A 115,343-nucleotide genomic window follows, 5' to 3' on the forward strand; every position below is an offset into this window, starting at 1 on the left:
GGAGACCGTGCCCTTGCCGGTCGCGATCGACGCGGTCAACGCTCGACCCGACGCCTCGTGACACATGTTGGAGCAGTCCGGGAGATTGTTGGTCCCGAACTCGCGCACCCACAGTTGGTACAGGAACGTCGCTTCGTTGCTGAGGCGACCGGAGGTGTAGAAGGCGGCCTCGTCGGGGCTGCCGAGGGCGCGGAGCTCGTCGCCGACGAGGGCGAACGCGTCGTCCCAGCTGATCGGCACGTACCGATCGCTCGACGCGTCGTACACGAGCGGCTCGGTGAGTCGGCCCGCGTCCTCCAGGTCGAAGTCCGTCCATCGGGACAGCTCGCTCACGGTGTGTCGCGCGAAGAAGTCGGCGTCGGCTCGTTTGTGCGTCATCTCCCAGGTGACGTGCTTGATCCCGTTCTCGCAGATGTCGAGCTTCACGCCGTGGTTGGAGTCGGGCCACGCGCATCCGGGACAGTCGAATCCGCGGACCGGGTGGTTCATCTCCAGCATGGCCTTGGTGCCGGCGAACAGCTCCCGTTCGGAGATGAGCACCTTGGACACCGATCGCGCCGCGCCCCACGCCGCGGCCGGGTGGTGATACGGCGAGCTCGACCAGGGTTCCGACGTCGCGGGCCCGAACCCGCCCTGACGCGGTTCGGCCGGGAGCAGGCCGGGCACGTGGAGGTCGCGGTGGATCGAATCTGTCATGACGCTGCTCCTGGGGTGACGGCGACGGGGTTCGCGACGCGATGCGGGTGGGTGTACACGTTCATGGTGGTGCCGCGGAGGAATCCGACGAGGCTCAGACCCGAGTCTTTCGCGAGTTCCACCGCGAGGGACGACGGCGCCGACACCGCGGCGAGGATCGGGATCCCGGCCATGACCGCCTTCTGGACGAGTTCGAAGCTGGCCCGGCCGGACACCGCGAGCACGGTCCGTCGCAGCGGGAGGCGGTCGTCGCGGAACGCCCACCCGATCACCTTGTCGACGGCGTTGTGTCGGCCGACGTCCTCTCGGAGGACGAGCAGGTCGCCGCTGTCGGCGTCGAACAGGGCCGCGGCGTGCAGGCCGCCGGTCTTGGCGAACACGGTCTGCCCGGCACGGAGTGCGTCGGGCAGAGCGGCCAACGTCTCGGCCGTCACCGTGACGGAATCGGCGACCGGGCCGAACGGCGCGACGGTGGACACGGCGTCGATGCTCGCTTTGCCGCACACCCCGCACGCACTCGTCATGGTGAACGCGCGGGCCCGGTCGCGAGCGGGCAGGACGGCGTCGGGTGCGAGGACCACGTCGAGCACGTTGTAGGTGTTCTCGGAGCCTCCGGTCCCGGGTCCTCCGCAGGCGATCGCGGACACCACTTGCTCGCGGCGGGACACGATGCCCTCCGAGACGAAGAACCCCGCGGCCAGATCGACGTCGTTCCCCGGAGTCCGCATGGTCACGACCAGCGGGGAACCGCCGACCCTGATCTCGAGCGGTTCCTCGACCGCGAGCACGTCGACTCTGTCAGTGCTGCCCTGCGCCACCGCCATCTTGGTGATCGGCCACCGAGCGGTAATCCGTCCCACGACTCCACTGTAGAGACGAAGGCGCTCGTCCGTGGGCCGGAACGACACGCACGGTACGGCCGTCGTGCTGGTCGTCCCTCCGGTGTTCTCCGCGCCGCGTGCGCACAAACGATGCCGTCCCGCCGTGGACCGCGTTTACTTATGTCCCATGACTTCCCGATTGCGGGCGTTGGCTCCGCTCCTCGTGGTGCTCCTCACGGCGCTGGGACTGCTGACGGCGTGTTCGTCGTCGCCCGACTCGGGTCCGGCGGACTCCGGCGTGATCCGATTCGGCACCGAGGGCACGTATCCGCCGTTCAGCTTCCACGATCCGGCGACGAACCGACTCACCGGCTACGACGTCGAGGTCGCCGAGGCGGTCGCCGCGAAGCTCGGCAAGCGCGCCGAGTTCGTCGAGGCTCCGTGGGACTCCCTGTTCGCCGCGCTCGGAGCGGACCGCTTCGACGTCGTGGCCAACCAGGTGACGATCACCCCCGAACGCCAGGGCAAGTACGCGATGTCGATCCCGTATGCGATCGGCGAGGGAGTGATCGTCACCCGAGCTGACGACACGTCGATCACCTCACTCGCCGATCTCGCGGGTCGTACCGCGGCGCAGACGGCGACCGCCAACTGGACCGACATCGCCCGGAAGGCCGGGGCGAAGGTCGAGACGGTCGAGGGATCGACGCAGGCGCTCACCCTGCTCAAGCAGGGCCGCGTCGACGCGACCGTCAACGACAGCCTGACCGTGAACGCGTACTTCGCCACCACCGGCGACACGTCGCTGAAGATCGCGGCGACCCTCGACGAGCGCAGCGAATCGGGGTTCGCCGCCCGCCGCGGCAGTCCGCTCATCAACGACATCAACCGCGCCATCGAGGCTCTGCGCGCCGACGGGACGCTGACCGAGATCTCCACGCGCTATCTCAATGCGGACGCCAGCGGGTCGACGCCGCGGTCGGCCGAACCGACGTCCACCTGGGAACTCGTCCGGGCCAACCTGTGGCCGATGGCGAAGGCGACGATCACCACGACGATTCCGCTTGCGGCCATCAGTTTCGTGATCGGCCTGGTCATCGCACTGGCCGTGGCGTTGGCTCGGATGGCGGACAATCGGTTCGCGGCGTGGCTGGCGCGCGCCTACATCTCGATCATCCGTGGCACCCCGCTGCTCCTGCAGTTGTTCATCATCTTCTACGCGCTGCCCGAAATGGGGATCAAGGTCGACCCGTTCCCCGCGGCCGTCGTCGCGTTCTCACTCAACGTTGGCGGGTACGCGGCCGAGATCATCCGCAGCGCGATCATGTCGGTCCCGAAGGGGCAGACCGAGGCCGCCGCCACCATCGGCATGAACTACGCGACGACCATGCGGCGGATCATCTTGCCGCAGGCCGCCCGAATAGCCGTGCCCGGGCTGTCGAACACGCTGATTTCGCTCGTCAAAGACACGTCGCTGGCATCGGCGATCCTCGTCACCGAACTGCTGCGTGTCGCCCAGATCGCGGCGGCCCCGACGTTCGAGTTCTTCGCCCTGTACGCCACCGCCGCCGTCTACTACTGGGTGGTGTGCCTGGTCCTGTCCGTGCTGCAGGGACGTCTGGAACTCCGCTTGGGAAGGTTCATCGCATCATGACCGAATTGATCTCCGTCACCGGCCTGCGCAAATCGTTCGGCGACCTCGCCGTTCTCCGCGGCATCGACTTCACCGTCGACGAGGGCACCGTCACCGCGGTCATCGGACCGTCCGGGTCGGGCAAGACGACGCTGCTGCGGTCGTTGAACGCCCTCGACGTGCCCGATGCGGGCGTGATCCGCGTAGCGGACGTCACCGTCGACTTCTCCGGCCCGGTGAGCGGGGCCGACACCGCCGCGTACCGCAGCCAGTCGGGTTTCGTGTTCCAGAACCACAATCTCTTCCCGCACAAGACGGTGCTGCAGAACGTCATCGAGGGCCCCGTCGTCGTTCAGCGACGGCCCGCCGCCGAGGCGACCGCCGACGCCCGCGACCTGCTCGCCAGCGTCGGACTCGCCGACAGACTCGACGCCTACCCGAGCCAGCTGTCGGGCGGTCAACAGCAGCGAGTCGGCATCGTGCGTGCGCTGGCCCTGCGCCCCAAGGTCCTGTTGCTGGACGAACCGACGTCCGCGCTCGACCCGGAGCTGGTCGGCGGAGTCCTCGCCGTCATCAAGGACCTCGCGGCGCAGGGCTGGACGATGGTCGTCGTCACGCACGAGATCATGTTCGCCCGCAAGGTCGCCGACCAGATCCTCTTCGTCGACGACGGTCTGATCGCCGAACGGGGCACGCCCGCGGAGGTGATCGACGCCCCGTCGAACGACCGCACCGCCCAGTTCCTGCGCCGCCTGTCCGACGTCTGAGACGTCGCCTAGCGCGAACCTGCGCGCAGATCGGCGGCTCCGATCGCCGCGGCGAGCAGTGCCACCACTCCGGCGAACACCAGACCGGCCTCACGGAGCCCGAGCGGAATCGCGAGGAGACCGACGCCGACAGCCGGGAATGCGAGCATCACGTAGATGACGGCGAAGAACGCCGACGACACTCCGCCGCGCAGCGATGACGGGACGCGTTCGACGGTCGTCGCGAGGCCGACGTTCATGCAGACACCGCACCCGAGACCGACCGCGACGGCGGACGCGATGAGCGGCAGCAGAAGTTCCTCGGACAGCGCCAGCGCGAGGAGGCCCGCCGATACGACGAGGACACCGCACGCCCCCGGCATCGCCCACCGCGCGGGCAACAGTCGGGTGATCAACTGACCCGCGGCCACGCAGGTGAACACGACGAAGACGATCGCCCCGGTCACCGTGTGGCTGGTGATGTCGAGGTTGCGGACGAGGAACAAACCGGTGATGGACGTCAGGACACCGCTGGACGCGAAGCCGGTGCCCGCCGCGAGCGTTCCACGGACGAACGCCCCACGGATCTCCCCCGGCACCCTGAGTCGCTCGACTCGGACGGCCAGTCGCCCGCGACGACGGTCGTCGACGCCGAACAGGTGCAGGCCGACGATCGCCAGCACCGCGACCACCAGGTGTATCGCGAACGGCACGACCAGCGGATGAGAGCTCAGGTCGGCGACCACTCCGCCGAACAGGTTTCCGATGCCGAGTCCGCCCGAGTTGACGGCGATGGCGAGCACACCGGCGGCGGCCCGCTTCGCGACCGGGAACAGGTCGATGATCGCGGCGGTCCCCGCACCGGTCATCAGACCGGCGCTGACGCCCGACAGGAGTCGCCCGGCGATCAGTGTCGCGAGGTTCGGCGGTATCAGGAAGACCACCGCGCTGATCACCGCGAAGAGAAGAGCGGCGACAAGGACCGGGCGGCGGCCGATCTGGTCGGACACCCGTCCGAACAGCAGGAGCGCGACGAACACACCGACCGCGTACACGGCGAACAGGACGGTGACCGTCAACGACGAGAACCCGAGGCGATCCGAGTAGATCGGGTACAGCGCCGTCGGGATGGTCGTGCCGATCATCGCGACGGCGAACCCGAACGCCGTCACAGCCACCGCGCGACTGTCGATCATCGGTTGGTCACCAGCGGGACGAGCTGTTCGTCGGACGTCCAGGCGCCGTGATGCCCGGCCATCGTCGACTCGAGCGGTTCGGTCTCCGGCCGGACGAGGACCGCGTCGCCCTGCGCCACCGCGATCAGGTCCCCGATCCGGTCCACGATCTCGGGCGCCGGGACAACCGGCCCGAACCAGCGTTCGTCGAGCGCCTGCTCGCGGGTGACGACGAGCGCATGTCTGCCTAGGACGTCCGCCCACGCGGCGGCCACGTCGCCGCGGGCCGCGGGTGTGCGGGCGTGCACATGACGGACCCTGGCCTCACCTGCGATGAGTCGCACCCCGTCGCGCAGTGCCGGTTCCGCGTCGATGTCGATGCTCACGCCCGCGCGGATCATCCCGTGATCACCGGTGACGACGAGTGTGCAGGTGTCGGGGAGATCGGTGAACAGGTCGGCGACCGCCCGGTCGACCGCAGCGAGTTCGGCGACCCATTCCGGTGACTCCGGCCCGTGCAGGTGGCCGATCATGTCCAGGTTCGGGTAGTACGCGTAGGCGAACCGACTGCGCGCGCCGCCGTCCGCGGCGACCGCAAGGATCCCCTCGCGCACGTCGGCGAGGGTCGTCGCCGGGTGCACCGTGCCGGTCGCCCGGAACGCCGCCCGCGTGAGGCCGGACGTCGCCTGGTAGCCCGGCACCACGTAGTGGACGTCGATTCCGTGCGCGGCGAGATCCTGCAGTCGGCTGTCTGCCGGCTGCGTCGACTCCGGACGGACGGCGTCGCGGGCGTCGGGGCCGTGCGCGGAATCCAGCGTCCACCGCAACGCGTTCAAGACGCGTGAACCGTCGCCGGTCTGGACGGCGAAGCTGTACCCGATCAACCCGTGCACCGCGCACGGCGCACCGACCGCGAGACTCGTGAGGCTCGTCGCGGTCGTCGCCGGGAATCCCGCCCGCAGGACGTGCCTCACATGCCCGGTCAACGTCGGCGCGATGTCGGCGTGCCGAGCGATCAACTCGGACCCGAGCCCGTCGATCAGCAAGACCACGACGTCACGATTCGGCTCCACCCCGAGCGGATTCGGACCCGCGATCCCGAACGACGACACGACAGACGGCATCACATCGGCGAGCGAATTCCCCATGACTCCTACAGTCGCACAAGCGAAACCCGCGCGCGACGATCATCCGCACGTGGGTTCCCGCAGTGACCACTCACCGACAACGGGTTCCCACTCCACCCACTCTATGGTTCATCCGTTTGGACTACATGTCGAACATACGTTTTTGTCAGAGGTGATCCATATCATGAACGTAGTTCCTCGGTAGCGCGAGGAGCTGCACGTTCTTTGACAACTTGATAGCGCCCAGTCCGGGCGAACCGAACCATCGGTCCCCACAGGGGAACCGAGCAGGCGGTGGACTGCGGCGCAACCGACATTCGGTGACGGATGCTGATGGCCTCTGCTCACACCGTTGTATCCGCAGCTCATGGAGGGGGAAACCATGTTTGCAACCACTATCCGCGACTTCACCGACCACCTGGTCGACGAACTCGCACCAGCCACCACCGCCGAGGCCGAGTCCGACGACTCACCTCGCCTGGCGTGCCTTCTCGATCGGGCCTCGCGCGTCGGATTCGACGACGCCGACATCCTGTCGGCGATAGTCGAGGTCGCCCGAGCCCAGAACATCCTGGCCGGCGCTCAAGCGTTGTTGGTCAGGGCCGCCGACCGGGTCGGGATCCCGGTCCGCAAACGATTGTCGATGCCGTCGTTGTTGATGGAGATCGGCGTCGCACCAGCCGTCGCACACCGTACTGTTCGCAACGGCCGCCACGCCGAGAGGCTCGACTCGGTGGCCCGAGGGATGAGGGGCGGCTACCTGTCGCCGGAGATGGCCGACGAGGTCGGACGAGGTGTCGCAGCTGTCGACAAACGGGTCCCACTCGACAACCCGGAGAGGCAGGTCCTTGCCCGCAAACTCCTGCTCAACTCCACACCGGGTGAGGTGAAGGCGGCCGCGAAGGCCGAGGGGATTCGTCTGGCGGCCGAGTCCGACGATCCGGAAGCGATCCCGGCGTCAGAGAACTCGGAGTTGAACGAGATGACATTGACCTCCGACGACGAGGGCCGCACAGTCTCCTCAATCTCGCTGGACGCACTGACCGGGGAAGAACTGTCCGCGGCGCTCGACCCGCTGATGCGGCCGGTACCGCAAACCGACGGGTCACGGGACCCGCGGTCCACCGCCCAGCGGCGAGCGGATGCGCTCGGACAGATCATCCGGACGTACCTCGCGGGGGCCGAACGTCCGACGAGTGGCGGTGTGTTGCCGCATGTGTCGCTGGTCGTCCCGACCGTCGGCACCGGTGGTGACGGGGTCGCTCGGCTCGGGTTCACCGGGCCCGTCGGGTCGGCGACGGTCGGGCTCGCGTTGTGCTCGTCGGCGGTGACCGCGGTGGTCGTCGACGGGGAGGGTGTCCCGCTGGATGTGGGCCGGGAGCACAGGTTGATGACTCCGGGGATTCGGAAGGCTCTCGCAGTGCGGGACTGCGGGTGTGCGTTCCCGGGGTGCGGGCGGCCGGTCTCGTAGACCGACGCACACCACATCATCCCCTGGTCGGAGGGCGGCGACACCTCGGTCAGGAACGGGGTGCTGTTGTGCCGAATGCACCACACGCTGATCCACAACGGCGGATGGCAAGTGGTCCTCGGCGACGACGGGCACCCGTGGTTCATCGAACCGGGCAGCACCGGGCCGATCCGGTCACACGCCCGGAGGACGCTGACCGGTCACGCCGACGCAGCGGCATGACCGGTCAGCCATCACCGGCTCCACAATGCCGCGACGGGTCCGATCCAGGAGCCGACATGAGACGGCGTGACCAGTTCGTCGTGAGCGGCGCTCACCCCGACCACCTCGACCGATCCGTCCAGATGCCCGGACCACGTCGACTCGACCGGCACGGCGGCGTCGGCTTCGATCGTCGAGTAGACGAGCACCGTCGGCACGCGCACGGCGCCCGTCGTCGCCTGCGCGAGCATCCGCTCGCAGCGGGCATGCGATTCGAACGACGCGGCGAGCTCGTCATCGGTCACACCGTCGAGGGGCGACCCGGCCAATGCCGACCGGACCACCTCGACCGCCGATACGTCGGCCGACGCGCCGACGATCGCCCGCACCCGGCGCCGCGACTCGGCGGCGTCGATCGTCTCCGCCTCGGCGACGTCGACCGCGTACGAGTCGACGACCGCGAGCGACGCGACGGCCTGTCCCCTGCCCGTCAGCTCGCGGGCGACCGCGAACGCGAGATGGCCGCCGTACGACCAGCCGAGCAGGTCGTACGGTCCGAACGGCTGAATCTCCTGCACCACATCGGCGTACATCGAGACCAGCGCGTCGAACGTCGGCGGCTCGATCGCACCGGGCACCGCGCACACGTCTGCTACGCCGACGAGCCCCACACCCGCGGGGACATAGTCGGCGAGCGACGCGTACGCCGCCACGAACCCGAATGCCTCGTGGAAACAGAACACCCGTCGTCCGGTCGTCGACGCGACGAACTCCGTCACCGCCGGATGTGTGGGCGCATCGCCGCCACGACCAGACGCCGACGCCGCCAACTCCCTCGGCGTCCGCGCCGTGAACACGTCACGGACCCGGATGCCGAAGCCGTCGACTCCGCGTATCGGATCACCCTCGTTCAGTCGTGCCGCGATCTTCATGGCGATCAGCGAGTTGGCGCCCGAGTCGAAGACGTCGGCGGTCACCGACACCTCCGGGACCCCGATCAGGTCGGCGACGACACCGCAGACGAACTCCTCGACCGGACCGACCGGCGCGACGATGTCGTCGGCCGCGAGCGGCACGTCCGGCAGCGCACCGACGTCGAGCTTGCCGTTCACCGTCAACGGCAGGTCGTCGACGAGGCCGATCACCGCCGGGATCATGTACTCCGGCAGCGTCCCGCGGAGCAGTTCGCGCACGCCACCCGGATCGACGCCCTCCCGGTCGGGCACCGCGTACCCGACCAGCGCGGGCACACCCGACGCGGACGTGACCACTCGTACCGCGGCCCGCGCCACACCGTCGACCGCGGCGATCGCGTCGGCGACCTCGGCGGGCTCGATCCGGAAACCGCGGATCTTGACCTGCGCATCCGATCGGCCCAGGTAGTCGAGCGATCCGTCGTCGCGCCACCGCGCGACGTCGCCGGTGCGATACATCCGTCCGCCGTCGCCCCACGGGCAGGCGACGAACCGCTCGGCCGACATGCCCGGCTGTCCGAGGTAGCCACGCGCCGTCCCGGCGCCCGCCAGGTACAACTCGCCCGGTGTGTTCGGCGGCACCGGAGACAGCCCGGCGTCCAGAACGTACGCCCGCGTGTTGAGGATCGGCTCGCCGACCGACGACGTCGCGCTGTCGGCGAGGTCGGCCCCGAGCGCGTTGATCGTGTACTCGGTCGGCCCGTACAGGTTGTATCCGGACACCCCAGGGGCGTCTCGGAGTGCCGACCACACGGCGTCGGGGACAGCCTCGCCGCCGAGCGACACGAACGACACCCCGGTGTCGAGGAGGCCCGCGTCGAGCAGCACCTGACCGTACGACGGCGTGACGTCGAAGCCGTCGACGCCCGCCTTCTCGTAGTAGGCCAGGAGTGCGGGCGGATCCTTGCGCAAGTCCTCGTCGATCACGTCGACACTGTGTCCGTCGAGCAGCCAGAACAGCTGCTCCCACGACGCGTCGAACGAGAACGACGTGGTGTGTGCGATCCGCATCCGCCGACCGCCCTGCGCCGCGACCACCCTGTCGAAGATCTTCGCCCGGTGATTGACGAGCATGTTGGTGAGCCCTCGATAGCCGACCGCGACGCCCTTCGGCCTGCCCGTCGATCCGGACGTGTAGATGACGTAGGCGAGGTTGTCGCCGTGTGGTGTCGACGACTCGCCGTCGGTGAGGTCATCCGCCGAGCGCGCGGCGATCTCGGCGCGGATCGCCGGGTCGTCGAGGTCGACGACCCGCGCCGACCCGCCGTGCACGACTCCCGACAGCAGCGACGTCGTTCCGACGATCACCTGCGGATCGGCGGTGTCGATCATGTACCCGATCCGATCCGCCGGATAGTCGGCGTCGACCGGAACGTACGCGGCGCCTGCCGCGAAGCACGCGAACATCGCCAACACCATCCGCTCGTCACGCGGCAACAACAGCACCACCCGCTGCTCGGGACCGGCCCCGCGCGCGATCAGCAGTCGAGCGAGCCTGTTGACCTCCGCCGACATCTGCGCGAACGTCAGCTCCGTCTCCCCCGCTACGAGTGCCAGAGCCTCCGGGGTACGCCGGGCCTGAGCGGTGAACAGATCGGCGATCGTGACGTCTGGGACGTCGCCGTCGGTGCGGTTCCACGTTCGCAGCACGGCCTCGCGCTCGTCGTCGGTGGTCACACAGATGCGCGGCACCGGGGAACCCAGGTCGGCCGCCATCGCCGTCAGCACGCCGACGTACCGGTCCGTGAGGGTCGTCGCCTCATCGGCGTCGAGGACGTCCGACCGGTAGGCGCACCGGAGCACGATGCGCTCGGCGGGGTCGGCCGCGAACGACACCGGATAGTGCGTGGCGTCGTTGACGGCCCGCGAGGTCACCTCGAGCCCGCCGAAGGTGCGGCCCTCCACACTCGCCGGGATGTTCTGAATGATGAACAGCGTGTCGAAGAGGCCGGGGATCCCGATGTCGTCACAGATGTCGGTGAGACCGACGTGACCCGCGTCGAGCACGTCGACCCATGCGTCTTGCTGCGCGACCACCTGCTGGGTGACGGTCCTCGGGCGCGACAAGTCGACCCGCACCGGCACCGTGTTGAACAGCAGTCCGACGATCCGGTCGGCGCCGTCGACGTCGGCGGGGCGACCGGCGACGGTCGTGCCGAAGACGACGTCGGTGCGCCCGGTGAGTCGGCCGAGCGTGATCCCCCACGCCGCCTGCAGGAACGTTCCGACCGTCACTCCCGCCGACGCGGCGGCCGCGCGGATCCGGTCGGAGGACTTCCTGTCGAGGGTCCGGTGATGGTCCGACGCGAGGCGCGCATCCGGTCGAGTCGCCGTCGCCGACGGGTACAGGACCGTCGGCTCGTCGACGCCGGACAGGTAGCGACGCCAGGCGGCGATCGCCGCGTCGGCGTCGCGCGCCCCGACCCACTCGAGGTAGCCGCGCATCGACGCGGGCTCCGGAACCGCGTCGCCCGCGTAGAGGGCGAACAGGTCGTCGAGCAGTCTGCCGATCGACCAACCGTCCATCAGCACGTGCTCGAAGGAGAACACGACGAGCCACTCGTCGTCGCCCGTCGGGACTGTCGCGAACCTGATCAGCGGCGGCCGCTCGGCGCGGAACGGCGCGAACCTCTCCGCGTCGAGGATCGCCTGGACCCCGTCCCGGTCGACGTCGTCGCGCGAATACACGCGGATCGGCACGTCGACGGCGTCGACGATCGCCGCCACCGACCGACCGCCTGCCGTGGCGAAGGCCGCCCGCAGGGCCGGATGCCGGTGCATGACCTCGCCGATCGCCGACCGCATGCGCGGAATGTCGAGCGCGCCGCGGAGCGTCGCGACCGACTGCGACGCGTACAGGTCCACGTCGCCCGCGTCGGCCGCCATCCGCAGGTGGAACAGGAGTCCCTCCTGCAGCGCGGTGACCGGCCACACGTCCGTCAGCGATCCGTGCTCACCGGCCAGCCGAGCGTGGTCGGTCGGCGTCAACCGCACCAGGTCGGCGGACCTCGATTCGATCAGCTCCCGCGCGCCCGCCGTGAGGTCGGCGACGGGTTCGTCGTCGCCCGCGGGACCATCGACCAGCGCCGATGCGATCACCGACGCGTCGACGGTCGCATCGAAGTCGTGGACGACGTCGACGCGGACCGCGTCGCGCGAGTCGATCGTGACGGTCACGACGGCGCGGTAGTCGCCGAGCGCGGCGTCCGGGCGCACGGAGACGATCGCGTCCGTGCGATACACGCGCACGAGCACCGCCGGATCGGGCAGGTCGGCGAACACTCCCTGCGCATGCACCGAGTGGTAGCGCAGCAGCGTGAAGTCGCCCGCCTCGTCGACCGGCGGCGCCTCGACGACGTCCCCGTCGACGATCACCGGATACCGCCAGCTCAGGACGCCGGGTGTGAACGCGTCGCCGTCGGTGCGACGAGCGGTCTCCTCGACGTCGACGACGGCGGTCTCACCGAGGTCGACACCCGACCCGCGCAATCCGGCGACGACGGCCGCGACGGCCGCGGCGACCGCTCGGCCGCGCGGCGCACCCGAGCGTTCCGACTGCCCGACGCTGACGTCGGAGCGCGGTGAATCCGGCGCGTCGTCGACGTCGAGCGCCGCTTCGGCGACCTCGATCCAGTACCCGTCGAGCAGGTCGTCGGACGCCGCGCGCGTCAACTGCCGATCCCACCAGTCGGCGCTCGACGGCAGGCGCACGGTCGCGCCTGGCTCCCCCAGCAGCGCTTCGACCAGCGCGGACGTGGCGTCGAGACGGACCGGATCGGTCCCGTCGTCGATCAGCTCGGCCCGCTCGACGAGGCCTTCCCTCGCGAGCACGCGCGCCCGCTCACCGTGTCGCCTGTCGGCGTCGAACGACTCCGGGTCGTCGTGCACGACGATGCTCGCCAGCCGCGCCTGCGCGGACACGACACGCGACTCGTCCGACCCGCGCGCCTGCAGCCGCAGCGCCTCTGCGGTCGCGGCGATCACCGCGGCCACCGGGTGCCCGGTCGCGGCGTCGACCGAGCGGACCGCGGTCCACATGGCGGTCGGGTCGATCCGACGCTCGACGTCGGCGTCGGCCTGCGGATCGACGACGTCGACGGCCGCCGATTCGACGGCGGCGCGGGCGATCGCCTGCAGATCGTCGAGTCCCGTGGACGGGTCCGCGCCGATCACCGTGATCATCGATGCGGCCAGACCCACGAGCAGATCGACGGTGTCCGCGTCGAACAGCCCGTCGGGGACGTCGACGCCGATGTCCCATCCACCGTCCGGTTGCTCGGCCAGTGAGGCGACGATGTCGGTGACGGCCGCGCGGGCGACGCCGCCGCCGAACGGCGTGAGCACCGTGCCGCCGAGGGCGACGGCGAGGTCCTCGGTATCGTCGAGGTGCGCGATCATCACCTGGAACAGCGGCGACACGCCGTCGGGACGCGCGGGCGACAGTCGGTCGACGACGTCGCCGAACGGCACGTGTCTGCGTTCGAACGCGCCGAGGGTCTCCGAGCGCAGCGACTGCGCCGCGTCGACGAACGACGGCCTGCCGGTCAGGTCGCTCCGTAGGACGACGGTGTTCACGAAGTATCCGACGGTGTCGGCGAACGCCACGTCGTCGCGCAGGGTCACCGGCGTCCCGACTGCGATCCGCTCACCCGCCCCGAGCACGTCGAGGGCGGCGCCGATCGCGTACTGCAGGACCATCAGCGGCGTGGTGCGCACGGTCGCGGCGACCGCCCGCACCGCGTCGACGGCGTCCTTGTGCACACGGACGCTCCGGTAGACGACGTCGCCGTCGCGTCTGCTCGACGCGTACGGAAGATCGGCGACCGACGGGAAGCCGGTCAGCGCGTCGACGGCGTCGTCCAGGAGCGACGCGTCGACCGACGACCGCTGCCAGAGGCTGTACTCGGCGTACTGGGCGGGTCGGTCCCATGCGGGGGCCGCGCCAGCCTCCCGCGCCGCGTACGCGGCGCCGAGGTCCCGGTAGATCAACGGCGTCGACGTCTCGTCGGTGACGACGTGATGCAGCGACACCGCGAGCACGTCCACGGTCGGGGTGCGCAGCAGGCGCACCCGGATCGGCGCATCGGACGCCAGATCGGTCCGCTCGGACCGCAGCCGGGCGATGCTCGACGCGAGTTCGGCGTCGGAGCACTCGACGACGACCGCCTCGGGTGCACGATCGAGCGGGATCAGCGTCTGCCACAGGGTCTCGCCGTCCCACTCGAACACGGTCCGCAGGACGTCGTGCCGCGCGACGAGGTCGTCGACGGCTCCGCGGAGCGCGGCGTCGTCGAGTCGCCCGTCCACCTGCCAGACGCCGTGGTTCTCGTATGCGGCGCCCGCGTCCATCTGCGTCATCAGCCAGAGGGCGCGTTGTCCCGCGGTGGCGGGTGCGCGGTCGATGCGGGCCCCGGTCGCGATGGGCTCCGCATGCTCGGCCGGGTCGACGTCCGCCAGCGCCGCGGCCAGTCCTGCGACCGTCGGATTGTCGAAGACGTCGCGCACGGTCAGTCGGCGTCCGGTGGCGGCCGCCAGCGTCGACACGAGACGAGTCGCGACCAGCGAATGCCCGCCGAGCGTGAAGAAGTCGTCGTCTCGCGAGGTGACCGCGACACCGACGACGGCGGCCATCGCGTCGGCGACGGCCGCCTCGGCGTCGCCGATCGGCGCGGGACCGTCATGCAGGGTTTCGACGGCGGTCTGCAGCGGCGGCAGCGCCTTCCTGTCGATCTTGCCGCCCGCCGTGTACGGGAACTCACCGATCACCTGGACCGCGGCCGGGATCAGATGCGCCGGAGCGGTCGTCGAGCGGAGTGCGGTGAGCACGGTCTGCGCGTCGACTCCGTCGGTCGTCGCGTACGCGACGAGCCGCGTCGACGGCCCGGAGCCGACGACGGTCGCGACGGCGGCGCGGACGCCGTCCACGCCGACGAGGAGGGCCTCGACTTCGCCGGGCTCCACGCGCATGCCGCGGAGTTTCAGCTGGAAGTCGGAGCGGCCGACGAACTCGAGCAGCCCGTCCCGGTTCCATCGGACCAGGTCGCCGGTGCGGTACACGCGGTCACCGGAGCCGTACGGGTCGGCGACGAACCGTCCCGCGGTCACCGCGGCGGCGCCGAGGTAGCCGCGGGCGAGCGGTCGCCCGCCGATGTACAGTTCGCCGATCACGCCGGGCGCGACCGCGCGCAGGGAGTCGTCGAGCACGTACATGCGCGTCTGGTCGATGGGCGCACCGATCGGGATCGGCCCGGCGACGTGGCCGCGCAGGTCGAGCGCCGCCGTCTCCACCGTCGTCTCGGCCGGACCGTAGGTGTTCCACAGATCCACTTCCCAGTCGCTGCGGACGCGCGCGTAGACGTCCGGCCGGAGCGCTTCGCCGCCCGCACAGACCGTCACGTCGTGCAGGACGACCCCGGCGTCGAGCATCGCGGCGATCATCGACGGCACGAGTTCGACGAACGAGATCCGCTCGTCGCCGATCACCCGGCCGAGCTCGACCGGGTCTCGTTCCGATCCGGATGGGGCGAGGACCACGGTCGCGCCCACGCTCAGCGGCCACAGGATCTCGGTGATGAACGGGTCGAACGCGGGCGAGGTCTTCTGGATCACGCGGTCGCCCGGGGCGACGGGGAACGTCCGGCCGCGCCACGAGACGTTGTTCGCGATCGCGCGGTGCGACACGGCGACGCCCTTCGGGGTCCCCGTGGAGCCGGACGTGAACGTCACGTAGCAGGTGTGGTCTCCGTGGACCCGGCCACGCCGTTCGGTGTCGGCGACGGGCGCACCCGACAATCCGTCGAGCGACAGGTCGCCGAGGCCGTCGAGGACGGCGACCGGTCGGGCGACGTCGATGATCGCGGCTCTCCGGTCGGGCCCCTGCCCGGGGTCGACGGGGACGAATCCCGCGCCCGCGGCGAGCACGCCCATGATCCGGGCGACGGTGTCGACGGTGCGGTCGGCGATCACGACGACAAGATCGTCGGGTCCGACACCGTCGGCGATCAGGCGCCGCGCCACCGCGTTCGCGCGCGACGCGAGTTCGGCGAAACTCACCCGTCGCCCCGACTCGACGTCGACGACGGCGGTCGCGTCGGGATCCGCGGCCGCCGACCGGTCGAGGGCTCCGACGAGACCGTCCGGGCCCGCCTGCGCCCCGCCGTGCGCCCAGGTCCTGGTCACGAGCGTCCGGTCGGCTCCGGTCACGACGTCCACGTCGCGGACCGGGAGCGTCGGGTCGGTGGCGAGCGCCCGCGCGGTGACCCGCCACGCGGCGGCGATCCGTTCGACGGTGTCGACGTCGAAGAGGTCGACCGCGTAGTCGATCCGCACGTCGAGTCGCGCACCGTCGTCGAGGACCGTCGTCGAGAGGTCGAACTGCACGAGGTCGGCCGGATGGGCGACGGCAGTGGTCGGGTGACCGGCGAAACGTGGGGTGTCGCCGGGGGCCCGATAGGCGACCATGCTCTGGAACAGCGGATGCCGGGCGAGGGAACGGGTGGGCGCGAGCTCGTCGACGAGCCGCTCGAACGGCGTCTCCTGGTCGGCGAGGGCGTCGAGGTCGATGTCGCGGACGGTCGCCACCAGGTCGCCGAGCGTCGACGACGGCGCGACCGGGGTCCGCAGGACGAGCGTGTTGACGAACAGGCCGACGAGATCGGCGACGGACTGGTCGGTACGTCCCGCGACCGGGGTGCCGAGAACGATGTCCTGACCCGCGCCGAGCCGCGCGAGCGCCACGGCCGTCGCCACGTGACTGATCACGAACATCGACGCCCCCGTGCGTCGGGCGAGTCCCCGCAGCCCCGCGGTCTGGGCGGCGTCGACGGTGAACGAGACGGTCGCGCCGCGCTGCGACGGCGTCCGGGGCCGCGGGCGGTCCTTCGGCGTCGGGATCTCGTCGGGAAGTCCGGCGAGACGGTCGACCCAGCGGTCGAGCGCGTCGTCCGACGGCGGGACCGCCGCATAGTCGACGTACTGAACGGGCAGCACGCGCTGCCGCGGCGCACGACCCGCCAGTCGCGCCTCGTACGCGCTCGACAGGTCGCCGAAGAGGATCGGCGCGGACCATTCGTCCGCGGCGATGTGGTGGACGGCCGCGACGATCACGCTGTGTCCGTCCCCACCGCGGACGAGGGTGAGGCGGATGGGCCGTTCGGCCGCGATGTCGAAGGCGTACGCGCCCGCCTCCGCGACGGCCGCGCCCGCCGGGTCGTCCGCGGATGCGAGGTCGGCGACATCCGGGTCGGCGACGTCGACGTCGACGACGTCGATCCGAGGGTCCACGCGGTCGGTGCTCAGGACGTCCTGCCACGGGCCGGCATCGCCCGCGGCGTAGACGGTGCGCAGCACCTCGTGGCGCTCGAGGACGTCCGTGAACGCCGTGGTCAGCGTCGTGGGGTCGATCCGCGTCGGCACCGTCACCGCGAACCTGATGGTGTACACGGGATTCGGGCCGTCGAGTTCGTGGAGGAACCACATCCGCTCCTGCGCCGCGGACAGCACCGGTCTGGCGGGACGCTCCGCGAGCGCGGTGATCGACGAACCTCGTGCGCCGTCGGCGCGCAGAGCATCGATCCGGTCGGCGAGATCGCCGAGGACCGGGTGGTCGAACACGTCGCGAATGGTGACGGGCACGTCGAGTTCGCCGGTCAAGCGGGCGCTCAGGCGTGCCGCCGTCAGCGAGTGACCGCCGAGGGACAGCAGGTCCTCACCCATGTGCGGCGGCTCGACGTCGAGGATGTCGGCGACGGCCGCGGCCACGGCGAGCTCGACGTCGGTCGATGCGGGACGACCCGCCTCGACGACGGGAACCGCGGATGCGGCGAGCGCCCGGCGGTCGACCTTGCCGTTCGGCGACAGCGGGATCTCGTCGACGACGGCGAGCACCGTCGGCACGAGATGAGCGGGCAGCAGGGCGCCGATGCGGCGTCGCACGTCCGGCACGTCGACGTCGCCGACGACGAATCCGGCGAGCGCGCCGTGGACGAGGGTCACCGCGGCGGCCCCGACGCCCGGAGTCGACAGCAGTGCGGCCTCCACCTCGCCCGGTTCCACCCGGTATCCGCGGACGGACAGCTGGTCGTCGGCGCGGCCGTCGAAGACGAGGTCGCCGGACGCGTCCCGATGAACGAGGTCGCCGGTGCGGTAGAGCCGGGAACCGCCGCCCGCGGGGTCGGCGACGAAGCGGGTCGCGGTCGCTCCTGCGGCGCCGGGGTATCCGCGGGCGAGCTGGGGTCCGGCGACGTACAGTTCGCCGGTCACCCCGTCGACGACGGGCCGCAGCCATCGGTCGAGGATCGCCGCCTCGGTCCCGTCCACGGGGCGTCCGATGGGCACGCCGGCCCCGGAGCCGAGGGTGTCCACGTCCACCGTGCACACGGTCACATCGCCGACGACCTCGGACGAACCGTACGAGTTGACGATGCGGGCGGCCGGATCGACGGCCAGGAGTCGTGCGGCGACGTCGGTGCGCAGGGCTTCGCCGCTGGCGACCCACAGGGCCGGTCGTGCGGTGTCGGGGAGGTCGTCGACGAGCACGTCCAGGAGCGCGGGCACCGCGCCGAACCGGTCGACCGGATGCGTCGACAGCAGGTCGGCGAGCGCGGCCGGATCGCGTCGGGCGGAGTCGTCGACGACGACGAGCGGCGTCGACGTCGCGACGGCCAGGAGGATCTCGGTGAGGCCGTCGACGAAGCTCGGTGAGCTCTTCGCCAGGCGCACGCGCTCGGCCGACCCGACCTGGAGATCCCAGGCCAGGCGGGCGGCGAGCCCGCGCTGGGTGGCGAGGACGGGTTTCGGCCGTCCGGTGGAGCCGGACGTGAACAGCAGGTAGGCGCCGTGGTCCGGACGGGGTCGCGGAAGGTCGACGGCGACGCTCGACGCGGGTTCGTCGACGTCAACAACCGGCGTGTCCCGGATCAGGCCGACGGTGGACGCGCACGCGACGGCGACCGCCGGACGGCCGTCGGCGAGCATCATCGCGATGCGGTCGGACGGGTAGTCGGGGTCGACGGGCATCGGGACGGCTCCGGCGCGGAGCACGGCCACGAGCGCGGTGACGAGTGCGGTGCGCCGGTCGAGGACCACCGCGACCGGGACGTCGGGTCCGGCGCCCGCGGCGACGAGCCGCGCGGCGAGGGCGTCGACCGATTTCCAGAACTGGACGCGGCCGACGACGCCGTCGGGCCCGCTGACGGCGACTGCGTCCGGTGCGGCGAGGGCCGCGGACCTGGCCCGCTCGAACACGTCGTCCACCACCTCGGGCGCGGGCGCGTCGGGCGCCGTTCCGTCGAGACGATCGGCTGGCACAGCGATCGACCCGAGGGTCCGGTCGTGGCCGGAGACGAAAGCGTCGAGCACCGCAGACAGGACTGCGGGCGCGTGCGCGACGACGGGTCCAGCCGTGCGGTCGAGTTCGACGGCGACGTCGAGTTCGCCCGTCGGTTCGGGGGTGACGGTGAGCACCGCCGGATAGTCGGTCTCGTTGCGGCCGGGGGTGATCGACAACCGAAGTCCGGACGCCGCACCGAGCGCGGTGAGCGCCGACTCGTCGAGCGGGTAGTTCTCGAAGACGACCAGACTGTCGAACAGGGTCCCGACGCCGGCCCTGGCCTGCACGTCGTGCAGTGCGATGTGGTGGGACTCCAGGAGGGCCGCCTGCTCGGTCGACACGGCCCGCAGGAGTCCGGCGACCGTGTCGGCCGGATCGAGGCGGACGCGGACGGGGATCGTGTTGATGAACATGCCGACCGTCGACTCGACGTCGTGCAAATCGGCGGGTCGGCCGGAGACGACCGACCCGAACACCACGTCGTCCGCCCCGGTCAGCGCGGCGACGACAAGCGCCCACGCCGACTGGACCACGGTGTTGACGGTGACGCCCGACTCGCGTGCGAGGGCGGCGAGCCGACCGTGCGCGGTCACGTCCAGCGTGGTCCGCACGGTGACCGGTTCGCGCACGACCCCGCCGGCCGCGGCGATCCGGGTCGGCGAGGCCAGACCGTCCAGATACTCGGCCCACCGATCGGCGGCGGAGTCGTCGGCCGATGCGAGCCACCCGAGGTAGGCGCGGAAGCTCGGCGCCTGCGGGAGGTCCTCGCCCGCGTAGAGGCGGAACAGGTCGCCGACGACGATCGGCGTCGACCATCCGTCCCAGACGAGGTGATGGTTGGTCAGGAGCAGCCGGTGGCGGTCCCCGCCGAGGCGTGCCACGGTGAAACGGACGAGCGGCGGGCGTCCGACGGTGAATCCGCGCCGATGGTCGGCGTCGACGATCGCCGTCCACGACGCCTCCGGGTCGTCGGCGCCCGCCAGGTCGACGACGTCGACGTCGGGTGCGACGTGATCGACGATCATCACGACCGGCTCCCCCGACGCTCGCCTGCGGAACGCCCCGCGCAGCGCGGCGTGTCGGTCGACGAGGGCCACGGTCGCCGCCCGGAAGCGGTCGACGTCGAACGGCCCCTCGATGTCGACGGTCAGCTGGACGACGTAGGGGTCGATCGCACCGTCGGCGGCCGAGGCCGCATGGAACAGGCCCTGCTGCAGCGGGGACATCGGCCACAGGTCGACGATCTTTGTCACAGGTCCTCCAGATCGAAGTCGGCGAGGTCGTCGAGTTCGGCTTGTGAGATGGATATGAGGGTGTCCGACGGGGTGAGGCCACCGGAGTCGTCGGACGACAGGTGCGCGACGAGGTCGTCGACGGCGTCGGTCCACGCCGCGATCAGGCCGTCCGCGTCGGCGATGACCGGACTCACCCGCCAGGTCGCGATCAGGATGCGGCCCGCGTCCGAGTCGACGAGTTCCACGTCGAGATGGACGCCGTGGCTCAGGGCCAGCTCACCCGCCATCGCCTCCGCCGACTCGACGGTCCGCCTCGACTGGTCCGCGACCCGCCAGGCGTCAGAATCGGCCGCCTGCGGCGCATCGGCCCCGAGGTAGTTCACCAGCATCGACGCGGGGGGCGTCGCGGGGAGTCCCGCCCCGTTGTGCGGTACCGCGAGCCTGGTCTCCTTGACGGCGGACAGGAGCGCCGCGGGAGTCGTCGCATCGTGTCCGACGTCGATCGGCACGACCGTCGTGAACCATCCGACCGCCCGCGTGAGGTCCCAGTCTCCGTGTGCGCGTCCATGGTCTTCGACGTCGACGGTCGGGGCGAGGCCGCGCGTGCGCAGGGCGGTGATCGCGGTCGCGACGAGCGCGTCCTGCGTGGTCGCGCGGTACGTCTGCACCGGGCGGTCGAGCAGGACCGCGGTGGCGGAGGCGTCGACGGTCACGATGCGGGTGTGCGCGGCGCCGACGGCGCCGAATGCGGGCGCGACCACGTCACTCGAGTCTGGTCCCGAGGCCAGCGACGGCCGATGGACCGTCATCCACTCGCGGTACGACGTGATGGCGGCCTCGGGCGTGCCGCCGGCCCACAGGGTCTGCAGATCGTCGATCAGGACTCGCCACGAGTAGCCGTCGATCACCAGGTGATGCGCGACGAGCAGCAGGTGTCCGCCCGCGTCGGACGGCCACCAGTGCGCGGCGACCATGACGCCAGCCGCCGGATCGAGGGTCTCGAAGACGGCGGTCAGGGCGGCGTCGATCTGGGCGCCGGTCGGTGCGGCCGTCGCGTCGTGGATCTCGATCGGCACCGGGCCGGGCCGCTCCGGGATCTCGAGCCCGCCGTCGGCGACGAGTCGCGCTCCGAGGACTCGGTGCACCGCGAGCAGACCGGCGATCGCGTCGCGGACCCGACCCTCGGTGCACCCACGTGGCGCCCGCAGCATCCGCAGCTGCACAAAACGTCGCATGCCGGGGCGGGCAGAGGCCGCCTCGGCGATGGGCGAGGCGGGCACCGGGCCGTGCTGGTCGATGGTCGCGGCCGCGGTCGCGGCACCGCCGACCCGCACCCGGCCCGCCAGATCGGCGACGGTCCTGGCCTCGAAGACGTCGCGCGGATCGAACTCGAGACCGGCCCGGCGGGCCCTCGCCACGAGTTGGATGGACACGATGCTGTCGCCGCCGAGCGCGAAGAAGTCGTCGTCGACCGACACCGGCCCCTCGATCCGGAGGACGTCGGCCATCACTTCGACGAGGAGCTGCTCCACCGGAGTGCGCGCGCCGCGCCCGTCCGCGGTCGCGGTGATCGTCGGGTCGGGCAGCGCACGCCGGTCGATCTTGCCGTTCGCGGTCACCGGCAGCGCGTCGAGCATCAGGATGTGCGCCGGTACCAGGTGCGCGGGCATGCGGCCGACGGCCTGTTCGCGGACCCGGTCGACGGTCGTCGTCCCGGTCACGTAGCCGATCAGCTGCAGTCCGTGGCCGAGGTCGCGGGCGACGACGACGCACGCGCTGACGCCGTCGAGCGCGGACAGCGCGGTCTCGACCTCGCCGGGTTCGATCCGCTGGCCGCGGATCTTGACCTGGAAGTCGCTGCGTCCGACGTACAGCAGCTGTCCGTCGGCGTCGCGGTGGACGAGGTCGCCGGTGCGATAGAGCCGCCCGCCGCCCGGGTCGGTCGGGTCGGCGACGAATCGGCTCGCCGTGAGTCCGGAGCGGCCGACGTATCCGCGGGCCACCTGGACTCCGCCGAGGTACAGCTCGCCGACGACTCCGCGCGGCACCGGCCGCAGCCACTGATCGAGGACGTGCAGGGCAGTTCCCGCGACGGGATCGCCGATCGGGACGGCCCCCTCGCCTGCGGACACCGGACACGCGGTCACGTCGACCGCGGCCTCGGTGGGACCGTACAGATTGTGGACCCGCGCGCCGAGTGCGAGCGCACCGTCTGCGGTCGGCCGACCGAGCGCCTCGCCGGAACAGAGGATGCGCATCCCGTCGAGCACGTCCGCGGCCGGGTCGAGCAGGAAGGCGGCCAACATCGTCGGGACGAAGTGGGCGGTGGTCACCCGGTGCCTGGCGAACGCCGACGCGAGATAGCCGGTGTCCTTGTGCCGGTCCGGGCCGATGACGAGGGTCGCGGCTCCAACCGACGCGGGCCAGAAGAGTTCCCAGACCGAGACGTCGAACGTCGACGGCGTCTTCTGGACCACCACGTCGTCGGTCGTGAGGCCGTAGGCGTCCTGCGCCCACTGCAGCCGGTTCGCGGCCGCCGCGTGCGAGATCACGACGCCCTTGGGCCTGCCTGTCGAACCCGAGGTGAACAAGACGTACATCGGATGCTGGGGCCGGAGCGGCGAAGTCCGGTCGGCGTCGCTGAGCGGCCCGTCGGGTCGGGACAGGATCGACCCGGCGGTGCCCGGGTCGTCCACGACCAGGATCGGGCACGCCCGTCCGGCGACCGAGTCCGCGGCGTCTACCGATGTGACGATCAGTGCGGCATCGGCATCGTCGAGCATCGCGTCGATCCGTTCCCGCGGGAAGTCGGGGTCGATCGGCAGGTACGCACCGCCCGCGACGACGACGGCCCACACCGACACGAGCAGGTCCGCGCCTCGCGGCATGACCACCGCGACGACCGATTCGGGGCCGACGCCCGCATCGACGAGCTCGCGGGCGAGTCTGCGGATCGCGGACGCGTGCTCGGCGAACGTCGTGGTCGCGCCGCCGTCGACGATCAGCGCGGGTTCGTTCCGGTGACGGTCGGCGGACGCGTCGAACAGGTCGACGATCGAGCCCGCGGCGATCGGCTCCCCGACCCGCGGGGCGTCGCCGACGGCGACCGGTACGGCCGCGACCGGGGCGTCGGGCGCGTCGGCGATCTTCAGGACCGCGGACACCAGTCCGTCCAGAAGCTCGCGGGCGGTGGACGACGGCACGCTGTCGTGATGCTTGAGCACGATTCTGACCGTCGGACCGGGGATCACGATCACGGTCACCGGATAGCCGGTGGAGTCCCGGACACCGGTGACGCCGACGCCGCCCGGCAGTTCGTCGTCCTGGTAGTTCTCGAACACGAGCAGTGTGTCGAACAGGTCGTCCCCGCCGGTGGCGCGAGCGATGGCGGGCAGCGGCACGTGATGGACGTCGGCGAGGCCCGCCTGCTCGCGCTGCACTCGCGCGCAGGCCTGCCCGACCGTCTCCCGCGGATCGAGGGTGATCCGGACGGGCACGGTGTTGATCAACAGTCCGATGATCGACTCGATCCCCGGAACGTCCACGTCGCGTCCGGACACGGATGTGCCGAAGACGATGTCGCCGTGTCCGACGCGGCCGGCGAGCACCGCGGCCCACGCGGTCTGGAAGAGCGTGTTGACCGTCAGTCCCGCGGTCCGCGCTGCGCGGGCGATCCGCGTCGACGCGTCGGCCGCGATCGACGTCTCCACGTCGCGGCATCCCGCGCCCGGCCCGGTCGCGATCAATGTCGGGGCGTCGATCCCCGCGAGGGCCGCGGACCATCTCCGGACGGCGGCGTCGTCGGCCGCCCGGTCCCTCATGTGCCGCAGGTAGGCGACCATGTCGCTGCCCGTCTGCACCGACGATCCGAGGTAGTCGTCGAGGAGTTCGCGCAGCAGCAGCGGCGACGACCACCCGTCGAGGATCACATGATGATGGGTGAGGACGATCCGGGATCCCGCGCCGAGCCCGTCGACGACGGTCAGCCGGAGGAGGGGGTCGGTCGCGTCGTCGCCGAGGACGTCCCACTCCCGCGCGGCGTCCTCGGCGAGGAACGCCTCCCATTCGTCGTCGCCCGAGACGGTGATCCGACCCACCGGAACGTCGACTGCGGCCGGGACCACGGCGACGGGCACGCCCGCGCGTGTGGTCCGCATGACGGCTCCGAGGTGTCGGTGCCGGGCGACGAGTCGCTGCGCGGCGCGTGCCAGCCGTTCCGGGTCGATCGGCTGCGGCGACTCGAGAAGCATCTGCACCACGTACCGGTCGGCGTCGGCGGACGAGAACGTCGCCTCGAAGAGCAGCCCCTGCTGCAGCGGCGTCACCGGGAGGATGTCGGCGACGTCGATCCGCCGCTCGACGTCGGCGATGTCGTCGAGGGTGACGTCGGCGATCGTGTCGGACGGAGTGAGTCCGCCGATCCGGCCCGCCCGATGCTCGGCCGCGATGGCGTCGAGTGCGTTGCGCCACGCCTCGACCAACCGGCGGACGGCCGTCTCGTCGACGGCGTCCGGCGCGTACCGCCACTGGGCGTGGAGGGCTCCGTCGGGGGTGGACGCGACGTTGATCTGCACGTGATGGGTCAGCGGGGTGTCCGGGTCGGAGCTGACACCGAGCGTCCCCACCCCGTCACGGCCGGGTGCGGGCAGCGCCGCCCACGGGCCGGTCGCCGCCGCGTCGCCGAAGCGTCCGAGGTAGTTGAGGAGGAACTGTCGCGCGGGCGCGTCGGGTGCGACGACGTCCGGCCGGTGCTGAAGGAGCGCGCCGAATCCGACACCGCGGTAGGGCACGGCGCGGATCTGCTCCTTGACGCCCCGAAGCACCCGGTCGAGGGTGTGGCTGTTGTCAACGCTGCTCTTCTCAACACAGAGGCGGACGGGCGCGATCGAGGTGAACCAGCCGACCGTGCGCGACAGGTCGAGCCCGGCATCGATCGGATCGGGTTCGCGTCCATGACCCTCGAGGTCGAGGACGAGATCGGTGCCGTCGATCGCGGTCAGCAATGCGGCGGCGAGGACGTCGGCGACCGTCCCGGACACGGCGGTCGCCGCGCCGGCGAGGTCGGCGGCGACCTCTGCGGGGACGCCGACAGAGAGGTCGGTCGCGGCGCCGATCGTGTCACGGAGCGGATCGAGCGGTGTGGCGGGCAGCACGGCGTCCCAGGGCCGCAGTGTGTCACGCCAGAAGGGCTCCTGGTCGACGAGCGCCCCGGTCGCGGCGGTGCGCAGGGCCGCGCCCCACGCCCGCAGCGGCGTCGGCTCCGGGTCGATGACCGAGCCCTCGCACGCGGTCCGCAGGTCGTCGAGGATCACCGACCACGACACGGCGTCGACGGCGAGGTGATGCACGGCGATCACCGCACGCGGACCGTCGGGTCCGTCGACGTGAACGAATCGCGCGAGGACGCCCGCGGCCGGGTCGAGCGCGAGGTAGGCCCGCTCCCCGATCGCCTCGGCCGTTCCCGCGTCCGTTCCGCGCCATCGGTGCAGCGCGGCGCCGTCGACCTTGTCGATCCGCAGACCGTCGGCGACTCGCATGCGCAGAGCGCCGTGGGCCCGGACGACGGCGTCCGCCGCCGCCGCGAACATCGGGGCGTCGACGTGCGGTGGGAGCGTGATCATCATCGACTGGCCGTATCCCCTGGTCCACGGGCCGTCGTGGTCGAGGACCTCCGACATGACGGGAGTCGGGACCACGTCGCCGACCGCGTCGAGGACCGGTCCGGCCGGTGCGTCGTCGGCGGGCCTGGCACGGTCGGCGATCCTGCGGACGGTGCCGGCCGCGAAGACGTCGCCGGTGGTGACGACGAGTCCGTCGCGTCGGCAGCGGGACACCAGTCGGAGCGCGGAGATGCTGTCGCCGCCGAGCCCGAAGAAGTCGTCGGAGAGGTCGGTGACGGGCGTGCCGAGCAATTCGGCGATCCGGCCCGCGACGATCCGCTCGACCGGCGTCCAGCCGGAGTCGTCGACGACCGCGGTCGCGGTCGGTTCGACGGCCGCCAGCGCGCGCCGGTCGAGTTTTCCGCTCGTCGTGCGGGGCAGCGCGTCGAGGACGTCGACGGTGGCAGGCACCAGGTGGGACGGCAGCAGGTCGGCGACGGCCGCGCGGACCGCGGCCGGGTCGAGCCGGACACCGCGTCGGGGTGCGACGTAGGCGGCGAGCACGGTGTCGTCGCCGCGGCGACGAGCGATCACGGCCGCCGCGGCGACGCCGTCGAGCCCCGCGATGACGGTCTCGACCTCGCCCGGCTCGACGCGGTGACCGCGGATCTTGACCTGGGCGTCGTTGCGCGAGACGAAGGTCAGGCCGTCGTCTGGTCCGCGGCGGACCAGGTCGCCGGTCCGGTAGAGCCGCTCGCCCGCGGGGTGAGCGATGAATCGGGTCGCCGTCACGTCCGGGCGGCCGGTGTAGCCGCGCGCCACCTGCACGCCGCCGATGTACAGCTCGCCGACATCGCCGCGCGCGACCGGGCGGAGCCACGCGTCGAGGACGTGGGCGGTGGTGCCGCCGATCGGATGGCCGATCGGCACGGCGGCGCCGACGAGGTCGTCGTCCACGCGCTGCGCGGTCACCTCGACGGCGGCCTCGGCGGGTCCGTAGGTGTTGACGACGTCGCAACCCCACGTGGCGCGGAGTCGCTGCGCGAGGGCGGTGTCGAGCGCTTCGCCGCCCGCGGAGACCGTGCGGATCACACCTGAGTCGGGGCCGCGTCCGGTCTCCAGAAGGGCGGCGATCACCGACGGGACGAGTTCCACGAATTCGACGGGTGTCGTGGCGAGGACGTCGGCGAACGCGTCGAGGTCTCGGTCCGCGCCGGGCGGGGCCATCACGACGGTGCCGCCCACCACGAGGGGCCAGAGGATCTCGGGAACGAACGGGTCGAATCCGGGGGACGTCTTCTGCAGCAGGCGTTCGCCTCGGGCGAGCCCGAACTCGGACTGCCGCCACCAGATGAGGTTGGCGATCGCACGGTGCGAGACGACGACGCCCTTCGGCCTGCCGGTCGACCCCGAGGTGAACACCAGGTAGGCGGCGTTGTCGGGGCGGACGGTCGGCTGCCGTCGGCGCGGAGCCCGCGTCGACAGGTCGGCGAGGTCGACGGCGAGCGGTCCCGCGGCTTCTCGGACGGCGTCGGGTGTCGTGTGGTCGACGAGGACCGCGACCGGCGCCGCGTCGTCGACGATCATCGCGATCCGGTCGGCTGGATAGTCGGGGTCGATCGGGGCCACGACACCGCCCGCGAGGAGCACACCGACGATCGCGTCGACCAGCGCTCGGCCGCGCGGTATCGCGACGCCGACGACCGTCTCCGGACCGACACCGCGCTCGGCCAGTGCGGCGGCCACTGCATCGGCCGACGCCGCGACCTGCGCGAACGTCGACGACCGACCGTCGGCCACGACGGCGACGGCGTCGGGTGCGCGGCGCACGGCGTCGACGATCTGCGTGCCGATGTCCGCGCAGGGGGCCATCGGCAGATCGGCCGGCGCGGGCAGTGGCGAGTGCTCGACTCCGCGGTGCCGCGCGGCGGCGGTGTCGGGCGCGTCGACGAAGTCCGCGATCGCGTGGACGAGGTGGTCGGCGATCGCGTCGAGCCGATCCGCGTCGTAGCGGTCGGCATCGGCGTCGAGCAGGAGCACCAGTCGATCCCCGGATCGTTCGACGGTCACCGACAGGTCGTCGACCGGGCCGCGCGCGAACGACACGACATGGCCGTCGACACCGCCGAGGCGGTAGTCGTTCGGCGAGGGTTTGACGTTGACCCACAGACCCGACGGCATCGACTCGCCCCTGGCCCGCAGGTGCGGGCGGACCAGCGCGATCGTGTCGGCGACCGCACGGGTCGCCTCGATCGGCGTCGTCCACGGACCGAGGCGAAGGGGCAACGGGACCACGTTGACCGTTGTCGTCGGCACCGTCAGCGACACGCTGCCGACGCGTCCGGCGACGGGCAGCCCGATCGTCACATCGGTGCGCGCCATCACCGCGCCCGCATGGGTGGCGACCGCGGCGATCGCGGCTTCCACCCACGTCGCTCCGGCCCGCGCGCCGAGGTCGGCGATCCGCCCCGCGGTGACCGTGCGACGCGCGGACCGGACGGTCGACGCCGCGGACGAGGCTCGCAGGCGACCGCTGATCGTGGCGGCGGCCTCGGCGTCGACGCCGGTGAGGAGGTCGCGCCAGAAGTCGGCGTCGGCGGTCGCGGCGGATGAGGCCAGGTAGGCGCGCTCCTCGTCGACGACCGCGCCGATCGAGCCGTACCGGCCGCGGGGGGTGTCCGGCCCGTGTGCGATGAGTTGGGCGGCGCGGCGTCCGATGAGGCCGAAGGCGTGCGCGTCGACGACGATGTGGTGGGCCCGGGCGGCGACCATCACGCCGTCGTCGCCGAGGTCGAGGATCATCGCCTCGAAGCACGGGTCGACGGACGGATCGATCGGGCGGGGCCACCACCGGTCGACGACGGCGGTCGCGTCCGCGGCCGCGCAGGGCCGCACGGCGATCGCGGACACGTCGTGGGCGCCCAAGTGCACCACGACGTCGTCACCGACCACCGCGAATCGCGCCGACAGTATCTCGGCCTCGGCGACCGCCCGGGAGAAGGCCTCGGCGATCGCGTCGACCCCGCAGTCGGGCACGGCGGGCAGCACCCAGGCGTCGGCGACCACGTGACTCGTCGACGCCCGATCGACGAGTGTCGAGCTGAACCAGATTCCGCGCTGTGCGCCCGTGGACGCCAGAGTCTCGGTCATGCGAGCGTGTACACGGTCTCGCCGCAGTAGATGTGCTGGGCCGAGGCGACGCGCAGTCCCGCGGCGGTGAAGAGCGCGCGGTGCTCGGCGTCGGTGCGGAAGCCGGAGCCGTAGACGGCGAGGTTCGTCAGATCAGCCATCGTGTCGTGGTCGCTGATCGTGCTCTCCTGCAGCGGCTCCTCGACGACGATGAGCTTGGCGCCGGTCGCCGCGAGCCTGCGGAGCAGGTGGACGGCGTCGGCGTCCGGGTTCTTGTCGAGCATCGACACGAGCAGCACGCCGTCCGCCGCGGGCAGCTCCTCGAACACCGACTGCGCGCGCAGATCGATCCGCGCGAACAGCGGGTCGGTGTCGAGGGTGTCGCCGAGGTCGGCGCGGATGTGGTCGATCTGGGCAGGCATCCCGACGATGGTGACCCGCATGTCCGGGTTGGCCTCCACGAGTTTGGTCGCGTAGGTGGCGCCGCCGTCGGCGTGGACGACGACGTGGTCGAGACCGTCGAAGACGTCGGTGGTGACGAGGGTCGGCGCGATGTAGTTCGCGAAGTCGTCCGCGTCGCCGAAGTATCGACCGCCGGACGGGTGCGTGCCCATCAGGTCCCGGTAGCCGACACCGAACCTGTCGGCGTACACCGAGCGGCCGGTGCGGACGGCGTCGGCGAGCCCGAACAGGGCCCGCTCGGCGAGCGCCTCGGGGCTCTCCAGATGGAGGTCCTTGGCGTAGTAGTCGTCGGTGAGCTGCTCGCCGAGGTTCGTCAAACGGTATCGGTCGCCGTCCTGTTCGACGAGATCGGCGGTGATCAGGTACCGCAGGAACTTGGCGAGGGCCGCGCGATCGCAGCCGGTGGCGGCCGCGAGGTCGTCGAGTCGGCCGACCCCGCGCGAGAGCTGCTCGGGGACGTCGAGGGTCACCGCCACACGCAGCGCGATGGGCGGCAGCAGTTCGCACATCTCGTGGAACTTGTCCTCGGCCCAGTCCTCCGACGCGTCGGGGAGAGCCGGGTCGTCGGCGAGGGTCGCGACCGTCTCGCGTCGCCAGTACCCGGCGACCTCGAGGTGACTCTTGGGCAGCTGCCGATCCTCCACGAGATGACGGCGGATCGCCTTCAGGCTCAGCGTCTCCCCCGCCACCCAGGCGTACACCGCGCCGTCCGGCCAGTCGAGTCCGGCGACGGCGTCGAACATGAGGCTCGTGGTGCCGCCGGGTGCGTCGCCGCGCACCAGCCAGCGCACATCGACCTCCGGGCCCGCGGGGATCTCCTGTTTGTCGGCGTCGGCGGCCACTTCGATGATCACCGTCGCGGCCTGCCCCCGCGGGTGGTCCTCGATCCACCGACCGATGGCCGGCAGCGCGGTCTCGTCTCCGACGATCAGCATGTGGTCGATGTTCTCGGGGTGCGCGTCGGTGACATGCGGTCCGACGACGTGCGCGCGGTCGCCCGCGCCGCAGCGGGCCGACCAGGTGGACGCGACGCCGGTGCCGTGGCGGACGAAGTCGACGACGAGCCGGTTCTCCGCCGGGTCCCAGTAGCGCACGGTGTAGGCGCGGACCATCGGCCGTCCGTCGGACGGGTGGATCAGTTCACCGTCGCCCTGCCGGGGCAGGATCGCCTCGGCCTCGCCCGGAGTGGGGAACAGGAAGCGGACCGCGTCGTCGAACTCGTCGCTGCGGAACGCGGGCACTTCGATGCCGTCCTCCGTGGTGTAGCCGCGCAGCTGGTCGCCGCCGAAGACGATGCGTCTCATGCCGGGCGTGACGTCGTAGGCGTCGATCACCTCGACCTCACGGATGGCGGGGCTGTAGAACGTCTTCTGACGCACGGTGCGGGGCATGGAAGCGGTACTCCTGGGGCTGGTGGTTGGCTGACGTGTCAGGCGGTGCGCGAGAGGGAGCGCCCCGCCACAACGGATTCGAGGATCTCGCCCGAGCGGATCGCGATGTTCGACAGCAGCGACGACGTGAGGCCGTGCGTGTGCTCGGTTCCGCCCTGCGTGTAGACGGCTCCGGCGACGGGTCGCGTGGTCACGACCCGGTAGTCGCGGTCGACGTCACCCGCCGTGACACCGGGTTCCACCAGGTCGCCGAGCAGTTCGCTCAGGTCGGTCGGGACGAAGCCGGTGGCGTAGACGACGGCGTCGACCGTCATCGAGTCGATCTCGCCGTTCAAGAGGTTCTCCACCCGCACCCGCACCGCGTCGTCTGTCTCGACGACGTCGGCGACCCTGGACGCGCCGCGCATGAACAGTCGGCGGTCGCCCGCGACGTGCTCGGCGTACTCGCGCCGGTACAGCTCGCGGATCAGGTCGAGGTCGACGCACGAGTAGTTGGTGGATCGGTGGTACTGCAGCAGCGAGTCACGCTGGGTGCGATCCGCCTCGTAGAACTCGTCGACGGCGGTCGCGTCGAAGATCCGGTTCGCGTACGGGCTGTCGTCCGCCGGCACATAGCCGTACTTGGCGAACACGTTGTGGATCTGGGCGGACGGGTAGTTGTCGTGCAGGTATTCGACGACCTCCGCGGCGCTCTGTCCCGCACCGACGACGACAAAACGGTTGTTGTCGGTCGCGGGGAGCGCGGCGAGGTGATCGAGGAGGCGGTGATTGTGGAACTGTCGCGGCGAGGCCGTCACCCCGGTGGGCAGGGATTCGCGGAGCCCGCCCGCGACGACGACGTTGCGCGTGTTCACCGTCACCGGTCCGGCCGGCCCGGTCGCATGGACGATGAGATGTCCGTCTGCCTCGGTGATCGAGGAGGCGCGGGTGCCGTAGTGGACGTCCGCGCCCACCTTCCGCTCGGCCCAGGCCAGGTAGTCGTGGAACTCGTGACGGGTGGGGAAGAACGTCTGATGGTTGATGAAGTGCGCCATCCGCCCCCGCTCGGCGAGGTAGCTGAGGAACGAGTACTCGCTGGTGGTGTTCCGCTGGGTGACGAGGTCTTTGAGGAACGAGATCTGCATGGTGGTGCCGGGCAGCAGCATCCCGGGATGCCAGGCGAATTCGGGCTTCGCCTCGACGAACACGGCGGAGATCTGCTCGGCCGGTCCGACCGATCGATTGTGTTCGTCGACCGCGATCGCCAGGCCCAGATTCGAGGGTCCGAATCCGATGCCCACGATGTCCATCACGCTTGTCGAGTCGGTCCGCATGAGCACGTGTGCCTCAATCTGTCGAGTGTCGTTCCTTCAGGACGCCAAACGCCGTGCGGCGTTTGATATTTGGTTAGCCTAACCTATCAAGCGGATGCGGTCGACCGCGCCCCTCACCTGGCGGCGATGGACTCCTCGCTCAGCGGAATGACGATGGGAGTGCCGGTTTCGGGGTCGTCGATGATGCGGCACGGCAGGCCGAAGACGTGTTCGACGAGCTCGGCCGTCACGATGTCCGACGGGCGCCCCTCGGCGACGATCGCGCCCTCCTTCATCACGATGATGTGATCGGCGAACCGGCACGCGTGATGGAGGTCGTGCAAGACCGCCACGATCGTGTGACCGTCCTCCCGCATCAGCCGTCGACACATCGTCAGCAGATCGATCTGGTAGGCGACGTCCAGATACGTCGTCGGCTCGTCGAGCAGGATCAGCGGCGTCTCCTGCGCGAGCACCATCGCGAACCACACGCGTTGACGTTGACCGCCGGACAGCTCGTCGACCACCCGGCCCGCCAGATCGGTCACCCCGGTCGACGCCATCGCCGTGACGACGGCCGACTCGTCCCGGTCGGTCCACTGCCGGATCAGGTTCTGGTGCGGGTACCTGCCACGCGACACCAGATCGACCACCCGGATGCCGTCCGGAGCGGTCGAGTGCTGCGGCAGGAGGCCGAGCCGTCGCGCGACCTCCTTCGACGGATAGGACGAGATCGTCTCACCGTCGAGGATCACCCGGCCGGACTTCGGCGGCAGCAGCCGCGACAACGACCGCAGGAGCGTCGACTTGCCGCACGCGTTCGGCCCGACGATCGCGGTGACCGCCCCGTCCGGGATCTCCACGGTGAGATCGGCGCTGATGACCCGCTTGTCGTAGCCGGTCGACAGCTTCTCGGTCCGCAGTCGCGGTGTCGTGATGTCGGTCATCCTCGTCTCGTCCCCTCTCGGAACAGAAGCCACATGAAGTACAAGCCGCCGACGGACACCGTGACGACTCCGACGGGCACGGGCTGCGGCAACAGTTGGGTCACGATGTCGCAGACGCTGACCAGCAGCGCGCCGACCGCGGCCGACGACACCATCCCCACGGTGCCCGTACGGGTGAGACGCCGCGCGATCTGCGGGGCGGCCAAAGCGATGAACGCGACGGGCCCGGTGACTGCCACGCCGAACGCGCTGAGCGCCGTGCCGGTCGCCAGCATCCCGAGGCGGGTGCGTTCCACGTTCACGCCGAGCGCGTTCGCGGTGTCGTCGCCCATCTCGAGGATCGGCATCCGCCAGGCCACCCAGCCGACGGCGATCACCGCGAACGGCAGGAACACCAGCGAGGCGTTCACCGCGTCCCAATCGGATCCGTCGAGGGTGCCCATCCCCCACCGCTGCAGCGCCATCGCGACCTCGGCACGCCGATAGAGCAACAGCCAGGCGGTGACCGACGACAGCATGAAACTCACGCCGATGCCGACGATGATCAGTCGGAAGCCCTGGACGCCGTCGCGGAAGGCGAGCACGTACACCACGGCGGCCGTGGCGAATCCGCCGATGAGGGCCCCGACCATCTTCACGTCGTAGGTTCCGCCGACGTACAGGGTCGCGACCACGACGCCCAGATACGCGCCCGAGTCGAATCCGATCACGTCCGGGCTGCCGAGCGAGTTGCGCGTCAAGGACTGGAAGATCGCGCCGCTGACGCCGAGCACCGCGCCGATGATCAGCGCCATCACGATGCGCGGGGCACGGATCTCGTCGACGACGAGCACGTCGTACGAGTCGCCGCGCCCGGAGAACACCTCGAACACGGTGCGCAGCGGCACCGCGATCGGCCCGACGGTGAACGCGGCGCAGGCCGCGGCGAGCGCCGCGACGATCAGGACGGTGACGGTCACGACGACTCGGACGTCCACGCGCATGGACAGGCCGCGCGGTCCGCGGAGCGCGACGACGCGTCGACCGTAGTCGATCCGTTGCTGTGTCACAGTTCGCTCGCAGTCCGTCGTCGGGCCAGCATGATGAGCACGGGAGCTCCGATGAACGCGGTGATGATGCCCGCCGGGATCTCCTCGTCGTTGAGGGTGACGCGGCCGAGCATGTCGGCGCACACGAGCAGGATCGCGCCGCCGACCATGCTGAACGGCAGGATCCATCGCTGATCGGGCCCGACGATCCAGCGCACGACGTGCGGGATCATCAGTCCGACGAAGCCGATGGGACCGGCGGCCGCCGTGGCCGCGCCGCACATCAGCGTCACCGCGGCCACGCCGAGCACCCGGACCCGGGTGAGCGGCACGCCGAGGGCGACCGCCATGTCGTCGCCGAGCGCGACGGCGTTGAGCGCGCGGGAGACCGCGATCGCGATGACCGCCCCGATGACGACGAACGCCGCCACCGCGGCGACGACGCCGTACCCCCGGTTGGTGATCGACCCGGCCTGCCAGAAGCGCATCGTGGTGAACGCGGCCGAGTCGATGAGCACCATGCCCTGCGTGACACCGCCGAGGAACGCCGCGAGCGCGACGCCCGCCAACGCGAGTCGCACCGGTGTCGCCCCGGCGCGCCCGGTGTTGGCGAGCGCGTACACGACGACGGCGGCCACCGCGGCTCCGACCAGTGCGAACCAGACGTATCCCCAGTAGCTGCCGATGCCGAAGACCGAGATCGCCACCACGATCGCGAACGCCGATCCCGCGTTGACACCGAGGATGCCGGGGTCGGCGAGCGGGTTGCGGGTCATCGCCTGGATGATCGCGCCGGACATCGCGAGGGCCGCGCCGACGAAGAGCGCGAGCAGACCGCGCGGAATCCGCTGGTCCCACAGCACGTTGACCTCGTCGAGGCGCGGATTGCCCGGTGACCGATCCGCGTGGATCAACGCGTCTACGACGTGCGACACCGGGATGTCACGCACACCGACCCCCAGGCTGACCACGAACAGCACGACGACTGCGGCGACCGCGACTCCCATCGCGATCGACCGCAGCCGATTGGATCGCATCAGGCCCTGCGGCACGTCGCGATCCGGTGTCGCCGACGACGGCGACTCGTGGTGCAGAGCGGTCAGCTCTTGACCTTTCCGGCGGCCGCGGTCAGTGCGTCACGGACACCGGCGTTGTCGAGCACGTAGTTCATGTTCAGGTACGTCGGCGTGCCCGCGGCCTCCGACAGCGCCTTGTTCTCGATCGTCCGACCGTCGCGGACCACCGCGAGGTTCTTGAAGACCGAGTTCTCGGTGATCTCCTTGCGGTCGGCGTAGAAGTTGAGGATCAGGATGTCGCGGTCGAGCGACGACAGGTCTTCCATCGACGGCTTGGCCGGATCGGTGGACGGCGGCGGGACCAGGCCGAACATCTTCAGGTAGTTCGCGACGTACGGTTCGACCGAGTCGTTCGACAGGCCGCCGCCGATGTACTGGACGGCCAGCGCGGCGGTCTTGCCGACGACGCTCGGGTTGTCCTTACGCCACTGTGCGGCCTTCGCGTCGGTGTCGGCGATGACCGTCTCCGCTTCCTTCTCCTTGCCGAGCGCCTTGGCGACGGTGCGCAGGAAGGTCGGCGCGTCCACGTCGGACGGCGAGGTGAACGGCTTCGGGAAGGTCACGACGGGCGCGATCTTGCTGAGCTGCTTGTACGTGTCGTCCATGTACCAGCTGCCGACGGCGAGGATCAGATCGGGACGGGCCTTGACGACGTCCTCGGTGCGGATCTCGTACGACGTGCCCGTCCAGATGCGCTCCGGGTCGGCTCCGCCCTTCGTCAGGGCGTCCGTCGTCCAGGTGTTGAACGGGAACTCCTTGTACTCGGCGACGATGCTCGGCGTGACGCCGAGTGCCTGCGCCGCGTTGAGGTCGGCTTCGGAGACAGCCAGGATCCGCTTGGGCGACGCCGGGATCTTGCTCGTGCCGAACGCGTTCTCGAGGGTGATCTCGCCCGCGGAGTCGGAGTCGGAGTCATTCGATCCGCAGGCGCCGAGGAGCGCGGCGAGCAGCGCGATGACGGCGACCATGGCACCGAGAACCAGGCGGGAACGCCTGCGTCCGGACCGGCTCGGGGTGGTCTGATTCATGGGATTCGATCCTCCGATGTGTGAGTGGGCGCTCAATCCTGACACCCGACTGTTGGTAAGCGTAGCGTAGCCTAAGTTCATTACCGATTCTTTGCCCAGGCCGCCCAGATCTCGCTGTAGCGGCCTCCCACGGCGACGAGCTCGGCGTGCGAGCCCTCCTCGACGACTCGCCCCCGGCCGAGGTGGACTATCCGGTCGGCCGACGCCGCCTGACTCAGGCGATGGGCGATGATCAGCGCCGACCGACCCGCAAGGACCGCCGCGGCCGACTCCTCGAGCACGCCCGCGCCCGCGCTGCCCGCGTCCGCGGTCGCCTCGTCGACGATCACCACATCCGGATCGAGCAGATCGATCCGCGCCAGGGCCAGCTGCTGCGCGACCATCGCGTCGACCTGATGCCCGTGCTCCCCGACCACCGTCTCGAGTCCGTCGTCGAGGCCGCGCGCCCACTGCGCCGCGCCGACCTTCTCCAACGCCTGCCACACGCGGTCGTCGTCCGCCTCGGGTCGCGCCATCGCCAGATCGTCGCGCAGCGTTCCGGAGAACACGTGCACCTCCTGAGTGAGCAGCGCGACGCGACGCGCCCGCACCGACTCCCCGATGTCGAGGACGGACGTCCCGCCGAGCGTCACCGCACCCTCGTCGGCCCGGTGGACGCCGGCCAGGATCGTCGCGAGCGTGCTCTTGCCCGCACCCGACATGCCGACGAGTGCGACGTGTTCGCCCGCCCCGACGGTCACCGACACGTCATGCAGGATCGGATGCTCGGGGGTGTACCCGAAACAGATGTTCCGGGCGACCAGTCCCGACCCGTCGTCGCCGGTCGTCTCCGGCTGATCGTCGGCGCGGCCGTCGGGCATGTCGATGACGCCCACGATGCGTCCGAGCGCCGCGGCGCCCGACTGCAGATCGTCCAGGACGTACATCAACTGGCCGATCGGATCGAACAGGGCGAGGAAGAACAGCATGGCGGCCGTCGTCGCACCGACGGTGACGACGCCGTCGCCGACGAGCATGAAGCCGACGAGCAGGATGACCGTCATGCCGATGAACTCGCCGAGATTCAGTCGTCCCGCGAGCTTGTTCTGCAGGACCGTCGCCTGCATCGACCGGCGGACGACGGCCCACGAGTGCCTGTCGATCCTGCGGCTCAACGGTCCGCCGAGGTCGAAGGCGCGCACCGTCGGCAGACCCTGCACCGGCCCGAGCACATGGTGTGCGCGATCGGCGGCCGCGGTGCGCTCGGCCGCGTAGACGGCGGGTGCACGACGGATGTACATGCGTGCGGTCACGATGTACAGGGGCGCGGTCACCACCGCGACGAGCAGGAACCGCCAATCGATGGCGGCCAGTCCGATGACCGTGACGACGACGCCTGCCTGCGCCATGAGCATCGACGGCAGCGCCGTGCCGATCGCCTCGCCGACCTTGTCGACGTCGTCCGTCGCGCGGGAGAGGACGTCGCCGCTGCCCGCCGCCTCGACCCTGGCGACCGGGAGCCGCAGGACGGTCGCCAGCATCTCCTCGCGCAGATCGGCGAGCACGGCCTCGAAGACCGACGCCGCCACGGCGATGCCGGCGCCGGCGCACACGGCGCAGGCGACGGCGGCCAGGGCCATCAGCCCGGCCCGTGTCAGCACGTCGGCCGCGTCGCCGTCGTGCGCGACGACGTCGACTATCGATCCGAGCAGTCGCGGCGTCACGAGCCCGAACGCGCCGGAGGCCGTCATCGCGACGACGACCACCGCCAACCGGGCCCGGTGCCGCCGCAGGTGTGCCACGAGATGCGCCACCGTGCGCCGCCAGTCGGCGACGGGCAGTCTGTCGTGGATGGGGCGGATGGTCATCGGATGGCCTCGCAGACTGTCGGATCGAGTCGGACGACGGTGTCGGCCGCGGCCGTCCACGCCGGGGCCGCGGTGAAGACGACGGTGGCCGCGTCGGCCCGGGCCGCGCGGACCCGGTCGACGACGGTCGCCTCGGTCACCGAGTCGACCGCGGTCGTCGGATCGGTGAGGACGAGGAAAGCGGAGTCGGCGGCGAGCGCCCGCGCGAGGGCGACGCGTTGCCGCTGTCCGCCGGACAACATGTGTCCGGCCTCCCCGACCGGCGTGTCCAGCCCGTCCGGCAGGACCGCCGCCACGTCGTCGCACGCCGCCGCGAACACGGCCCGCGTCACGCGCTCGTCGCGCCGGTCGTCGTCGCCGACCACGGCCGCGATGTTCTCCACCACCGTGCCCTCGAACAGGTGCGGGGTGTGCGGCACCACGCGGACCGACGATCGGCCCGCATCGTGGTCGAGTCGATCCAGCTCGACACCGCCGACGCGCACCGAGACGCCCGCGTCCGAGTCCTCGCGGGCCAGCGCCGACGCCAACACGCGAGTCGTCGTCTGGTCGGTCGTGATCACCGTCAGCCCGCGCTCGGGGACGTGCACGTCGGGCAGGTCGGGCAGACCCGTGACGGCGAGCGGTCCGCTCGGGGCGTCGAGGTCGCCCGCCCGGACGCCCGGTCCCGCCTGCAGCACCGAGAGCACGCGGGCCGCGCTGGGCACGGCGCCGTTCCACACGGCGCCGAAGTTCGTTCCGATCGCGTTGAGCGGTCCCATGATGAACTGCGTGAGACCGACGACGGTGATCAACTGTCCCAACCCCAGCCTGCCGTCGACTGCCATGACGCCCGCGGCGAGGCCGACGGCGATCACGAAGATCGACGACACGGTCTGCAGCAGCGCGACATAGGCGCCCTCGGTGCGCATGGCGGCGATCGCGTGATCGCGGGCCCGGCCACTGGCCTCGCGGTAGCGGCGCGCCGCTTCGGCGTCCGCTCCGATGCCCTTGAGCACGCGGAATCCGGCCACGAGGTCGCCCGCGGTGCCCGCGGCCAGGCCGACGGACTCCTGCTGTTGCTCGGTCCGACGTCGCAGCGGGGCTCCCGCCCGATCCAGGATCCAGAACATCTCCGGGGCTCCGAGGAGGACTGCGACGCCGAGCGGCCACGAGATCCACAGCAGGATGACGCCCGCGACGACGACCGAGGCGGCTTCACCGACCGGGAACACCGCGAGCAGGACCGCACGGGACAGTCGGGCGACATCGGACGTCGCGATGCTGAGCGCGGTTCCAGGCAGGCGGGCCGGCCCGTCGGTTCCCGCCGGGTCGAGCATCCGGTCGGTGACCCGCATTCGGAACTGGTGCTCGATCACGTTGAGCGCGTACACCGCCATGCGGTCGCCGAACCGCCAGGTGAACGACAGCATGACGAAGTCGACGGCCAGCACGCCGAGCCACAGCCACAGCGCCGACCAGTCTTGTGCGAGCACCGCACGGTCGATCGCCAGGCCCATGATCACGGGGACGAGCGCCTCGCCGACGAAGTGCGCGACCACCAGGATCATCGCCGGGATCGTGTAGCGGTTGGCCCCCCACATGGTCCGCAGGACCAGGGCGCGAGGCGTGGTGTCGGAGTTCACCGGCACCGTGGCGCCGCGTTCCGCGGGTCGGTCGCCCGCGAGAAAACCGTTGAGGGTCATTGTCGGTCTTTCGTGTCGGTCGTCGTGGCGTCGAGGACCCGTCGCCACGCTCGGGCCAGTTCGCGGGTGACACCGCGGTCGTCTCCGACGACCGCGACGTCGTGCGTCCCGTCGTCGTTCAGCCGATAGCGCGCGGCGATCGAGTATCGACGTTCGGCGCCCTCGAGCCGGTCCGGCTCGCCGGGCGGCCCGTATACGCGGGTCAGCAGCAGTCCGGCCGCAGGCCTGCGACGCATCGCCTTGCGCACGGTCGGGTCGTGCACCTGCGCGACGGGATGCCAGTGCCGCGTGTCCGCCGGACCGGCGTGCTCGAACGGGACAGTCGGCGTGAACGGGCCCGCCGCGTCGTCGGCGACGCCGGGCAGCGCCCGCAGATCGGTTTCGACGTCGATCAGCAAGGCCGCGCCGAGCACCGCGTCCGCGGCGTCCGCGAGCGCCTGTTCGAGCCTCGTCGGTTCGGCGCGACCGCCGGCCGCGGCGAACCGTCCGAAGTCGTGGTGCCTCGACGCGTCGTCGACGGCGTCGGCGACCGCGCCGACCGAGGCCGACTCCAGTGACGTCGACGTGATCACCGCGGTGATCGCCGCATGCAGCGAGGCCCGGTCCATCGCGAGCGCGTGTGCGGCCAGCAGCAGGTCTGATCGACCGCCCGACGTCACGACGACGGCCGCCACGGCGCGCCCGGCCGCGATGTCGACGTGCTCGCGGGCGAGCGCCGCCGCACCCTCCGGCCGGTCGACGACCACCAGCGGGATCGGCGCGACGTCGCCGCCCGTCTCCGCCGTCCAGATCAGTCGGTTCCGGGGCGTCACCCGCATGGACGCCGCGTCGACGGTCGCAGCCAGACGGACCAGACCCGCGCGGACGTCGTCGACCGTCATGGTCCCGAGCGACGCGACCTCGGTGTACACCAGGTCGGCCGGGTCGATTCCCGACGTGCGGATCTGGTGCAGGACGGGTGTCGGCGCGACCGGCGTCGGCGTCGCGGCGGGCAGGCCGTTCGCGGCGAGAGCCGCCGCCGTGCGGAGCCGGAACACGTCCTGCGTCGACACGGCCAGACCTGCGCGCTGTGCTCGTGCGGCGACCGCGACCGAGCTGATGCTGTCGCCGCCGAGGGCGAAGAAGTCGTCGTCCGGGCCGACGTCCGGACGGCCGAGGACGTCGCGGACGATGCCGACGAGGGCCCGTTCGGCCGCGGTCTCCGGGGCTCGCGACGGCGCCGACGCCGCCGCCGGATCCGGCAGCGCCGCCCTGTCGACCTTGCCGCTCGGGGTGGTCGGCAGCGCGTCGAGGACGACGATCTGGTCGGGGACCGCGTGGCGGGGCAGTCGCCCGCCGAGCCGCGCGACGACCTCGCGCGGGTCGACGTCCGCTCCGGGCGCGGCGACGACGTAGCCGATGAGCCGCGCCGGACTCCCCACGGCGTGGACCACGGCCGCCGCGACATCGGACCGGTCGAGCAGTGCGGCCTCCACCTCGCCCGCCTCGACCCGCATCCCGCGCACGGAGAACTGCACGTCGACCCGGCCGTGCAGGACGATCTCCCCGCCGACGCGGGCCGCGAGATCGCCGGTCCGGTACAGGCGGGAGCCGGGCTCGCCGAATGGATCGGCGACGAATCGCGACGCCGTGACCGCATGCGCACCGTGGTAGCCGCGGGCGAGTTGCGGCCCCGCGGCGTACAGCTCGCCGATGACGCCGTCCTCGACCGGGCGCAGCCACCGATCCAGGACGCGCACCGCGGACCCCGGCACCGGGCGGCCGACGGTCACCGGTGCGCCAGGAGTGGCCCTTCCCGCGGTGACATCGCCGGTGACCTCGGACGATCCGTAGAAGTTGTCGACCACCGTGTCGGCGTCGGCCAGCAGGTCGACCGCGTCCGCGGTGAGCGGCTCGGCGCTGAGGGTCCAGCGGCGGACCGCGCTCACCTGCTCCGCGCAGGAGCGTCGCAGCGCGGTGGCCGCGCTCGGGATGGTGGTGACCTCGTCGACGTCCCACCGCGCGATCAGTGCGGCCAGCGCGGTGAGGTCGCGCATCTGCGTCTCGTCGGCGATCACGATCCGTTCCGCGGTGAGCGCCGCCGCGAGCAACTCGGTGAGCCCGTCGACGAAGCTGAGCGAGCTCTTCATCAGCCGGGCCCCGCGCCGCGCGGTCCCGACCGGGTGCTGCCACGCCAGGCGGGCGGCCACGGCTCGCTGCGTCCCGAGGACGGCCTTCGGCACACCCGTCGAGCCCGAGGTGAACAGCAGGTACGCGCCGTTCTCCGGACGGGCGTTCCCCGTCGCGGCGGCGGCCGGCCGGTCCGGCACGACACCCGAGTCGAGCACCATGACCGGCTCGGACGCGTCGAGCATGTGCGCGATGCGGTCGGCCGGATAGGCGGGGTCGACGGGGACGAGTGTCGCTCCGACGGCGATCACCGCGAGGCTCGTGCAGAGGAGGTCGACGCCTCGATCGCAGCGGACCGCCACCCGAGCCTCGGGGCCGACCCCCACGGCCCGCAGTTCGTCGCGCAGTCGTACCGCGTGGGCGGCGACGTCGACGCCAGGCGTGACCGTGTCCGCGAACACCACCTCGGGCAGGGTCGGCAGGGCGGCGTCGACCCGCGCCGCGATCGTCGACGGGTGGTCCGCGGTCGATCCGCCCGTGTCGGGGGCCGCTCCGACTCCCAGCAGAGCGGCGCCGAGGTCACCGTCGTCGGCCGACACGATCGTCGAGAGCAGGTCGACGAACAACGCGGCCGCACGGTCGGCCGGGCCGTCGCCGAGATCGGCGCGACGATTGGTGACGGTCACGACTATCTCGTCGTGCAGCGCGACCATCACGGTGAGCGGATAGTGCGGAGCCTCGATCACCTCGATCGCGCCGAAGCGGAACGGCGCGTCGACGTCGTCGTCGGCCTGGGTCGGCAGGTTCTCGATCACGACGAGGGTGTCGAAGAGGGTGCGCACACCCGCCGAGCGGTGGACGTCGGCCAGCGGCATGTGCGGGTGATCGACGACGGTCAGCGCGTCCGCGGCGTGGTCGATCACGGCGTCGACGACCCGCCGGTCGGGCGCGAAGTGGAATCGGACGGGCACCGTGTTGACGAGGAGTCCGACGCAGGCGTCCAGGCCCGGCCCTCGACCGGACACCACCGATCCGAATGTGACGTCGGTGCGACCGGTCAGCAGGGCGAGGGTCGAGCCCCACGCCGCGTGGACGACGGATCCGACCGTCACCCCGTGGCGGCGGGCGTAGTCGGCGACCGCGGCCGAGTCGATCCGGTGCGTCCGGACACCGACTCCGGGCATGCCCGAATCGCGGGCCGCGTCGTCGACGAGGGTCGCCGCGTCGAACATCGCGGCGAGCGACGTCGCCTCGTCGACGCCGTCGAGGTAGCGGCCCCACGCGGCACGTTCGTCTGCCCGGTCGCGGGCGTGCAGGGCGGCGATCGCGGCGCGGTGCCGGTCGCCGCCTGTCCTGCGCTCGCCGATGTACGCGCGGCGGAGCGTGCCGAGCACCAACGGCACCGACCATCCGTCGGCGATGGCGTGATGGACGGTCTGGATCAGCCGGGACCGGGAGGCGTCGGCGCGGACGATCGTGTAGCGGGTCAGCGGGGCGCGAGCCAGGTCGAAGCCGCGGGCCCGGTCGTCCGCCGCGGCCCGCCGGACCGCGGCGTCGACGTCGGAGCCGTCGGCGACGTCGACGGCGCGGACGTCGGGCGCGGGCGCGTCGCCGGTGACGACGACTGTCGATCCGTCGGACACCTGCACGAATCGCGCCGACAGCGCGGCGTGCCGTCGGACCGTCTCGTGCGCGGCCTCGGCGAACGCGTCGACGTCGACGGGCCCGTCCAGCTCGATGATCTGTTGCACCAGGTACGGGTCATGGGCGGAGTCCGCCGCGTGGAACAGGATGCCCAGTTGCGCCGGTGTCGGGGCGCTCACGTCGAGCAGGCCGGGGTGTCCGGCCTCGAGAGCGGCGACGTCGGCGTCGGACAGCCGCACCGTCGGGAAGTCGGACGCGGTGTGCCCGCGGACCTCGGCGCCGACGATGCGCCGCAGCACGTCGACCCAGCGGTCGGCGATCGATCGGACGTCGGCGTCGGTCAGCACGCGCGAGGCCCGGCTGAAGGTCACCGACATGCGCGGCCCGTCCACGCCGTCGGCGACGACGGCGTTCACCTCCAGCGGTCGCGGCAGCGGCATCCGCGGATCGCGGCCCTCGTAGGGAATGGTTCCCGGGGCCATCGCCCAGTTCCCGTCGGTCCTGGCGAACCGACCGAGGTAGTTGAACAGGACCGGCGCGCGGTGTGCCGGGACGGGGTCGTCGGAGAGGTGCCGCAGGGCCCCGTACCCGATGCCGTTCCGCGGGATCCGACGCAGTTGCTCCTTCACTCCCTTGACGAGGGACGACGGATCGTCGCGTTCCATGCCGGAGAGGTCGATGCGGACCGGGTACAACGTGGTGAACCAGCCGACGGTCCGCGACAGGTCGACGTCGCCGACCGCCTGCGACTCGCGTCCGTGGCCCTCCATCTCCACGGTCACCGCCGCGGACCCGAGGTGTTCGGTCACCGCTACGGCGAGGGCCGCGACGAGCGCGTCGTTGGGCGATCCGTGGATGGCCGCGGGCAGCACGTCGACCAGCCCGCGGGTCAGGTCTACGTCAAGATCGACGGTGTGGTGCGCCTCGGTCGCCACGGTGTCGCGGGCGTCGAGCGGTTCGACGCCGAGGACGCCGGGCGCCGCGGCGCACGCCTCGCGCCAGAAGTCTCGTTCGTCGTCGAACGCTCCCGAGCGCGCCGCGTCGGCGAGGCTCTGCGCCCACGCACGCCAGGAGACGGGCTCGGCGGTGAGCGCGGCCGGGTCGACGACCGCCGAGGCCAGGTCGTCGGCGATCACGCGCAGCGAGATGCCGTCGACGACCGCGTGGTGGGCGATCACCACGAGACGTCCGGTGTCGCCCGGCCGGTCGATCCAGGTGACGGCGAGCACGACGCCGGAACGGTGATCGAGGCGGGCCGCGGCGTCGCGCGCCAGGTCGGCTGGCTCATCCGTCGGTTCCGCGATCGCGACGTCGACACGCCGCCCGGCCGGGGGCACGGTCAGCTCGACGGCCGATGCGAGCGCCGCGGACAGTATCGGATGGCGGTCGACGACGGCGTCGACCGCCGACTGCAGGGTCGCGCGGTCGAGCCCGACCGGAGTGGTGAGGCAGATGCCCTGGTGGAAGGCGTCGAGGCCCGAGGGAGCCGCGACGTCGTGCATCCACTGCAGGATCGGCGTGGCCGGGGTCGGACCCCAGGCGGGCACGTCGGCGACCGCCGAGTCCTCCGCCCGCGTGAGCCGCGGCGCCAGGTCGATCGGCGTGCGCGCCGCCAACAGGTCGCGCACCCGGACTGTCCATCCCTCCCCGCGGAGGGCGCTGATCACGCGGATGGCGACGATGCTGTCCCCGCCGAGCGCGAAGAAGTCGTCGTCGGCCGCGACGGAGTCGACACCGAGGACGTCGGCGAACACGCGGCACAGGAGCGTCTCCCCCGGCGTCGACGGGACTGCGTCGCCGCCGTGCGACACCGGGGCCGGGACGGGCAGGGCCCTGCGGTCGACCTTGCCATTGGCGGTGGTCGGCATGGTCTCGAGCGTGACGACGATCTCCGGGATCATGTAGTCGGGCAGAGTCAGCGCGCACGATCGTCGGACCGCGTCGTCGGCCGACCAGCCCGCGGGAACGTCGGACGCCGCCGTCACATACGCGACGAGACGCTGCGTGGCGCCGATCTCGGCGACGGTGACGGCACAGTGCCGCACTCCGTCGGCGGACGCCACGGCGGCCTCGATCTCTTCGAGTTCGATGCGCCTGCCGCGCAGCTTCACCTGATTGTCGACACGACCGAGGAACTCCAGGCTCCCGTCGGCCGTCCACCTCGCCCGGTCCCCGGTCCGGTACATGCGCGCGCCGTCACCGTCGAACGGGTCGGCGACGAACCGGGACGCGGTGAGCCCCGGTGCGTTGACGTAGCCGCGGCCGAGAAGGAACCCCGATGCGTACAGTTCGCCGGCCTCCCCGACGCCGAGCGGAGTCAACCGCTCGTCGAGCACGTACAGGCTGGTTCGCGGGTTGGGCCTGCCGATCGAGGTGGCGATCCGTTCGGCGCTCTCCCGATAGATCACGTGCGAGACGCCGATCGTGGCCTCGGCGGGCCCGTACCCGTGGTACAGCGTGGTGTCGGTCTGGGCGCGGAATCGCGCGAACAGTCCAGGCGTGAGGACCTCGCCACCGCACCACACGTGCCGCAGGGAGCCGAGCGCGCTCGGGCCGGTCCGGGCGCGGACGCGGTCCATCTCCAGGAGCACGTCGAGCATCGACGACACGAGATAGACGAACGTGACGCGTTCGGTCTCGATGATCTCCAGGAGCCGATCGGGGTCGCGTTCGTCACCGGCCGCGGCGACCACCACCCGGCCGCCGGACACGAGAGGCAGCAGTATCTCGTTCACGGAGATGTCGAACGACAACGGGGCCTTGAAGAGGGTGGCGTCGCCGGAACCGAAGTGCAGGATCTCGTCGCGCTGCCAGACCAGCCGCTCGCAGATCGCCTCGTGACGGATCATCGCGCCCTTCGGCGCGCCGGTCGAACCCGAGGTGAAGATCACATACGCCAGCCGCAGTCCGTCGCCCGGTCGCGGGTCCGAAAGGGACAGCGCGGCGAGACGGTCGATCGGATCGCCGAGGTCGCGCGGCTCGTCGAGGATGTCCAGGTGCAGCACGGGGACGGGCCACTCGACGGTGTCCGCGTCGGCGACGACGGCGACCGCGCCGGAGTCGGCGAGAACGCGTTCGCGGCGGGCGACCGGCCAGGTGGGGTCGACGGGGACGAACGCCCCGCCCGCCGCGGTGATCGCGAGGACGCTGACGACCATTTCGGCCGAGCGCGGCATGCCGACGCCGACGACGCTCTCGGGGCCGACCCCGGCCGCCGACAGCCGATCGGCGAGGTCGGCGACCCGCTGCGCGAGATCGCGATAGGTGAGCCGCACGCGGGCGTCGACGACGGCCACGTGGTCGGGGGTACGACGGGCCTGTCGGACGACGAGCGACGGGATCGTCGACTCTGCCAAGGCTTTGTTCATAAGGTTAGGGTAACCTACGCTAGAATTCGAGTTCAGTTCCACCCCCGCCGCACCGATGAGGAGTTCTGTTGTCCACCAACCCATTCGACGACGAGTCCGGCACCTTCTACGTCCTGGTCAACGATGAGGAGCAGCATTCGCTCTGGCCGTCGTTCGCCGATGTTCCCGCAGGTTGGCGCATCGTGCACGGTGCGCCGACCGGGACCGACCGCGCGTCGTGTCTCGAATACGTCGAGCAGAACTGGACCGACCTGCGCCCCCGCAGCCTGCGGGAGGCCATGGCCGCCGACGCCGCCAACTGACACCGCTGTCCCCACCACACATCCGAGAGGCTTCACCATGCACCGCACGCTCGTCAACGGCAAGATCCACCGCGCAACCGTCACCCAGGCCGATCTCCACTACGTGGGATCGATCACGATCGACGCCGACCTCATGTCGGCGGCCGACCTCGTCGAGGGCGAGCAGGTGAGCGTCGTCGACATCACCAACGGCGCCCGACTGGAGACGTACGCCATCACCGGAGAGGCCGGATCCGGCCGCATCTGCATCAACGGAGCCGCCGCTCACCTGGTGAACCCGGGCGACTTGGTGATCATCATGTCGTACGGCCAGTTCAGCGAGGCCGAAGTGGTCCTGCACGAGCCGAAGGTCGTCCACGTGGACGCCGACAACCGGATCGTCGCACTCGGCAACGATCCCGCCGAGCCCGTGCCCGGCGCGATCGACCAGTTCGCCTCCCGCTGAGGCGCCCCCGGGCTGGGTCGACGACCCAGCCCGGTGCGCCTCAGACGAGGTCGATGTACCCGCCGCGCGTTCCGAAGAAGTCGGCCGCCGACACCGTCGCACCGTCGGCGAGCCGCAGCGTGTCGAAGACGATCGCCGGCTCCGGCGTCGTGCGCGACCGCCCGCAGACCACTGCGACACCGCCCTCGTACGGCACCGTCACCCGACCCGGAGTGCCGCCGAACCGACCTGTCGAGACGTGCGCCGACAGCACCCGAACGCGCTGGCCCCGGAAGGTGAAGTGCGCGTTCGGATAGGGATCGGACTGCGCACGAACGAGCAGTTCGATGTCGGCCGCGCTCGACGTGAAGTCGATCCGCGATTCGAGATCCGAGCGCTTGTGGAAGTACGTCATCGACTCCGGCGACTGGACCCGCTCGACGATGGTGCCCGCGGCCAGGTCGGCCAGCGATGCCGCGACCAGCGGCTCGATCAGATCCATCGTCGCCAGGACGAGGTCGGTCGTGGTGCTCGTCGGGCCGACCGGCACCGCCTGCTGCGCGACGATCGGGCCGGTGTCGAGGCCCTCGTCCATCCGGTGGACGGTGACGCCGACGTGCGACTCGCGGTTGAGCAGCGCCCAGAGGATCGGCGAGAAGCCCGCGTAGCGCGGCAGCAGTGAGTCGTGGATGTTGAGGGTGCCGTGGGTCGGCGCCGCGTAGATCTCCTTCGGCAGCCAGGTCCGCCAGTTGTTGGCGACGATCACGTCGGGCTCAGCCGCCCGCACCGCGTCGATGAGATCCTGGTCGGCGCGGGTCGCGACGTGGACGGGCACACCGTTGTCCCGCGCGAGGTCCTCGACCGAGTCGGCCCACATCTGCTCGTACGGATGGTCGCTGACCGGATGGGTGACCGCCAGGACCACCTCGTGCTCGGTCCCGAGCACCGCGGACAGCGTGCGGTGGCCCCACGTCTGGTAGCCGAGCGTTACGACCCTCATATCAGTCCCGTCCCGTCAGCTCGCGCACCCAGGCGCCCACTTCCGGGACTTCGGCCAACGTGACGAGGTCGACGTCGGCCGACCCCGCGGCCCGCCAGCGCTCCACGAGCGTCATCAGGCGAACCGAGTCCAGGCCCATGTCGAGGATGTTCGTGGAGTCGTCCAACTCGCCGCTCGGCACGCCGAGCATGTCGGCGAGGTCGTCGACGATCTGGTCGCGAGTGAGGACGGTCCGTCCTGTTGTCATCTGTCGTTTCACCTTTTCTCCGCCGCGGCGGTCTGTGCTGTGAGGAGCTCACGCAGCCGCTTTCGGCTCACCTTGCCCACTCCGGTCTCCGGGAACGCGTCGACGACCGACACGATGTCGGGGAGCTTCCATTCGGCCAGCCCCCGCGACCGCGCGAACGCGCGCAGTTCCGGCAGTTTCGGCGGGGCGTCGGGAGCGGCGGCGATCACGTACGCACACGTCCGCTCCCCGAGGTAGGCGTCGTCGACGGCCACGACGATCACGTCGCGCACACCGTCGTGGCCCAACAGATGCTCTTCGAGCTGTTCGGCCGACACCTTCTCCCCGCCCCTGTTGATGCGGTCGCCACCGCGTCCGCGGACGATCAGGTCCCCACGATCGGTGATCTCGACCACGTCGCCGGTGCGGTACCAACCGTCGTCGGCGAAGGAGTCGGGCGACGCGCCACCCCAGTAGCCGCGAATCGTGTAGGGCCCCTGGACCTCGAGGAACCCTCGGCCGACCGACACGGGTTCACCGTCCTCGTCGACCAGGCGGAGCTGATCGAGCGGCGACATCGGCCTGCCCTGGGTACTGGTGACGACGTCGATCGGATCGTCGAGCCGGGTGTAGCAGACGAGCCCTTCGGCCATGCCGAAGACCTGCTGGAGCGTCACGCCCAGGGCCGGTCCGATGCGCCGGGCCAACTCGTCGGGACAGCGCGCCCCGCCGACCTGGATCGTCTGGAGGCTGGAGACGTCGGCGGCGGATCCTCGTTCGGCGGTCTCGGTCCACAGCCGCGCGATGGGCGGAACCATGCCGACCATCGTCGCGCGATGGCGCTCGACCAGCGGCCAGGCGACCGACGGTGCGGGCGAAGGCGACAGGACGACGGTTCCCCCGGCGTAGATCGCGCCGAGGATCCCCGGCGACGACATCGGGAAGTTGTGCGCGACCGGAAGGACGACGAGGTACACGGTGTCGGCGTCGACGCCGCAGACCTCGTTGCTCCGCCAGACGCTGTACAGGTAGTCGTCGTGCGTCCGCGGGATCAGCTTGGGGATGCCGGTGCTGCCGCCGGACAGCTGGAGGAAGGCGACGTCGGACGGATTCGACGGCGCGTGTGTCCGCGGTTCGGCCGCGATCTCGTCGAGTCGATCGATCGGGATGAGGTGTGCGATCGTGTCGACCCGATCGGCGACGGACTGCGCCAGCGCGGCGTGGTCGAAGCCCTGATGAACGCCGGGATGGACGATCGCCACGGCGTCGGCGGCGCGGGCGATGCCGACGAGTTCGGCCTCGCGGTGCGCCGGGAGCCCGAAGACCGGCAGCGCGCCGAGCCGGAAGAGCGCGAACACCGTCTCCACGAATGCGACGGTGTTCGGCATCTGGAGCACTACGCGCGCACCCGGCTCGATGCCGAGGTCGGCGAAGCCCGCGGCCAGACGTCCGACGCGATCGGCGAGTCGGCGGTAGGTCACGGTGCGGTCGGGATCGGCGACGGCGATGCGGTCGGCGAGGTCCGTGTCGTGCGCGCGGGCCACGAGGACGTCGTCGAAGGTCTCTCCACGCCAGCAGCCGTGTGAGCGATATCGTTCAGCGAGTTCGGAGGGCCATCTGGTGAAGGTCACAAGGTAAGGCTAGCCTAATGGCATGGCGATTCCATCGATCCCCCCGTACCGAATCCCCGTCGGCCCCTTCCCCGCCCGCGTCGACTGGGACCTCAACGCCGATCGCACGGCACTCCTGATCCACGATATGCAGCAGTACTTCATCGACGCGTACCAGCGTGACCAGGAGCCCATGTCGACGGCACTGTCCAACATGGTGCGCATCCGCGAGGCCGCCGAGGCCGCCGATGTGCCGGTGATCTACACCGCCCAGCCCGGAGATCAGCACCCGGCCCGTCGCGGGATCCTCCGCGACTTCTGGGGTGCGGGCCTGGTGTCCGGGCGCGACGAGGAGATCGTGCCCGAACTCACACCGCGCGACGGCGACATCCAGGTGACCAAATGGCGTTACTCCGGCTTCGCGCGCACCGACCTGCGTCAACTGCTGGCGCACCACGGGCGCGACCAGCTGATCGTCGTCGGCGTCTACGCCCACATGGGTTGCATGATCAGCGCCACCGACGCGTTCATGAGCGACGTCGCGCCCTTCTTCGCCGTCGACGCGATGGCCGACTTCAGTCGCGACGAGCACGAGATGGCCGCGACGTACATCGCCAAGCGGGCTGGGCTGGTCCTGACCACCGACGTCATCGTCGACGCCCTCCAGTCCACCCGGTCGCGCTCAATCTCGGCGTAGGGCGCGGAGGTCGGCGATCGTGTCGGCCTCCGTCGGCGGCTTCTCGTCGGCTCCGATCCGGTATCGCTTGACGCGCGCGAACCGCAACGCGATGCCTCCGGGGTATCGGCTCGACCGTTGAACACCGTCGACGGCGACCTCGACGACGACCTCCGGACGCAGGTGGAGGACGTGGCCGTCACGCCGGGTGGCGATCGTCGGGAAGTGGTCGGTCTGCCACGCGAGGATCCGGTCCGTGAGGCCCTTGAAGGTCTTGCCGACCATGACGAAGCCGCCGGGCTCGCCGACGTCCCCGTCGGGGTCGCGCGCGCCGAGATGGATGTTCGACAGCATGCCGGATCGTCGACCGGATCCCTCTTCGACGGCGAGGACCACGAGATCGTAGGTGTACACCGGCTTCACCTTGACCCACGCCGCTCCCCTGCGGCCCGCGGCGTACGTCGAGTCGAGCGACTTCACCACGACTCCCTCGTGCCCCGCGGCGAGCGCATCGTCGAGCACCCGCTGCGCGCCGTCGGCGTCGCCGTCCGACAGTTCGGATCCGCCGATCACGTGCTCGCCGACGGTCGCCGCGAGCACCGTCCGGCGGACGCGGAGCGGCTCGTCGATCAACGACCGTCCCTCGCCGTACAGGATGTCGAAGAACCACACGTGCAGCGGCGACGCTCCGTCGCGGCCGAGACTGCTCATGGTGTCCTGGAACGGTCGGGCGGCGCCCGATTCGTCGAGCGCGAGCGTCTCGCCGTCGAGGACGAGGTCGCCGCCGGGGAACGACTCGACGACGGCCACCACGTCCGGCACCCGGGCGGTGATGTCGGCGAGGCTCCGGGTGTAGGCGGTGACCGTCCCGCCCACCCGGTGGACCTGCAGTCGTGCGCCGTCGAGCTTGTACTCGACGGACGCCGCCCCGGATGTCGCCATCGCCTCGGCCGCAGTCGGCGCGGCGCCCGCGAGCATCGGCGCAGCCGGTACGCCCGGTGTGAGGTCGACGGCGGTCAAGTCGTCGCCACGCAGGGCGGATCCGATCGTCGCGCCGATGTCGCCGGTCAGCATCGCCGCACGCCGCACGAGCGACGTCGGCAGGCGCAGGGCGAGGGCCGCGGCGTCGACGAGCACGCCCTCGAGCGCCCCGGTCCGCATCTCACCGGTCATGACCCTGATCAGGTGATCCTGTTCGGCGGCATCCGCCCTGCTCAGAAGCCCGTCGAGGATGGCGACTCGCACCGCGGCCGATCCCGTTCCGCTCGCCGACGCGAGCGCGGTGAAGGCCTCGTCGACGTCCCGCACGGTCAGCCGCGCCGCGGACGCCGCCTCCGGTCTGCGCTCGATCAACGTGCGCCAGCCGACGCCGAGCCTGCCTTGGCGCGGTCTGCCGAGAATCAGGCCGGTCACCGCGGGAGCGTCATCGGGCTCCACGCGTGCGATGAGGTCGGCGAGCGCCCGCGCCTTCGCCGTGCGCGAACGCGTCGCGGCGACGTCGGCGGCCGCGGCGACGACCTCCTGCAGCATCATCCCTTGGTGAAGGCGATGGTCCCGCCGCCGCTCGGCGGCTTCTGGGCGGTGCCCCTCCCGAGGAAGTCGCGACCGATCCACACGGTCGGCGTCAGGCGGCGGTATTCGTGCGTGCTCACCATCAGACCGCCGTAGTCGCGGGTGAAGTCGGCCGTCCACACGGGTTTGCGGTCGTCGAACGACCGCGGTGCGTAGACGACGGGACCGCCCGCGTCCGGTCCGGTGATGTAGTTCTTGTACACCCACGGCTGACCCTGCGGCCCCGTGGCGAAGGTGAGTCCGTCGCCGAGCTTGGACTGCAGGGTGGTGAACGTCTTCGAGTACTGGTAGTCGTCGACGCCGTCATCGCCGGTCTGTGCGGGCAGCAGGTAGAGGCGGTACCGGCCGACCGGCGGCAGTTCGCCGAGCGGCGCGGCGCGGAACCGGTCGAGGATCTGTTGACTCGTGCAGTGGTTCATCAGGCTGTCGATCGTCGTCGCGGCGCTGCGGTCGTCGATGACGCACCGTCCGTCGGGAGCGCCGGGCGCGGCGGATGCGACGGCCGTCGGCGCGAGAGCGACGCCGATCGCTGCGGCCAACGCGAGAATCGTCTTCGTGGTCATTTCACTGTCACCTTGGTCTGGTCGAGGATGCTCGTCGCGAGCGGTCCGAGGTTGAAGAGGACTCGGTGCTCTTGCAGCTGACGACTGTACGGGGTGCGCATGTACGCGGCGAGTGCGTCCCAGTTGTGATCGACCTGCCACGCGTACTTCGGCAGCAGTTCGGCGTTGATGTACTCCCAGCGCGCGTCGAACACCGACCAGTTCCACGACGGAAGAGGCGTCGTGAGGCGGACGGTCCGCCCGCCGACGACGGCGGTCGCCTCGATCGGCCGGTAGGCGCGCATCGGGCGCACGCCCGCCACCGACGGCGAACCGACGATTGTCGAGGCGTAGGTGAGGGCCTCGCCGACGGGCGCGCGGTACGCCCGCGTCTGGTCCCACTGACGGGCGATGACAGTCTCCTGTTCGCGCCGCAGGAGCCGTCCGTTGCCCGCGGACACCCGGTCCGAGTCGCCCGATGCGATGTCGACGAACGCGTCCAGCACGTCGGCCGGGTACAGACCGGTCGCGACGAGCTCGCGGACCGCATCGAGCCCGCCTACGACGTACGCGGTGTGGAGCGGCATGAGGTCGCCGAAGATGTTCTTCTGCATCACCAGGATCTGACCGATCACCGCGTCGATGTCGGCCGGTGTGATGGTCTTGCCGACCTCGGCGAGCGCACGCACCCCGTCGGGCAGTTCGGCGACGAGCCGGTCGCCGCCCGCGTCCGACGCACGCCGGACGATCTCGGCCATCACGGGCTGGAGTCGACTGATCTCGAAGATCTGCCCGCCGAGTTCGAGGTCGAGCAGTCCGCCGCCGAAGTCGGCTCCGACCTGACCAGCCATGCCTGCCCACCGGAGCTCACGGTGAGCGAGCTGCAGGTCTTCGTAGTAGCGGTATGAGCGTTCCAGGTTCGTGAGGTTCGCGGTCGCGCCCGCTCGCGGATTCCACCGCTGCAGGTCGATGCCGGCCTTCTCGGTGGTCCGTTCCAGCCAGTAGGTGTACAGCAACGCGCCGTAGCGAGAAGGGTCCAGCTTTTCCGACCGCGCCTGCGCGAGCAGCGGCGCGATATCTGAACTCCGTTGCGGCAGGTCCGGATTCGGCGCACCCGGCCCGCGGGACGCATCTCGGTTCGGCAGCCCGGCGTCGAGATGGGACGCGAGCCCGTTCGCCGCGGGAGCCGCGTCGACCTGAGCCGCGGGCGCTGCCGCCACCGACAGGACCGCCGCCACCATCACCGCTGTGATCGTCCGTTTCACTTCATCCTCGATCGTGTCGTCGTCAGGCGCCGCGAGGGCCCTCGTGCGGCGGTAAGCGTACGTCAGTCGGCGGCGCGCGACCCCACCCGTGCACGGATCGTGCGCCCGATCGGCGATGATGGAGGGATGACGACACGGACGGGCACGGCCACCGGCGGCGACGTCGATCTCTTCTACGACGAGTGCGGCGACCCCGACGACCCGACGGTGCTGCTGATCATGGGTCTCGGCGCGCAGATGGTGTTCTGGCGCACCGAGTTCTGCGAGAAGATCGCGGCGCGGGGCTATCGCGTGGTCCGCTTCGACAATCGGGACGCGGGATTGTCCGGGAAGCTCGACGGGACCCGGGTGGGCGGACCGCCGTTGCCGGTCAAGCTCCTGCAGTTCTTCGTCGGACGGCCCAGCTCCGGTTCGCCGTACCTCTTGACCGACATGGCGGACGACGCCGCACGAGTGCTCGATCATCTCGGCGTCGACCGTGCGCACATCGTCGGCGCGTCACTCGGCGGGATGGTCGCGCAGGTGCTCGCGGCCGAACACGCCGACCGCACACTGTCGGCGACGGTCGTCATGTCGAGCAACAACCGCCCGTTCCTGCCGCCGCCGGGGGTCCGTCAGATCGCGGCCCTGTTGTCCAAGCCGACGGGCACCGACCGCGAGGACATCATCGCGTCCACCGCAACCCGCGCGGGCGTCATCGGCAGCCCGGTGTTCCCGAAGCCGTTGGAGGAGGCCGTCGCCCATGCGACCGAGTACTTCGACCGCTGCTACTACCCCGCCGGTTTCGTTCGTCAGTTCGCGGCGATCCTCGGGACCGGCCGACTCGACGGCTACGACCGCCGGATCACCGCGCGGACGTTGGTGCTGCACGGCACACACGACAAGTTGATGCGCCCCTCCGGTGGCCGCGCCGTCGCCGCAGCCGTCCCGGGCGCCCGCCTGCAGATGGTCGACGGCATGGCGCACGACCTCCCGGTGCCGTTGTGGGACGAGATCGTCGCCGCCCTCGTCGACCATTTCGCGGCCTGACCCAACCCACTCATCAAACATTAGGCTAGGCTCACCTATGTGAGCAGAAACGTCGTCGTCACCGGAGCCACAGGAGGAATCGGGGCCGCGTGCGTCGATGTCCTCTCCGATCGAGGATGGACGGTGATCGGACTCGACGTCGCCGAGACCGAGTCGTCGTGGGCATGCGATGTGACATCCCTCATGGAGGTGCGCCGAGCCGCCGAGCGCGTGGCGGGCCTCGGCGGATGTTCGGCGCTCGTCAACGTCGCGGGCGTGCTGCGGCCCGCACCGATCGCCGACGTGTCACCCGACGACATGCGAGCGATGATCGACGTGAACCTGCTCGGCGTCCTGCACTCGATGCAGGCGTTCGCGGGGCAACTCGTCGCGAGCTCGGGATCGGTCGTCACGGTCGCCTCCAATGCGGCGGGAACGCCGCGCACCGCGCTCGGCGCATACGGCGCGACGAAGGCCGCGGCCACCATGCTGACGAAGTCGTTCGCACTGGAGAACGCGGCGGCGGGCGTGCGCGGAAACATCGTCCAACCCGGGTCGACCCGCACCCCGATGCTCGAGGGACTGTGGTCGTCCCCGGACGACGAGCGGGCCACCCTGGTCGGCGATCTCGCCGCCCACCGCCTCGGCATCCCACTCGGCCGGGTCGCGGAGCCCGCGGACGTCGCCGCCACCGTCGCCTTCCTGCTCAGCGACGACGCCCGCCACATCACCCTTCAAGAGATTCACGTCGACGGAGGTGCGACGCTGTGACCGTCTCCATGTCGTGGCGCTCGCCACGAGCAGCCCTGGCCGCCGACGCACTGTTCGGCGAGGGCCCGGCCGCCGCCGATCACACACGGCTGTCGACGGCGTTGCGCGCCGCCGCCGACAACGCCCACGGGGGCAGGGCGTTCGCAGCCCTGCCGTTCGATCGCGAGCAGACGTCGACGATCGTCACCCCGGTCGGGCCGCCGTCACCCCGCGCGGAGGCCGTCGTCGCCAGACTCCTCGACGGCGGCCAGTCCTCGCCCGACGACTACCGCGACGGCGTCCGGATGCTGCTCGACGCGGTCGCCGACGGCGACGTCGCCAAGGCGGTCCTCGCCCGCTACCGCGACCTCGCGTCACCGCAGCCGTGCGATCCCCTCGCCATCGCCGACCGGCTGGGTCGGACGCACCCGTCGGCGCACGTGTTCGCCCTGCCGGTCGCAGCCGACCGCCATCTCGTCGGCGCCAGTCCCGAGCTGTTGGTCGCCAAGTCGGGACGGGCGGTGCGGTCGCACCCGCTCGCCGGATCCGCGCGTCGGTCCGCCGAGCCTGCCGTCGACCGGGCGAATGCGGCCGCGCTCCGCGAGTCGGAGAAGGATCGCCGCGAACACGCGTACGTCGTGGACGCCATCTGCGACGTCCTCGCCCCGTACTGCGTGCGGCTCGACGCGCCCGAACCCGGATTGCTCGGCACGGACAGCATGTGGCATCTCGGCACCGAGATCACCGCGGAACTGCGCGACCCCGACGTCCCGGTGAGCGAACTCGTGGCCCATCTGCATCCGACTCCCGCCGTGTGCGGGACTCCGCGGCTGGCGGCATACGACCTGATCAGCGAGGCGGAACCGTTCGACCGCGGATTCTTCGCCGGCGCCGTGGGCTGGACCGACGCCGCCGGCGACGGCGAGTGGGCCGTCAGCATCCGGTGCGGTGAGGTCGCCCCGCACCGGATCCGCGCGTACGCCGGAGCAGGCATCGTCGCGGGCTCCGATCCAGACGCCGAACTCGCCGAGACGTCCGGAAAGCTGTCGACCTTCCTGGCCGCAGTCACCGCGTGACTTAGGTTAGACAATACTATTAAGATGAATATATTCACTTAAATACACGAATTCCTCTCCCTGGAGCCCGCGATGAGCCACAGCACCCAGCCCGACGCCACCGACCTGCCCCTCGCCGATCGCAGAATCGAGGACGTACCGGGCCACTGGCTGCTCGCACGTCTGGGCAAGCGAGTGCTGCGCCCCGGCGGCGCCGCGATGACCGAGAACATGCTCGACGACGCCGACCTCGCCGACGCCGACGTCCTGGAGATCGCACCGGGCCTGGGAAAGACCGCCACGTCGATCCTGGACCGGTCCCCGCGCAGCTACACCGGGATCGAATCGGACCCCGCGGCAGCCGAACTGACGACGACGGCGATCGACTGCAACGGACGCGTCCTGGAGGGCGACGCAGCGTCGACCGGGCTGGACGCCGAGAGCGTCGACGCCGTCGTCGGCGAGGCCATGCTCACCATGCAGACCGACAAGCACAAGGCCGAGATCATCGCCGAGGCGTTCCGCGTGATGCGCCCCGGCGGACGGTACGCGATCCACGAGTTGGCGCTCGAACCCGACACCCTCGACGAGGCGACGACCACCGAGATCCGCCGAGCACTCGCCCGGTCGATCAAGGTGAACGCCCGTCCGCTGACCGAGGCCGAATGGCGCGCCCTGCTCACCGACGCCGGGTTCGTCGTCGACCGTGTCCGCTTCGCACCGATGGCGCTGCTCGAAGCGCGCCGCATGATCGCCGACGAAGGCGTCCTTCAGACCCTCCGGATCGCGCGGAACATCATTACCAGCCCGCCGGCACGCCGACGGGTACTCGCCATGCGATCGGTGTTCGTCGAGCACAAGAGCCACATGGCCGCGATCTCGATCATCGCCGTCAAACCCGATGGTCGGGCGGCCTGATCAACGGAGCTGGACCGCCCGCAGCGCGACGTAGAGTTCGGCCGACTGGACCGGATCGGTCGTGTCGCGTCCGGTGAGATCGCCGATCTTGCGCAGCCGGTAGCGCACGGTGTTGCGGTGGCAGTACAGGAGTTCGGCGACGGCCGTCGCCGACCCCGCACACCGATACCAGGCATCGAGCACGGCCAGCATGTCAGCCCGTTCCGCGGGCGGCAGCCGCAGGACCGGCCCGAGTATCTGTTCGGCGGCCACACCGCTCGCGGCACGGTCGGCGGCGAGCAGATGCGCCACCGGGTCGTCTCCGAACCGGGTCACCCCGACACCCCCGCACCCCACCGCGCTCTGCGCTTCGGCGAGCGCCGCCACGATCGACATCGGCGACGAGAACACCGCGCTCACTCCGACTCTCCCCCGGGTGAGCCGGGCGAGCCACGTCGCGGTCGCATCGACGTCGCGCGCGGCCTGCGCGACGACAAGTCCGATCGCCGAGTCGACCTGCATGTCCCACACCGACTCGACTCCGACCGCCGCGGCGTCCCGGCGGAGGCCGCCGGGTGTGAGGACGCCGGCGTCGCAGTCGGCGACGATGACCGCGAAGACGCCGGTTTCGGGGAGTCGAAGGCCGCGCATCGCGTCGAGCAGCCGCGACGGATGAGCCGAGTGGTCGTCGAACACCGACCTGACCAGCCGCGCGGCCCGCATCTCGTCGGCCCTGGTCAGATCGACTTCAGTGTCGTGATACGCCTGGACCGCGGCGTCGGAGTACGTGTCGACGATCTCCCACAGATCGGCGGCGATCGACCCGAGCTCCACGTCTCCCGGGCCGTCCGCCATCTCGGCGATGCGGTCCCACAAGGCCCTGCCACCGAGCCGGAACGCGCGGAGCAGCGACGAGATCGGGATCCCCAGCCGTGCCTTCAGCCGACCGGCCTCATGCGCGGGCGTCAGGTCGAGACGGGACTTGACGGCGAGCGTCTCGACCATGGCGTGCAGATTCGCCACGCAGGAGTCGCGGAGCTGCTCCGCCGTCAGCATCGTCGCTTCGGCATAGAACGTGTCGGATGCGACTATCGCCGCGATCACCGCGTCGACGACCGAGTCGTCGCCGGATCTGATCTCGGCGGCCACGCGCTCCGCGAGCGTCGGAGTCGCCTCGACGAGGGAAGTCATCGGTCGACCGTAGCAGGAGTTCAGTGACACGCACCACCATCGTTTTGTGCCGAAGCACAAAACGATGGTGCGAGTCGGCGACACTTGCACATATCCACGGTGCCCCCGCACATGGTCGAATGGGTGACAACGCCGCTGCAGCAGACGACCGCGGCGACCTCTCACGAGACGGAGCTTCCCGTGGCATCCACCACTGACCAGTCCATCGCCGCCGTCGACCAGGCGATCGCCGACCTCACCGCGGGCGAGAGCCGGTGGGGCGCGCTGTCGCTCACCGAACGCGCCGACCTCTTCGAGCAGGTCCGGGACCTCGTCGTCGCACACGGCGCCGAATGGGTGGACGCCGCGATCTCCATCAAGCGGCTCGATCCGGGCTCGCCGCTCGTCGGCGAGGAGTGGATGTCGGGCCCGTACGCGTTCGCCGGCGGACTCGGCGTGGTGGCGCAGTCGTTGCGGGCGCTCGCCGCGGGCGACAGCCCGCTGAAGGGCGCGACGTTCGGCGAGTCGTCGGGCCACACGACGGTGCAGGCCCTGCCCGCGGGCCTCAACGACATGCTGCTGCTGAGCGGATTCTCCGCACAGGTCTGGCTGCAGAAGGGCATCAGCCGCGACGACGCGATCGCCGCCGCGGGTCTGGCACAGCTCGATCCGACCGTCACCGGAGGCGTCGGAGCCGTGCTCGGCGCGGGCAACATCATGTCGATCGCCCCGCTCGACACGCTGTACGAGCTCGCCGCCTTCAACCGCGTGGTCGCGTTGAAGCTCAATCCCGTCACCGACGCCCTGCTGCCGACGTTCCGCACGGTGTTCGCACCGCTCATCGAGATCGGCGCGGTGCGCATCCTGACCGGCGGGGCGGATGTCGGCAAGCAACTCGTCGAGCATCCCGGCGTCGCACATGTGCACATGACCGGCAGCGCGGTGACGCACGACGCGATCGTGTGGGGCACCGGCCCCGAGGCCGCCGACCGCAAGAAGGCCGGCACTCCCCTCCTGTCCGTTCCGGTCACGAGCGAGCTCGGCGGCGTCTCGCCGACGATCGTGCTGCCGGGCAAGTGGTCGAAGGCCGACATCGCCTTCCAGGCGGCCCACGTCGCCACGCAGCGTCTGCACAACGGCGGATACAACTGCGTTGCGGCGCAATCGGTGATCGTGTCGTCCGACTGGGCGCAGCGCGAGGAGTTCCTGGCGGCCCTGCGATCGGCGTTCGACACGGCGCCCGCACGTCCGGCCTACTACCCGGGAAGCGACTCCCGGGTCGACGGCGCCGTGCGGACCTACCCCGACGCCGAACGGCTCGGCCCGAACGGCGGCCGCGTCCTCGTCGACGGCCTGACCGCGTCGTCCGACGAACCGCTTCTGACCACCGAGTACTTCGCGCCGGTGCTCGGTGTCGTCGAACTCCCCGGAACCGGAGCCGATTTCGCGCGCGCCGCCGTCGACGCCGCGAACGACGAGTTCGCGGGCACCCTCGGCATCAACCTCATCGCTCATCCCACGACGATCGCCGAGCTCGGTTCGACGTTCGACGAGCTGATCGCCGATCTCCGCTACGGCACGATCGCCGTCAACGCGTGGACCGGTCTCGGATTCCTGACCCCGACCGCGACCTGGGGCGCGTTCCCCGGGCACACGATCGACGACGTGCAGAGCGGCATCGGCGTCGTTCACAACGCGTGGCTGATCGACCGGCCCGAACGCACCGTGATCCGCGGACCCTTCCGCCCCGCGCCCCGCTCGGTCCTCCACGCCGAATGGGCCCTGTCTCCGAAGCCGCCGTGGTTCGTGAACAACAAGTCCGCAGCCACGACAGGCCGGCTTCTGGCCCGATTCGCCGGGGCCCCCAGCCTGGCGAAGCTGCCCGCGATCGTCGCCTCGGCGCTGCGGGGCTGACCCGATGACGATCCCCACTCAGGCCGAGTACATCGTGGTAGGCGCGGGCTCCTCGGGCGCCGTGGTCGCGGCTCGGCTCGCCGAGAAGGGCCGATCGGTGGTCCTGCTCGAAGCCGGGCCGGAGAAGAAGGACAAGTTCGCGGCGATCCCGGCGGCGTTCTCGAAGCTGTTCAAGACGGAGATGGACTGGAACTACCAGACCGCGGACCAACCCGGCCTGGGCGGACGCAGCATCTACTTTCCACGCGGCAAGCTCGTCGGCGGGTCGTCGTCGATGAACGCGATGATGTGGGTGCGGGGTTTCCGCGCCGACTACGACGCGTGGGCACGAGCCGCGGGCGACGGTTGGGGCTACGACAGCGTCCTGGAGTACTTCAAGCGGATCGAGGACGTCGAGGGCTCGTCGCATCCCGATCACGGTCGCGGCGGCCCGCTGCACGTGTCGCGTCAGCGGAGCCCCCGAGACGCGACCGCACAGTTCCTCGCCGCCGTCGAGAAGGCCGGGTACCGACGTGAGCAGGCGAACACCGCGTCGCCCGACGGCTTCACCGAGACGATGGTCAACCAGCATCGCGGCGCCCGATGGAGCACATCGGAGGCCTACCTCGATTCGGCCCGGAAGCTGCCGAACCTCACCGTCGTCACCGGAGCCCTCGCCCGCAAGGTGGTGCTCGACGGCGCTCGGGCCGTCGGCGTCGAAGTCGACCACGGCGGCCGCGTGCAGACGGTCCGCGCGTCGCGCGAAGTGATCCTGTCCGGCGGTGCGATCAACACCCCGCAGCTGCTGATGCTGTCGGGCGTCGGCGCCGCCGAACACCTGCGCGCGCACGGAGTGGACGTGGTCGTCGACTCCCCCGAAGTGGGGGCGAACCTCTCCGACCATCTCGTCTGCCCTGTCGGGTACCGGGTGGCCTCGGGCAGCCTGTTCGACGCCGAGAAGCCTCTGCAACTGATCGACTACCTCGTCCGGCGGCGCGGCATGCTGACGTCGAACGTCGCGGAGGCCTATGGCTTCATCCGGTCCCGTGCGGAGCTCGAGTCGCCCGATCTCGAACTGATCTTCGCGCCTGCCCCGTTCTACGACGAGGGCATCGGCGAACCCGACGGACACGGAGTGGTCGCCGGTCCGATCCTCGTCGCACCGCGCAGTCGCGGCACCGTCACACTGACATCGGGCGATCCGACGGCCAGGGTGCTCGTCGACCCGAAGTACCTCTCGGACCCCGACGGGGTCGACCGGGCCGCGATGCTCGCCGGGCTGCGAGCGACGCACACCATCCTGCACACCGATCCGATGCGCGGCGTGATCGGCGATCTCGCTCGCCCCCGCCGCGCGGCGTCGACCGTCGACGAGACCCTGGCGATCGCGTTGGAGCAGAACTCGCACACCCTCTATCACCCGACGGGGACGTGCCGGATGGGTTCGGACTCGGGCAGCGTCGTCGACCCTGAGCTGCGGGTGCGCGGAGTCGACGGCCTGCGCGTCGCGGACGCGTCGGTGATGCCGACGATCATCCGCGGCCACACTCACGCGCCGTCGATGGTGATCGGTGAGCGGGCCGCGGACCTGATCAGCGCTTGAGGCCGTGCTTGCGGGCGATCACCGAGGACACGATCCCCGCGGGCATGAGTCGCTTGAGCAGGAAGACGATCGGCGCATTCGATCCGACCGCGTAGAACTCGCGCGGCGGATCGGCCTCGATCGCCTTCACGATCACCTCGGCGACCTTCGCGGGCGGGATGCCGCCGCGCTCGTTCGCGTCGAGGTGCGTGATCATCATGTCGACGTCCGCCTTGTACGGCGAGTCGTCCGCCGTGTACTTGGTGCGACGTTCACCGATGCCGGTCGCGATCGACCCCGGCTCGACGTGAGCCACCCACACGCCGAACGGCGACAGCTCTTGACGCGCCGATGCCGCGAAGCCCTTCAGCGCCGCCTTCGCCGCGACATACGATCCGCGGAAGGCCAGCGGGAAGCTCGCGAGCATCGATCCGACGGTGATCACACGGCCGTAGCCCCGGGCCCGCATGCCGGGCAGCAGCTTCTGCGTCAGCTGGACCGCGCCGAACACATTGGTCTGGAACAGTCGGTCGACGGCGTCGGCGGGCAGTTCCTCCAGAGCGCCCGACTGGCTCTCCCCCGCATTGTGGACGACGATGTCGATGTCACCGACCTCGGCCGCGCACGCCGCGATCGAGTCCCGGTCGGCGAGGTCGAGGGCGACGTACTCGACGCCCGTCAGCCTCTTGTCGGCCGGGATCGACGCCGGATCGCGCGATGTGCCGAGGACCCGGTAGCCGCGGGCGGCCAGCAGCCGCGCGACCTCGAGCCCGATGCCCGACGACGCCCCCGTGACCAGCGCCGTGCGCGTCATGCGGTGACCCCCGTCGCGCGCGCCGCGGCCCGACCCGCGGATCGACCGGAGAAGATGCAGCCGCCGAGGAACGTGCCTTCCAGCGCGTTGTACCCGTGGACGCCGCCGCCGCCGAAGCCCGCGACCTCGCCCGCCGCGTACAGCCCGGGGATCGGCGCCCCGTCGTCGCCGAGCACCCGCGACTGGAGGTCGGTGTTGAGTCCGCCGAGCGTCTTGCGGGACAAGATGTTCAGGCGGACCGCGATCAGCGGCCCGTGGTCGGGGTCGAGCAGTCGGTGCGGCGGCGCCACGCGGACCAGCTTGTCCCCCAGGTAGTTCCGCGCACCGCGGATCAGGTGCATCTGGGCGTCCTTGCCGTACTTGTTCGCCACCTCGCGGTCGCGCGCCACGATCTGCTCGCGGAGCCGGTCGGCGTCCACGGTCCCGCCGCGCGACAGCTTGTTCATCCCCGTCACCAGTTCGTCCAGGGTGTCGGCGACGACGAAGTCGACGCCCTTCTGTTTGAACGCCTCCACCGGACCCGGCGCGCCCTTGCTCTTGATGCGCCCGAGCGTCAGCTTGAGGTCCTTCTCGGTGATGTCCGGGTTCTGCTCGGAACCCGACAGCGCGAACTCCTTCTCGATGATGCTCTCGGTCAGCACGAACCACGAATAGTCGTGCCCGCCCTTGAGGATCGCGGCCATCGTCGCGTTCGTGTCGCAGCCGGGGAAGTTCGGTGCGGGCAGCCGTTCACCGTTCGCGTCGAACCACATCGACGACGGTCCCGGGATGATCCGGATGGCGTGATCGGGCCAGATCGGGTCCCAGTTGTGGATGCCCTCGGTGTACGCCCAGACGCGGTCACGGTTGACGACGCGGCCGCCCGCCTTCTCGGTGATGGCGAGCATCCGCCCGTCCACGTGCGCGGGGACGCCCGCGATGATGTGCTCGGGGAACGGGCCGAGACGCTCGGTGGGCCAGTACTGCTTCATGAGGTCGAAGTTGTGGCCGATGCCGCCCGACGTCACCAGCGTCGCTGCCGCCCGGAACTCGAACTCGCCGACCACGTCGCGGCCGGTCGCGACGCCGCGCTCGGCGTCGGTGTCCTCCAGCACGCCGCCGCGGACTCCGACGACAGCCCCGTCCTCCACGATCAGATCGTCCACGCGGTGGCGGAACGCGAAGCGGACGAGACCGCGCGACTCGGCCTTCTCGACGGGCTCACGGAACACTCGGACGACCTCGGGTCCGGTGCCCCACGTGAGGTGGAAGCGCGGCACCGAGTTCCCGTGACCGTCTGCGACGGTTCCGCCGCGTTCGGCCCACCCGACGACGGGTGTGAAGCCCAGACCGAGGTTCTTCAGATAGGCGCGCTTCTCGTGTTCGGCGAAGTCGAGGTAGGCGCGCGCCCACCGCTCCGGCCATTCGTCCTCGCCGCCGGGGCCGAGTCGATCGAATCCCGCCGATCCCTTCCAGTCCTGCCAGGCCAGTTCGGCCGAGTCCTTGATGCCGAGGCGTCGTTGCTCGGGCGAGTTGATCAGGAACAGTCCGCCGAGGCTCCAGAACGCCTGTCCACCGAGATTGTTGCGGTTCTCCTGGTCGAGGACGAGGACCTTGCGGCCGGCGAGCGCGAGCTCGTGCGCCGCGACGAGGCCGGCGAGACCCGCTCCGACGATGATCGCATCGGGGGTGAATCCCGCGATGTCCGTGCTGTTCCGACTCAACGTCTGCCTCTTTCCTCGAGTGACCGTTCCGGCCATAACTAGAACATCGGTTCTTGTTATGAGTATCGTGACATGCGACACGTCACACGTCAATGAATCGGGGAGTCGGCATGGCGAAAGGTGAGCAGACACGGGCGCGGACTGTCGCGCGGTTTCTCGAAGCCGGTGCGGACGTGTTCGCGGACAGAGGTTTCCACGCTGCGACGATGGCCCAGATCTGTGAGCGGGCCGGGCTGTCACGCGGGGCGTTCTACTCCAACTTCGACAGCAAGGAGTCACTGTTCCTCGCCCTGTTCGAACAGCACGCAGCGACCCAGCTCGACGCGGTGGCCTCGGCGTTCGAGAACGCACCCGACTTCGACACCGCCGTCTCGACCGCGGTCGGGGCGGCCGTCGCCGACCCCGACGCCGAACACCGCTGGTTTCTCATCTCCACGGAGTTCACGATCTACGCCGCCCGGAACGCCGACGCCGCCAGACTGCTCGTCGAGCACGACACCCGGGTCCGGAGTCGACTGGCGACCACCATCGCGCGTTTCGCGACCGGCGACGCCGCCGCGCAGCCGTCCGAGGACGACCTGGAGGCCGCGCGATTCGCGATCGCGCTGTACGAGGGCGTCCAACTCGGCGCGCTCGTCGAACGCGACGCCTACCAGGCCCGCCGCACCATGCTGCGCTTCCTGCCGCTCGGCGTGAAGAATTCATGATCGACGTGTCGATTCCGGGCCGACGCTCGCGGAATCCCTGATCCTTGTCGCAAAATAAAAATGAGAATTGATCGCAAATTTTTTGAATCTGTTCTCCACTCGAACAAGGAGTTAACCTCCGAATCTTGCGCGACATCTTCTTGAAACATCGGGCGCGTCCGACATGTTTTGAGAATTGTTGCGCTACGCTCATCGACATGAATCTCATTCCCGCACGTGGCGGGATGCTGCTCGGCTATGCGCGCACCAGCACGGGCGGCGCTTCCCTCGAGTCGCAGATCGACGCGCTCACCGGAGCGGGCGTCGACCCCGCACGGATCTACACCGACGGGGCCGGTGCGCACGGCAGGCCCGGGTGGTTCGCCCTGCTCGACTACGCTCGCGCAGGCGACACGGCGGTCGTCGTCGGGATCGACAGACTCGGCCGGACCGTGACCGAGGTGCTCACCGGGGCCCGCGCCTTGACCGACCGCTCGATCGGGCTCCGGTCTCTCCGGGAGGGTGTCGACACGTCCGATCCGGCCGGATCGATGGTCGTCGGAGTGCTGGCCTCGCTGTCGGTGTTGGACGAACAGTCGCCGGCTCGACGGCATGCGGCGACCGCGAGCGTGGGCAGGCCGCGTGCCCTCGACGACCGGCAGATCGCCTCCGCGCAGCGAATGCGTGCCAACGGGCAGTCTGTGCAGGCCATCGCCGAGAGCCTCGGCGTATCGCGTGCCACCCTGTACCGGACACTCGCCGAACGGAGGTCTGTGCGGTGATCGACTCCACACCCGGCGTCCCGGGCGGCGACATCACGACCGAGTTCGGCGTCGTCCGCCGACTGCCCACGACGTCACGAATCGACGCGGACGTCGACGACGATTTCGACCTCGACCTGTTCCAGGCGGGTTTCGGCGACGCCAACGTGCGCTTGCGGACGTTCCCGCCATCATGGGCCCGTCATCACGCGACGACGGTGATGCAGTCCGAGCCGCTCGTCGACGACGACGCCCCCAGCTACACTCGCGGCTACCGCGCCGCGGCGTACGGTTACCTCCGCCACTGCCTCGACTGATCTCCGCCCGTCAGATCCGCCACCGCCGCGACCAACCGGCCCGGGTGTTCGGCGATGCGGTTGAGGACGTACAACCACCACTCACGACCGAACACGACGTACTCGCGGGTGACGCGGCCGTCGGCGCGCAAGGTGTCGAGGAGATCGCCGCCGAGCCCCTGGAGCATCTCGAACTCCGCACCCTCACCGACTCTGGGCAGGAGCCGCTCGACGAGCGATGCGTCGTGGGTTGCGAGGTTCACCCGCCGTCCCTCGGCGACCAGCGCGTCGACCGCGTTCAGGTACGCGTCGTACATCGGTTCGCTGTCGCGCGGGTACGCGATCTCCTTCGGCTCTCCGAACGCTCCCTTGACGATTCGGACGGGTCCCGGCCGCTCCATGACGCGCCGAAGGTCGGCGGGCGTGCGATGCAGACGCGCTTGGAGCGTGACGCCGGTGTCCGGGAAGTCGTCGTTCAGCCGCTCCCAGAGGTCGAGCACGAGGTCGGTTCGATCGGAGCCCTCCGCCGAGATCATGAGACTGGAGCCGGACTCACGTGCGGCCACCGCGATGCGCCGCGCGTTCTCGAGCGCGAGTGTCGGTGAGAGCAGCGAACCGACGTGCGAGAGGTCGAAGGAGATCGTCGGCGGCACGGGCCGCGACAGACGCGCGGCCAGTTCGACGAAGATCTGCGTCTGCGCCGATGCGGTCGCCTCGTCCCGGACCGACTCACCGACGCACTCGACACTGCCGAGGTGGCCGCGGTCGGCGTTCGCGGCGACGACGGCGAGCGCGTCGTCGATCGTCTCGCCCGCGATGTACCGGCGTGCGACGCGGTGCGCGAGGCCGGCGAGGACTGGATCGGCCATCGTCCGTGCTTTGAGTTGTTCGTCGACCGCCCAGGCCCGGAGATTGTCGGCGGCCCTGGTGAGGTCTGGCGCAGATGTCGTCATGCCTCCAGTCTCGGACGTCGACGCCGCGACGGTCTTGAACGAAATCGCACGCGGTCAGCGACGGTAGCCGCCGGGCGTCGCAGCGACGTGGGCCCGGAACACCCGATGAAAATGGCTCTGGTCGGCGTAGCCGAGAGCATGCGCGGTGTCGATCACCGAATGTCCGCCGCGGAGCATCTCGCGGGCGGTGATCACGCGTCGATTGTGCCGCCACGCGATCGGCGTCATTCCAGTCGCCCGTTTCACCGCTCGGATCAGCTGGTCGCGGTCCATGCCGACGAGCGCGGCGACATCCTCGAGGCGCGGGTTGCTCGGATCGTCGCGCAGCCTGTCGAGGACCGGCTCGAGACGGACGAGGAGTTCGGGATCGGGTTGTGCCGCTTCGGAGTACCACGGCTCAAGGCCCGCACAGATCGTGAGGGCGCGGCGCATCGCGTCGTCCACCGGGGCCGACCCGAAGAGTCGATCGATGACGTCGTCGAATGCCCGGTACAGACCGTCGTCGCGGAACACCCGCACCCCGTGTTCGATCGAGTCGTCACGCCCGGTGAGCGATTCGATCCAGGCGCCCTCGGCGTGGAGCATCTGATACGTCCACGACGCGTCGACCTGATTGCACGTGTGCACCTGGTCTGCGGGGATGACGATGACGTCTCCCGGTTCGAGGACCACCGTCCGCCCGGCCGCGCCACGGAACGTCGACGTGCCGTCGTCGATGAGACCGACCGAGAAGCGGTCGTGTGTGTGCGGCCGATAGCAGGCGTTGTCCTGGCACGATCGCCGGGCCTCCATGCTGTCGTTGCGCGCGAACTCCCTCACCATGACGAGCTTAGATATGCTCGCGCGGTGACACACCTCCTGTTCTCGTATGGGACCCTCCGACAGCCCGACGTCCAGGCGACGCTGTTCGGTGGTCCGGTCCCGACCGACGACGACTCGCTGGTCGGCTTCCGGCTCGACTGGGTGCGGATAGCGGATCCGGCGGTGATCGCCGCGAGCGGTTCGGACAGGCATCCGATCCTGCGGCGGGGCGAGCCGTCCGATGTGATCGCGGGTTCGCGCCTGTCGCTGACCGACGATCAGCTGGCCGCGGCCGACGACTACGAGGTCGACGACTATCGCCGCGTCGAGGCTGCCCTCGCGTCGGGTCGTCGGGCGTGGGTCTACGTGTCGTCCGACACCGCGGACTGATTCGCCGTGCCGTCGGCGGGCGTCCACCGTCGCAAGAGCGGTGCGACGCCCCACTGTACGGCGCCGCTCAAGAACATGACGAACAGCGAGTAGTAGCCGACGCTCGGGACGAGTGCGGTGAGGACTCCCGCGGCCGCGAACAGGATCACCGACGCGAGCCCGTCGCCGACTCCGCCGCGCACCTGCGCTCCGGTGAGGTCATGGAGTCGCGGCGCGTTCCCCAAGTAGATGCGGATCAGCAACCACATCGCGCCCGCCGCGAGCATGCTGCCGATGTAGATCAGGACGACGCCCGACGAACCGTCCGCCGCTCGACCGGTCAACGCCGTCGGCACGGGCAGCCACACGATGGTGAGCAGCCAACCGAGGCTCAACCACAACAGGGTCTGCGACATCCGTTCGACGTGCGCGAACACACGGTGGTGTCCGAACCAGAACGACCCGATGATCACGAAGCTGATCACGAAGGTGATGATCTGGCTCTGGTGTTTCGAGAACCACTCCCCTGCACCGTCGTTGTCGTCGAGTTCGGCGGCCGACTCCATCAGCGGCAGGATCAGCAGCGTCATCGCGATGGCGATGACCGCGTCGATGAACGCCTTCGCCCGTTCGGCTGGCAGCAGTTGGACGATCGTGGACTCGTCGGCGTCACGCATCAGCGCCGCCGCGCGGGCTTCGGCGTGCGCTCGAGGAGCGCCTGCTTCTTGGTCGACGCCCACGAGCAGATCGGGCACTGCGCGAAGTCGTGACGCAACGCCGGGCAGTACTCGCGGCCGAAGAAGATGATCTGCAGGTGCCGCCGATTCCACTCGTCGCGGGGGAAGACCTTCTTGAGGTCGCGCTCGGTCTTCTCGACCGACGTCCCGTCCGACAGGCCCCACCGTCGGGCGAGGCGGTGGATGTGCGTGTCGACCGCGAACGCCGGAATGCCGAAGCCCTGCGACATGACGACACTCGCCGTCTTGTGGCCGACGCCCGCAAGCGATTCGAGGAACGCGTAGTCCGGGACGATCTCCCCGCCTGCGGCGATGATCTGCCCCGCAGCCGTCCACAGGTTCTGCGCCTTCGTCGGAGCCAAGCCGATCTGCCGGATGAGTTCGAGGATGCGCTCGGGTCCGAGCGCCGCCATCTTCTCCGGTGTGTCGGCCACCGCGAACAGCGCCGGGGTCACCTCGTTGACCTTCTTGTCGGTGGTCTGCGCCGACAAGGCCACCGCCACCAACAACGTGTAGGGATCGGTGTGATCGAGCGGGATCGGTTGCGTCGGGTACAGCTCGTCGAGCATCACACCGATCCGGTCAGCTTTGTCCTGGCGCCGCACTTCGATCACGGTACCCGCGTCCGACATCCGGATGACACCGCCCTGCCGATGTCTGCCGTCACGACTACTTCCACATCGGCACCGGTGCCGACATCATGACCGACACGCGCACGGGGACACGGGTCCACCCGTACCGGGTGAGTGTGGAGATCAGCTCACCCGGCGGCCAGACGTATGTCTCGGTGCGCGGGCCGGTGTCCAGACGTGACGGGACCCGGGGCACGATGTCTGTCGCTGCGCATCCCCAACCGCACGAGTATCCCGACTGGCTTCAGGACCTCGTTGCCCGGCGACTGTCAGCCGTCGTGCTGGACTGATCGACCGGCGAATGCGACAGCACCATTCCGGAACTCCCGGAAGGGTGCTGTCGTCTGCTATCTCTGTCGGGCTGACAGGACTTGAACCTGCGACCCCCTGACCCCCAGTCAGGTGCGCTACCAAGCTGCGCCACAGCCCGTTACTGCACTTCCCTCGGGAAGCGAGATTTACCTTAGCCCACCATCTACCTGGACGACGAATCGCCTGGTCGGAGGGCCTCAAGCACACCCAGGACGATGAGCCCCTGACCGATCGTGTACGTCGCCATGACGAGCGGATCGAACCAGCCGGGCGCCGCATCGGGCAGGAACAACATGAATGCGAGCAGCGAATCGCTGGTCAGGAAGAAGGCCGCGCCGAACGCGATGATGTCATTGCACCGGGACGCAGTCACGGCGGTGCCCGCGAGGACGATCCCGTAGACGGCCACACCGATGAACATGGCTCCGGCGTGCGGACCGATCACGGCGACCATCGCGGCCCACCACACGACGTACACGAGCGCCCACGTCGGGAGTCGCCGCTCGGTCGGCCCACGCGTGAACTGGACGATGTAGACGATGTGCGCCGCGCCGAAGAACCCCAGCATCAGCGGGAGGACGGGCCCGTCGGGCACGACGACGCCTGCGGCGTCGCCGAACCACGACAGGACCACTGCCGACACGAGGACCACGGCCGAGCGCAGCGGGATCTCCCGCCACGCCCCGACCACCGGCACCGCGAGGAGCGGCATCAACAGAATCTTCGTCGGACCTGTGACCGGACTCTGCACGATCAGCGCGCCGACGTGTACCAGCGAGATGACGATGTAAGGCCCCCACAGCGCGATGTCGCGCACCTTCACGATCATCCGACAATGCTAGGTCCACACCTACCGAACGCCGAACCGAAGCCCCGATCTCGGACGCGTGCGCTACTTCTTCCGCTGCTCACGCTTGTCGCGCACGCGGACGTTCACCCGAACGGGCGAACCGTCGAAGCCGAACTCCTCGCGGAGACGGCGCTCGATGAACCGCCGGTAGCCCGCCTCGAGGAAGCCCGTCGTGAACAACACGAACGTCGGCGGCCGCGTCGCGGCCTGCGTCGCGAACATCACGCGCGGCTGACGCCCTCCACGCACCGGGGGCGGCGTCGCGGCGATGACGTCCTTGAGCCACGTGTTCAGGCGACCCGTCGAGACGCGCCGATCCCATGACTCCAGCGCGCCTTCGAGAGCGGGCACGAGCTTCTGAATGCTGCGGCCGGTCTGCGCGGAGATGTTCACGCGCCGCGCCCACGGCACGCGGGCGAGTTCACGGTCGATCTCCTTGTCGAGTTCATAGCGCCGGTCCTCGTCGACGAGGTCCCACTTGTTGAAGACGACGACGAGCGCGCGGCCGGTCTCGACGATCAACGACAGGATGCGGAGATCCTGTTCGGTGATCGGCTGACCCGCGTCGATCAGCAGCAGTGCGACCTCCGCCGACTCCAAGGCGGCGCGCGTGCGCAGCGACGCGTAGTACTCGTGTCCCTTCGCGGTGTGCACCTTGCGGCGCAGACCGGCGGTGTCCACGAAGTGCCATGGCTTGCCGTCCAGCTCGATCATCTCGTCGACCGGATCGACGGTGGTGCCCGCGACGTTGTCGACGACGGACCGTTCCTCGCCCGCGAGGCGGTTGAGCAGCGAACTCTTGCCGACATTCGGCTTGCCGACCAGCGCCACGCGACGCGGACCGCCGGGAGCGAACCGTTCGCGCGGCTTCTCCGGCAACTTCGTCAGGATCAGATCGAGCAGTTCCGCCGTTCCACGTCCGTGAGCCGCCGAGATGGTCTGTGGCTCCCCCAAACCGAGCGACCAGAGGACCGCCGCATCGGCTTCGGCACGTTCGCTGTCGACCTTGTTGGCGGCGAGGATCACCGGAGCCTTCGACCGGCGCAGCACGCGCGCGACGGCCTCGTCCGTCGACGTGGCCCCGACGGTGGCGTCGACGACGACCACGATCACATCGGCCGTGCGCATCGCCAGTTCGGCCTGAGCGGCGATCGACTGACCCATGCCCTTCGCGTCGGGCTCCCACCCGCCGGTGTCGGTGACCATGAACGGGTGGCCCGTCCACTCGGCGCGGTACGAGACTCGGTCCCTGGTCACGCCGGGAACGTCCTCGACGACCGCTTCACGCCGACCGAGGATGCGGTTCACCAGAGTCGACTTGCCGACGTTCGGGCGTCCGACGACGGCGACGACGGGCAGTGCGGGCGCCTCGTTGAAGACGTTCTCGCTAAGGAAGTCACCCAGCTCCCAATCGGATTCGCTGGTCCAGGTGCCGTCGCCCGCCGTGTCCGCGGCGTCGAAGGCGTCCGTGTAGTCGTCAGTCATCGAAGTTCTCCGATCCGCTCGGATACGAGCTCGGTGAGCCGGTCGAGGACCTGCTCCAACGTCATGTCGCTGGTGTCGACGAGGACCGCGTCGTCCGCCGCACGCAGCGGCGACGCCTCCCGCGTCGAGTCCAGATGGTCGCGTCGGTTGACGCTCGCCAGCACCTCGTCGAGGACGCTCTCGCGTCCGGCCGAGATGTTCTGCCGGTGCCTGCGCTCGGCGCGGGCCTCGGGCGTCGCCGTGAGATACACCTTGAGGGCGGCCGTCGGGAAGACGACGGTGCCGATGTCGCGTCCCTCCACCACGAGCAGCGCCGAATCGGCATGTGCGCGTTGCAGTTCGACGAGAAGTTCACGGACCCGCGCGTTCGCCGACACGGCCGACACGTCGCCGGTCACGGCGTCGGTGCGGATGTCGGCGGAGACGTCGTCGCCGTTCAATGTGACGACGGTGGCGCCGTCCGGACCGGGAGCGAGCCGGATCTCGGCGGCCGCAACGACCGGCGCGACGTCGTCGGAATCGGGTGCGACTCCGGCGCGCTGGACCGCGAGCGTCGCCGCCCGGTACATGGCCCCGGTGTCGAGGTAGTGCGCGCCGACCCGGTCCGCGAGACGACGGGCGACCGTCGACTTCCCGGTTCCTGCGGGCCCGTCGATCGCGACGACCGGCATCACAGGCCGACCGCCTTGTAGAGTGCCCCGATCTCCTTGCTGTCGAGCACGCGGAGGCTGCCCGGACGCTGAGTTCCGAGGTGGACGGCGCCGATGTCGGTGCGGACCAGGCGGATCACCGGGTGACCGACTGCCTCCATCATGCGGCGCACGACATGCTTGCGACCCTCGTGCAGCGTCAGGCGGACGAGCGATTCGCCCTGGTAGAGCTCCATCTGAGTGTAGGAGTCGACCGTGACGGGACCGTCCTCGAGTTCGACGCCCTCGCGGAGACGACGGCCGAGACCGCGACCGACCTCGCCGCGGACGGTCGCCAGGTACGTCTTCGGGACCTCGAACGACGGGTGCATCAGGCGGTGCGCGAGTTCGCCGTCGTTGGTGAGGAGGATCAGGCCCTCGGTGTCGGCGTCGAGGCGTCCGACATGGAACAGCCGCTGTCCGGACATGACTCGCTCGGAGACGATGTCGCCGATGCAGGGGCGGCCGTGATCGTCGCTCATCGTCGACTGCCAGCCCTTCGGCTTGTTGAGCGCGAGGTACTGCTTCGACTCGTCGATGACGACACGCGCGCCGTCGACCTTGATGATCGCGGTGTTCGGGTCGATGCGGAGCCCCTGCTCCAGCACGATCTCGCCGTCCACCTCGACACGACCCGCGGCGATCATCTCCTCGGCTCCACGACGCGAGGCGACACCGGCCGCCGCGAGCACCTTCTGCAAGCGCATGCCGTCGGCGACGTACGTGGCTCCGTCGCCGTCGACGACGGGCTTCTGCGTACGTGCGGGACGCGAATTGTTGTACCGGATCTTGCCGGTCTCCGCGTTGGGCCGTGAGCCCTTGCGGTGAACCTTGCGGGTGCCCTGGCCGCCTCGGCCCTGGGCCGCGCCGCCCTTGCTCTGACCCGACGCGGACTTGCCGCCGGTCTTCTTACCCGTCGGCTTCTGGCCGCGCGAGTCGCCGCCACGGGAACGTCCCGTGCCTTCGCCTCGTCCCGGTCTGCCGTCTCGGCTAGCGGATGCCATGAGTGAATCCTTCGATTGCTGGTGTGCAGTTGTGTATGACGCGGCGCGGGCTCGAGCTATTCCTCGTCCGCCTGTTTCAAGGCCTCCGCCGACGCGTCGACCTCAGATTGTGCCGCGCGAGCACCCAGTTTGGCGAATCGCGGATCCTCCAGAAGCTCCTCACCGAGATCCTCGATGACGTCGACGTCGGGAAGCAGCGGCGCGAGGTCGGGCAGCTCGGTGAGCGAGGCCAGACCGAGCCGCTCCAGGAACAGTTCGCTGGTCGCGTACAGGGTTCCGGTGGTCTGCGGATCGTTGCCGACCTCGTTGACGAGGCCCCGGGCAACCAGGGTCCGCATCACGCCGTCGACGTTGACTCCGCGGATCGCGCTGACGCGGGCCCTCGTGACGGGCTGCCGGTAGGCCACGACGGCGAGCGTCTCCAGCGCCGCACGCGTGAGCTTGCTCCGAGTTCCGTCCAGGAGGAGACGTTCGACATACGGCGCGTACTCGGTCCGCGTGTAGAACCGCCAGCCGTCGCCCGCGTACCGCAGGTCGATGCCGCTCCGGGCCGCCGTCAACTCCTGACTCATTCTCGAGAGCATCCCGCGGACGCGGTGCGGCAGTGTCTGGACGGCGTTGGCGAGGTCGTCGACGGTCGCCGGCGAGTCGACGACGAGCAGCACCGCCTCGAGGGCGGCGCGGAGTTCGTCGTCGTCGAGGGTCTCGCCGTCGTCGACCTCCAGGGGGACGGTGTTCTCGGTCATCCGTAGTCCTCCGTTGTGTCGATGTCGATGTCGTCCGTGTCTCGGTCGCCGGTCCAGCTGACGCGCAGCTCGCCCAACGCCTCGGGCTGTTCGAACAGGACCGCCCGTTCCCGGTAGAGCTCGAGAAGCCCGAGGAATCGGGCGACGACCTCGAGCCCGTTGACGCACTCGGCGACGAGGTCGCCGAAGGTGAGCCACTCGCCGTCCGCCGCCACCAGCAGCTCCGACAGGCGCTTGGCCTGTTCGGGCACGGACACCGGCGAACCGTGGAGATGATCGAGGCCGACGCGCGGAATGGGCTTGGGCGCGATCGCCGCCGCGGCGATCTGCGCGAACTGCGCCGCGTCGACGCCGAGCTTCACCTCGGGAAGCAGGTCGACGTATCGTTCCTCCAACGACACCGCACGCGGATACCGTTGCAACGCAGCCGCTTCCAGCTCCGCGAAGAGCGCGGCGACCTGTTTGAACGCCCGATACTGCAGCAGACGGGCGAACAGCAGATCGCGGGCCTCGAGAAGAGCGAGGTCCTCGGGATCGTCCACCTCGCCGGACGGCAGCAGCCTCGCAGCCTTCAGATCGAGGAGCGTCGCCGCGATCACCAGGAACTCCGTCGTCTGCTCCAGATCGGAGTCCGGTCCGAGCGCCTTCGTATAGGCGATGAAATCGTCGGTCACGACGTGCAACGCGACCTCGGTGACGTCCAGCCTGTGCTGGCTGATGAGGTTGAGCAGCAGGTCGAACGGCCCCGTGAAGTTGGTCAGCTTGACGGTGAACTTGCCGTCGTCGGCAGGCTCGTCGGACTGCGCCTCGACGACCCCGGCCTGGGTCACGCGCGGGTTTCGTTGTGCGCGATCACCTCTCGCGCAAGACTGCGGTACGCCGCCGCCCCTGTGGACTTCGGAGCCCACGAGGTGATCGGTTCACCCGCCACCGAGGTCTCCGGGAATCGGACCGTGCGGGCGATCACCGTGTCGAACACCGCGTCGCCGAACACCTCGACCACACGGTGCATCACATCGCGCGAGTGAAGAGTGCGCTGGTCGTACATGGTCACGACGATGCCGCCGAGCTCCAGGCGCGGATTCAGGCGGTCGTGCACCTTGTCGATCGTGTCCGTGAGCAGCGCGAGTCCCCGGAGGCTGAAGAACTCGCACTCCATCGGGATCAGGACGTTGTCGGCGCAGGCCAACGCATTGACCGTCAGCAGACCGAGCGACGGCTGGCAGTCGATCAAGATGTAGTCGTAGCGGTCGGCCACCGGGTGCAGGGCGCGCGCGAGCGCCTGTTCGCGACCGACCTCGCTGACGAGTTGGATCTCGGCCGCCGACAGGTCGATGTTGGACGGGAGGAGGTCCAGGCCGTCCACCCTGGTCCGCATGAGCACCTCGTCGGTCGACGAGTACGGCGGGACGAGCAGATTGTGAACGGTCTTCTCGAGTTCGTGATGCGGAACTCCGAGACCTGCCGACAGTGCACCCTGCGGATCGAGGTCGACCAGCAGGACTCGGCGCCCGGCCTCGGCAAGCGCCGCACCGAGGTTGATGGTCGACGTGGTCTTGCCGACGCCGCCCTTCTGGTTGCACATCGCGATGATGACCGCCGGACCATGCTTGTCCAGAGGCTGTGGGTCGGGGATGTCGCGGTAGGGCCGACCTGTCGGCCCGAGCTTGTCGGCGGGAACGTCGAGCTGGCCCTGCGTCGCCTTGGCGCCGGCTTTCTGATCCACCTGTCCGATGCTCCTTCGCGTGTCGACTGGTACCCGCCGCAATCCTAGTGCGTCCGGGGCCGCCGAGTCGTGAGGCCGTCGGCGAGCCACTGTCCGACGCCTACGTATCGGACTGATGTTCTAGGTACCTATTGCCTAGTTCATTCCGTTGAGATAGGATTAGAACATTAGTTCGATCGATGTTCGACCGGGGAGGGCCATCATGACGAACACCGTTGCCAGTTCCACAGCGTCGGACGCCGACTTCGACGACATGGCGGAGATCCGCAGGCTCTGGGCCGAGGAGGCCTCCCTCGCGGGCCGTCGCCTCGCACTCGTCGGCGCGATCGCGGCCCGGCGCGACGCCACGGCCGCCGACGACGACACCGCGCTGCTCAACTGCACCACCGTCCTCGGAGCCGAGATCGCCGCACTCGTAGCCGTCGGCAAAGAGGCAGGCGCACACATGGTCGACCTCGCCGCAGATGCGCGCGATCGCATTCCGGCCGTCGCCGCAGCCTTGCGCGACGGCGTCATCTCCCTATCCACCTTCCGCGCGATCGCCCTCGAATGCGCCGCGATCACCGACGCCGAGATCATGGCGGCCGTCGATGCCGAGATCGCCACCGACCTGCGCGCCGGTGGAGCCGTCTCCACCGGCAGCGGTCGCGACACCGCCCGCCGCTTCGTCGCCGAGTACGACGCCGACGCGGTCCGCGAACGCCGCGCCGTCCGGGGCAAGGGCGTGAATGTCACCCAGGACGGGGACGGCGTAGCGTTGACGGTCTCCGCTCACCCCGAGCAGGTTCTGGCCGCGGCCCAGGCCATCCGCGCCGACGCCGCCGCGCAGACCTGCGCAGACGACTCGCGGTCGGTCGGCGCACGTCGTGCCGATCTCGCGATCGCGCGCCTGACCGGCGGCGCATTCGCGTGCGACTGCGGGAATCCCGAATGCCCCGCCTCTACGTCTGCCGACGAGATCGGCGACCGCTTCTCGCGGATCGTCGTTCATGTCGTGGCCGATGCATCGACGCTCGACGGCGAGTCGAACAAGGCCGCGTGGGTCGACGGATACGGCGTCATCGACGCCCACCACGCCCGCGACATCGCGGCCCGACCCGGCACGCTCATCCGGCCGCTCGACATGAGCGCGGCCACCGCACGGCCCTCCGACTACCGGCCGAACGCCGCGGCCGACACCGCAGCCCGGGCCGTGCACGGCACCTGCACGGTCCCCGGCTGCGACCGGGCGGCATGGTCGTCCGACCTCGACCACGTCACCGAGTTCAACCACCACCGACCCGAGGCCGGCGGCGCCACCTGTCCATGCAATCTCGGGCCGAAGTGCCGCCTCCACCACCTGATCAAGACGTTCGTCGACGGATGGCTCGACATGCAGGTGACGGACGCGAACGGCGTCATCTGGACCGAGACGATCACCCCGTCCGGACACTCCGTGCGTGCCCGCGCGCGGAACCACTGGCTGCTGCCCGGACTAGGACTGCTCCCCTGCCGACACGGCGCGCCGGTCGAGCCGGGCGTCGTCGACCCCGCGGACGCCCCCGTGCGCGGCCAGTCTCGTACCGCTGCGAAGCACGCCTACCGCATGCGACTGCGGTCCCGTCGCCGATACGCGGTCGCCTGCGTCCAGGCCGCCGAAGCAGTGAGGAAGGCCGAACTCGAGTGCTACGGCACCGAACCGCCGTTCTGACGGAACGGGATCGACCCGTTCAGTTTGTCTTCTTGTTCGGCATGTACTTGTGCGGACCGAAGAACCCGACGTGCACAGTCGTGTCTTCGCCAGTCCCCGCAATATGGAAGTAGATCCGAGGAGCCATCGGGCCTCCGCCTTCCGCGATTTTCAGGTGCGCCATCATGTGAATCTTTCCGGTCGAGGAAACTGATCGGCCTACGGGCAGGAGGCGGGACGCCCACAGTTTGTCCGAGGTCTGCACATGCGATGACTCCACCATCGCGAGCTTTTTCGATGTTGCAGGCCATGCGCGCAGGTTCCCCGAATTTGCGCACCATTCCCAGAACCCTCCCCCGGACCAGCCTCGACGAATGTCTCGGACAAACGCGTCGAGGGCCCGAAACGCCCGCCACGATGTACCCGCCCACGCAACACCGTTTGTCGTCGCATCGATTTGGTCGAGATCGCGGCACACACCGTCCGGTAGGACGACCGTGTCTTCGAAATAGAGCCGGACCATGTCGACCAGATCGAGCACGCTGCTGACACTCGGTGGCGGTGCATCCTCAGTCGCCTCGATGTAGGTATCTGCGGCCTTCAGCTGCGCCCGTAGTGAACTGAGATGCCCTCGCGCTCGTTCGAGACTGTCGATATGCTGCGCATTGCTCTCCATCACTTCGGCCAGTTCTAACGCACTGTCCTCGGCGTATTCGCGTTCGCGCTGCAGTTCGTCCTTCAAAGCGGACACTTCAGCCGTCAACCGATCGATCTCATCGTCGATCAACTCATCGAGCGCCGAGCCATCATGACTGCGAAGCCTCTCGCGGACAAAGGTGTAGCTCGTGGGAGCACGTCGGACCGTCGACAACGGTCCGAGCCTGTTGCCGATCAATTGGTCCACCCGCCCCGAAGCGAACCGATCTGCGGTGAAGTACCGATGCCGATACGAATCCCCCGGTTCGTCGAGGTCGACTACCGCACCGTAGATGCGCATCGCTCCGCCCCACAATCCGAGTGGGCGTCCAAGGCGATCCGTGAGTTCGCGCGCGGCCGCGTCGTCTACGACGACGACATTTGCCAAACCCATCGATGCACCAGCCGCCTTGTGGACCACTGCGTCAAATCCGCCGGACCGACGCATCGCTGCACGGCGAGACTCCTCAGTGTCGTGAATGACCACAAACGGAACGGTGCGTTCCGGATCGGTCAGGTAGTCCGCTAGACCACGCCCGACTTCAGTCCCGGCGAAAGACTCGGCAGTCGACCACAGACGTATCGACCCGACTTTGGGTTCAGCACCACCACTCAGCAAGTCGCCGACAATACGCGGGGGCATCACCGGAATCCTCGTCACATCAAGTCCGTCGCCAACCACCTCATTGTCGACCCACAGGATCGAGGTGAAGTGACCGTCCTCGATCGCCTCCCACACCCGAACCGTCACATGCCATCGAACTCCGCTCACGCGGCTCGTCTCTATGAGATCGCCTCGCCAGATATTGCCGACGCCATCGACCATCGAAGGATCCGCGATTCGCCTGACTTCGATGTCGAAGTACTCATCCCCGCGTCGGCGGGTCTCTGTGATCGATTTCGAGTCGGAGCCTGCGGCACCGAGACTCCATTTCGAGTCGACCCAATTGTCGAATGCGCCACGAGCGAAACGTGCGACATCGGTGCAGTTGTCCGACCAGATCGCCCGATATAGGAGAGTCACATCATCACCATGCCACGTCGAGGATCACACGTGGAGGGTTTTACCGTGCCCGCGGATGAGCGGTCGCGTACACCTCGCGCATGGTGGTCACGGTGACCAGGGTGTAGACCTGGGTCGTCGTCACCGATGAGTGGCCGAGGAGTTCCTGGACCACACGGACATCGGCGCCGCCGTCGAGGAGATGCGTCGCGAAACTGTGCCGGAGCGTGTGCGGCGAGACGTCCTTGTCGATGCCCGCACGATCGGCGGCGTCGACGAGCACCTGCCAAGCACTCTGGCGCGACAGCCGCCCGCCTCGGATGTTGAGGAACAGCGCGGGCGTCCCCTTCTTGATGAGCGCCGGTCGGCCCCGCACCAGGTAGTCGTCGACGGCGGCGAGCGCGGGCCGTCCCACCGGGACGATCCGCTCCTTGCCGCCCTTGCCACGCAGGACGACCGCCCGGTGTTCGACGTCGATGTCGTCGACGTCGAGCGCCGTGACCTCCGAGATCCGCGCGCCGCAGCTGTACAGCAGTTCGAGGAGCGCCCGATCACGCAGCGAACGAGGGCCGTCCGACGGGCCTGCCGCGTCGAGGATGGCGAGGACATCGTCCACCGGTAACGACTTCGGGAGGCGGCGGGGAGCCTTCGGTGGGCTCACCGCGTGTGCGACGTCGTCATCGACGAGCCCCTCCGCCGCGGCGAACTTGTGGAACCCGCGGGCCGCGATGAGGGTCCGCGCCACCGAGCTGTCGGCGAGCGGAGCCACCTCGGCGGTCGGGTCGCCTCGCCTCAGCACGACGAGGAAGTCGCGCACCGTGTCCTCGCGGACGCCCCGGAGGTCCGTGATTCCCCGACCGTTCAGGAACTGTTGGTATCGACGCAGGTCACGGCGGTACGACGCGATGGTGTTCGCCGCCGCTCCCCGCTCCACGGTGAGGTGGTCGAGGTAGACCGTCACCGCGTCGTCGATTGCCGACCGGCCCGTCATCACGAACTCCGGCGCGTCTCGAATGCTCGGGGACGATCACGCCACGGCGCGTCGACGTCTCGGAGTTCCACCCCGGACGCGTCGGCCGCAGCCAATGCGAGGAGCCCCGCGACCGCGGTCGCGTTGACGATCTCCCCCGACAACGCCATCCCCACCGCGGCGGCCAGCGAATGCCATTCCAGGCTGAGGTCGGCCTCCTCGTGTTCGCGCTCGGCCACCGGCAGAGTCGTCAGGCCCTCCGCCAGGTAGACGCGCAGTGCCTCGTCGGTGAAACCCGGCGACACGTCGAGGTCGACGAGCACCCGCCACCGGGCAGCCGCGAGATCAGCCTCCTCGGCGAGTTCCCGCTTGGCCGCGTCGAGCGGAGCCTCGGCCGGGCCGCCGTCCAGCAGACCGGCCGGGATCTCCAGCAACCGACGTCCAACCGGATGACGGTACTGCCTGATCAGCGCGACGCGACCCCGATCATCGCGGGCGACGACCGCCACCGCGCCGTGATGCTCCACCACTTCGCGCTGCGCGGTGCGGCCACCCGGCATGTCGACGTCGTCGAGCCGAAGCGCCAGGATCGCACCCGAATAGACGGTCTCCGACGCTGAGATCGTGAACTCGTGCGACCCCGGAGTGCTCACTCGGCGGCCTGCTCCGAGTCGTCCTCGCGGTCCGGCGCGTCATAGCCGTCGAGTTCGACGGGGATCCGGGTGGCCTGCTTGTAGCGCAGCGCCGCGTCGATCAGCGACTTGAACAGCGGGTGCGGACGGGTCGGACGGCTCTTGAGCTCAGGGTGCGCCTGCGTCGCGACAAGGAACGGGTGGACGTCCTTCGGATACTCGACGAACTCGACGAGACGACCGTCCGGAGACGTGCCGGAGAACACCAGACCCGATTCGGCGACCTTGTCGCGGTAGTCGTTGTTGACCTCGAAGCGGTGACGGTGACGCTCGCTCACCTCGGTGGAGCCGTACGACTTCGCGACCTGCGATCCGGGGATCAACGTGGCCGGGTACGCGCCCAGGCGCATGGTTCCGCCGAGATCGGCGTCGCCCGCGACAGCCGCCTCCTGGTCCGCCATCGTCGCGATCACCGGAGACGGGGTCTCCGGGTCGAACTCGGTTGAGCTGGCGTCCGCGAGCCCGGCCGAGCGTGCCGCCTCGATGACGACACACTGCAGTCCGAGGCACAGGCCGAGCAGCGGGATCTTGTTCTCGCGGGCATAGCTGATGGCGCCGAGCTTGCCTTCGATGCCGCGGATGCCGAACCCACCGGGGACCAGGATCGCGTCGACGTCGCGCAGCGCGGTGTTGGCGCCGTCGGGCGTCTCGCAGTCGTCGGACGGCACCCACTTGATCTCGGTCCGCGCACGGTGAGCGAAACCGCCCGCGCGGATCGCCTCGGTCACCGACAGGTAGGCGTCGGGCAGATCGATGTACTTGCCGACGAGCGCAACGGTGACGGTCTCGCGCGGATTGTGGACTCGTTCGAGCAGGTCGCCCCACACGGTCCAGTCGACGTCGCGGAACGGCAGTCCGAGTTGGCGGACGACGTACGCATCGAGCTGCTCGGAGTGCAGCACCTTCGGGATGTCGTAGATCGACGGAGCGTCGGGCGTCGAGATGCAGCCGTCAATGTCGACGTCGCACATCAGGGCGATCTTCTTCTTGAGCCCGTCGGGCACCGGCCGATCGCAACGCAGGATCAGTGCGTCGGGCTGGATGCCGATGCTGCGGAGCGCGGCGACGGAGTGCTGCGTCGGCTTCGTCTTCAATTCACCCGACGGCGCGAGATACGGCACCAGCGACACGTGGAGGAAGAACACGTTGTTGCGGCCGAGGTCGTGGCGGATCTGACGGGCGGCCTCGATGAACGGCAGCGACTCGATGTCGCCCACCGTGCCGCCGATCTCGGTGATCACCACATCGGGAGCTTCCCCCGACGAATCCGGCTCGTGCATGGCGAGCATGCGCGCCTTGAGTTCGTCGGTGATGTGCGGGATCACCTGCACCGTGTCGCCGAGGTACTCGCCGCGACGCTCCTTCGCGATGACCGTCGAGTACACCTGGCCAGTCGTCACGTTGGCGGTTCCCGACAGGTTGCGGTCGAGGAAGCGTTCGTAGTGGCCGATGTCGAGGTCGGTCTCGCCGCCGTCCTCGGTGACGAACACCTCACCGTGCTGGAACGGGTTCATGGTGCCCGGGTCGACGTTCAGGTACGGGTCGACCTTCTGCATGGTGACGCGCATGCCGCGTGCGGTGAGAAGCTGCCCGAGGCTCGAAGCGGTGAGTCCCTTGCCCAACGAGGATGCGACACCGCCCGTCACGAAGATGTGCTTGGGGCTTACGCGCTCGGAACGCAGTGATCGCAAAGAATTCTCCCGTCGGGGTGTATCAGGACTGCCGAATACCTGATGACCTACGGGACTTCAGCCTAACAGCATTTCCGGCGGAACAACGCGACACGCCGCGCCTACTTGGCGGGTTCGGCTCCGACCGTGATGGCCGTCGCACCCGGGCCGGTTCCGAACGCCCCGGACCGCCCCGACAGTTCCTCGCCGAGCGCGAGGATCGTCGTCAGTCGGCCCGTCTCCCGGTCGACGTTGTCGACGGTCGAGATCGCATTGCCGAGCGCCGGATCGGACCTGATGACACCGATCGGCGAACCGCCTTCGGCCGATCCCGTCCGACCGACGAGCGCTCCGCCTTGTCCGCGCATCGCCATCGTGGCCGCGAGTCGTCCCACCAGCTGCCCCTGCGCACCGGAGTCGCGCCCCATCTCGCCGCCGGTGACGACGAGGACGAGGTCCGCCGGTTTCACGGTGCCCTCGGCGTACTCGATGAACCCTCCGCCGCGCAGCGTGTCGAGGACCGTCCGGCGATCGGCGTCGGACGCCGGACGCTGACCCGCTCGATGCAGCAGGGAGACCCCCAGCAGGTCGCCGGTGCGCGAACCCGAGTCGGTGAACTCGACACGCAACTGCGCACCCGTCGGAATCGACTGGTCGACGATGGTCCGCAGTTTGGACGCGTTCTCGTCGCGGATGAACGACGTGGTCAACGCGATCTGACCGGCGAACGCGGCGCCCGCGTCGTTGAGCATGCCCTTCAGTGCGGTCACATCGCCGTCCGCGGCGTCCGGCGACGTGACGACCAGGACCGACTGCCCCTTCAGGACATCCTTCGTCAGACGGCCCGCGATCGCCGACGTGAAGCTGTCGGACGCGTTCACCTGAGCGGAGAGGTCGTCGCGCTCGTCCTGCAGCTTGCCGATCTTGTCGCGGTCGGTGCCGGTCAGCGCGTTCACCCGGTCCCCGATGAAGCCGGAGCCGAGGAACAGTCCGAGCGCGAGCGCGAGGAACACCGCGATCAACGAGATCGCGTGTTGACGCATGGTGATCACTGGTTCCAGACTCCCGAGATCCAGTCGACGAACGCGTTCCAGCGGTCGGCGATCCAGCCGCTGACATCAGCGCCGCCCTGTGTGATGACGACGGTCGCGATGATCGCGATGAGTGCGGCGAGGACGAGCATCGCGATCGCCGCACCGCTCACCCGACTGCGGTACAGGGTCGCGACCGCCTTGGCGTCGACGAGTTTCGGCCCCACCTTGAGGCGGGTCAGGAACGTGGACGGGATCTGATCGCGGAGTTCGCGGTCGAAGAAGTCGTTCAGCGAGCCGCCGAGACCGGCGGTGACGATGAGGTCGGCGCCGTGGAAGTCGACGAGGAGCAGCGCGAGGTCTGCGGCCGAACCGGCCGCGGGGAACGTCGTCGCGCCGACCCCGAGGTCCTGGATCCGTTCGAGACCGGGAGCATGGCCGTCCGGATCTGCGGGCAGGACGAGTTCGGCCCCCGATTTGAGGGTGTCGGTGTCGATCTCGTCGGGGTCGCCGACGACGATGGCCGGACGGTATCCGGCCTTCATCAGCGTGTCCGCGCCGGTGCCGACGCCGACCATGATCGGCTGATACTCCTTGATGAACGGCTTGAGCGCTTTGAGGTCGGCCGCGCGGCCCGCACCCTCGGCGACCACCACGACGTGACGTCCCTCCAGCTTGCACCGCACCTCGGGGATGCCGACCCCGTCGATCAGGAGCGGCGACTCGCTTCGGATGAACTCGATCGTGTTGCCCGAGAAGGCCTCGAGATGGTCGACGAGTCCGGTCTTCGCGTCGAGCATGCGGTCGGCGACGATCCGTTCGTCGAGTTCTTCACCGCGGGCGACGACCCGGTCGCCGACGTACACGCGACCGTCGTTGAGACGCACCTTCTGGCCGTCCTTGATCCGCGAGAAGATGTCGTCGCCCACGTTGTCCAGCAGCGGGACGCCCGACGCGGCGAGCACCTCTGGACCGAGATTCGGGTAGCGGCCGGTGATCGACTCGCCGACGTTGACGACGGCCGCGACCTTCGCGTCGATGAGCGCGTCCGCCGTCACCCGATCGAGGTCGACCTCGTCGAGGACCGCGATCTCATCCTCCCCGACGCGCTGCAGGAGACGTTTGGTGTTCTTGTCGATTCGCGCGATGCCGACCAGACCGGGCAGCTCTTCGGTGTTCCGTGACAGCAGGGCAGGCATCCTCATGACTGCCATCGTGGGCCGATCGACCGCCGATCACACGGAGGCGCGCCGTAACTCAGGAAACTTTAATCACTCGAGTCACATGCGACTCACGTTTCGGAGCGGGCCGACTCCGCGGTCTGGAGCAGTTCCTCGGCGTGTGCTCGCCCGGTCTCGGAGTCGCCGAGTCCAGCGAGCATCCGCGCCAGCTCCGACACTCGGGCGTCCCGGTCGAGAGCGGTGAGCGTCGAACGCTGACGTCCGGCCGATCCACCGCCCTGCTTACCGATCAGCAGATGGTTGTCGGCGAATGCGGCCACCTGCGGCAGGTGAGTCACCACGATCACCTGGTGTCGTCGCGCGAGCCTTGCCAGGCGGGCGCCGATCTGCACCGCGGCCGCGCCTCCGACGCCGGCGTCGACCTCGTCGAACACCATGACCGAACCCGAATCCGGTTCAGCGAGAACCACTTCGAGAGCAAGCATCACGCGAGACAGTTCGCCGCCGGACGCCGACTTCGCGATCGGCAGCGGCTGGGCGCCCTTGTGGGCTACGAGGCCGAACTCGACGACGTCGGCGCCGTGACCGCCCGCGTGCGCCCGCGCGCCGTCGATGTCCACCATGAGACGCGGGTCGTCCGCGGCTCGCAGCGACACCGTCACGGCCAGCTCGCTTCCGCCCATCGCGAGACCGGTGAGCTCGACCGAGACCTTCGACGCCAACGATTTCGCGGCCTTGCTCCGTTGTGCGTGGAGGGTCGCGGCGAGCGTCCCGACCTCGGCCCGGATCGCCGTCGACTCGGCTTCGAGTTCGTCGATCCTGGCCTGCGGGTCGGCGATCTCGGCGAGACGACGCTCGGCGTCGGCCTGCCACTCGAGGACGCCGTCGACGTCGGCCGCGTACTTGCGGGTCAACGACTTCAGTTCGGCCTGACGATTCAACAACGCGTCGAGGTCTGCGGCGTCGTCGGGCAGGCCCGCGAGATAGCCGGTCAGTTCGTCCCCGATGTCGCCGACGACCACGAGGGCCTCTTCGATGCGGGGACGCAGATCTCGGAGCGACTGGTCGGCCGCGGACTCGAGAAGGGACCGGACCGTGCCGAGCGCGTCGAGCACCGACGTCCCGTCGCCGGCGACGATCCCGTGCGCCTGGGTCGCGGCCGACCGGATGTCCTCGAGGTCGGTGAGCCTGCGGACGATCTCGACGATTTCGACGTCTTCCCCGGGCAACGGCTTGGCCGCCTCGATCTCCTCGAGCGCGAACCGGAGTCGGTCGGCCTCCTGCGCCAACTCGCGTGAGTCGGCGCGCAGTGCGTCGAGTTCGTCGAGCACCGCGATCCATCGATCCCGGGCCTTCCGATACTTGGCGAGGGTCTTGGCCGCGGCCGCGCCCGCGTACCGGTCGAGCGCCGCGCGCTGCTGATCGCCCCGGATCAGTCGCAACTGGTCGTTCTGTCCGTGGATGGCGAGCAGTTCGCCGGTGAGGGCTCCGAGCGTGCCGACCGGGACGCTCCGTCCGCCCAACCTGGCGCGGGACCTGCCGTCGGCGTTCACCGTCCGCGACGCGATCACCGTGTTGTCGTCGTCGACGTCCGCCCCGGTGTCTTCCAGCAGGTCGGTGATGGTCGCGTTCGCTTCGGCCGGAAGTCGGAACCGTCCTTCGACGATCGCGCGGTCGTCGCCGGTGCGTACTCGACCGGCGTCGGCGCGTCCGCCGGACAGCAGCCGCAGGCTCGTCACGATCATGGTCTTGCCCGCTCCGGTCTCACCGGTGAGAGCGGTGAAGCCTGGATGGAACTCAGCGGACGCCGCCTCGACGACACCGAGGCCGGTGATGGACAGTTCTTCGAGCACAGTCGATCAGCTCCTCCCCCGCCAACCGGTGACCGGCAGCGAGAACTTGGTGACGAGACGGTCCGCGAATGGCTCCGAACCGATCCGCACCCAGCGGAGGGACCGCTGCGCGCGGAACACCTCGATGCGGGAACCGGCAGGCATGTCGATCACGCGGCGGCCGTCGCACAGCGCCACTCCGTCGCGGCCGCCCCGGTGGATCTCCACCGCGACGCGCGACCGAGGCGACGTGACCATGGGACGGGCGAACAGCGCGTGGGCGTTGCTCGGGACGACGAGGATCGCCTCCAGGTCGGGCCACATCACCGGGCCGCCCGCCGAGAAGGCATATGCCGTCGACCCGGTCGGGGTGGCTACGAGCAGTCCGTCGGCGCCGAACGCCGACACCGGCCTGCCGTCGACCTCGGTCACGAGTTCGAGGACGCCGCTCTTCGACTTGTTCTGGATGACGACTTCGTTCAGCGCCCACGTGCGGACGCGTGGCGATTCGGCGCCCGGGTCCCTGACCTCAACGTCGAGGACCATCCGGTCCTCGACCCGGTATCTGCCCGAGATGAGCAGGTCGAGCACGTCGTCGAGTCGATGCGACTCGGCCTCGGCGAGGAAGCCGATGTGACCGAGGTTGATCCCCATGAGCGGCACCGACGACGGATACGCCAGTTCCGCGGCGCGCAGGAACGTCCCGTCACCGCCGAGGACGATCACGAGTTCGCATCCGGCCGCGGACACCGTCCGGGGGTCGGTCACCTCGACGTCCGCCCCCGTCCGACGCAGGACGTCCGGGTCGATGGACTCGACGTCCGGCGTCTGATCGGGATGGCCCGAGTCGTACAGGTCGTGGTCCACGAGACGAAGCGCCACGCCCGCCGCCGCACAGCGTTCGGCGATGGCGGTCAGCGTCGTCGTCACCGAATCCCGGCCCGTGTGGGCGACCACCATGAAGGTGCGGTCGGACATCCTCAGTTCGCCTTCCAGCCTCAAGCAGGGCCGTCGGCGACGGCCTTCGCGATCATGCGCCGCACGTCGTCGTCGATCTGCGGCGTCTCAACGGTATCTCCGGGCTCCGACATCGTCTTGCGCAGCCACAGGAAGTACTCGACGTTGCCGGACGGACCGGGCAATGGGCTCGCCACCGCACCGAGCGTCCGCAGGCCGAGCGCCTGTGCCGCCGCGGCCACGTCTTCGACCACTTCCGTCCGCAGGGCCGGGTCGCGGACCACACCACCGGTGCCGACTCGTTCCTTACCGACCTCGAACTGCGGCTTGACCATGGGCAGCGCATCGCCGCCGGCGGTGAGACACGCCGCGAGCGCGGGGAGCACGAGCTTCAACGAGATGAACGACAGGTCGCCGACGATCAGATCCACTTCGCCCGAGATCGTCTCGGGCGTCAAGTGACGCACATTGGTGCGATCGTGGACGTGGACGCGGTCGTCGGTCTGCAGCTTCCACACGAGCTGTCCGTAGCCGACGTCGACCGCTTCCACCTCGCGGGCGCCCCGGCAGAGCAGTACGTCGGTGAAGCCACCGGTGGAGGCCCCCGCGTCGAGACAGCGCTTGCCAGCGACGGTGACGCCCTGCGGTTCGAACGCGTCGAGGGCTCCGAGCAGTTTGTGCGCCCCGCGTGAGGCCCAATCGTCGGTGTCGACCTCGGTGACCAGCACCGGTGTGTCCTTCGCGACATTGGTGGCGGGTTTGGACGCCACCGTCCCGTTCACCTTCACTTTGCCCGCGTCGATCAGCTCGCGCGCCTGTTCCCTGGACCGAGCTAGTCCGCGGCGGACGAGTTCGGCGTCGAGCCGTGCCCGAGCCGCCATCAGCGGGCGTCCTCGAGCGCGTTCGCGAGGGCGTCGTGCGCCTTCGACAGCAGCTGCGTCTGTCGGGACACCGCGCCGAGGTCGAACTCTTCACCGACGACGGAGCCGATCATCGCGGCCTCCTCGAGGAGGTCACGCACCTCGGCCGCCACCGGATGGTCGGCCGGGTCGCCCGCGGGTGCGTTCTGCTGTGCCGATCGGGCTGCCAGGGATGCCGGTGTGGGGCCGCTCGGAGTGCTCATAACACCTCAAGGCTAACGCAGGACGTCCAGACCCACCGATTCGAGTGCCCGCGCCGCCGCGTCGTCTTCGGCGGCGATCCGCAGGTCACGACCGCCGACGTCCGCCGTCCAGACGGCGTGCGCGAGAGTGGGCAGAAGCGTCGACGGGTCGGCGTCACCACGAGCGGCGACGGTCACGTGCTCATCGATCACCTGGACTCGCCAGTCGTCGTGCGAGCCGATGCGAAGGGACGACGCATTCGCGGCCAGACCCGCCAGCCCGTCGATCGCCACGTACGTCGGGCGGCTGTCCGGGGCCGCGGCGAGGAGATCCGCGGCGGTCGACACGCCGGTGAGGACCAACAGGCTGTCGAGTCCGACGGCGTGGGCTCCGGCGATGTCGGTGTCGAGGCGGTCTCCGATGACAAGAGGCCGACGACCTTCACTGCGGGACAGCGCATCCCGCATGATCGGCGCGGCGGGCTTGCCCGCGACGAGAGGCTGCGCTCCGGTCGCGGACTTCACGGCGGCGACCATCGAACCGTTGCCGACAAGCAGTCCGCGCTCGTTGGGCAGGGTGGTGTCGACGTTGCACGCCACCCAAGTCGCACCGCCGCGCACCGCGAGCGCCGCTTCGGAGAGCTCGGCCCATCCGGTGTCGGGTGAATGTCCCTGGACGACGGCGGCCGGCTCGTCGTCCGCCGAATCGACGACGACGAGCCCGCGTGCGGCGATCTCGTCCCGCAACGACCGAGCCCCTACGACGAGAACTCTGCTGCCCGCGGGCACACGCTCGGCGACGAGCGTGGCGCCCGCCTGAGCACTGGTGACGACCTGGTCCGCTGTTGCGCTGAACCCGAGGGAATCCAGATGCGACGCGACGTCCTCGGGCGAACGGCTCGCATTGTTCGTCACGAAGAGGACCGAGCCGGATGCTGCGTTCACCGCGTCGACCGCATGAGGCAGGGCGGACGCCCCCGCGAACAGCGTCCCGTCGAGATCGACGAGCAGCGTGTCGTATTGGGCGCCGAGCACCGCCGCATCGTCGGAGTCCCCCAGGTCTGTCGGGCGCGGCTCGTCTCCGCCGAGTTCCATGAGACGGAACTCCGCGTCGGTCAGATCGTCGACGTCGGCGGCCGCCGCGTTCTGGAACCATGTCAGGGCGTCTGTGCGTCGTCCAGCGGCGTCGAGGCACGAGGCGTACGCGTAGAACAGTCGGGCGGCATCGCTGCCGATTCGACCGGGCCGCAAGTCTCCGGACTCGAGAAGTGTGACCGCCTTCTCCGGCTGTCCAAGGTCGAGGTGTGCTCCCGATGCCACGATCAGCATTTCGAGGGCTTCGTCACCGGACAGTCGCCGCGCGTCGGCGCTCTCCGCGATCTCGACGGCGCGTTCGGGGCGTCCCAGGCCACGTTCACTGTCCGCGATCAGCGGCAAGAGGTCCGCCGACCCGGTCATGCGTCGCGCGGCCCGTAGTTCGGTAATCGCCTCCTGCCACTCGCCCGCGTTGTAGGCGGCGATGCCCGCCGTCTCTCGGACGACACCGACCCGTGCGCCCCTGGCGCGGGCCGCACGTGCATGCGCGAGTGCTGCTTCGGGGTCGACGCCGAGAAGGTCGGATGCCATCACAAGGTGTCGTGCGACGCGATCCGCGGTCGTCCTGTCGAGGGCCTGCAGGTCGCGACGGATCTCCGGGTCCAAATCGGATGCGGACACATCGTCGGGCAGGACGGGCTCATCACCCGATGGCTTGCTCATAACGTCCAATCTATCGCGCGTTATACGCAGAATGCAGTGAAGCCCCCAACCACAAGGGTTGGGGGCTTCACTAATGTTGAGTTCGGCGGTGTCCTACTCTCCCACACTGACTAAAGTGCAGTACCATCGGCGCTGGAGGGCTTAGCTTCCGGGTTCGGAATGGGGCCGGGCGTTTCCCCTCCGCTATAGCCACCGAAACAATATGAAACTATCAACAACCACCACCAACCCAGGTGACGGTCGTGTGTTGTTTCAGAAGTAGATAGTGGATGCGAACACACTCAAAAACAAAGTGCGTGAGTGTTGTTAGTAAGTCCTCGGCCTATTAGTACCAGTCACCTGAACACATTACTATGCTTACAGTTCTGGCCTATCAACCCCATAGTCTGTAGGGGGCCTTACCCACCCGAAGGTGGTGAGAAACCTCATCTTGGAACAGGCTTCCCGCTTAGATGCTTTCAGCGGTTATCCCTTCCGAACGTAGCTAACCAGCAGTGCCCTTGGTAGGACAACTGGCACACCAGAGGTTCGTCCGTCCCGGTCCTCTCGTACTAGGGACAGGTTTCCTCAAGTTTCTAATCGCGCGCGGCGGATAGAGACCGAACTGTCTCACGACGTTCTAAACCCAGCTCGCGTGCCGCTTTAATGGGCGAACAGCCCAACCCTTGGGACCTACTCCAGCCCCAGGATGCGACGAGCCGACATCGAGGTGCCAAACCATCCCGTCGATATGGACTCTTGGGGAAGATCAGCCTGTTATCCCCGGGGTACCTTTTATCCGTTGAGCGACACCGCTTCCACTTGCCGGTGCCGGATCACTAGTCCCGACTTTCGTCCCTGCTCGACATGTACGTCTCACAGTCAAGCTCCCTTGTGCACTTACACTCAACACCTGATTGCCATCCAGGCTGAGGGAACCTTTGGGCGCCTCCGTTACACTTTAGGAGGCAACCGCCCCAGTTAAACTACCCACCAGGCACTGTCCCTGAACCCGATCAGGGTCCGAGGTTAGAAGCCCAATACGATCAGAGTGGTATTTCAACAACGACTCCACCAACACTAGCGTGCCAGCCTCACAGTCTCCCACCTATCCTACACAAACCGTACCGAACACCAATACCAAGCTATAGTGAAGGTCCCGGGGTCTTTTCGTCCTGCCGCGCGAAACGAGCATCTTTACTCGTACTGCAATTTCGCCGAGCCTGTGGTTGAGACAGCAGAGAAGTCGTTACGCCATTCGTGCAGGTCGGAACTTACCCGACAAGGAATTTCGCTACCTTAGGATGGTTATAGTTACCACCGCCGTTTACTGGGGCTTAAATTCTCAGCTTCGCCACCCAAAAGTGACTAACCGGTCCTCTTAACCTTCCAGCACCGGGCAGGCGTCAGTCCGTATACATCGTCTTACGACTTCGCACGGACCTGTGTTTTTAGTAAACAGTCGCTTCTCTCTGGTCTCTGCGACCACCACCAGCTCCCACCGCAAAGGCGTTCACCAGCCGTGGTCCCCCTTCTCCCGAAGTTACGGGGGCAATTTGCCGAGTTCCTTAACCACAGTTATCTCGATCGCCTTAGTATTCTCTACCTGACCACCTGTGTCGGTTTGGGGTACGGGCCATGTACCAACTCGCTAGAGGCTTTTCTCGGCAGCATAGGATCACTGAATTCACCCCAACGGGCTACGCATCACCTCTCAGGATTATGTGCGACACGGATTTGCCTATGTCACTCCCTACAGGCTTACACCAGTACAACCACTGACTGGCCCAGCTACCTTCCTGCGTCACCCCATCACTTGACTACTACACCCAAGGTCCCACGCAGCCACCACCAGAGCAATCCGAAGAAAGCAAAGACAGCTTTTGGATGGTTAGTACAGATGATTCGCCACTGGACGCGGATACACGGGTACGGGAATATCAACCCGTTGTCCATCGACTACGCCTGTCGGCCTCGCCTTAGGTCCCGACTCACCCTGGGCGGATTAACCTGGCCCAGGAACCCTTGGTCATTCGGCGGACAAGTTTCTCACTTGTCTTTCGCTACTCATGCCTGCATTCTCACTCCCACACCCTCCACACCTAGATCACTCCGGCGCTTCCACGGATGCAGGACGCTCCCCTACCCACCCACACCACTAGACCACAAAAGTGGCCGATGTACATGTGTGAGTGCCGCGGCTTCGGCGGTGTACTTGAGCCCCGCTACATTGTCGGCGCAGGATCACTTGACCAGTGAGCTATTACGCACTCTTTCAAGGGTGGCTGCTTCTAAGCCAACCTCCTGGTTGTCTTCGCGACCCCACATCCTTTTCCACTTAGTACACGCTTAGGGGCCTTAGCCGGCGATCTGGGCTGTTTCCCTCTCGACTACGAAGCTTATCCCCCGCAGTCTCACTGCCACGCTCTCACTTACCGGCATTCGGAGTTTGGCTGACGTCAGTAACCTTGTAGGGCCCATCGGCCATCCAGTAGCTCTACCTCCAGTAAGAAACACGCAACGCTGCACCTAAATGCATTTCGGGGAGAACCAGCTATCACGGAGTTTGATTGGCCTTTCACCCCTACCCACAACTCATCCCCTCCATTTTCAACTGAAGTGGGTTCGGGCCTCCACAAAGTCTTACCTCTGCTTCACCCTGGCCATGGGTAGATCACTCCGCTTCGGGTCTAGACCCAGCGACTTGGGGCGCCCTATTCAGACTCGCTTTCGCTACGGCTACCCCACACGGGTTAACCTTGCCACTGAGCACTAACTCGCAGGCTCATTCTTCAAAAGGCACGCCATCACCCCACCACCCAAAGATGGAAGGCTCTGACGGATTGTAAGCGTCCGGTTTCAGGTACTATTTCACTCCCCTCCCGGGGTACTTTTCACCTTTCCCTCACGGTACTAGTCCGCTATCGGTCACCAGAAAGTATTTAGGCTTACCGGGTGGTCCCGGCAGATTCACAGCAGATTCCACGAGCCCGCTGCTACTTGGGAAACACTACAACCAGACCGCGCGTTTTCAGTTACGGGACTCTCACCCACTACGGCAGACCATTCCAGGCCACTTCACCTAACACACGATTTTCTTACTGGCCGACACGCCGGCAGACGCACCAATAATGCTCCCACAACCCCACACGCACAACCCCTGCCGAGTATCACATACGCATGGTTTAGCCTCATCCGCTTTCGCTCGCCACTACTCACGGAATCACTATTGTTTTCTCTTCCTGTGGGTACTGAGATGTTTCACTTCCCCACGTTCCCTCCACACCCCCTATATATTCAAGGGTGGGTAACACGACATAACTCGTGCTGGGTTTCCCCATTCGGACACCCTCGGATCACAGCTCGTTTGACAACTCCCCGAGGACTATCGCGGCCTACCACGTCCTTCATCGGCTCCTGGTACCAAGGCATCCACCGAACGCCCTAAAACACTTACAACAACACCCACAAACACACCACCACCCCACCACAACAACCCCGAAAGGCCATCACAGCTTCGTGCGGCACGAATGTGGACATCACAAAAATCAACATACATTTTGAAATTGCAATACGACACCTATATTTCAAGATGCTCGCATCCACTATCCACTTCTCAAACAACACACACCCACCCACACCCAACACCACACGACGTGGCGGAATGTCAGCGAGCAGAGACAACAACCACCACCCACCCCCACAAGGGCAGGACAGCGCGTGTTCTCTCAGAACCCCGATAGTGTGCAAAAAGACAACAGCCAGTCACCCGACTGCAACCACCAGCAGAACACCGACTCTCGCGGCGCCCAACCATCACGGTGGGTTCTTGTGTTTCACCCTATGAACAAACACCAACCCCAGCTGCGTTCGAGTGGGCGTTGGGTGTTGTCTGCTCCTTAGAAAGGAGGTGATCCAGCCGCACCTTCCGGTACGGCTACCTTGTTACGACTTCGTCCCAATCGCCGATCCCACCTTCGACGGCTCCCTCCCACAAGGGGTTAGGCCACCGGCTTCGGGTGTTACCGACTTTCATGACGTGACGGGCGGTGTGTACAAGGCCCGGGAACGTATTCACCGCAGCGTTGCTGATCTGCGATTACTAGCGACTCCGACTTCATGGGGTCGAGTTGCAGACCCCAATCCGAACTGAGACGCGCTTTAAGGGATTCGCTCCACCTCACGGTCTCGCAGCCCTCTGTACGCGCCATTGTAGCATGTGTGAAGCCCTGGACATAAGGGGCATGATGACTTGACGTCATCCCCACCTTCCTCCGAGTTGACCCCGGCAGTCTCCTGCAAGTCCCCGGCATAACCCGCTGGCAATACAGGACAAGGGTTGCGCTCGTTGCGGGACTTAACCCAACATCTCACGACACGAGCTGACGACAGCCATGCACCACCTGTACACCAACCACAAGGGGGGCTATATCTCTATAGCTTTCTAGTGTATGTCAAACCCAGGTAAGGTTCTTCGCGTTGCATCGAATTAATCCACATGCTCCGCCGCTTGTGCGGGCCCCCGTCAATTCCTTTGAGTTTTAGCCTTGCGGCCGTACTCCCCAGGCGGGGTACTTAATGCGTTAGCTACGGCACGGAATCCGTGAAATGGACCCCACACCTAGTACCCACCGTTTACGGCGTGGACTACCAGGGTATCTAATCCTGTTCGCTCCCCACGCTTTCGCTCCTCAGCGTCAGTTACTACCCAGAGACCCGCCTTCGCCACCGGTGTTCCTCCTGATATCTGCGCATTTCACCGCTACACCAGGAATTCCAGTCTCCCCTGTAGTACTCAAGTCTGCCCGTATCGCCTGCACGCCTGCAATTGAGTTGCAGAATTTCACAGACGACGCGACAAACCGCCTACGAGCTCTTTACGCCCAGTAATTCCGGACAACGCTCGCACCCTACGTATTACCGCGGCTGCTGGCACGTAGTTGGCCGGTGCTTCTTCTCCAGGTACCGTCACTCGCGCTTCGTCCCTGGCGAAAGAGGTTTACAACCCGAAGGCCGTCATCCCTCACGCGGCGTCGCTGCATCAGGCTTGCGCCCATTGTGCAATATTCCCCACTGCTGCCTCCCGTAGGAGTCTGGGCCGTGTCTCAGTCCCAGTGTGGCCGATCACCCTCTCAGGTCGGCTACCCGTCGTCGCCTTGGTAGGCCATTACCCCACCAACAAGCTGATAGGCCGCGGGCCCATCCCAAACCGCAAAAGCTTTCCACCATCCACCATGAAGCAGAAGGTCATATCCAGTATTAGACCCAGTTTCCCAGGCTTATCCCAGAGTTTGGGGCAGATCACCCACGTGTTACTCACCCGTTCGCCACTCGAGTACCCCCGAAAGGGCCTTTCCGTTCGACTTGCATGTGTTAAGCACGCCGCCAGCGTTCGTCCTGAGCCAGGATCAAACTCTCCAACAAAAAATACAGAAACACGACCCGAAGACCGCAATTTCAGCACAAGCCAGAAAGCACAACCTGACCAAATCCAAAAAACTGACAAGAATTCAATCAAAAACATCATCGTCCACCAAGGAACCATGATCTGTCCATCAATCCTTCATGCCACAAACCAAAAAAATATGTGGCACAAGAACATCTATTTTACACACTATCGAGTTCTCAAAGAACACACACCCACCAGCACCGATCCCCACAAACAGGGACTGAACTCCAGTGAACTTGCATTGTACGCCGACCGGCTCGCGGCCAACTCTTCCAGCCTACCAGGCTGGTTCCTGCTCCGCAACCTCGGTTCGTTCTCCGTTTCCGGAGTCAGAAGAAGTGGTTGGTGGAGCGGGTTTCAACTGTACCCGCCCGGCGAGCGATTGTGCAACCGCTCCGGGTGGAGTTGATGTCTGCGCGGTGTCGCGCTGACTTCGAATAAGTTACACACACCCGCCGGGAAGGACAAACCTGCTGGTAGTCAGCCGATCCTCGCTCCGGCGAAGGTCTTCTTCCCCCGTCGGAGCACCAGCCACCTGCCGTGAAGGAGTTCCGCCTGCGACGGCGTCCAGTCCGCGTCGGTGATCTTCACGTTGTTCACGTAGGCTCCGCCTTCGTCGATCGCGCGACGGGCGGCCTTGTTTCCGTCGGCGAGACCGGCCGTGACGAGGAGTTCCACCATGGTGGGTGTCGCGCCGGCCTCGAACTCGGCCACACCCGTTTCGGTGAGCGCCGCGGACAGCGTTCCCTCGTCGAGGCCGTCGAGCTCTCCCCTGCCGAACAACGCCTGGCTGGCGAGTTCCGCGGCCGCCGTCATGTCGGCGCCGTGGATGAGCGTGGTCAGTTCTGCGGCGAGCCGCTTCTGCGCGGTGCGGAGGAACGGCTTCTCCGCGGTGAGCTGCTCGAGCTCGGCGATCTCCTCCTGTGACAGGAAGGTGAACCACTTGAGGTAACCGATCACGTCAGCGTCGGCCGTGTTCACGAAGTACTGGTACCAGGCGTACGGACTGGTCAGCTCCGGGTCGAGCCACACGCTTCCGCCGCCTGTCGACTTGCCGAACTTCTTACCGTCGGCGGACGTCACGAGCGGAACCGTGAGTGCGTGGGCGCTCCCGCCTTCGACCTTGCGGATCAGGTCCACGCCACCGACGATGTTGCCCCACTGATCCGAGCCGCCGATCTGAAGAGTGGCTCCGTACCGGCGGTGGAGTTCGAGGTAGTCGTTCGACTGCAGAAGCAGGTAGCTGAACTCGGTGTAGCTGATCCCGTCCGACTCGAGACGACGCTTGACCGTCTCCCGCGCAAGCATCACGTTCACCGAGAAGTGCTTGCCGATGTCGCGCAGGAAGTCGATCGCGCTGAGCGATCCGGTCCAGTCCATGTTGTTGACCAGGACGGCTCCGGTCTCCGAATCGTCGATGTCGACGAAGCGTCGGAGCTGGCCGACGATTCGGTCGGCCCAGCCCGCGACGGTGTCGGTGGTGTTCATCGCGCGCTCGCCGACGTCCCGCGGATCACCGATCAGTCCGGTCGCACCTCCCGACAGCACGATCGGCCGATGACCGGCGAGCTGAAAGCGGCGCAGTGTCAACAGCGGGACGAGGTGACCCGCGTGCAGGCTCGACGCGGTCGGATCGAAACCCGCGTACAGCGAGATCGAACCCGCGTCGAGGGCTTCGCGGAGCGCTTCGCGATCCGTGGTCTGACCGATCAGCCCACGCCAGGCGAGTTCGTCGAGGATGTTCTCGCTCACCCCGGTCACTCTCCGTCCCCGCCGGTGATGGCGAGGTGCTCGTCGTCGGACACGGCCCGCGCATCGTCGATCAGCATGTTGGGGATGCCGAGTTCGTCGATGCCGTACGCCACCCGCAGGCGCGGGTTGTACAGCTCGTCCCCGGCGTCGATCAGTACACCGAGGTCCTGCGGGCAGACGAGCCGGTCGCGGACAACCGGGTCGAGGCGTTCAGCGCGTGTGCTCATGGGTCCTCAGGTTACTCGGAGGCTTCGACGAGCTCGTCGACCGTCTCGATCCGTGCCTGCGGCCACGACCAGTCGATGGTCTTCGCGGCGCTCGCGGTGTAGCGACGGTAGCGGCCGTCGGCGTCGCGGTACCAGACCTTGGGTCCGGGCTTCGGGACACCGCGTGCGACGAAGTCCTTGGTGAGCGGACGGAACGACTCGGACACCGGGATCGTGTCGGCGACCCAGATGATGTCCGGTCGCTCGGCGGACTCCAGCTCGCCGAGCCCGACGCGGAGCATGGTCGGTGTGCTCGACGGAGCGTCCGGGCGGAGGCTGATCGCGGCGATCGCCAACTGCGAGCCGGCCTTGCCGACACCGTAGACGACGGCCTGGTCGACGACGGGCATCGACGACAGTGCGTTCTGGATCGGCGTCGGGTACACGACGCCGCGGTACGTGCGGATCGCGCCCTGTGCCGACCCCATGAACCACAGGTCGCCGTCGGCGTCGGCCCGGAACAGGCTGCCCGACACCTCCCACCGGTCGTGTGAGCGGAACACGTCGCGCAGGACGAGGCCGGACGCGTCGAACTTCTGCGCCGCATGCGAGACGAGCATCCCGACTTCGCCCGCCCCCGCTTCCCGGATGAAGCCGGTCTCACGGTCGACGACGAGCTGTTCCGTCGCGGTGTCGTAGGCGGCGATCCGGACGTTGTTCGTCTCCGGCAGGGAGCGACCCATCGCGCCGATCTTGTTGCCGTCGACGTTGGCGAGGATCGCCGAGCCGTCCGCCGTCGCGAAGAACTCGAGGACCTGGGCCTTCGGCAGCGCTTCGCGGATGTCGGACCACAGCCCGGTCGTCAGGCCCGATCCCATGAACAGGCGGACCGTCGCGAGCTGCGCGGCGTCGAAGTCGTCTCGCCGGATCATCTCCGAGAGCATGGACCACGTGTAGGAGACGACGGTGACTCCGTAGTGCCGGACCTCGAAGGCGAATCGAGCGGGATCGACGCTGTTCGAGAGTGCGATGCGCGACCGACCCGCGACGGTCGCGCCGAGCGTGGTCAGCAGACCGGACGCGTGGTGCAGCGGCGGAAGACAGTAGACGGTGTCGCGGTTCGACAGACCGGCTGCGGCCGCGGCGCCGAACGCCGACATCGCGAATCGGTGGTTGGTGATGGACCACCGCGAGATCCGGCCGTTCGACTTGGTGAACAGGATGAACGCGAGGTCGCCCGCCAGACCGGGGTCGCGGCGGTACCAGACGGGAATCCGCACCCGGTCGGGGTCGATCCGCTCCATGTCGACCACGCGAACGCCGTCCGCCCGATCGATGACGCGCTCATCGCCGCCGCCGAGGACGAGGACGCGGTCGCTGACCCGCGTCGCCACGTCCAGGTGGTTCGGGTCGGTGAGGATCACGTTGCTCTCGGCGAGCGTCAGCATCTCGGGGAGATCGTCCCCGGACGACAGGATCACGGCGACCGCGCCGAGTCGGGACAACGCGGCGACGACGACCAGCGCGGACGGACGCGTGTCCATCAACACGCCGACGTGCTCGCCGGGTCGGACACCGCATTCGATGAGGCCCGCGACGACGTTGTCGATGCGCGTGTTGACCTGGTCGTGCGTGAGGACTCGGTTCTCGAACAGGAAGAGCTCGTCGTTCGGCGTGCGACGTTCGTTCTCGCTCATCAGTTTGGCGAGCGAGATCCGGGTGGACGGCTGGATCTGACCGAGTCGGAACAGTCGCGGAACCGTCCGCACCGACTCGGACGCGACGGCTACGGTGGTCCGCTGGATCGTCGAGACGGCGTCGATCAGTTCCTTCGACACCGCTGTCCCCGCGCCCGCGACCTGGCCGACGCCGTAGGTGAGCCGGTTGGCCCAGCTGATTCCGGTGCCCGTGGTGACCGACGAGTCCATCGGATGCGCGGCCTCGGGACGCGGACCGCGGCCGTCGCGCCACAGGATCCATTCGGCGGTGGTAGGCCACGACAGCCTGCCCGCGGTCGAACCGACGACGAGGCCGAAGTGGCCCGCGGGCACGGCGGTCTCGTAGACGTCGGCGTCCGGCGCCGCACGTTGGATGCCTCGGACGGCTACCGGCTGTCCGATGTCGTCGGTCTCGCCGACGAACGCCAGGACCGGGCACGTGATGTCCGACATCGACGCGACGTCGCCGTCGATGACGAAGCCGCCGGACATCATCCGGTTGTGCACCACGAACTGGCGCATCAACTCGGCGACGGCCGGGCCGGACCAGGCGACCCAGCCCTCCTGCTCGATGAAACGCCGCTGGTCCTCGCGCGGCAGCAGCGCGTCGCGGTCGTGGAGCTTGCGGAGGAAGTCGATGCGGCTCTTGGCCGTCTTCACCGGGTCGGCGAGCTGGAATCCGGTACGCGCCAGCCAGCTGGGGATCCAGATGTTCGAGAAGACGCGGTCGCCGAGGAACTCGACGCCGGGGACCACGAGGTTCGCGGGCAGGCCGAGGGGCATGGCCGCGGTGATGTCGACGGGGCTGCCGTACGTGACGATGCTCGCGAGTCCTTCGGCGCGGCGATACGCGGCCGTCTGGTACGCGAACATGCCGCCCTGCGAGTAGCCGCCCAGGTGGACGTCGCGCCCGACGATTCCGCGGACCAGGTCGATGACACGGCTGATCGCGACGACGTGATCGGTGAGGGTGCGTTCCATGCCGCCCTCTTCGTGGTCGGGCGAACCGAAGTCGACCACCCACGGGATGATCCCGTACCGGTGCAGCACGGAGACCGCGCCATTGTGCTCGGTGACGTCGTAGACGTTGGCCGAGACCATCATCGGCGGGATCAGGATGACGTGCGACGCGCCGTCGCCCGGGTCGTCCGGGAAGTACCGCCGCAGGCGGAACATCTTCTCCGTCTCGACCACCTTGTACGGCGCCGGTTCGGTCCCCGTCTCGAGCCCACCGAGTCGGAGGACCTCGAGGCCGTTCTGTGCAGTCGCGACGATACGGCCGACGGCGGCCCCTACCCTGGGCAGTCCCACAGCTGTCCCTCTCCGCCGCGGCATCGTTCGTCACCGCCGGTGCGGGTCCGCGACGCGGATCACCTTACCCGTTCCGAGAGGTTGCAGACACGCCCGGCCGACGCGGTGGGCAAAAGTCCCGCCGCCCCGCCTACGACAGGGAGCCGCGGAGTTCGTCGATCGTCGCCCACGCGACCACGATCTGGCGTTCCACCTGCGACGATGCGGTGCCGCCGAGCGCGTTGCGCGACTCGATGGAACCGGTGACGGTGAGCACCTCGCGGACCTGCGGGGTGAGTTCCGGGTTGATCGACGCCAGGGTCTCGTCGTCGAGATCGGCGAGACCAACCCCGCGCTGCTCGGCGACACGGACGCTCTCGCCCGCGACCTCGTGTGCAACACGGAACGGAACACCCTGGCGCACAAGCCATTCGGCGATGTCGGTGGCGAGGGTGAAGCCCGCGGGCGCGAGTTCGGCCATCCGGCCCGGGTGGAAGGTCAGCGTCGCGACGAGACCGGTGATCGCGGGCAGCAGCAGTTCGAGCTGTGCGACGGAGTCGAAGACCGGCTCCTTGTCCTCCTGCAGATCGCGGTTGTACGCGAGCGGCTGCGCCTTCAAGGTCGCCAAGAGCCCCGTCAGGTTGCCGATCAGCCTGCCCGCCTTGCCACGGGCGAGTTCGGCGACGTCGGGGTTCTTCTTCTGCGGCATGATCGAGCTGCCCGTCGACCAGGCGTCGGCCAGCGTGACGTAGCCGAACTCGGGCGTGCTCCACAGGATGACGTCCTCGCCGAGCCGCGACAGGTCGACCGCCGCCATCGCGAACACGAACGCGGCTTCGGCGGCGAAGTCGCGGGAGCTGGTCGCGTCGATCGAATTGTCGGCCGCACTGTCGAAACCCAGATCGGCGGCGATCGCCGCCGGGTCGAGACCGAGCGACGATCCGGCGAGCGCGCCGGATCCGTAGGGCGACACCGCGACACGGCGGTCGGCGTCGATGATCCGGGCGACGTCGCGCAGCAGCGGCTGCGCGTGAGCCAGCAGGGTGTGGCCCAGCAGCACCGGCTGTGCGGCCTGCAGGTGCGTCTTGCCGGGCATGACCACGCCGGGGTTCGCCTCGGCCTGGGCGACGAGGGCCTCCGCGACGTCGAGGAGGCCGAGGCCGACGCGGCGCATGCCGTCCCTCAGCCACATCCGGAACAGGGTCGCCACCTGGTCGTTACGCGATCGACCCGCGCGAAGCCTGCCGCCCAGCTCCGTGCCGACCCGTTCGATGAGGCCCCGCTCGAGCGCGCCGTGCACGTCCTCGTCCGACGGTGCCGGACCGAAGGTTCCGTCGGCGACGTCGGACGCCAGCCGGTCGAGGCCCGCCTGCATGGCGACGAGGTCGTCGTCGGTCAGGAGGCCCGCCCGGTTGAGGACACGGGCGTGCGCCTTCGACGCGGCGACGTCGTACGGTGCGAGCGCCCAGTCGAAGTGCGTGGACTTGCTGAGCGCGGCCATCGCTGCGGCCGGGCCGTCGGCGAAGCGACCGCCCCACAAGGCGCCCTCGTTGGTGCCTTCCGCGCGCGGAGTGGATGCGTCGATGCTGTCGGCCATGAGTGTCTCGGGCTCCTTGGATGAGAGTGCGGTTCTGGTCAATTGTGCATGTGCGCGCCGGTCGCCGGGGCGCGCGACCGGCGGGCTCACACCAGCGATTCGATCTGCTGGGCGAGGTCGGCCCCGGTGAGGGGACGACGGGCGAGGACGAAGACGGTGTCGTCGCCCGCGATGGTCCCCACCACGCCCGCCAGGCGAGATCTGTCCAACGCGCTGGCGAGATAGCCCGCCGCGCCCGGAGGCGTCCGCAGGACCGCCATGTCGCCGGACGAGTCCGTCGACACCAGCAGTTCGGCGAGGAGCCGCGACAGCCGGTCGGTGCCCCCGGAGACGCCGCGAACGGGAGTGCCGTCCTCGGGCACCACGTACACGCCCGCCCCGCCGTCGGCGGCCCGCAGCTTGACCGCACCGAGTTCGTCGAGATCGCGCGACAGCGTCGCCTGCGTCGCGTCGATGCCCACGGCCGCGAGTCGGTTCTGCAGCTCCACCTGGCTTCGAACCGATTCGGCCGCGAGGATCTCGACGATCCGCGCGTGCCGTCCGGCGCGCGTCGCGGCCAGCCGCCCAGACTCCACGCCGTCGGTCACTGGTTCTCCAGCAGCCACGTGAGCAGCGCCTTCTGCGCATGCAGTCGGTTCTCGGCCTCGTCGAACACGACGCTCGCCGGTCCGTCGATCACCGAATCGGTGATCTCCTCGCCGCGGTGGGCGGGAAGACAGTGCAGGACGATCGCATCGTCCGCCGCCAAGGCGAGCAGGTCGTCGTTGATCTGGTACGGCCGGAACGGTCCGACCCGATCGAGTCCGTCGCTCTCCTGCCCCATCGACACCCACGTGTCGGTGACGAGGACGTCCGCGCCCGCCGCCGCGACCCGAGGGTCGTCGACGACGGTGACGCTGCCACCGGTCCGCTCGGCCTGCCGCTGCGCCGCCGCGATCATCTCCGGATCGGGACGGAAACCGTCCGGACCGCTCACCCGGACGTGCATGCCCGCCATCGCACAGCCGATCATCAGCGAGTTGGACATGTTGTTGGCGGCGTCGCCGAGGTAGGTCAGGGTGAGCCCCGCGGTGCGTCCCTTGTGCTCGGCGATCGTCTGCAGATCGGCGAGCACCTGACAGGGGTGGAACGAGTCGCTCAACGCGTTGACGACCGGCACCGAGGAGTACTCGGCGAGGCCGTCGAGCCGGTCCTGACCGAAGGTGCGCCACACGATGGCGTCGACGAACCTCGACAGCACGCGCCCGGTGTCGGCGAGCGACTCGTCGCGGCCCATCTGCGTCGTCGCGCCGTCGACGACCACGGCGTGCCCGCCGAGCTGCGCGATGCCGACCTCGAACGAGAAGCGGGTGCGCGTCGAGTTCTTGTCGAAGACCACGCCGACGCCCTTCGGGCCCGCGAGCGGGCGACGCGCGAACGGATCGGCCTTCATCTCGGCGGCGAGGGCGAGGACCTGTGCCTGTTCGGCCGGTGTGAGGTCGTCGTCTCGGAGGAAGTGCCGTGTCATCGCGTTCCTGCTTTCTGCGCGGCGTCGAGGATTCCGGGGAGGTCGGCGACGAACGCGTCCGCCTGCTCGTCGGAGAGGATCAGCGGCGGCGCCAGACGCAGCACGTTCGGCGCGGGTGCGTTGAGCAGGTAGCCCGCCCGCTTCGCCGCGGCGTCGACCTGCGCCGACAGCGGCTCGGTGAGGACGATGCCGAGCAGCAGTCCGTCGCCCCTGACATGGGCGACGAGCGGATGCCCCAACGCCTCGACATCCGCCGCGAGCGACTTGCCGAGCGAGTCGACCCGCTCGCACAGGCCGTTGGCGTCGATGTGTTTGAGGACGGCGACGGCCGCCGCCGCGCAGGCCGGGTTGCCGCCGAACGTGGTTCCGTGCTGTCCGGGCTCGAAGAGATCGGCCGCCGGGCCGGTCGCGATGACGGCTCCGATCGGCATGCCGCCGCCGAGTCCCTTCGCGAGGGTCATCACATCGGGGACGATCCCGACGCGCTGATGTGCGAAGTACGCACCGGTCCGGGCGATTCCGGTCTGCACCTCGTCGAGGATCAGCAGCGCGCCGTGCCTCGAAGTGATCTCGCGGGCCGCCGCCAGGTAGCCCTCCGGCGGGACGACGACACCGTTCTCACCCTGGATCGGTTCGAGGATCACCGCGGCGGTCCGCTCCGAGACCAGCGCCTCGAGCGCGGCGACGTCGCCGTACGGCACGAAGTCGACGCCCGCGGGCATAGGTTCGAACGGGGCCCGTTTGGCCGGCTGGCCGGTCATCGCGAGGGCGCCCATCGTCCGACCGTGGAACCCGCCCTCGGCCGCGATGATCTGCGGGCGGCCCGTGCGGCGGGCCAACTTGAACGCGGCCTCGTTGGCCTCGGTGCCCGAGTTGCAGACGAACACTCGGCCCTCGTGGCCGAATGCGGCGAGCAGCCGTTCGGCCAGTTCGACGACGGGCGGCGCGATGTACAGGTTCGAGACGTGACCGAGCGTCGACAACTGCGCGGTGACGGCCTCGATGATCTCCGGATGCGCGTGGCCGAGCGCGTTGACGGCGATGCCCCCGAGCAGGTCGAGGTACTCCTTGCCGTCGGCGTCGTACACGAGCGCGCCCTCACCGCGCACCAGCGCGATCGGCGGCGTCCCGTAGTTGTTCATCAGCGACGAATGCCACCGCTCCTGCAACGGTGCGGTCATGGCCGCTCCCCTTTCGTGACGTCTGTGATGTCGCCGTCGGCGACGACTGCCGTGCCCGCGGTCGACGCGGTGAGCAGCGCCGCGAGCACGGCGTGCGGTTCCCGACCGTCGATGACGTGGGCGGCGCCGATACCCGCCTCCACGGCGCGCAGGCAGGCCTCCATCTTCGGGACCATGCCGGCGTCCAGGCTCGGCAGCAACGCGGCGACCTCGCTCGCGGTGATCGTCGACACGAGCGACGAGCGGTCCGGCCAGTCGGTGTACAGGCCTTCGACGTCGGTCAGCATCACCAGATGCTCGGCCCGCAGTGCCGCGGCGATCGCGCCGGCCGCGGTGTCGGCGTTGATGTTGTGCACCACGCCGTCGGCGTCGGGGGCGATCGTCGAGATCACCGGGATGCGGCCCGCGACGATGAGGTCGTCCACCGCCGACGTGTCGACGGCCGTGATGTCGCCGACGAGACCGATGTCGGTGGCCTCCCCGTCGACCATCACGCTGCGCCGCGACGCCGTGAAGAGGTGAGCATCCTCGCCGGTGATGCCGACCGCGTACGGACCGTGCCGATTGATCAGGCCGACGAGTTCGCGTCCGACCTGGCCGAACAGGACCATGCGCGCCACGTCCATGACCTCGGGGGTGGTGACGCGGAAGCCGCCTCGGAACTCGCCTTCCAGACCGAGGCGTTTGAGCATCGCCGAGATCTGCGGGCCGCCGCCGTGGACGACGATCGGGTGGATCCCGCACGCCCGCAGCAGCACCATGTCGGCGGCGAACGCGGCCTTGAGCTGGTCGTCGACCATCGCGTTGCCGCCGTACTTCACGACCACGCGCTTGCCGTGCAACGCCTGCAGCGCGGGCAGCGACTCGGCGATGATCCCGGCCTTCTGGAGAGGTGTCTGGTCGGTCATGACGAGTACGCCGAGTTCTCTTCGACGTACGCGTGCGACAGGTCCGTGGTCCGGATCGTCGCCTCGGCGTCGCCGAGGTTGAGGTTCGCGACCACATGGATGCGGTCACCGGACAGATCCACCTCGCGGGCGCCGGGCACACCCGTGCCGTTCTCGCACACCATCGCACCGTTGAACGAGACGGCGATCGCGTCGGGATCGATGATCACCGGGGTGACGCCGATCGCCGCAATCACGCGACCCCAGTTCGGGTCCGAACCGAAGAGCGCGGTCTTGACGAGGGAGTCCCGTGCGAGCGACCGGGCGACGACGACCGCGTCGGCCTCCGTGCGTGCACCGGTGACGGTGATGTCGACGCGCTTGGTGACTCCTTCGGCGTCGTTCTGCAGCTGGGCGGCGAGGTCGTCGCAGACCGCGAACACCGCATCGTCGAGTTCGTCCTGCGACACCTCGATCGCGCTGGCGCCGGACGACAGGAGCAGCACGGTGTCGTTCGTCGACATGGCGCCGTCGACGTCGAGCCTGTCGAACGTGCGGGCCGTGGCCCGGCGCAGCGCCGTGTCGAGTTGTCCCGCGGTGACCTTCGCGTCGGTCGTGACGACGATCAGCATGGTGGCGAGCGACGGTGCGAGCATGCCCGCGCCCTTCGCCATGCCGCCGACGTTCCAGCCGCCGGGATGGTGGAGGGCCACCTGCTTCGGGATCGTGTCGGTCGTCATGATCGCGTACGCCGCATCGGTGCCGCCCTCGATGCCGCCGCCCATCTCGTGGACGATCTCGGTGACACCGGACAGCACCGTGTCCATCGGCAGCCGATCGCCGATCAGCCCCGTCGAACAGACCGCGATCTCGCCCGCACCGGTCTCCGTGCCCCAGTTCGACAGCGCTGCGGCCACGGCCTCCGCGGTCGCGTGCGTGTCCTGGAATCCGCCGGGACCGGTGCACGCGTTGGCTCCGCCCGAGTTGAGGATCACCGCGCGCAGCCGACGACCGGTGAGGACCTGCTGCGACCAGAGGACCGGAGCGGCCTTGACCTGATTGGCCGTGAACACGCCCGCGGCGTCGTACTCCGGACCCTCGTTGAAGACCAACGCGAGATCGGGCCTCCCGCTCGCCTTGATGCCGGCCGCGATACCTGCCGCGCGGAAACCCAGCGGCGCGGTGACGCCTTGACGGCGGACCATCTTTCCACCGGAACGCTCGTCGACGAACTCCACCGGCGACATCGGCTGATTGGGCTCGGGTGCGGTCATGGTGCTACTCCTACGGTGGTCAGGCCCTCGGTCTCACCGAATCCGACGGCCAGGTTCATCGACTGGACGGCGGCGCCACCCGTCCCCTTGGTCAAGTTGTCCACCACGCCGATCGCGGTGAAGGTGCCGGTGCGCTCGTCCACGGCGATGCCGATCTGGATCGCGTTCGATCCGATCACCGAACCGGTCTCGGGGAACTCGCCCTTCGGCAGCACGTACACGAACGGCTCGTCGGCGTACGCGGCCTCGTAGACGGCACGCAGTTCGTCGTCGGTGGCGGCGGTGCGGGCGGTGCATGTCGCCAGGATCCCCCGGCTGGTCGGCACCAGCACTGGCGTGAACGACACGTCGACCGGAGCGTCGGCCGCGGCCGACAACGCCTGAGTGATCTCCGGCGTGTGCCGATGCGCACCGCCGACCCCATAGGCGCGGACGGAGCCGATCACCTCCGACGCCAGCAGGTTCGTCTTCGGCGCCCGCCCCGCACCCGACGTCCCCGACATCGCGACGACGGTCACCCGCGTGTCGATCAGACCCGAGGAGATCGCCGGACGCAGCGACAGGATGGACACCGTCGGATAGCAGCCGGGGACCGCGATCTTCGTCGCACCCGACAGGACCTCCCGGTTGCCCGGCAGCTCCGGCATGCCGTACGGCCAGGTCCCCGCGTGGTCGCCGCCGTAGTAGTGGGTCCACTCCTGCGCGTCCGTGAGCCGGAAGTCCGCTCCGCAGTCGATGATCACCGTCGACGGCGGGAGGACGTCGGCGATCACCGCCGACTGTCCGTGCGGCAGTCCGAGGAACACCACGTCGTGGCCCGCCAGGACCTCCGGTGTCGTCTCCGCGAGCACCCTGTCGGCCAGCGGAAGCAGATGCTTGTGGTGCTCCCCGAGTCGCGTTCCGGCGTTGCCGCCCGCGGTCAGCGCGCCGATCTCCACCTCACCCGTCGCCACTCGCGGATGTCCGCACAGCAGTCGAAGGATCTCGCCGCCCGCGTATCCGCTCGCTCCGGCGACGGCAACCTTGATAGTCATTTCATCATTATGCACCATGACGCAAATCAATTCACCACGTCTCGACTTCGCTCGACGGTCGGGAGTGGGCTTCGCTCGACGATCAGGGCCGCAGCGTCAGAATGGTGATCTCCGGCGGAGCCAGGACACGGACGGGCGGTCCCCACGCACCGGTGCCGCGAGTCACGTAGACCGGCACGCCGTCGACGGTCCCCCAACCCGCGCGCACCGGTTGCTGCAGTGCGACCAGGTACGTGTTCGGCCACAGCTGGCCGTCGTGCGTGTGCCCCGAGAGCTGGAGGTCCGCGCCGTACGGTGCGGCGTCGAACGCCTGCTTCGGCTGATGGGCAAGCAGAATCACCGGCCGAGACCGGTCTCGGCCGCCGAGCGCGGCGCGATAGTCCGGCTCGTACGGGTCGGGTGCGGTCGCGTCGTAGACGCCTGCGAGGTCGACGACGCCGTCGCCGCGCCGCAACTCGACCCGTTGATTGCGCAGCACGTGGACGCCGAGCGTCTCCCAGAAGTCGAGCCAGGCTCCGCCGTCGTCGACGTAGTACTCGTGGTTGCCGCTGATGCCGAACACGCCGAGCGGCGCGCGCAGGTCGCGCAGCGGTTCGAGGTCGGGTCCGACCTTCGCGACCGTGCCGTCGGTGAGGTCGCCGCCGAGGATGATCAGGTCCGGCTTCTGCTCATTGACCTGGTCGACCACTCTTCGGGTGAAACCTGCGCCGCGGGCCGGGCCGACGTGGACGTCGGTCACGAGCGCGACACGCACGCCGTCGAACGAGGCGGGCAGCTTCGCGACGTGGGCGTCGACGTTCACGACCCGCGGTGTCGCCGCCTCCGTGAGTCCGTAGCCGGTCAACGCGATCGAGGCGACGACGACGATCGCGGTCGCGACCGCGACGACGCGTCGACTCAGACCTCCCGATCCGCCGCGCACCCTGCGCACGGCGCGGACGGCCAACGACGCCGCCCCGATCGCCACGATGCCGAGTGCCAGGTAGTAGACGGTCGCCGCCCAGGTGAACCCGATGAACCCGATCGGCCGCGCCCACGAGGGATCGAGCGTGTCGCCGACCTGGAATGCGGCGGGGAGCGCCGCACCGAGCACCACGAGCACGGTCGTGGCGACGGCGGCGGGCCACCCGGTGAGCCCGGGCGCCCGCACCAGTCGCCGGTACAGCCAGAACGTGACGAGTGCCGCGACGACGACCTCGACGATCGAACGGATCACCGCAGGCGGGCTCCGACCGCGGTCGCCGCGTTCTCGACGGCGGCGAGCTTGGCGGCCGTCGCATCGTCCTCGGTGAGCGTGCGGTCGCCCGCGCGGAAGGTGAGCGCGAACGTCAGGGACTTGTTGCCCTCGCCCACCTGCTCGCCGGTGAAGACGTCGAACAGGGCGATCGCCTCGAGCAGCTCGCCCGCGCCGTCACGCAGGGCGTCGAGCACCTGCTGCGCCGGGACGTCGGACGCGACGACCACGTTCACGTCCTGCAGGACGGCGGGGAACGGGGAGACGGTCGGCGACGGCAGGACCTGCGTCAACGGCAACGCGTCCACGTCGATCTCCACCGCGCACAGCCGCGGCGGCAGTCCGGCCCGTTCGAGGACGGCCGGATGCAGCTCGCCGGCGTGGCCGACGACGACGCCGTCGACTTCGAGGCGGGCACAGCGTCCCGGATGCCACGGCAAGGTGTCGTCGGCGACGAGGGTCAGCTCCACCCCGGCGGCCGACGCGATCGAACGGGCCGCGGCGAACGCGTCGTAGGCGTCGGCGGCGCGACCCTTGCCCCACGGCCCCGCCGGATCGCGGAGGCCGGTCAGCACGGCGGCCGCATGCAGCGGCTGACGCGGCAGCGATGCGTCGAGCGCCGCGAGGTCGTCGTCCGACGGACGGCCGGACACGTCGAGTGCGCCGACGGTCGGTCCCTGCCCTCCGCCGAGCACCACCTGTCCGATCGCGTACAGCGCGAGGTCGCGGCGTCCACGAGCGATGTTGCGAGCGGTCATCTCCAGCAGTCCCGGCAGCAGCGTGGTGTTGAGCTGCGGGCGGTCCGACTCCAGCGGGTTGAGCACCGACACGGTCGCACGCCGCGGATCGTCGTCGGCGAGGCCCCAGGTGTCGAAGACGCCCGCCGGCATGAACGGGTACGGCAGCACCTCGATGAATCCGTCCGCCGCCAGCGCCACGCCGATCGCGCGGCGGCGTCGCTGGGCCCGAGTCAGCCCGGTGCCGCCCGGCGCGCGGGGCACCACCGCCGGAATGTCTTCGAGCCCCTCCAGACGCAGCACCTCCTCGACGAGGTCGGCGCGCTGACGCAGGTCGGGACGCCACGACGGCGGAGTCACCTGCAGCAGGTCGCCGGAGTCGTCGACGCCGCAGCCGACCTCACGCAGCCGCGCCACCGTGGTCCCCGCCGGGTAGCTCACGCCCGCGGTGACGTCGGGCTGGTCGGCCGCGATGGCGATCGCCGCGATCGGCGCGGTCTCGACACGCACGTCGGCGAGCGCACCCGCCACCTGACCGCCGGCCAGCTCGACGATCAGCGATGCGCCGCGGTCGGACGCCACCGCCGTCAGTTCGGGGTCGACCAGGCGCTCGAACCGCTTCTGCGCCTCCGAGCTCAACTTGTGGCGCTTTCCGGTGCGGAACACGCGGACCTGGTCGAAGTTGGCGGCTTCGAGCAGCACGTTCGTCGTCGCGTCGGTGACCTCGGTCGACGCGCCGCCCATGACACCGGCGAGCGCGATCGGACCGGAGTCGTCCGCGATGACGACGTCTTCGGGATCGAGGGTGCGCTGGACTCCGTCGAGCGTCTCGAGCGTCTCCCCCGGACGAGCCGACCGCACGGTCACCGTGCCCGTGACCTTGTCGGCGTCGAACGCGTGCAACGGCTGGCCGAGTTCGATCATCACGTAGTTGGTGACGTCGACGATCGCCGAGATCGGGCGAATCCCCGCGACCATGAGGCGCTTGGCGATCCACCACGGAGACGACGCGGTCGCGTCGACCCCGGTGATCACACGACCGGTGTAGCGGGTGGCCTCGCTGTCGGCGTCGATCGCGACCGGCCACGGCTCACGGTCCAGGGTTGCGGCGAGTGGCTCGCCCGGCAGTCCGGCATCCACGAACGGGACCGAGAAGGCGCTGGACAGCTCGCGGCCGAGTCCGCGCATCGAGAACGCGTAGCCGCGGTCGGGCGTCACGTTGACGTCGATGGCGACATCGCTCAGGCCGAGCACCTCGCGGGCGTCGGCTCCCGGTTCTGCGGTCCCCGGCGTCAACACGAGGATGCCCGAGTGGTCGTTGCCGACGCCGAGTTCGGTGACCGAGCAGATCATGCCGTCGGACGTCTTGCCGTACGTCTTGCGGGTCGCGATGGCGAACGGCCCCGGCAGCACCACGCCGGGCAGCGCGACGACGACGAGGTCGCCCACCGCGAAATTGCGTGCGCCGCAGACGATGTCGCGCGGCCCGTCCTCACCGACGTCCACCTGGCAGAAGCGGATCGGCTTCTTGAACTCGGTGAGCTCCTCGATGGCGGCGACGCGGCCGATCACCAGCGGGCCGGTGATCTCCGGGAACGGCTCGACGTCCTCGATCTCGAATCCGACGCGGACGAAGCCCGCGTCGATCTCGTCGATCGGGGCCGTCCACCCGGGGGCGCCGTTCTGCAGGACTTCGGTCAGCCAGGACTGTGGGAGTCGCACGGGGTAACCAATCTTCTTTCGTGTCGAGCGGGTCTTAGAAGGCGGGGCCGAACGGCGCGGTGAAACGCACGTCGCCCTCGACCATGTCGCGCATGTCGGGGAGGTCGTTGCGGAACTGCAACGTCCGCTCCAGGCCCATGCCGAAGGCGAAGCCCGAGTAGACGTCCGGGTCGATGCCGTTGGCGCGCAGTACATTCGGGTTCACCATGCCGCAACCGCCCCATTCGACCCAGCCGGGTCCGCCCTTCTTGGCGGGGAACCAGACGTCCACCTCCGCGGACGGCTCGGTGAACGGGAAGTAGCTGGCGCGCATGCGCGTCGTCGTCTCCGGGCCGAACAGCGCCTTCGCGAACACCTCGAGGGTGCCGCGCAGGTTCGCCAGCGTCAGCCCCTTGTCGACGGCCAGGCCCTCGATCTGATGGAACACCGGGGTGTGCGTGGCGTCGAGTTCGTCGGTGCGGAAGGTGCGGCCGGGACAGGCGACGTAGATCGGCACCTCGCGGCTGAGCATCGAACGCACCTGGACCGGGGACGTGTGCGTCCGCAGGACCTGACGCGATCCCGAGGGCGCGATGTAGAAGGTGTCCTGCATCGAACGCGCCGGATGGTCCGGGAGGAAGTTCAGCGCATCGAAATTGTGATGCTCGGTCTCGACTTCGGGGCCCTCGGCTATCTCCCAGCCCATGCCGACGAACACGTCGGCCACCTGCTCGGCGATCACCGTGATCGGGTGCCGGGCGCCGGTCCGACGACGGTCGGCCGGCAGCGTGACGTCTATCGACTCGGCCACGAGGACCGCGGCGTCGCGTTCGGCGGTGAGGACCGCCGTGCGCTCGTCGAGTGCGGACGCGACCTGACCTCGATAGACGTTGACGAGCTTGCCCGCCTCGGCGCGCTGATCCTTGGGGATGCCGCCGAGGGCGCGGCGAGCGAGGGCGATCGGCGACTTGTCGCCGACGTGCGCGATCTTCGCGGCGGCGAGCTGGTCGAGGTCCGCGGCGGCGGCGAACGCCGAGCGCGCCTCGTCGACGACCGCCGCCAACTGCTGCTCCGTCGGGAAATCGTTCTGGTTCTGATCGCTGGGGGTCTGGGCGTGCGCCACCTGGCTCGCATCTCCTACACCTGGGCCGAAAGGACCCTCTCAGGGTAGTCGACCGCCCGACGCGCCCACGGACGTGGTCGTTCGCGGCGACACGTCGGACGTTCGATCGACAGGTGCCAAACCGGCACATCACCCGCGATAGGGTCGTTTCGATCATCGCCGAACGAGGGGAGCATTGGCGTGCCAGCACAACCCGGAAGTCTCATCGCCGGATACCGAGTCGTGTCGTTGTTGGGCTCGGGCGGGATGGGCGACGTGTACGTCGTCGAGAATCCCCAGCTGCAGCGTCGGGAGGCGATGAAGGTGATCTCCGTCGCCGGCGCGTCGAATCCTGACTTCCAGGAGCGTTTCGCGAATGAGGCGCGCACCGCGGCGTCGCTCGACCATCCGAGCATCATCACCGTCCACAGCTACGGTGTCAGCGAACCCGATGCGACCGCTACCAGCGGACTCCCCTGGTTCACGATGTCGTATCTCGACGGCCCTGACCTGGCGTCGACCCGACTGACGCCGACCGAGACGATCGACGCGATCGCCCAGGTCGCGTCGGCCCTCGACTACG

General features: G+C 69.2%; 78 protein-coding genes, 1 tRNA gene, 3 rRNA genes and 1 pseudogene (2 of these 83 running past the window's edge). 19 read left to right on the forward strand and 64 right to left on the reverse strand.

Going from position 1 to position 115,343, the window contains the following annotated elements; all coding sequences use genetic code 11:
• Together GYB83_RS17755 and fdhD are read right to left on the reverse strand one after the other, a co-directional pair.
• Positions 1-696, reverse strand: the 5' end (the start) of a protein-coding gene (locus tag GYB83_RS17755; protein WP_161896675.1) for an FdhF/YdeP family oxidoreductase. Its footprint begins 1,650 nt before the window's first position; only the first 696 of its 2,346 coding nucleotides appear in the window; it begins with the start codon at positions 694-696; the stop codon falls past the left edge of the window.
• Positions 693-1,556, reverse strand: coding sequence for a formate dehydrogenase accessory sulfurtransferase FdhD (fdhD, locus tag GYB83_RS17760; RefSeq protein ID WP_161896676.1), 864 nt, complete (start codon positions 1,554-1,556; stop codon positions 693-695). Before fdhD ends, GYB83_RS17755 begins: the two co-directional genes overlap by 4 nt.
• A 148-nt stretch (positions 1,557-1,704) precedes the next feature.
• Between fdhD and GYB83_RS17765 the strand changes: the two genes are divergently transcribed.
• Both GYB83_RS17765 and GYB83_RS17770 read left to right on the forward strand, forming a co-directional pair.
• Positions 1,705-3,171 carry an ABC transporter permease subunit gene (locus GYB83_RS17765; RefSeq protein ID WP_161896677.1) on the forward strand — a complete coding sequence of 489 codons (1,467 nt, stop codon included), beginning with the start codon at positions 1,705-1,707 and terminating at the stop codon, positions 3,169-3,171.
• Complete coding sequence (locus GYB83_RS17770) at positions 3,168-3,917, forward strand: amino acid ABC transporter ATP-binding protein (protein ID WP_161896678.1); 750 nt, start codon at positions 3,168-3,170, stop codon at positions 3,915-3,917. The genes GYB83_RS17765 and GYB83_RS17770 overlap by 4 nt, the downstream gene beginning before the upstream one ends.
• A gap of 8 nt (positions 3,918-3,925) precedes the next feature.
• On the opposite strand, the gene GYB83_RS17775 is transcribed toward GYB83_RS17770, so the two are convergent.
• Complete coding sequence (locus GYB83_RS17775) at positions 3,926-5,092, reverse strand: MFS transporter (protein WP_161896679.1); 1,167 nt, start codon at positions 5,090-5,092, stop codon at positions 3,926-3,928.
• Complete coding sequence (locus GYB83_RS17780; protein WP_161896680.1) at positions 5,089-6,219, reverse strand: alkaline phosphatase family protein; 1,131 nt, start codon at positions 6,217-6,219, stop codon at positions 5,089-5,091. Before GYB83_RS17780 ends, GYB83_RS17775 begins: the two co-directional genes overlap by 4 nt.
• Before the next feature lie 361 nt (positions 6,220-6,580).
• Here GYB83_RS17780 and GYB83_RS17785 point away from each other — a divergent pair, with 361 nt between their 5' ends.
• Positions 6,581-7,669, forward strand: a complete 1,089-nt coding sequence (locus GYB83_RS17785; RefSeq protein WP_308469664.1) for a DUF222 domain-containing protein — start codon at positions 6,581-6,583, stop codon at positions 7,667-7,669.
• 15 nt (positions 7,670-7,684) lie between these two features.
• Positions 7,685-7,891: a hypothetical protein gene (locus GYB83_RS23980; protein ID WP_371865339.1), complete on the forward strand. Its 207-nt coding sequence runs from the start codon at positions 7,685-7,687 to the stop codon at positions 7,889-7,891.
• An 11-nt stretch (positions 7,892-7,902) separates the two neighbouring features.
• Here the strand turns inward: GYB83_RS23980 and GYB83_RS17790 are convergent, their stop codons facing one another.
• The 12 genes and pseudogenes from GYB83_RS17790 to GYB83_RS24245 form a co-directional block, all read right to left on the reverse strand.
• Entirely contained in the window at positions 7,903-20,427 is a 12,525-nt protein-coding gene (locus tag GYB83_RS17790) for a non-ribosomal peptide synthetase (RefSeq protein WP_161896681.1), read from the reverse strand.
• Positions 20,424-29,159 (reverse strand): non-ribosomal peptide synthetase, encoded by an 8,736-nt coding sequence (locus GYB83_RS17795; RefSeq protein ID WP_161896682.1) that lies wholly within the window; start codon positions 29,157-29,159, stop codon positions 20,424-20,426. Before GYB83_RS17795 ends, GYB83_RS17790 begins: the two co-directional genes overlap by 4 nt.
• The gene (locus tag GYB83_RS17800) at positions 29,156-30,991 is read right to left on the reverse strand and encodes an SIP domain-containing protein (RefSeq protein ID WP_161896683.1); all 1,836 of its coding nucleotides are present in this window, start codon (positions 30,989-30,991) and stop codon (positions 29,156-29,158) included. The genes GYB83_RS17795 and GYB83_RS17800 overlap by 4 nt, the downstream gene beginning before the upstream one ends.
• Positions 30,992-31,029: 38 nt before the next feature.
• Complete coding sequence (locus GYB83_RS17805; protein WP_228461761.1) at positions 31,030-32,280, reverse strand: lysine N(6)-hydroxylase/L-ornithine N(5)-oxygenase family protein; 1,251 nt, start codon at positions 32,278-32,280, stop codon at positions 31,030-31,032.
• 137 nt (positions 32,281-32,417) lie between these two features.
• A complete protein-coding gene (locus GYB83_RS17810) occupies positions 32,418-33,230 on the reverse strand; it encodes an ABC transporter ATP-binding protein (protein WP_161896684.1) in 813 nt (270 codons plus the stop codon).
• A complete protein-coding gene (locus GYB83_RS17815) occupies positions 33,227-34,279 on the reverse strand; it encodes a FecCD family ABC transporter permease (protein WP_228461592.1) in 1,053 nt (350 codons plus the stop codon). Before GYB83_RS17815 ends, GYB83_RS17810 begins: the two co-directional genes overlap by 4 nt.
• A complete protein-coding gene (locus GYB83_RS17820; RefSeq protein WP_161896685.1) occupies positions 34,276-35,295 on the reverse strand; it encodes a FecCD family ABC transporter permease in 1,020 nt (339 codons plus the stop codon). Before GYB83_RS17820 ends, GYB83_RS17815 begins: the two co-directional genes overlap by 4 nt.
• Before the next feature lie 62 nt (positions 35,296-35,357).
• Positions 35,358-36,362 (reverse strand): ABC transporter substrate-binding protein, encoded by a 1,005-nt coding sequence (locus GYB83_RS17825; RefSeq protein ID WP_161896686.1) that lies wholly within the window; start codon positions 36,360-36,362, stop codon positions 35,358-35,360.
• Between the two features lie 80 nt (positions 36,363-36,442).
• The gene (locus GYB83_RS17830) at positions 36,443-38,209 is read right to left on the reverse strand and encodes an ABC transporter ATP-binding protein (protein WP_161896687.1); all 1,767 of its coding nucleotides are present in this window, start codon (positions 38,207-38,209) and stop codon (positions 36,443-36,445) included.
• Positions 38,206-39,894 (reverse strand): ABC transporter transmembrane domain-containing protein, encoded by a 1,689-nt coding sequence (locus GYB83_RS17835; protein WP_161896688.1) that lies wholly within the window; start codon positions 39,892-39,894, stop codon positions 38,206-38,208. Before GYB83_RS17835 ends, GYB83_RS17830 begins: the two co-directional genes overlap by 4 nt.
• Positions 39,891-43,886 carry an AMP-binding protein gene (locus GYB83_RS24240; RefSeq protein ID WP_443093436.1) on the reverse strand — a complete coding sequence of 1,332 codons (3,996 nt, stop codon included), beginning with the start codon at positions 43,884-43,886 and terminating at the stop codon, positions 39,891-39,893. Before GYB83_RS24240 ends, GYB83_RS17835 begins: the two co-directional genes overlap by 4 nt.
• Positions 43,869-47,057: pseudogene (locus GYB83_RS24245) on the reverse strand (amino acid adenylation domain-containing protein); the annotation flags it as partial. The gene GYB83_RS24240 and the pseudogene GYB83_RS24245, both read right to left, overlap by 18 nt.
• A gap of 26 nt (positions 47,058-47,083) precedes the next feature.
• Between GYB83_RS24245 and GYB83_RS17845 the strand changes: the two are divergent.
• Both GYB83_RS17845 and panD read left to right on the forward strand, forming a co-directional pair.
• Complete coding sequence (locus GYB83_RS17845; protein ID WP_161896690.1) at positions 47,084-47,317, forward strand: MbtH family protein; 234 nt, start codon at positions 47,084-47,086, stop codon at positions 47,315-47,317.
• 37 nt (positions 47,318-47,354) lie between these two features.
• Complete coding sequence (gene panD, locus GYB83_RS17850) at positions 47,355-47,762, forward strand: aspartate 1-decarboxylase (protein WP_161896691.1); 408 nt, start codon at positions 47,355-47,357, stop codon at positions 47,760-47,762.
• A 40-nt stretch (positions 47,763-47,802) separates the two neighbouring features.
• On the opposite strand, the gene GYB83_RS17855 is transcribed toward panD, so the two are convergent.
• The 3 genes from GYB83_RS17855 to GYB83_RS17865 are packed head-to-tail and all read right to left on the reverse strand — an operon-like array spanning position 47,803 to position 50,598.
• Positions 47,803-48,741: a methionyl-tRNA formyltransferase gene (locus GYB83_RS17855; protein WP_161896692.1), complete on the reverse strand. Its 939-nt coding sequence runs from the start codon at positions 48,739-48,741 to the stop codon at positions 47,803-47,805.
• Between the two features lies 1 nt (position 48,742).
• Complete coding sequence (locus GYB83_RS17860) at positions 48,743-48,988, reverse strand: phosphopantetheine-binding protein (protein ID WP_161896693.1); 246 nt, start codon at positions 48,986-48,988, stop codon at positions 48,743-48,745.
• A gap of 8 nt (positions 48,989-48,996) precedes the next feature.
• Entirely contained in the window at positions 48,997-50,598 is a 1,602-nt protein-coding gene (locus GYB83_RS17865; RefSeq protein WP_161896694.1) for a (2,3-dihydroxybenzoyl)adenylate synthase, read from the reverse strand.
• A gap of 22 nt (positions 50,599-50,620) precedes the next feature.
• Here GYB83_RS17865 and GYB83_RS17870 point away from each other — a divergent pair, with 22 nt between their 5' ends.
• Positions 50,621-51,274: an isochorismatase family protein gene (locus GYB83_RS17870; protein WP_161896695.1), complete on the forward strand. Its 654-nt coding sequence runs from the start codon at positions 50,621-50,623 to the stop codon at positions 51,272-51,274.
• On the opposite strand, the gene GYB83_RS17875 is transcribed toward GYB83_RS17870, so the two are convergent.
• The 3 genes from GYB83_RS17875 to GYB83_RS17885 are packed head-to-tail and all read right to left on the reverse strand — an operon-like array spanning position 51,260 to position 54,608.
• Entirely contained in the window at positions 51,260-52,786 is a 1,527-nt protein-coding gene (locus GYB83_RS17875) for an ATP-dependent DNA ligase (protein WP_161896696.1), read from the reverse strand. The genes GYB83_RS17870 and GYB83_RS17875 overlap by 15 nt on opposite strands.
• On the reverse strand, positions 52,783-53,388 hold the full coding sequence (locus GYB83_RS17880) for a hypothetical protein (protein WP_161896697.1): 606 nt from the start codon (positions 53,386-53,388) through the stop codon (positions 52,783-52,785). Before GYB83_RS17880 ends, GYB83_RS17875 begins: the two co-directional genes overlap by 4 nt.
• A complete protein-coding gene (locus tag GYB83_RS17885) occupies positions 53,385-54,608 on the reverse strand; it encodes a hypothetical protein (protein WP_371865340.1) in 1,224 nt (407 codons plus the stop codon). Before GYB83_RS17885 ends, GYB83_RS17880 begins: the two co-directional genes overlap by 4 nt.
• Positions 54,609-54,758: 150 nt before the next feature.
• Here GYB83_RS17885 and GYB83_RS17890 point away from each other — a divergent pair, with 150 nt between their 5' ends.
• The 4 genes from GYB83_RS17890 to GYB83_RS17905 all read left to right on the forward strand — a co-directional run bounded on the left by GYB83_RS17890 (position 54,759) and on the right by GYB83_RS17905 (position 58,363).
• The gene (locus GYB83_RS17890) at positions 54,759-55,661 is read left to right on the forward strand and encodes an alpha/beta fold hydrolase (RefSeq protein ID WP_161896698.1); all 903 of its coding nucleotides are present in this window, start codon (positions 54,759-54,761) and stop codon (positions 55,659-55,661) included.
• A gap of 39 nt (positions 55,662-55,700) precedes the next feature.
• Entirely contained in the window at positions 55,701-56,411 is a 711-nt protein-coding gene (locus tag GYB83_RS17895; protein WP_161896699.1) for an SDR family oxidoreductase, read from the forward strand.
• On the forward strand, positions 56,408-57,466 hold the full coding sequence (locus GYB83_RS17900; RefSeq protein WP_161896700.1) for an isochorismate synthase: 1,059 nt from the start codon (positions 56,408-56,410) through the stop codon (positions 57,464-57,466). Before GYB83_RS17895 ends, GYB83_RS17900 begins: the two co-directional genes overlap by 4 nt.
• 72 nt (positions 57,467-57,538) lie before the next feature.
• Positions 57,539-58,363 (forward strand): class I SAM-dependent methyltransferase, encoded by an 825-nt coding sequence (locus GYB83_RS17905; protein WP_161896701.1) that lies wholly within the window; start codon positions 57,539-57,541, stop codon positions 58,361-58,363.
• Here GYB83_RS17905 and GYB83_RS17910 read toward each other — a convergent pair whose 3' ends face one another.
• Positions 58,364-59,533: a PucR family transcriptional regulator gene (locus GYB83_RS17910; RefSeq protein ID WP_161896702.1), complete on the reverse strand. Its 1,170-nt coding sequence runs from the start codon at positions 59,531-59,533 to the stop codon at positions 58,364-58,366.
• A 180-nt stretch (positions 59,534-59,713) separates the two neighbouring features.
• Here GYB83_RS17910 and GYB83_RS17915 point away from each other — a divergent pair, with 180 nt between their 5' ends.
• Together GYB83_RS17915 and GYB83_RS17920 are read left to right on the forward strand one after the other, a co-directional pair.
• Positions 59,714-61,426 carry an aldehyde dehydrogenase family protein gene (locus GYB83_RS17915; protein ID WP_228461596.1) on the forward strand — a complete coding sequence of 571 codons (1,713 nt, stop codon included), beginning with the start codon at positions 59,714-59,716 and terminating at the stop codon, positions 61,424-61,426.
• Between the two features lie 4 nt (positions 61,427-61,430).
• Positions 61,431-63,008, forward strand: coding sequence for a GMC family oxidoreductase (locus tag GYB83_RS17920; RefSeq protein ID WP_161896704.1), 1,578 nt, complete (start codon positions 61,431-61,433; stop codon positions 63,006-63,008).
• On the opposite strand, the gene GYB83_RS17925 is transcribed toward GYB83_RS17920, so the two are convergent.
• Together GYB83_RS17925 and GYB83_RS17930 are read right to left on the reverse strand one after the other, a co-directional pair.
• Positions 62,998-63,801, reverse strand: coding sequence for an SDR family oxidoreductase (locus GYB83_RS17925; RefSeq protein ID WP_161896705.1), 804 nt, complete (start codon positions 63,799-63,801; stop codon positions 62,998-63,000). The genes GYB83_RS17920 and GYB83_RS17925 overlap by 11 nt on opposite strands.
• Complete coding sequence (locus tag GYB83_RS17930; RefSeq protein WP_161896706.1) at positions 63,798-65,504, reverse strand: FAD-binding dehydrogenase; 1,707 nt, start codon at positions 65,502-65,504, stop codon at positions 63,798-63,800. The genes GYB83_RS17925 and GYB83_RS17930 overlap by 4 nt, the downstream gene beginning before the upstream one ends.
• Positions 65,505-65,614: 110 nt before the next feature.
• Here GYB83_RS17930 and GYB83_RS17935 point away from each other — a divergent pair, with 110 nt between their 5' ends.
• The 3 genes from GYB83_RS17935 (at position 65,615) to GYB83_RS17945 (ending at position 67,268) form a co-directional block, all read left to right on the forward strand.
• Positions 65,615-66,211: a TetR/AcrR family transcriptional regulator gene (locus GYB83_RS17935; protein WP_161896707.1), complete on the forward strand. Its 597-nt coding sequence runs from the start codon at positions 65,615-65,617 to the stop codon at positions 66,209-66,211.
• A gap of 224 nt (positions 66,212-66,435) precedes the next feature.
• Positions 66,436-66,972, forward strand: coding sequence for a recombinase family protein (locus GYB83_RS17940; protein WP_161897575.1), 537 nt, complete (start codon positions 66,436-66,438; stop codon positions 66,970-66,972).
• Complete coding sequence (locus GYB83_RS17945) at positions 66,969-67,268, forward strand: hypothetical protein (RefSeq protein ID WP_308469666.1); 300 nt, start codon at positions 66,969-66,971, stop codon at positions 67,266-67,268. The genes GYB83_RS17940 and GYB83_RS17945 overlap by 4 nt, the downstream gene beginning before the upstream one ends.
• Here the strand turns inward: GYB83_RS17945 and GYB83_RS17950 are convergent.
• The gene (locus GYB83_RS17950) at positions 67,244-68,200 is read right to left on the reverse strand and encodes a proline dehydrogenase family protein (RefSeq protein WP_161896708.1); all 957 of its coding nucleotides are present in this window, start codon (positions 68,198-68,200) and stop codon (positions 67,244-67,246) included. The genes GYB83_RS17945 and GYB83_RS17950 overlap by 25 nt on opposite strands.
• A gap of 54 nt (positions 68,201-68,254) precedes the next feature.
• Positions 68,255-69,022 (reverse strand): helix-turn-helix transcriptional regulator, encoded by a 768-nt coding sequence (locus tag GYB83_RS17955; protein WP_228461598.1) that lies wholly within the window; start codon positions 69,020-69,022, stop codon positions 68,255-68,257.
• 24 nt (positions 69,023-69,046) lie between these two features.
• Between GYB83_RS17955 and GYB83_RS17960 the strand changes: the two genes are divergently transcribed.
• Positions 69,047-69,391 (forward strand): gamma-glutamylcyclotransferase family protein, encoded by a 345-nt coding sequence (locus GYB83_RS17960; RefSeq protein WP_161896709.1) that lies wholly within the window; start codon positions 69,047-69,049, stop codon positions 69,389-69,391.
• Here the strand turns inward: GYB83_RS17960 and GYB83_RS17965 are convergent.
• The 10 genes from GYB83_RS17965 to GYB83_RS18010 all read right to left on the reverse strand — a co-directional run bounded on the left by GYB83_RS17965 (position 69,364) and on the right by GYB83_RS18010 (position 77,551).
• Entirely contained in the window at positions 69,364-70,125 is a 762-nt protein-coding gene (locus GYB83_RS17965) for a TMEM175 family protein (RefSeq protein ID WP_161896710.1), read from the reverse strand. The genes GYB83_RS17960 and GYB83_RS17965 overlap by 28 nt on opposite strands.
• A complete protein-coding gene (locus tag GYB83_RS17970) occupies positions 70,047-70,712 on the reverse strand; it encodes an endonuclease III domain-containing protein (protein ID WP_161896711.1) in 666 nt (221 codons plus the stop codon). The genes GYB83_RS17965 and GYB83_RS17970 overlap by 79 nt, the downstream gene beginning before the upstream one ends.
• 383 nt (positions 70,713-71,095) lie before the next feature.
• Positions 71,096-71,169: transfer RNA gene (locus GYB83_RS17975), tRNA-Pro, on the reverse strand.
• A gap of 45 nt (positions 71,170-71,214) precedes the next feature.
• Positions 71,215-71,880, reverse strand: a complete 666-nt coding sequence (locus GYB83_RS17980; RefSeq protein WP_161896712.1) for a lysoplasmalogenase family protein — start codon at positions 71,878-71,880, stop codon at positions 71,215-71,217.
• 63 nt (positions 71,881-71,943) lie between these two features.
• Entirely contained in the window at positions 71,944-73,386 is a 1,443-nt protein-coding gene (gene der, locus GYB83_RS17985; RefSeq protein WP_161896713.1) for a ribosome biogenesis GTPase Der, read from the reverse strand.
• Positions 73,383-74,057, reverse strand: coding sequence for a (d)CMP kinase (gene cmk / locus GYB83_RS17990; protein WP_161896714.1), 675 nt, complete (start codon positions 74,055-74,057; stop codon positions 73,383-73,385). The genes der and cmk overlap by 4 nt, the downstream gene beginning before the upstream one ends.
• Positions 74,057-75,079: a pseudouridine synthase gene (locus tag GYB83_RS17995; RefSeq protein ID WP_161896715.1), complete on the reverse strand. Its 1,023-nt coding sequence runs from the start codon at positions 75,077-75,079 to the stop codon at positions 74,057-74,059. The genes cmk and GYB83_RS17995 overlap by 1 nt, the downstream gene beginning before the upstream one ends.
• A 56-nt stretch (positions 75,080-75,135) precedes the next feature.
• Complete coding sequence (gene scpB, locus GYB83_RS18000; protein ID WP_161896716.1) at positions 75,136-75,825, reverse strand: SMC-Scp complex subunit ScpB; 690 nt, start codon at positions 75,823-75,825, stop codon at positions 75,136-75,138.
• Positions 75,822-76,655: a segregation and condensation protein A gene (locus GYB83_RS18005; protein ID WP_186349802.1), complete on the reverse strand. Its 834-nt coding sequence runs from the start codon at positions 76,653-76,655 to the stop codon at positions 75,822-75,824. The genes scpB and GYB83_RS18005 overlap by 4 nt, the downstream gene beginning before the upstream one ends.
• Positions 76,652-77,551: a ParA family protein gene (locus tag GYB83_RS18010; protein WP_186349803.1), complete on the reverse strand. Its 900-nt coding sequence runs from the start codon at positions 77,549-77,551 to the stop codon at positions 76,652-76,654. The genes GYB83_RS18005 and GYB83_RS18010 overlap by 4 nt, the downstream gene beginning before the upstream one ends.
• A gap of 202 nt (positions 77,552-77,753) precedes the next feature.
• Here GYB83_RS18010 and GYB83_RS18015 point away from each other — a divergent pair, with 202 nt between their 5' ends.
• Positions 77,754-79,241, forward strand: coding sequence for a DUF222 domain-containing protein (locus tag GYB83_RS18015; protein ID WP_161896718.1), 1,488 nt, complete (start codon positions 77,754-77,756; stop codon positions 79,239-79,241).
• Between the two features lie 19 nt (positions 79,242-79,260).
• Here the strand turns inward: GYB83_RS18015 and GYB83_RS18020 are convergent, their stop codons facing one another.
• From GYB83_RS18020 to pheS, 27 genes are all read right to left on the reverse strand, one after another.
• Positions 79,261-80,940, reverse strand: a complete 1,680-nt coding sequence (locus GYB83_RS18020; protein ID WP_161896719.1) for a hypothetical protein — start codon at positions 80,938-80,940, stop codon at positions 79,261-79,263.
• A 40-nt stretch (positions 80,941-80,980) separates the two neighbouring features.
• Positions 80,981-81,910 (reverse strand): site-specific tyrosine recombinase XerD, encoded by a 930-nt coding sequence (xerD, locus tag GYB83_RS18025; protein ID WP_161896720.1) that lies wholly within the window; start codon positions 81,908-81,910, stop codon positions 80,981-80,983.
• Positions 81,910-82,542 (reverse strand): NUDIX domain-containing protein, encoded by a 633-nt coding sequence (locus GYB83_RS18030; protein WP_161896721.1) that lies wholly within the window; start codon positions 82,540-82,542, stop codon positions 81,910-81,912. Before GYB83_RS18030 ends, xerD begins: the two co-directional genes overlap by 1 nt.
• On the reverse strand, positions 82,539-84,272 hold the full coding sequence (gene pyrG, locus GYB83_RS18035) for a CTP synthase (RefSeq protein ID WP_161896722.1): 1,734 nt from the start codon (positions 84,270-84,272) through the stop codon (positions 82,539-82,541). Before pyrG ends, GYB83_RS18030 begins: the two co-directional genes overlap by 4 nt.
• Before the next feature lie 101 nt (positions 84,273-84,373).
• Positions 84,374-85,303, reverse strand: a complete 930-nt coding sequence (locus GYB83_RS18040; protein ID WP_161896723.1) for a copper transporter — start codon at positions 85,301-85,303, stop codon at positions 84,374-84,376.
• On the reverse strand, positions 85,300-86,481 hold the full coding sequence (gene steA / locus GYB83_RS18045; RefSeq protein WP_186349868.1) for a putative cytokinetic ring protein SteA: 1,182 nt from the start codon (positions 86,479-86,481) through the stop codon (positions 85,300-85,302). The genes GYB83_RS18040 and steA overlap by 4 nt, the downstream gene beginning before the upstream one ends.
• Positions 86,482-86,573: 92 nt before the next feature.
• Positions 86,574-88,316 (reverse strand): DNA repair protein RecN, encoded by a 1,743-nt coding sequence (gene recN, locus GYB83_RS18050; protein WP_161896725.1) that lies wholly within the window; start codon positions 88,314-88,316, stop codon positions 86,574-86,576.
• Positions 88,317-88,322: 6 nt separating this feature from the next.
• Positions 88,323-89,273 carry an NAD kinase gene (locus tag GYB83_RS18055; RefSeq protein ID WP_161896726.1) on the reverse strand — a complete coding sequence of 317 codons (951 nt, stop codon included), beginning with the start codon at positions 89,271-89,273 and terminating at the stop codon, positions 88,323-88,325.
• A gap of 20 nt (positions 89,274-89,293) precedes the next feature.
• The gene (locus tag GYB83_RS18060) at positions 89,294-90,133 is read right to left on the reverse strand and encodes a TlyA family RNA methyltransferase (RefSeq protein WP_161896727.1); all 840 of its coding nucleotides are present in this window, start codon (positions 90,131-90,133) and stop codon (positions 89,294-89,296) included.
• Positions 90,133-90,375, reverse strand: a complete 243-nt coding sequence (locus tag GYB83_RS18065) for a hypothetical protein (protein ID WP_161896728.1) — start codon at positions 90,373-90,375, stop codon at positions 90,133-90,135. Before GYB83_RS18065 ends, GYB83_RS18060 begins: the two co-directional genes overlap by 1 nt.
• A 12-nt stretch (positions 90,376-90,387) precedes the next feature.
• On the reverse strand, positions 90,388-92,112 hold the full coding sequence (locus GYB83_RS18070; protein ID WP_161896729.1) for an HAD-IIA family hydrolase: 1,725 nt from the start codon (positions 92,110-92,112) through the stop codon (positions 90,388-90,390).
• A gap of 80 nt (positions 92,113-92,192) precedes the next feature.
• Positions 92,193-92,309 (reverse strand): 5S ribosomal RNA (gene rrf, locus GYB83_RS18075).
• A gap of 108 nt (positions 92,310-92,417) precedes the next feature.
• Positions 92,418-95,550, reverse strand: a 23S ribosomal RNA gene (locus GYB83_RS18080).
• A 444-nt stretch (positions 95,551-95,994) separates the two neighbouring features.
• A 16S ribosomal RNA gene (locus GYB83_RS18085) occupies positions 95,995-97,515 on the reverse strand.
• Together the 16S, 23S and 5S rRNA genes form the textbook arrangement of a ribosomal RNA operon.
• Before the next feature lie 505 nt (positions 97,516-98,020).
• A complete protein-coding gene (tyrS, locus tag GYB83_RS18090) occupies positions 98,021-99,292 on the reverse strand; it encodes a tyrosine--tRNA ligase (RefSeq protein ID WP_186349804.1) in 1,272 nt (423 codons plus the stop codon).
• A gap of 5 nt (positions 99,293-99,297) precedes the next feature.
• Entirely contained in the window at positions 99,298-99,519 is a 222-nt protein-coding gene (locus GYB83_RS18095; RefSeq protein WP_161896731.1) for a Trm112 family protein, read from the reverse strand.
• Between the two features lie 11 nt (positions 99,520-99,530).
• On the reverse strand, positions 99,531-102,527 hold the full coding sequence (locus tag GYB83_RS18100) for an AMP-binding protein (protein ID WP_371865228.1): 2,997 nt from the start codon (positions 102,525-102,527) through the stop codon (positions 99,531-99,533).
• A 130-nt stretch (positions 102,528-102,657) separates the two neighbouring features.
• Positions 102,658-104,103, reverse strand: coding sequence for an argininosuccinate lyase (gene argH, locus GYB83_RS18105; protein ID WP_161896733.1), 1,446 nt, complete (start codon positions 104,101-104,103; stop codon positions 102,658-102,660).
• Positions 104,104-104,189: 86 nt separating this feature from the next.
• Positions 104,190-104,690 (reverse strand): arginine repressor, encoded by a 501-nt coding sequence (locus GYB83_RS18110; protein WP_161896734.1) that lies wholly within the window; start codon positions 104,688-104,690, stop codon positions 104,190-104,192.
• A complete protein-coding gene (gene argF / locus GYB83_RS18115) occupies positions 104,687-105,610 on the reverse strand; it encodes an ornithine carbamoyltransferase (protein ID WP_161896735.1) in 924 nt (307 codons plus the stop codon). Before argF ends, GYB83_RS18110 begins: the two co-directional genes overlap by 4 nt.
• Positions 105,607-106,791 carry an acetylornithine transaminase gene (locus GYB83_RS18120; RefSeq protein ID WP_161896736.1) on the reverse strand — a complete coding sequence of 395 codons (1,185 nt, stop codon included), beginning with the start codon at positions 106,789-106,791 and terminating at the stop codon, positions 105,607-105,609. Before GYB83_RS18120 ends, argF begins: the two co-directional genes overlap by 4 nt.
• Positions 106,788-107,699, reverse strand: a complete 912-nt coding sequence (gene argB / locus GYB83_RS18125; protein WP_161896737.1) for an acetylglutamate kinase — start codon at positions 107,697-107,699, stop codon at positions 106,788-106,790. The genes GYB83_RS18120 and argB overlap by 4 nt, the downstream gene beginning before the upstream one ends.
• On the reverse strand, positions 107,696-108,925 hold the full coding sequence (gene argJ / locus GYB83_RS18130) for a bifunctional glutamate N-acetyltransferase/amino-acid acetyltransferase ArgJ (protein ID WP_161897579.1): 1,230 nt from the start codon (positions 108,923-108,925) through the stop codon (positions 107,696-107,698). The genes argB and argJ overlap by 4 nt, the downstream gene beginning before the upstream one ends.
• Before the next feature lie 23 nt (positions 108,926-108,948).
• Positions 108,949-109,986 carry an N-acetyl-gamma-glutamyl-phosphate reductase gene (gene argC / locus GYB83_RS18135; RefSeq protein ID WP_186349805.1) on the reverse strand — a complete coding sequence of 346 codons (1,038 nt, stop codon included), beginning with the start codon at positions 109,984-109,986 and terminating at the stop codon, positions 108,949-108,951.
• Between the two features lie 82 nt (positions 109,987-110,068).
• A complete protein-coding gene (locus GYB83_RS18140; protein WP_161896738.1) occupies positions 110,069-111,202 on the reverse strand; it encodes a metallophosphoesterase in 1,134 nt (377 codons plus the stop codon).
• Positions 111,199-113,679 (reverse strand): phenylalanine--tRNA ligase subunit beta, encoded by a 2,481-nt coding sequence (gene pheT, locus GYB83_RS18145; protein WP_161896739.1) that lies wholly within the window; start codon positions 113,677-113,679, stop codon positions 111,199-111,201. The genes GYB83_RS18140 and pheT overlap by 4 nt, the downstream gene beginning before the upstream one ends.
• 34 nt (positions 113,680-113,713) lie before the next feature.
• Positions 113,714-114,721 carry a phenylalanine--tRNA ligase subunit alpha gene (gene pheS / locus GYB83_RS18150; protein ID WP_228461763.1) on the reverse strand — a complete coding sequence of 336 codons (1,008 nt, stop codon included), beginning with the start codon at positions 114,719-114,721 and terminating at the stop codon, positions 113,714-113,716.
• Positions 114,722-114,961: 240 nt separating this feature from the next.
• On the opposite strand from pheS, the gene GYB83_RS18155 reads away from it, so the two are divergent.
• Positions 114,962-115,343, forward strand: the 5' portion of a protein-coding gene (locus tag GYB83_RS18155; RefSeq protein ID WP_161896741.1) for a protein kinase domain-containing protein. The gene runs 1,820 nt beyond the window's last position; the window shows 382 of its 2,202 coding nt (coding positions 1-382); the start codon lies at positions 114,962-114,964; the stop codon falls past the right edge of the window.

The organism is Gordonia spumicola (genome assembly GCF_009932475.1).
GTDB classification, from domain to species: Bacteria; Actinomycetota; Actinomycetes; order Mycobacteriales; family Mycobacteriaceae; genus Gordonia; species Gordonia spumicola.

Bases quoted from the DNA above. Each gene is read 5' to 3' on its own strand.
- GYB83_RS17830 (WP_161896687.1), bottom strand. From the start codon at position 38,209: ATGACCATCCGCCCCATCCACGACAGACTGCCCGTCGCCGACTGGCGG.
- GYB83_RS17955 (WP_228461598.1), bottom strand. From the start codon at position 69,022: ATGGTGAGGGAGTTCGCGCGCAACGACAGCATGGAGGCCCGGCGATCG.
- argC (WP_186349805.1), bottom strand. From the start codon at position 109,986: ATGACTATCAAGGTTGCCGTCGCCGGAGCGAGCGGATACGCGGGCGGC.
- xerD (WP_161896720.1), bottom strand. From the start codon at position 81,910: ATGACGGGCCGGTCGGCAATCGACGACGCGGTGACGGTCTACCTCGAC.
- GYB83_RS18070 (WP_161896729.1), bottom strand. From the start codon at position 92,112: ATGAGCAAGCCATCGGGTGATGAGCCCGTCCTGCCCGACGATGTGTCC.
- GYB83_RS17935 (WP_161896707.1), top strand. From the start codon at position 65,615: ATGGCGAAAGGTGAGCAGACACGGGCGCGGACTGTCGCGCGGTTTCTC.
- GYB83_RS18065 (WP_161896728.1), bottom strand. From the start codon at position 90,375: ATGAGCACTCCGAGCGGCCCCACACCGGCATCCCTGGCAGCCCGATCG.
- cmk (WP_161896714.1), bottom strand. From the start codon at position 74,057: ATGCCGGTCGTCGCGATCGACGGGCCCGCAGGAACCGGGAAGTCGACG.
- GYB83_RS17775 (WP_161896679.1), bottom strand. From the start codon at position 5,092: ATGATCGACAGTCGCGCGGTGGCTGTGACGGCGTTCGGGTTCGCCGTC.
- argF (WP_161896735.1), bottom strand. From the start codon at position 105,610: ATGACACGGCACTTCCTCCGAGACGACGACCTCACACCGGCCGAACAG.
- GYB83_RS17825 (WP_161896686.1), bottom strand. From the start codon at position 36,362: ATGAATCAGACCACCCCGAGCCGGTCCGGACGCAGGCGTTCCCGCCTG.
- GYB83_RS18095 (WP_161896731.1), bottom strand. From the start codon at position 99,519: ATGAGCACACGCGCTGAACGCCTCGACCCGGTTGTCCGCGACCGGCTC.
- GYB83_RS17860 (WP_161896693.1), bottom strand. From the start codon at position 48,988: ATGACAACAGGACGGACCGTCCTCACTCGCGACCAGATCGTCGACGAC.
- GYB83_RS17855 (WP_161896692.1), bottom strand. From the start codon at position 48,741: ATGAGGGTCGTAACGCTCGGCTACCAGACGTGGGGCCACCGCACGCTG.
- GYB83_RS17875 (WP_161896696.1), bottom strand. From the start codon at position 52,786: ATGATGCTGCAGGAGGTCGTCGCCGCGGCCGCCGACGTCGCCGCGACG.
- GYB83_RS17765 (WP_161896677.1), top strand. From the start codon at position 1,705: ATGACTTCCCGATTGCGGGCGTTGGCTCCGCTCCTCGTGGTGCTCCTC.
- argJ (WP_161897579.1), bottom strand. From the start codon at position 108,925: ATGTCGCCGGTGGAGTTCGTCGACGAGCGTTCCGGTGGAAAGATGGTC.
- der (WP_161896713.1), bottom strand. From the start codon at position 73,386: ATGACTGACGACTACACGGACGCCTTCGACGCCGCGGACACGGCGGGC.
- GYB83_RS17805 (WP_228461761.1), bottom strand. From the start codon at position 32,280: ATGGACATCGTGGGCATCGGATTCGGACCCTCGAATCTGGGCCTGGCG.
- GYB83_RS17800 (WP_161896683.1), bottom strand. From the start codon at position 30,991: ATGCCCCGCACCGTGCGTCAGAAGACGTTCTACAGCCCCGCCATCCGT.
- panD (WP_161896691.1), top strand. From the start codon at position 47,355: ATGCACCGCACGCTCGTCAACGGCAAGATCCACCGCGCAACCGTCACC.
- GYB83_RS18015 (WP_161896718.1), top strand. From the start codon at position 77,754: ATGACGAACACCGTTGCCAGTTCCACAGCGTCGGACGCCGACTTCGAC.
- GYB83_RS18055 (WP_161896726.1), bottom strand. From the start codon at position 89,273: ATGTCCGACCGCACCTTCATGGTGGTCGCCCACACGGGCCGGGATTCG.
- GYB83_RS17795 (WP_161896682.1), bottom strand. From the start codon at position 29,159: ATGACCGAGACTCTGGCGTCCACGGGCGCACAGCGCGGAATCTGGTTC.
- GYB83_RS17885 (WP_371865340.1), bottom strand. From the start codon at position 54,608: ATGGTGGCGGCGGTCCTGTCGGTGGCGGCAGCGCCCGCGGCTCAGGTC.
- GYB83_RS17995 (WP_161896715.1), bottom strand. From the start codon at position 75,079: ATGGCATCCGCTAGCCGAGACGGCAGACCGGGACGAGGCGAAGGCACG.
- GYB83_RS17890 (WP_161896698.1), top strand. From the start codon at position 54,759: ATGACGACACGGACGGGCACGGCCACCGGCGGCGACGTCGATCTCTTC.
- GYB83_RS18060 (WP_161896727.1), bottom strand. From the start codon at position 90,133: ATGGCGGCTCGGGCACGGCTCGACGCCGAACTCGTCCGCCGCGGACTA.
- GYB83_RS17780 (WP_161896680.1), bottom strand. From the start codon at position 6,219: ATGGGGAATTCGCTCGCCGATGTGATGCCGTCTGTCGTGTCGTCGTTC.
- GYB83_RS17820 (WP_161896685.1), bottom strand. From the start codon at position 35,295: ATGCGATCCAATCGGCTGCGGTCGATCGCGATGGGAGTCGCGGTCGCC.
- GYB83_RS17810 (WP_161896684.1), bottom strand. From the start codon at position 33,230: ATGACCGACATCACGACACCGCGACTGCGGACCGAGAAGCTGTCGACC.
- GYB83_RS17925 (WP_161896705.1), bottom strand. From the start codon at position 63,801: ATGACGCGCACGGCGCTGGTCACGGGGGCGTCGTCGGGCATCGGGCTC.
- GYB83_RS17920 (WP_161896704.1), top strand. From the start codon at position 61,431: ATGACGATCCCCACTCAGGCCGAGTACATCGTGGTAGGCGCGGGCTCC.
- GYB83_RS18120 (WP_161896736.1), bottom strand. From the start codon at position 106,791: ATGACCGCACCGTTGCAGGAGCGGTGGCATTCGTCGCTGATGAACAAC.
- GYB83_RS17910 (WP_161896702.1), bottom strand. From the start codon at position 59,533: ATGACTTCCCTCGTCGAGGCGACTCCGACGCTCGCGGAGCGCGTGGCC.
- GYB83_RS17980 (WP_161896712.1), bottom strand. From the start codon at position 71,880: ATGATCGTGAAGGTGCGCGACATCGCGCTGTGGGGGCCTTACATCGTC.
- GYB83_RS17785 (WP_308469664.1), top strand. From the start codon at position 6,581: ATGTTTGCAACCACTATCCGCGACTTCACCGACCACCTGGTCGACGAA.
- GYB83_RS17905 (WP_161896701.1), top strand. From the start codon at position 57,539: ATGAGCCACAGCACCCAGCCCGACGCCACCGACCTGCCCCTCGCCGAT.
- GYB83_RS17835 (WP_161896688.1), bottom strand. From the start codon at position 39,894: ATGACCCTCAACGGTTTTCTCGCGGGCGACCGACCCGCGGAACGCGGC.
- steA (WP_186349868.1), bottom strand. From the start codon at position 86,481: ATGCCTGCCCTGCTGTCACGGAACACCGAAGAGCTGCCCGGTCTGGTC.
- GYB83_RS17870 (WP_161896695.1), top strand. From the start codon at position 50,621: ATGGCGATTCCATCGATCCCCCCGTACCGAATCCCCGTCGGCCCCTTC.
- GYB83_RS17880 (WP_161896697.1), bottom strand. From the start codon at position 53,388: ATGACCACGAAGACGATTCTCGCGTTGGCCGCAGCGATCGGCGTCGCT.
- GYB83_RS17770 (WP_161896678.1), top strand. From the start codon at position 3,168: ATGACCGAATTGATCTCCGTCACCGGCCTGCGCAAATCGTTCGGCGAC.
- GYB83_RS17940 (WP_161897575.1), top strand. From the start codon at position 66,436: ATGCTGCTCGGCTATGCGCGCACCAGCACGGGCGGCGCTTCCCTCGAG.
- argH (WP_161896733.1), bottom strand. From the start codon at position 104,103: ATGGCCGACAGCATCGACGCATCCACTCCGCGCGCGGAAGGCACCAAC.
- argB (WP_161896737.1), bottom strand. From the start codon at position 107,699: ATGACCGACCAGACACCTCTCCAGAAGGCCGGGATCATCGCCGAGTCG.
- scpB (WP_161896716.1), bottom strand. From the start codon at position 75,825: ATGACCGAGAACACCGTCCCCCTGGAGGTCGACGACGGCGAGACCCTC.
- GYB83_RS17950 (WP_161896708.1), bottom strand. From the start codon at position 68,200: ATGACGACATCTGCGCCAGACCTCACCAGGGCCGCCGACAATCTCCGG.